This is a genomic window from Mycobacterium sp. IDUB_3, assembly GCF_055419585.1.
Window position 1 is genome coordinate 513,576 of the sequence record NZ_JBVAXZ010000002.1, and the last position, 108,520, is coordinate 622,095.

Consider the following 108,520-nt stretch of genomic DNA (forward strand, 5'->3'; position numbering starts at 1 on the left):
ACGCCGATGACACTGACGACGCATTCATCGCGTCACTGGATAAGGCCGGCATCGCGTATTCCGATAGTGATCTGGCAGTCGGAGCGGGCAAATGGGTATGCAAGACGCTTCAGGCCCCCACGGCGATGTCGGATGTCGTCTCGACGCTGGAGTCCAAGAACTCCGACCTGACTGACGACAAAGCCAACAAATTCGCGGCCATCGCCGCCAGCACGTACTGCCCGTACGTGGTTTCGAGCACCACCTCGCCCACATCGAGCGCGACGACGGCCAGTTCCTCCTGACCCGTCGTCCGCGCCGGGGAGTGTGAGGAAAATGTAATCAGGTTTTTACAATTCCTTTACGCCCCCACAGCATTGACTACAGCGTTAAATATGCCTCAATGCGCCCACGCGGATCTATTTGCTGAGCGGCAGTAGCGCCTATTCGCCACCCGCGTCAGGTGCATTTAAATCGGCTATTCCGCCGCCCGCCGGGCGGCGGACAGTCCACGTCCCGTTCGCCCGACGAGATGCCAATCACCGGCATGTTTGCGACAATCAAAGCGCTATGCGATTCCTCTTGGGACTGACCAGCCTTGCAACTATGGTCGTGCTGGCCCCGCCGGTGCACGCGGATATCGACAACGATCAGGACTTCCTCAAGGACCTTCGAGACGCCGGCATCACTTATCAGGACGGCGGCAATGCGATCACCATCGGCAAGTCGGTGTGTGAACTGCTGGACGACGGCCAGTCCGATGCAAAAATCGTGACGGACCTGCGCAACCAGAATCCGGCCTTTCAGGGCGCCAGCGCGGCCAAGTTCACCTATCTCTCGGCTGCCCATTACTGCCCCAAATACATCACCGGCGAGGACCGCGGCCTCAAGCCGGACGGTGCGGCCGGCAACTAAGCCAAACCGAGTGCGCCGACGCGAATCGTGTTGGCGGCCTTAGGGTTCGGCCCGATCACTCGCTCAGGCAGCTCGCGCCGTCCACGTGAAGCTCTGCATCTCCGGGATCCGTGGCGCGAGTGCGGCTGCGACGCGTCGACCGATCTGGTCGGAGGCAGCCAGCGACGTGTCGGCTTTCAGAAACCCTTCCACCTCGACGCGCAGGGTCCGCCCGGTCCACCTGGCCCGGGCGTGCGCATGCGTGACACCGGGGACCGAGGCGGCGACGGACTCGGCGGTGGTGATGATGTCGGGGTCGACGCCGTCGAGCAGGCGGTGCGCGATATCGGCGGTCACCTCCCAGCCGACATGGCAGATGAAGCCGGTGACGACGATCCCGGCGACCGCGTCGGCCCAGCCCCAACCCAGCGCCACGCCGATCAGCCCGAGCACCGCGCCGCCCGACGACAACGCGTCCAGCCACGAATGCTTGGCGTCGGCCACCATGGTCGCCGACCGAATTCGCCTGCCCACCACCAGTTTGTAGCGGGCCACCAGCTGATTGCCGACCACGCCCACGACGGCCGCGCCGATGCCCCAGCCCACGTAACCGGTGCCGCCGTGGCGAAGCAACTTGGTGATGCTCTCGAAACCCGCGACGACGGCGCTGCCCCAGATCACCAGCGCCACCCCGATACCGGCGAGGTCTTCGGCGCGTTCGTAGCCGTAGGGATACCGCTCGGTGGGAAGCTTGCGCGACGCGCGGAAGCCGATGAACACCAGGGCGCTGGTGGAGACGTCCGACAGGTTGTGCAGCGCGTCGCCCAGCAACGCCACCGAGCCGGACAACAGCGCGATGACCAATTCGACCAGGCCGGTCACCGCCAGCCCGACGGCACTGACGGCAACGGCGCGATTGGCCTGCCGGCGCTCGCCGGCGTCGTCCGCCGTGGTGTCGAGGGGAAAGCTTGCCGCCGGGTCGCGTACTCCGTTGATCACGTGCATACCGCCAGCATGCCCGACTCGGTTCCGGCGCCCAAGTCGCGCGCTAGGGGCAGATGCGCTCGTAGACGGTCACCCGATCGCGCTGGCCCCACCAGAGCACCGGTTGGCGGGAATCGACTTCGGTCCAGTGCGTTTCGAGGATCTGATGCATCTGGTCATCACCCGTTCCGCCGCGGCCATCACCGACGTAGATAAGGCGATTCCCGTTGTAGGCCAGGAGTATTCGCGTGCCGACGTCCTGGTCATGCGGCGGCCAGGAAAGGAACAGCGTCCGCTTCGGGGTGCAGGGCGGCCGTCTCTGCGCAATCCTTCGCGACGACCTCGGCGTGCATGTCTTCGCCGTGCCAGCCAATGGTGAGCAGGTCGGTGCCCGGATTCAGGTCGTAGCAGACGACATCGACGCCCAGCTGGGTCAGCAGGTAGGCCCAATAACCGGTGCCGGCAATGGGATCGACCAACCCGCCTTGGATGTGGGCGGCCACGAACTGCACGGTGTCGGGGTCGGGGACGGTCCAGCGGTACCGGCGCACGAGCAATTGCAGGTTCGGCGAGCGTCCCAGTAGGGGTTGTCGATGGTCATCGTCGGTGGTCCCGCAGGGTCCCGCCTGCTGTGCGGGACGGCTACTTGGCCTGCTCCGGGTTGGACGGGCCATCACGCCAGGGTCGGGGGCTCTTCGGCAGAATCATGAACGCCACTGGCAGGCGGACCAACGCGTCGCGGGCGGCGACCTCGAGGAACACGATCTCCATCTCCAGGCGGTTCAGCGGCCGCGTTTCCATCATGAAACGCGTCCGCAGGTAGCGGGGCGTCCTGAGCCACTCGACCAAATTCATGCCCGCGACTCTACCCCGTTAGCGGAAATACTTGGTTTGCACAATATTTCACGGCAACCGATGCCGGTGGGGGCTGAGATTTCGAGAACGTCAGCTCATGCCGATGCGAATGTTCTTCACCTGCAGAAACTCGTAGAGACCTTCGACGCCGCCGGTGCGGCCGAATCCGCTCTGCTTGTAGCCGCCGTAGGGACCCTGGGGCTCGATGTCGCTGTGCCTGTTCACCCACACCGAACCCGCCTGCAGCTGACGCGCAACCCGGTGTGCACGTTCCAGGTTGGACGTCGCCACAAAGGCATTGAGGCCGTAGCGGGAATCGTTGGCGATCCGGACCGCCTCGGCCTCGTCGCCGAACGGCATCACCGAAGCCACCGGGCCGAAGGTTTCGGTCTGCGCCAGTGACGAACGGTTGTCGACGTTGGTGAAGATCGTCGGCTCGATGAAATGACCGGACGCCAGTTCGCCACCCAGTCGGCGTCCGCCGGTGACCAGATCACCGGCCCTTTCGCTGACCGCCCGGTCGATGACCGCGAGGATGCGCTCGGCGGCGGCTTCGGTGATGACGGGACCGAGCATCACGTCGGGTTGCAGCGGATCACCGATCTTGGCGGCCCGCACGGTCGCCACGAGTTTCTCCACGAAGCGGGCGTACACCGATGCCTCGACGAGGATCCGCGAGGCGCAGGCACAACTTTGGCCCGCCTGGGTGATCGGTCCCTGGTGCGCAGCGATGATGGCGGCCATGTCGAGGTCGGCATCGGCGAACACGAGATAGGCGGATTTGCCGCCCAATTCGGCCGTCACGGGGGTGAGGTTGTGCGACGCGGCTTGCAGGACCTTCTGGGCGGTCGCCTGGCCGCCGGTGAAGTGGATCTTGCCGACCCGGGGATGACGCACCAGCGCGTCACCGCCTTCCGGGCCGGCCGGCAACACGTTCACCAGTCCCGGCGGCAAGCCCGCTTCCAGACAGAGTTCGCCAAAGCGCAAGGGCGCCAACGACGCAAGCTCGGAGGGCTTGAGGATCACCGCGTTGCCCGCCGCCAGCGCGGGAGCCACCGCAGCGCCGGCGACCACCAGCGGCCCGTTCCACGGCGCGATGACACCGACGACACCGTAGGGCTCGCGTTCGACGAGATTGACGTCGAACGCGCCGGCGACGGGAGTGCTTGCCCCGTGCGTCTTGTCGGCATAACCGGCGTAGTAACGCAAGAAACGTTCGGTCAGCACGGAGTTGCCGGCCACCGAGACCGGGACGCCGTAATCGTGCACGTTGAGCTCGGTCAGCTCCGCAAAGTGGTCGCGCACCACATCGGCCAACGCGAACAGCAGATCGCGACGGCGATCGACGGGATAGGACATCCATTCCCGGTGCGCCTGCCAGGCGCTGTCGACTGCCCTGTCGATCTCACCCTCGCCGGCCAGGGGGATGGTCGCGTTGGGCCGGCCGGTGCCCGGGTAGACGTGCTCATGGGCGCCGCCCGATGCCGTGGTAATGCGTTCTCCGCCAATGAGTAACGCACCCGAGAGCGCGGGTGAGGACGCGGTTGCCGTCATGGGCGAGTTTTCCTCCGGTGGGGTGTCAGCCGACGGACGTGTGCTCGGCCTGGTTCTCGGCCGTCACCCGCTGTTTCTGTTCGGCGATCACCTGGTTGAGGTAGTCGGCCTTGGCGCAGCCGTAGTACGCCGCGAACTGCAGTGCGAGTTCGTCCATCTCCTCAAAGGAGACGTCGCCACTCTTCAGCGCCGCGTACACGTGCGACATGATCGGGATTTCGGCATCCTGAAAGGCGACGCAGGCGACGGTGATCAACCGGCGTTCCTTCATCCCCAAGCCGGGGCGCAGCCACATCTCACCGAAGACGAAGTTCAGGATGCCCGCACCCGAGTACGGGTTGTCGCGCATCGGCGCGAACGGCAGGCAGTTGATCTCCTTGAATGACTCCTCGCCGCCTTGCAGCCGCTGCTCGGGGTCGCTGGCGGTGACCAGCGGCAGCAACGGTTCCGCGGGAGGGGGTGGCTCGCCGCTCGCCTCGGCGATCTTGGCCCACTGCATGTCCACCGCGATGTTGAAGCGGGACGCCTTCGGCCAGCCCGCGTAGACGGCGAAATGCAGCACGGTTTCCCGCATTTCGGTGATGGTGAGGTCGCCGCTGTTGAGTGCGGCGTAGACGTGTTGTTCCAGGGGGGCCTGCGCATCGGCGGCCGCGACACAGGCCAGGGTCACGAACCGTCGGTCGCGGCGGCTGAGGCCCGGCCGTGACCACACCTCGCCGAAGACGAAGTCGATCAGGCCGCCCGCATACGGGCCGTCGCTGTCGGGCGGGTCGATCATCATCACCTCGACGAAGGTGCGCACCCCGCGTTCATGGCGCGCACGATCGCGCATGGGAGCCTTATCGGATTGTGACACCGGCGTCGACTTTCAGTTCGAGTCCTGTGACGTAACGGGATTCATCGGATATCAGGTAGAGCACCGCGTTGCTCACGTCGGACGCCTCGATCAGCGGTGCGGGCAGGGCGTTGAGAAAGATGGGCACCAGGTCGGGCCGCTGCTCGGCGATCAACGTGTGCATGCTCGGCGGTGCCATTCCGGTGGCCACCCCGGTGGGGTGCACGGTGTTGACGCGGATGTTCTGGGCGGCAAGCTCATTGGCCAGGGCCAGGGTCATCCCGACGATGCCGTGCTTGGACGCCGTGTACGGCACGTGCAGCGGGGTCCCCTTGATGCCGGCCGACGAGCTGATGTTGACCAGGCTCCCGCCCCCCTGGGCGACCAGGTGGGGGAGTGCGGCCGCGCAGGTGTTCCAGGCGCCGATGAGGTTGACGTCGACGACCAGCCGCCACTGTTCGGCGGTGGTGGTGTCCCAGGTACCGACGGTGAGCACGCCGGCATTGGCGACCGCGCCGTCGAGCCCGCCGAGTTCGCCGACGGCGGCGTCGACCGCCGACTTCATGACGGCCTCGTCGCGCACGTCGACGACCTTCGTGATCGCCCGGCGGCCGTGTTTCTCGACCAGTTGCGCGGTCTCGTTCAGGTCATCCTCGGTGGCCAGCGGATATTCCAAACCCTTTGGTGTGGAACAGATATCCACCAGGATGCAGTCGGCGCCCTCTTCGGCCAGCCGCACCGCGTGCGAGCGTCCCATGCCGCGCGCTGCCCCGGTGATCAAGACCCGCTTGCCCGCGACACGGCCGGTGGCGTTGTTCGTTGTCATCGGCGCATCAAACCTTGTTGCAGAAGCCCGCGTCGACGGGGAAGGTCACGCCGGTGACGTACTTCGCCTCGTCGGAGACCAGGTAGGCGATCGCGGCGCTGACGTCCTCGGGTTCCAACATGCCGACGGGCATCGGGTTTTGCAGGTGGGGACCCGCGCCCGGATTCTTCTCCAGGAACTCCGTCATGTCGGGGTTGGTCGCCATCATCGTGTTGACCGCGGTCGGGTGCACCGTATTCACCCGAATGTTCAGCGGTGCAAGCGCATTGGCCAGGGTGCGCATCAGTCCGACAATGCCGTGCTTGGATGCCGCATAACCCAGGCCGCCGCCCTGCAGGCCGCCGAAACCCTTGATGCCGGCGGTCGAGCTGGTGAAGATGATGACCCCGCCGCGGTTACCGGACAACAGATGTGGGACGGCCGCCCATGCCGTGTGGTAGGCCCCGTCGAGGTTGACGCTGGTGACCGCTCGCCACTGCGCCAGCTCCTCCTCGATGCTCAACTGCCGAAAAGCCAACGGCGCGATCCCGGCGTTGGCCAGCACGATGTCGAGGCGGCCGAAGTGTTCGACGCCGGCATCCATCGCGGTCTTGACTTGCTCGAAGTCGCGGACGTCGGCGACCGTGCCCAGCATCTTGCCGCCTGCCTCTTCGACCAGTGCGACGGTTTCGTCCAGCTCCTCATGGGAGGCCATCGGGTAACCGTTGGCGGGGATGTCGGCGCAGATGTCGATGCCGATGATGTTGGCGCCCTCGCGGGCGAGCCGCACCGCGTGGCTGCGGCCCTGGCCGCGCGCCACCCCGGTGATGAAGGCGACTTTGCCATCTATAGCACCCACGGCGCTCGTCCTTTCTGTTCATCGGCCCAGATCAGGGCAGAGTAACGCCGTTACTCACCTGCGCACAGTAACATGGTTACTGTGACGGCAACAGGGGCCTCGGCGCGGGCCGCTCAGGGCACCTCCGGGCGGCAAGCAGATCCGATCCTGGGCATCGTGGTCGAGATGCTCGATAACGAGGGCTATGAGGCCGTGCAGTTGCGCGAGGTGGCCCGGCGGGCGCGGGTTTCCCTGGCGACCATCTATAAGCGGTATCGCACGCGCGACGAGCTCATCGTCGCGGCCCTCGAAGGGTGGATGGACGCCAATCGCTATGCGGCTCTGCCGTCACTGATCGACGACCTGCCCGGCGAGTCGATCTATGTGGACCTGATGCACGTGATGACGACCATCTTCGAACCCTGGGAACGCCATCCGTTGATGCTGCGCTCCTACTTCCAGGCGCGATCGGGCCCCGGCGGAAAGCGCCTGATCCAGCGCGGTGTCGACGCCGTGGTGCCCGTTGCGAAAGCCGTTCTGGCGCAAGCGGAGCCGGGCTTCGCCAAAGACCTCGAGCTCATCCTCACCGGAGTGGTCTACGGGTTTCTCAGCCGGTTCACACAAGGGGAGATCGACGTCACCGAAATCGTGCCGGGGATCGAACGCACGGTGTTCTGGTTGACCACGGCGTACGAGCATGGTTCCGCCGGCGTGACGCCGGGCTGACGCCGAAGTCGCGCGCCTTCAACGGTGCCGAAATCCGATTGTTCAGCCATTCATAAGCCGCTTTTTCCCAGCCGTCCCTATTCTTCGTTTTCATGCCGCTATGGGTCGACGGCATCGTGAACGTCCAGAAGAAAGGAAGCGCATGATGCCCTCACCTCGCCGGCTGGCCGCATTGGCCGTCCCCGTCTTGGCGGGCGCGGCTCTGGTTGCCAGCGCCGCGGTCGCTACCGCCGATCCCCTCGATGACGCGTACCTGGCTCAGTTGCGCGCCGCCGGTTTCAGTTGGCCACCCGAGCACGACGCCGCCCTCACCGGAATGGGCCGCTTGATCTGTGACGACATCGGGTGGGGCTGGACGTATGACCAGATCGCCCAGAGCATCCACCAAACTCTGGATCCGAGGAACGTGACGTTCGGAGACGTCGGATCCATGGTGAGCCTTGCGCATTCGACCTATTGCCCGCTGCAGCGATGCTGGACCGACCACTGCTGAGCGCGGCAAAACCCTTCGTGCTGCACTCGCTGCGCTCACATGAGCGGGGGTGGCACCAGCCAGCCAAGCGAAGGGTCGACATCGTCTTTATATTGCGGGCAGTACGTGGCTACCGACAGGCCGATGAAGTAGCCGGATTGCCTCGGCGACAGGCCGGTTTGCTTCGTCAGTTGGATCGCCAGCATCGATACGTTTGGGTTCGTATCGATGCTGGTGCACACGGAATGGGCCAGCGCAATCGCATTATCGTTGTCGGGCATGGCGATTCCGCCCCTGGAAAGGCCCGCGATGAACGCGTCGTCGTTGTCATCCGCTGCGGCCGGCGCTGCACAGGCCAGCGCGGCAGTGGATAGCAGAATCGCGCAGACAGCCGACCACTTCCCAGAACCAACCCTCAACGGAGTCATGGCCTCCCCTCTGTGCGCGGGCCGATCGGCGTGCAGTCAAGGACGACTTAGATGAACGATAGTCGAAATCGCGGTGTCCTTGTCGCAGGCGCTCGGAACCCCGACCCGGACGTCAGGACGAGCAGTGTGTGGTCTTGACCCGCCCGTTGGGTGACCCCAGCTTGGCCAGCGCGTCGTTCGCGGAAGCCGTCATGTCGGGACCCGAGCCGCCCTGGAAGCGGCCGGAGGCACGGTCGAACGCAACCGATGCGCAGCCGTTGCGCGTGCCGGCCACGACCTCACAGGCGTCCCCGGCTTCGGCGGTGCAGTGGGCCAGCGCGATTTGGTTCGCCTGGTCCTGACTGCCCCCGGTGCCCCAGCCGGCGGCTCGTCCGGTTCCGACCGACACGGCCAGCGCAACGAAGTCGTCGTCGGCCCGGGCCGTCGGCGTCGGCAGCGCGATGACCCCGCTGACGACCGCAACGACGATGGCAATGATCGACCGCACCGCTTCGCTCCTTTGCAATGCTCAGGAGAGGAATTTAGCGTCAAGGACGGTGACCGCGCGGACAAATGGGCCGCCGCGTCGACCGGCTACGAATTGTCTTCCGGGTCTTCGGCCAGGTAGGTGACGTCGTACCACCGCCGGCTCCGTTCGGCGTCGAAAGCCTCGGTCGCGGCTGCCCGCTCGAGGCGGACATCGGTCAGATGCGGATTATCCACGCGGATGCGGTCTTCGAGTTCGGCATGCAGCGCGTCGCCGTCCAGGGCGGTATCCGCGTCCGCTCGGCCCGTATACCTGGTCCAACTCACGCCCACATTGTGCTCCGGTCGCCGCGCCGTACGAAATCCTCGGGCCACCTGTGGGTCTCACGAACAAATTCGCCCTTCGCGAGCCGATCCGTTTCTTCTATACTCGGCATACTCTGGTGGAGGATGCGATGGCTACAACGTGGGACAGTCTCGATCGCTATGTCGTCATCTCGACGGATACCCACGCGGGGGCGGATCTGTACGGCTACAAGCCGTATCTGCCGGCGCGGCTGCACGAGGAGTTCGATGCGTGGGCCAAGGCCTACGCCAGCCCGTTCGACGACCTGATCGTCGCCACCGCCAATCGGAACTGGGACCACGAGCTCAGGATCTCGGAGATGGACGCCGACGGGGTAGCCGCCGAGGTGCTGCTGCCCAACACCGTTCCGCCGTTCTTCCCGAGCACCCCGAACATCACCATCAGCCTGCCCCGCACTCGCGCGGACTTCGAGAAGCGTTGGGCCGGTGTGCAGGCCCACAACCGGTGGCAGATCGACTTCTGTTCGCTGGCTCCGGCCCGGCGCCGCGGGTTGATTCAGATCTTTCCCAACGACATCGAGCTGGCGCTCGAAGAAATCCGCTGGGGCGCTGAGCAGGACTGCTTCGGCGGCGTGCTGATTCCGGCGGTCTCGCCCGGTGATCCGCACGTGGCCCCGCTTTTTCACACCCGCTATGAACCGATCTGGGCGCTGTGCGCGGACCTGGACCTGACGGTGGTGCAGCACGCGGGTGCCGGGAGCCCCGAGATGCCGATGGACCAGCCGGCGTCCAACGCGGTGTTGATCACCGAGATGGCGATCTGGGCCCAGCGCACCCTCGGTCACCTGATCTTGGCCGGGGTTTTCGAGCGCTATCCGACCTTGCGATTCGTGCCGACCGAGCAGGGCACGCTGTGGGTGCCCGGGCAGATCGGCATCCTCGACGCCATGGTGCCCACCATGAAGTCTGAAGCCGGTAACCGCACCTACGGGATGTTCGGCGGATCGTCGGTCGATGCGCTGACCCTGACTCCGGGCGAATACGTGCAGCGGAACTGCTATTTGGCCAGTGAGCTGATGCCCTTCGACGGCGCGATGATCGACTTCATGGGCCCCGATCACATCATGTGGGGTAGTGATTATCCCCACGAGGAGGGCTTTGCGCCCCACTCCAAGTTGGCCATTCGCTGGGCCCTGCACGACAGGACACAAGACGCCTGCCGAAAGATCTTGGCCGGCAACGCCCGTCGCCTATACCGATTCGATCTCGACGCATTGGTACCGGTGGCTGCCAAGATCGGCCCCACCGTCGCCGAGGTGCACACTCCCTTGGAGGACACCGGCTATCGCGCCCCGGCCGCCTTCGGCTACCGACCGTTTGAGGGAGGGCTGGCGCTCAAGCGGCTGGCTCCGGAACGACGCTAACCGGACTCTTCGGTCAATGCGGCGCTGAGTCACCTTGTCGCAGCGGAGAGTTGGGCTCCCAGGTCCCGGCAGAAGGCCAGCGTTGGCCACGTGAGCGGCGTGCCGGCGCTGCCAACGTCGCGCTTCACACCGTTGTTCTGAAGGGCTGTCACGCGATGATCGCGGGCATGCTGTCCCAACCGCGCACCGTCGAGGTACGCGAGCGTCGCGCGCCGGCCATGTCGATGTCCCACTCCGGCCACCGCTTCAGCACCTCTTCGAGGGCCACGCGACCCTCCAGGCGGGCCAGCGGCGAACCGACGCAGAAGTGTGCTCCACGGCCGAAGGTGAGGTGCCCACCGGGCTTTCGGTGGATGTCGAACTTGTCCGGCTCGTCGAAGTGCCGTTCGTCGCGGTTGGCCGACGCCAGCATCAGCAGTAGGGCGCTGTCCGCCGGAACAACCTGCTCTTGAAAAGTCACGTCGTCGGTGGTGACGTAGCGCGCTACGTGCGGGCCTGGCGGTTCGTAGCGCAGCAGTTCCTCGATCGCCGTCGGGATCAACCCATGGTCCTCGGCCAATTCCTTGCGCTGATCGGGATGTTCGGCCAATACCTTGCCCATCCAGCCGAAGAGGCGACCGGTCGTTTCGACACCCGCGCCGGCGACGACGGCCAGGAACACGATAAGTTCCTGCTTGGTCAGTTTGCGCGTCGTTCCGTTCTCGTCTTCGAATTCGACATTGAGCAGTTCGGTGATCAGATCGTCGGAGGGGTTCTTCTCGCGCCACTCGACGTAGTCGCCGAACATCTCACCGGTGAAGTAATGATCCTTCTTGATTTCCATGGGCTTACCGGGTTTATTGCGCAGCACCTGGTTCGCGTGCTCGCGTACCGCGGGCTGTTCGGCGTCCGGAATCCCCGCCAACATGCCGATGGTGCGCATGGGAAGTTCGGCGCCAAGGTCTTGCACGAAGTCGAAGCGATTCCCGCCGACGAGCGGGTCCAGGCAGGCGACGCAGAAGTTGCGGACCTTGTCCTCGATCGCACGCATCTTCTTTGGGGTGAAGGCGCGCGAGACGATGGCGCGATGAATGGTGTGTAGTGGTGGATCCTCGTTGATGAAGATGCCCGGCGGCATCACCGGATCGGCCATGACGACTTCTAAGATGTCGCCCTTGGCCGAGCTGAGCCGCGCCGTGTCCTTGAGCGCGGAATCGACATCGGCGTAGCGGCTCACGCCCCAGAAGTCATGCCGATCGTTGTAGTAAACCGGGGACTCATCTCGAAGCCGGCGGTAGGTGGGGTAGGGATCGAGGTCGATGTCGAAGTCCCATGGGTCGTAGTACAGATCGTTCAACGTCGGCTCCTCGGGGGTGATTCGTCATGCGCGCGCGAGGCGTATGCTGTACGAACGTACAGTAGCCGGTGTTCAGCGGGCAACCGTGCGATCTCGCCACGGCCGAAACGGCACCTGCTATACGATCGTATAACTCAGTCGGCGACCGCTTGGCTCGGCTAGACACCAACTCGAGGAGCGCAATGAGCAGTCGATTCTCACTCGATGGACGCGTCGCCGTCATTACCGGCGGTGGTACGGGCATCGGCCGCGGCGCGGCCTTGGTACTCGCGGAGCATGGGGCCGACGTCGTGTTGGCCGGCCGCCGCCCCGACCCGCTCGAGTCCACCGCGAAGGAGGTCATGGCGCTGGGCCGACGCGCCGTCGCTGTGTCGGCGGACGTTACGACTGCGGAGGCCTGCCGCGAGCTGGTGGACACCGCGATGGCCGAGTTCGGCCGACTCGATGTACTGGTGAATTGTGCCGGGGGCGCCGAGACCAAGTCGATCCTCAAATGGCCCGACGACGACTTCGAGAAAGTCCTCGCCTTGAACTTCAAGGCCGTGTGGCATCTTTCGAAGGCCGCGGCGAAGCCGATGATGGAACAGGGCAAGGGCGCGATAGTCAACATCTCCTCGGGTGCAAGCCTTCTGGCGATGCCGCAAGCGGCACCATACGGTGCCGCCAAGGCCGCGGTGAACAACATGACCGGATCGATGGCGGCGGCATGGGCGAAGAAGGGGATTCGCGTCAACGCCATCGCCGTCGGCGCCGTCCGGGCGGCCACCTTGACCGACGATGCGGCGCGTTACGGACTGGACCCCGAGGCCATCGCGCTGAGCAACGGCCTCGGTCGACTCGGCGAACCAGACGAAATCGGTTACGGCGTCTTGTTCTTCGCATCCGACGCATCGAGCTTCTGTTCGGGTCAGACCCTCTACATGCACGGTGCGCCCGGGCCCGCCGGCGTCTGACCACCTTGTGCGCGGTAGCGCCTGTGCGCTATACACTCGTACAGTGTGCATCGGTGATGATGATGGCCACGAATTTAGGGATGGTGTGATTTGAGCCGAGTGGCGGTGGTGACCGGCGGGGGATCGGGCCTGGGGCAGGCAATCAGCATGAAGCTCGGCGCCGACGGCCACCGGGTGGCCGTCCTGGACGTCAACGTGGAAGCGGCGGACAGGGTGGCTGCCGAGGTCCGGGCCGCCGGTGGCGCTGCGCTAGCGGTGGGCGTCGACGTGTCCGATGAAAACGCTGTGGACTCCGCCTTCGGCGCGGTCCGGAACTCCCTTGGCCCAGTGGAGATCCTGGTGACCAGTGCGGCAATTGCGGGCTTCACGCGCTTCGACAAGATCACCCTCACCGAATGGAATCGATACCTCGCCGTCAACCTGACGGGTACCTTCTTGTGCGTCAGAGCCGTGTTATCCGACATGGTCGCGGCCCAATGGGGCCGGATCGTGACCATCTCGTCGGCAGCCGGTCAGCGGGGCGCGCCGGCGCAGGGCCACTACTCGGCCACCAAAGGCGGTGTGATCGCGATGACGAAGACCCTTGCCCTCGACTACGGCGCCAAGGGCATTACGGCGAACACGGTTCCGCCCTTCGTGATCGATTCGCCCATGCTGCGTGAACAACAGCGCGAGGGCAAGTTGCCGCCTGCCGAGCAACTCGCCAAGGCGATTCCCGCTCGTCGCCTGGGTGCGGGTGCCGACGTTGCCGCCGTGTGCTCCTTCTTGTGTTCGGAGGCCGCGGGTTACGTAAACGGACAGGTCATCGGTGTCAACGGGGGCGCCGTCGTCTGAGCCGTGTGAACAGGGTTTGGCTCGTCCCATTACCGAATTGAAGGAGTCCGCAAAAGATCGCGGACTGATAGGAGACATCGATGACTGAATACGGCGCCGTGGCGTTGGTGACGGGAGCAAGCCGCGGGGCGGGCGCAGGTATCGCCCGGGCGTTGGGGAGCCACGGCTGCACCGTCTATGTCACCGGCCGCACCCGCAGCGGCGATGGATCCTCGCAGAACGGCACCATCGACGAGACGGCCGAGCAGGTGAACGCGGCGGGTGGACGCGGCATCGCGGTACGGGTTGACCACGCCAACGACGACGACGTCAAGGCGCTCTTCGACGGGATCCGTGACGAGCAGGGCCGGCTGGACATCCTGGTGAATAACGCCGCCATCATCCGTGACGAGATGATGGGCCGGACCAAGTTCTGGGAGGAACCCCTCAACGTCGTCGACACTTTGGACGTCGGCGTGCGCAGCAGCTATGTGGCCACCGTTTACGCTGCGCCACTGATGCTTCCACAGCGCAAGGGGCTCGTCGCCTTCTCGTCGTCGTCAGGCTCGGTCCATTACGCGTTCGGACCCCGCGTACGGTGTGCCAAAGGCCGCCACCGACAAGATGGCCGCCGACATGGCCTTCGACTTCCGCGAGTTCGGCATCGCCGCGGTATCGATCTGGATGGGCTCACTGCTGACCGATCGAGTCAGAAAGATCATCGCAAGCAAGCCGGAGAAGTTCGGCCACATTCTCGAGACCGCCGAAACACCGGAAATGACCGGCCATGTGATCTGGGCGCTGTACAACGACCCTGACTTGATGGAGCTCAGCGGACAGACTCTGATCGGCGCGGAGCTGGCGGCCAAGTACGGCATCAAAGACGATAACGGTCGACAACCGCCGTCCTATCGCGACATGTTCGACGTCCACCCGAGCCGGCAATACTCACACGTTATGCGGTGACCACCGAAAAGCTTTGCACCGGAGTATCCCAATGAAGCGCTATACAACCGTATAGCGCTTCTCAAATCCTCGATAAGGGGCGCCGGAGACCATCGCGAAGCGGCGCGTGCCGCAGTCAACGCTTGCTCGGTGCGCGACGTCTTCTCGGTGAGGTTTTGCGCTTCTTCGTTGCAGGCGCCGGCTCCAACGTGTCGAGGTAGCGCTCGAACGCCTCGGTCACCTCGGCGTGCGCGGACTTCACGCCAATTCCCTCCTCCAGATTGAGGAACTTCGGCAGGCCAGACATCAACAACTGCAACGCTGGAAGGGACAGATCACCAAAAAACCGCGCATCCCTGCCGAATTTCGCGACGAGCGCGTCCAGTTGTATCTTGCGGACGCTCTCGGTGACCGCGGCGATCTCGGTTCGAATGGACTTGCGGTGGTTGCCCAGCGCCATGAACTCCGTCATCAGCGCGCCGGTTGCCTCGTCCCAGCTGTATTCCCACACCGCACGAAGCGGGTCGCCGGCGCGACGCTCCAACGTCTCTGCGAGGAAGGCGAGGTTGCGCTCGGAATAGCGTCGGATCGCCGCGACGAAGATGTCGTCGAGACTGGGGAAGTAGTACTGCACGAGGCTGGGTGTGACACCGGCCCTGGTGGCCAGGACGCGGTAGGTGATGCTCGCGTACCCCTCCTCGAGCATCAACGTCTCGACGCAGTCGAGAAGGACGTCCCGCGTCTTTGACGTTTCAGCGCCTACACGTCGCGACGATGCTGCCATGGTCACCTCGCTCATTCGGTTCTTTGTATTGTGACACCAGTCGCGCGCTATACGGTCGTATAGTGGTTGCGAATTATTGTCGCGCAGAAGGACCGCGGCGTCGGGGAAGTCGACGTTGCCGTGCAAGAGAGGCAGGAAGATATGACCGTCGATACGAGCTTGGAAGCGCTGCACCGGGACGTGCGCTACCTGCTGGATCGCACCGAAATCCTCGACTGCGTCGCGCGGCATGCACGTGGGTGCGACCGTCACGACGTCGAGCTGATCACAGCGGCGTATCACATAGATGGGGTCGACGAGCACGGCTACGCCACCAATGCAGGGCCCGAATACGGCGCGTGGGCCAACGCCACGCACGCGGAGACATCCCGCGTGCACACCCACAACATCACCACCCATACTTGCGAGGTCGACGGCGATACGGCACACGCCGAAAGCTACGTCATCGTGGTGCTCATCGGCCCCGACACCAAGAGCGCCCAATTCATCACCGGGCGCTACATCGACCGGCTCGAGCGGCGGGATGGCCAGTGGCGCATCGCCGTTCGTCGGTCGACAGTTGAGGGCATGTTCATTGCCGATGCAAGAGTTTTGCAGTCTTCGTTCTTCGCCGAGAAGGGATATCTCGTCGGTACCCGAGATCGGACCGACCTGTCCTACCAACGACCACTGACGATCGATGCGCCCGCTCCGGCCCGGTGGTAGTCAGACGCTCGGCTCTTGCTGATTCATCGAGCGCGAGCGAGTGAGGCCCAGTGGTGGGACCCCGGTAGCTCAGTTGGGTCGATTCGTTTCTTCAACGCCTTCGGGCGGTGGTGTCTGGTCGCTGCGATGCCGCAGGCCTTCGAGGACGATCGCCACGTACGTGTAGGTGCTTGCGGACTGGGCGCCTAGCCTGTTTGCTGTAGAAGAGGTGTCGGCAGCCGGTTCAGGGTGAGAAAATCCTCATTCCGCGGGGATTCAAAGCAGCGGGGAGGGCCGTATTTTATTGCGGCACATACTATTTAAGCCAGCCGCGAGAGTGACTGCTTCGCTAACGCCGTCCAGCCCCTTTGACGTCCTCAGTTCAGACGATTGAAGATCTGGAGTCCAGGCGAGTGCTGACGGACCGAGCGTGACCCTCAAACGCGTCGACGAATTGAAGCCCGGAGACAGGATCCGCATGAAGATCGGGCACGCCACCGTCGTAGCCACCGAGCCCCTGGACGACGACCGCACCCTGATCACCTTTACCTACGGGACGAAGGGTCCAGCCGACAACGCTCTGACCGTGGATGTCCTCGACGACGACGAGTGGGGCTGGTAAGGCTGCAGGGACCTTGTCGGCGACGGTTCGGCATATGACTATTGAACGGGTACCGACCGCAGGAGGAACCATGGCTCCACATCGTCTGACGAGCTTCGCCGGTGTATCCGCCCTGTCGCTCGCGATCACCCTGTCGCTTTCCCCGACGGCTCGCGCCGACAATCCGTCCTGGAACGGCCAGTACGCGATCACGTTCATGGTTGGCCCCAAAGCAGGGACCAGCATGGCGGTCGGCGACCCGGAAACGCAGCACACCGAGACCTACGGATTCCGCTCGAGCTGTACCGACGGGAAGTGCGTCGCCACTATCGTCAGTGGCCCGCCGCCGACCAACCCGACGATTCCGCAGCCGGTGCAGTTCACCTGGGATGGAAAGTCCTGGTCGCAAACCAGTGATTTCCAGTGGGACTGCATGATGCCCGACACCACGATCCAATGGAATCCGGCCCGAGCCGAGGTGCACTACACGCCCCAACCCGACGGATCGCTCGCCGGCATCATGCACACCGACATCCTGAGCGGCGCGTGCCAAGGCACCATCGACATGGATATGTCGGCCGTGCGCGTGTGAGGGCTATGCACCGCCGTTGCCGTTGCGCAGGCAGTGAATCATGCTCTGCAGGAGCCGGAACGCCTCCGACTGCTCGGCCTCGGTCATGCCGGCCAGCATCCTGACTTCGACGGACCGGACCGCGACGGTCGCCTTTTCCAGGCTCCGTCGGCCGCGATGCGTGAGCCGCGTGGGAAGGACCTTGCCGACGGGTGCCTCCGCGGGTCTGGTCACGTAGCCATCTCGTTCCAGGGCCTGGAGCAGCACATTCATCGACTGCCGCGTCACGAATGCGCCCCGCGCGAGATCGGAGTTCGACAAGCCCGGGCGTTGAGCCAGCAGCTCGAGGCAGGAGTAGTGGGTCACGCTCATCCCGAGCGGCCGCAGCACCTCCTCCATGGCTGCGCGCAGGGCGCTCGACGCTTCTTTCAGCAGGTAGCCCAGTGACGTATCCAGGTCGACGCCGACGCCGTCTTGACTCATGTCAGTATTCTGACATAGGTTGATTCGTGTCAGAAAACTGACACGAATCGATCGAAGGGTTATCACCATGCCCGCCACCGGCCCCGACTTCATCTCGCTCCAGGCGCGCGACCTCGCCGCATCGCAGGCGTTCTACGAGCAGTACCTCGGCCTCGTCCGCTCGCAGACCGGACCTCCGCACGCCGTCGTCTTCGAGACGAAGCCGATCGCGTTCGCACTCCGCGACGTCGTTCCCGGCACCGATCTCGCATCCGTTGCTCAGCCCGGCATCGGTGCCGCGATCTGGCTCTACGCCACCGACGTCCAGGCCATTCACGACGCTCTTGCCGCCGACGGTCACACCATCGTCTCCGCACCGATTGACGGCCCGTTCGGTCGGACATTCACGTTCGCCGACCCCGACGGCTACCAGGTCACCCTCCACGACCGCGCCTGATGAGACCGGTTGTCCTTCAAGGCAATTCGTTCACATTGGTGATTGCGCTCAGGTGTGGACTTTCCAGCCCGCTAAAGGGGTCGGGGCCGCGGGAGCATCGGGATCGTTGAACTCGATGTAGAGGTCGCCCTGCTTGATGTTGCTGTCGTAGGCGATGAAGCCGTGGGCGGTCTGGCCGTTGGTGACGCTGCCCGAGCGTAGCGGCGGCACCTTGTTGATCTTCTGGTAGTCGACCAGAGATGAGCCGCCCTGGACGTCGCGGTTGGGGTCTTGCCGCCACGGGGAAGAGGCGGCGGTCAGCGAGGCCTGGCTGTAGTTGAACGGCGCGCTGGACTTGCCTTCGATGGTCAGTTCGATGACGTTGCAGCCCCCGCCGCCGGAGCAGCCGGACGAGACCCAGGTCGCGTTGTTGAGCGTCACGTCGGCGGTTGCGGCGCTGTACTCCGTGACGTGGATGCTGGTGCCGGATTTTCCCGTCGGGAAAGGCGACTGCTGGGATGTCGGGTCGGCGGTGCCGTGGGGCGCAGTCAAACACGCCGTCAGCGCGAGCGTCGCTGCGAGTGCGCTCATGTGAGCTGGTCTGGTCACTGCCAGAAGATAACGCATTCGGGGATTTGAGGGCGAGTTCGCGACTGCGGCGCACGCTTTTCCGGAGTGCGAGGACCAACTGAAAACATTGGTGCACAACATTTTCAGGAAAATGGTCGTGCGCTTTGCGACGATATAGCCGAGGTGTTTGCGCTAGTGCGGCAAGTTGGCCATATAACACCGCACTCGGGTGGCGGCGTCCTCCGGCTTGACTCCCATATTGATCAATCTCCGGACTACGTCGTCCGAGGACACACCAGAGCCGATGTCGGTATCGATCACATGAAGGCTGGGGAACCAATTCTCCGCGCTTACTCCCGGCGGTGGGGGCGTCGCGTCGCCCCCTACGCACTGGGCGTAGCCAACGGCGCCCGTGTCGGCCTCAGCTGGCGGCGCCCCTAGCGACACAGCGATGGCCATGCTGGCCGCCGCAGCGACATAGATGAAACGCATGCGGGCATTATCTCGTGTTCGCTCTGTTTGACAACCACAAATTTGGGTCGCCACCGCGAACGCGGCTCTCGAAAGGTGCATGACGGTTCGGCCGGTACCCGGGGCAGGGACCGATTCCACATCGATTTTCCCTGTGATGAGCCGCCGCTGGCCTTACACTGCATGAGAAATGAGCGCCTATCAGACGGTCGTGGTCGGCACGGATGGCTCGGACTCCTCGCTGCGCGCGGTGGAGCGCGCAGCCGCGATCGCTGCGGATCACGGCGCGAAATTGATCGTTGCGACGGCCCATCTCCCCGTGCCCGAGGAACGCGGCCGCTACGCCATCCCGCCCGGGAGCGATCACGGTCAGGACTACCGGACGGTGGGCGAGGCCCCCTTCTACGCGATCCTGCGCGACGCCAGGGAGCGAGCCCACCAAGTCGGGGCCATGAACGTCGAGGAGAAGTCGATCGTCGGTGCCCCCATCAACGTGCTGGTGCAGCTCGCGGAGGAGGCCGATGCCGACCTGCTGGTCGTCGGCAACGTCGGACTCAACAGCGTCGCCGGACGGCTATTGGGATCAGTTCCGGCCGCGGTGTCCCGCAGGTCCAAGACCGACGTGCTGATCGTCCACACGACCGACGTCTGAGCCTCGCTAAGACGGGTCAGCCCAGCAAGCGTTTGCTGATTATCTAGCGTTATCGCTGGGTATCCGTGTAACCGTGCGTTTCATCCACGCCGCCGCAGCGATCGGCATAGCCATCGCCGTCGTGTTCATCGCGTCGGCGATGCTGATGGCGACGCCTGCTCACGCGGACTTCAGTGGTTACCGCCGCTGCGTGGGAAAGATGACGGAACCCGTGGCGGAACGTGACCCCCAAAACTTGCAACTTGTCGGAGAAATCGAGCAGGATCTCGACTCGGGTGTGTCCCCCGCCGCTGAGACTCAGAAGGTAGCGCAGAAGGGATTCGACCCGTCCTTTGCCAAGGGAATCGTTCAGTGCGTGATCGAAGAGCGCCCGTAGGGAGCGTCCGGGCGCACGGTTGAGCCCCGCTGAGTCGGCCGGGCGTGGCGCACAAAGTCATCCGTTAGCGGCGTCTGCTGCGGCAATCAACGCGTTGCCCAGCTTCCGCGCTTCGGCTGGCGCGATGATCGGGGTATCGGGACAGTCGATGACGACATGGCACTCAGCGTGCCCGTCAACGTATTGCCGCCCGATGACAGAGACCACGATCTCGATCTGTGGCCCGTGGCCGGCGCGGTTGATGCTCCACTCCGGGCCGTCGAACACCCTGAAGGCTGCCCCGACGTTGTCCCATTCGTCGACCATGGTTGCCCCGGTGGGGGGTGCAGGGTTGGATTCCATGGCTAAATCGTTTCCGGGATCCCGGCCGCGGGCACGAGTAGTGGACTACTTCACTTGTGCCTGCGCACGGCCGACCAGCACATGCCCGCCGAGCGCTGGTCGGCTTCCTCGAGCGCATCTTGCCCGGCCAACTAGCTTCCGGGTGAACTTTGGCGAATCACTTTGGGAACCGGCAGGCCATCTTGGCGTAGGTCGCCGGGAAAGCATGGTGACGTTGCGACGATGGTCGGTGGATAATCGGGGGGATATGCCGCCTTGATTTGTATGTGGTATCCGTCGGGGAAGTAACCGAACTGGTTCGGCTTTTCGAATCCGTCGCGCTCCATCACCGTGATACCCCAGCTTCGCCAAAGCTCTCCGGCGCGCGCGACGAGATCTGCGGGCTTCACGCCGGTGGGCCCGATCGCCTTGGCGAACAACGAAAATTCGGTGGGGCCGGGGCCGGGCCCGGTGTAGTTGTCGTCGCACCCAAGGTTGCTGCCGCCGATGGTGTCGGTGGTGTCGAGGACGGTGCCTGGCGGTAACCCGTCGACTGTTTTTTGCAGGTACCGGAGCACTGAGTCCTGGGCCTCTTGTTGGCTTTTCGGGATCTTCGGTGACGGCGCAACGGGTGTGGGTTCCATGGGGCCTCCTGGGATGACTGTTGCGCCGGACGGGGCGGATGGCCCCGGCCCTGTGTGCTTACTTGATGTGGTCGATGAGCACGCGGCAAGTACACCCGCTGCCAACAGAACGGCGAACACCTGGAGCGATTCGCGAGTTTTCGTCTTGGTCATCATGCTGGTGTCACTTCGGTGGTGTCACATCGGTTCGTCCGGCGATAATGCGCCCCATGTTATCGAGCGCGGGGTTGCCACTGTCCCAATAGCTGCTATGTGCCGCCACCGACGGGAGCCCGAAGGGCCAACTGGGTCCGGGTGCCGCCTCGAAAGTCGTAGCGCCGAAATCTGCTCCGGTCGGGTCCGGGCCGAGTGTCCATCCGGTTGCGACGCCGATGATGTCGTGTTGTGCTTTCGTCGCGTACACATGCGCGCCGGGGTCGAGGTTGAGGTCGCCGGCGTGTCCGGTGAGCACGCCGGGACTGGCTACCGCGATGACATTGTTGGCGTCGAGGTGGTGGCCGCCGAGCGCCGCTGCCCCGACCTCGGTCGAGCCGTAGCTGTGTCCGATGACGGTGTTGATCGATGGGCCGCCGGTAAGCGCGTCGTTGTGAGAGGCGCGCAATCCGGCTTGGAAGTCGTCCAAGGCGGCGGCGCCGTTGTCGGCGTAGCTGGTTGACGCAGCTTGGAACAGATCCATTGGCCGGTCGTAGCCCATCCAGGTGGTGACCGACACGTCGCCGGGCGCAAGCCTGGCGTCGGCGTCCCTTGCGGCCTGATACATCCGCAAAGATTTGTCTTGGCTGCCGCTGAAGCGTGTCGTGTCCTGACCCGTTCCGGGCACGAATGTGGCGTCGCGTTTGGCGGTATCGGGATTGTTGATGGAGATCGCGGCGTGGCCTTTGTCGTCAATGATCCCGAGATACTTGGGTGGATTGCGTGGGTCGACTTTGCCCCCTGGCGCAACTTGGTTTGGCGGCGCCCCCAGTGACTTCTTCACATCCGCATAGCCGTCGTGCGCCCGATTGGCGGCGTCCCACTGCCGTCGCCAGTCCAGAAACTCGTTCGTCTTGGTGAAAGGGGTCCTTCCATCGGCCCAATCTGGGTGCGCAGCACGTAGGCGGTCAAGGTCGGCTTGGTTGGCCGTCTGCAGTTCGTCGAGGTGCATGCGGTTGTAGTGGTCGCGGTCAGTGAACGGCATGCCCCCGTGGTTACCGATGAAATGATCGCGGTTGTATTCCGCGTCTTTTTGCTCTTCGGTGAGCGAGTTCCACACTTGCGCAAACTGGTTGGGGTCATCCGGCAGCGGGGGCGCCGGCGACAGTGGGCCCTCTTGCGCCCTAATACCCGCGGGGTCGTATCCGTCGCTGCGTAGGGTTCCCAATGCGTTCTGCAGCGTGTTCGAGTAGCCGTCGCGTGTCGCTTGCAGCTGGCCCAGCGCGGCTTTCGTGTCGCGAATGGCGTCGTCTTCGAGTGAGTTGATGTAGGCGTTGAGTGCATCTCGGTCGGCCGCACTGAGGTTGGGATGCCCGTTTTCTAGTTCGACCGCCTCGGCGATCATGTCGTCGAGCCCCTTCAGCTGCGCTTCCAGCGTGCCGATCTGGCCGGCCGCGGTTTTCTGCGCCTCGGCCAATGATGCGGCGATGTTTTTCAGGTCCGCACCGATTTTGGGCAGCTGCACCGACTGCGCCCCAAGGGATTTCGTCACCCGCTGCACTTCAGCGGAGTCGTTGATCGGATGATCGCCGTCCTGGTGATTCCAGGCAGCATCGAAGCGGGAGTGGGCTTGGGCGAATGTTGTGTCGGCTTCAGCAGTGGAGCGGCCCGCGGAATGAAATGCGTTCGCCAGGTTGGAAATCTGCAGCGGGCTGCCGGCTTGCAAGCTTCGATCGATCGCCCACGGGTCACCGCCAGCGAAGGCAATCACCGCCGGGATGCTTATGTAGCGGAGCCGCATCGCACCGCCGGCTGTCGCCGGCTGCCGATCCGCGATCGATCAATGCCAACAGACATCCCCACCCCTCCTGAGCTGGTGTAACCCTACTACCGCCAATGGCGCCGTCAATTCAGTAGCAAAGCCCAGAGCAGCCGACATCGGACCCGCCGATGTCGATGCGCTCTACACGTTCTCAGAGCATTCGTGACTTAACGTCTGACGGCTGCGTGACCAGAACAAGCGCAAGCGAGGAAATGACCTACAGACACGCACTTTCGCGGGGGGCGCGTTCGACCGTGACGGTTAGCTTCGACATGCCGCGCAGCGTGACGTTCGGCTTGTACAGCGGCTCGCCGTCAAGACGTGCGTTAGGGAAACGCGACGTCACCGCCGACAACGCGATCGACGCTTCGAGCCGGGCCAGCGGCGCGCCGAGGCAGAAGGACGGACCGTGCCCGAACGCCAAGTGGTGAATCGTTTGTCGGTCCGGGTCGAACTCGTCGGGCCTCTCGTTGACGTCGGGGTCGCGTTGGGCGGCGGCCTGCAACAACATCATGATGCCGCCTTCCGACACCATGACATCGCCAATCATCATGTCCTGACCCGCCATTCGCGCCATCAGCTGGTTCGGTGGGTCGTAGCGCAGTGTCTCCTCGATTACCGCCGACGCCCGCCCCGGGTCGGCGCCCAGTGCGGCCCACTGGCCCGGATGACGCAGCATCGCAAGGATCGCATTGGCGATCAGGTTCACCGTGGTCTCATGCCCGGCGATGAGCAACAGATTGCAGGTCGCAATGATTTCCTCTTCCGTGAGGCGATCACCGGACGCCTCAACCGCAATCAGTGCCGATATCAGGTCCTCACTAGGCGCACGGCGGCGCTGCTGGATCAGGCCGTGCAGATATTCGTGCAGCCACAGTCCTGCCCGCCTGCGTTCATCGGCCCCGTCCGGGTCGCGGGAAAATGTGATGAAAGGGTCGACCAACCGCGCCAGCGGCGCCGACGCCCGGCTGAACTCCGGCTCGTCCTCGATCGGCACCCCCAACAGCCGGCAGATCACCGCCACCGGCAGCGGGTAGGCCAGGTCAGCGATCACGTCGAAAGTGCCCGCAGCCTCGGCACCGTCCAGGAGCGAAGACACGTGCGCCCTGATTTCAGGTTCGAGTGCCTTGATCACCTTCGGTGCGAAAGCCTTGCTGACGAGCTGGCGCAACCTAGCGTGATCCGCCGGGTCAAGGGACAGAAAGCCCGTTTTGCCGAACGGCCGCGGCTGGGTCCTGGCAGCGATCTCTGGCCGTGCGAACATGATTCCGGTAGCCGACGCGGGGTGCCGAAGCACCTCGTCGCAATCCCGGAATGAGCTGAACACCGTGAGGTTGGCCCAGGGTATATGCAGCGGTCCACGTTTTCGGAGCTCGTGGTAAATGGGATACGGGTTCGCCCGCGTCGACGCGCGAAGGAGCCGCAACAACATGGCTCGCGATTCAGCCGTGTTCGTCATATTTAGCGGCATCCCCCCGCTGGTGCCTGTTTGGTGACGAAGCCCGATCCGTCGATGGAAGCCTAAACGCTTGCGCGCCTACTCACATCGAGATTGAGTAAACTCCCGTAGCAGGTGCCCGGTCAGTTCGCTGCTGGTGTGCGATACGAGCGCGCGGCAGTGAATCGCAGGGCAATGTCGTGTCGAAACGACGTGGCCTGGCGCTCGCGAGGGTAATTTTTGAAGTGCTGTTAGTCCTTGGTATGGCGTGTTTTCGGGTGGTGGGATTCTAGATATCGCGGAGCTGATCGCGAAGGCAGGGGGTGGCCCCTGGGAGATCAACCGAACCCTGCGGGCGGGTAGCCCGTGGCAGGTGGTCGCCACCCTCGCGCCGTGCCCAGTTGCTCGCCGATGGAGGCAGGCCTCCGCATAACCGGCCGGCGGCAAATAGAGAAGGCCAACCCGACCCGGCTTTCAGCCCAGTTCGCCATTGCGCCACAAGCTAATTCGGGTCCGTTGTCGCAACGCAGCACGGCCGGGTAGGTGCCGCGATGGGCGGCCAAACGGTCCAGTTCGTCGATAAGGTGCTCACCGGTGATGCTGCGCTCTACCATCCGGCCGAGGCATTCGGGTGTGCTCGTTGTCCTTGCTCTCCGCCAAGCCGATCAGCCGCCATCAACTTACGCACAATCTGCTCAGGACTGTGCCGCTTCCTCGTCGCCATGATGTCGTCGAGCCTTTTCCGCCCAAAAACGTGGGCCGCAAGACTCTCATAAGCCACGGATCAATCGATCGGGGTCAGGCCAGCCGGAGATCGCGCCGGCTGGGACACGAAGGTTAGGAATTCAGGAAGGTTAGGAATTATTGTCGTGACCGGCGGGCGTATACCTCCGAAAGCGACTGCGAGACAACAACTGTCAAAGTAATCCGACGCGATTAGGTTACCCGCCGGGTGTCAATCCATGTGTCCAGCGGCTGGCGTTGTCGGCCCCGCGAGTCATTTATGAGTTGCGCCGCGCGTAAGCACAATCGCCAGCAGACCACCAATTGCGGTGATAAGCCCCGTCACAGCAGTGACAAGCGACGCAATCTGCCCGATCGTCGTAGGAGTACTACTGGCCCCCGCGCTCGAGGAAGGGGCTGAAGTCGGTTGTTGCTCTGCTCTTGGCGGCGGCGGGGTCCATCTTGGCGGCGGTATAACCGCAGGTGGCATCACTGTGGCAGCACCTTCGGGTGGCAGGTGCCCGGGCCCTGGCGCAAATCCAGGCGCCGACGGGGGTGCTTCCCCAGGCCTAGCGGGACCGTCGGCCGGCGGGTCTATCGCATTGGTTGAGGCCGAAACGGTTGGGCTGCCCGACGGCGGCGTAGTCCTGATGTATTCCTCCCCCGGACTGAACATCGGCGACGTGGCGGGCCCGTTTCCCAGTGCGGCGAAGATCAGAAAGAACAGTGCGGACAAGACGAACAGTGCGCCACCGGCAACGACCAGCCGGCGGCCGCGGAGGACTTTGGCTTGCCGCTCGTCTACAGGCTCTTGGTCGACCATCGGTTTAGGATATGAAGCGGTGCCACAAGATCGCCGAGCAATCGGCGCTTTCGTCAGCAGCGTTCGCTGGCGTGTATCTACCTCGGTGAACCTGTTGCCCAGCCCGTCGCGGGAAGGCTGGCAGGTTGGTCGAGCCTTATATGCTGCCGATCCGTCGAACCGCACGCGTGTAGGCAGCGGTTCCTGGCGGGGAAGCTAAAAAATGACCGCTGAGCTGCAATTACTCTGGTGCGCGATACTGGGATTGAACCAGTGACCTCTTCCGTGTCAGGGAAGCGCTCTCCCGCTGAGCTAATCGCGCCGGGAAACCAAAAGCTGGAGGTGGAGACGGGAATCGAACCCGTGTGCACGGCTTTGCAGGCCGTTGCCTCACCACTCGGCCACTCCACCGTTGGGGTCCACGCCACTTGCACCTTCGAGCGGATGACGGGATTCGAACCCGCGACCCTCACCTTGGCAAGGTGATGCGCTACCAACTGCGCTACATCCGCGCGCCTCGGACGAGATCGTCGCCCGTTGCGAAGCACGACGATAGTCCACGTGAGCGGGCACATACAAATTTCTTGGTACGAGTCGTGTCTAGGCTATCGCGACTGCCGGCTACCCGATGCGGCCGGTATTGTCGGGGGCTGGCGCGTGCTAATCTTCGACGTCGTTCGCCGTCTCGGCGCCGGTCCCGTGGCTCAGTGGGAGAGCGTCCGCTTCACACGCGGAAGGTCGCTGGTTCGATCCCAGCCGGGACCACAAGTATCAATCCAGGTCAATGAATGGTTGACCGCATGCTCCCGCCCCTGCGGCATTTGCGCTGTCGGCTTCTTGCCCTGCGGCCCGGCACCTTCTGTCGTAGCGTTGCCTGCACGTCCTCGGCTTGCACGCCAGGCGCGGAGGGGAACCATGTTGACCGTCGTCTCCCGCATCCTTCTACCTGCGCTGGTGACCGGACTCATCGCGGCGCTGATTTCGGCGAGCAACGCCTCGCCGGTCACCCCGGTCGCATGCAACAAGATCACCGCCAAATGGTCGTCAGTGTGGATCTTCATGCCGGACTGCCCGCCGTCGGCCGCCCCGCCAGCGGCACCGTCCTCGCCGGCCCAGGCGCCCAACCCAGTGGCTCCAGAACCGCCCCACTGAATCGCGCTGCTCTTGCCTGATCGCGCCCGCTAAGCCACCATGAACTGCATGAGTAAGGTAACCCTAACTATGGAGCTGCCGATCCCGGTCGAGACGGCCTCCGCCCTGGCGCGCAAGCCCGAGCTGATGCGGCATGTGTTGAGCCCGGTGCTGCGGGTGTACCGGCTCGACGTCCCCGACCGCATCGAAGTGGGCACGCAGGGATCGGCGCGGTTCTGGTGGTTCGGCGTGATCCCTGCCTGGACGCATCACCTCACCATCAAGCGACTCGACCCGACCGAGATCTACACCAATGAACACGGCGGACCCGTCCACACCTGGAATCACCGCCTCACGTTCGAACCCATCGACGACCGCAGCTGCCGCTACACCGACGAGATCGAAACTGACGACGGTCTGCACGGGCTGCTGACCCGCGCCTTCGTCCGGGTCATGTTCCGCCACCGGCACCGGCGGTGGCGCAAGCTCGCGCAGATCCTGCGCTGACACCGAGAGGACGGTGAACGATGGTCGGCAACCAAGAGGGCGTCGGCATGCTGAAACTCGAATGCCCGCAAAGCCATCCCGTCGGCCGCCTCCTCAAGGACGCGCCGCATCAGGCCGTGCAGTTCGACCCGGGCGCCCAGGTCGGGCCGCGCCGGTTCTGGCCGGACGAGGACGAACAGCCGATCTTCACCACGCTCTGCAGGTTCTGCGATAAGCAGGTGGGGGACACCACGTCCACCCTGCAAACCAAGCTCGCCTCGGTGCTCGCCGATGCGTCTGCGACCGCCGAGACGACCACGCTGCCCTACGTGTAGGCGCCCGGCCACGCCGATACCGTAAGAGCTACAGTAGCGGCGTCGCGGCGTGGCGCATCCGCGGCGACGCCGACCCGAGAGGAGTCCCGTGGCGCAGACACCGCAGAACGGTCCCCGTCCGCCCGAAGGTGATTGGCTGGGCACGCCCTACCTGCGCTTCGAGCGTCAGGGCCCGATCGCCGTCTGCACCATCGACCGGCCGGAGGCGCGCAACGCCCTGAGCCCGGCGATGTACTTCGGAATCCGTTATGCGGTGGGGCGTCTCAACGAGGACAAGGACCTGGCCGGGCTGGTGCTCACCGGAACCGGCGACGTCTTCGCCCCCGGTGGCGACATGGGCGGCGGGGGAGGCGAAGACAACTGGATCACCTTCGGTTCCGCGCTGGGCATGGACGTGACGCCGTTCGACGCGGTGCGCACCTCGGGCAAGCCGATCGTGTCCGCGGTCAACGGGCTGTGCCAGGGCGGTGGTTTCCAGATCGCGCTGTGCAGCGACCTGTCGGTGGTGAGCGATCGGGCGACCTTTCGGGTGCCTGAGTTGTTCCGCGGCTACGCCGACACCTACTACAGCCAGATGCTCACCCGCGTCATCGGGCCGGTGCGCACCCGCGACCTGATGTTCACCGGACGGGTGCTCACCGCGGTCGAAGCGCTCGACTGGGGCCTGGTCACCAGGGTGGTGCCGCACGAGGGCCTGCTGGAGGCGGCGAAAGACGTTCTCGCGCAATGCTGTCGAAGCGCGCCACGCGCCCGCGGCGTCATCAAGTCCAGCATCGACAGCTACCTGGGCCTGTATGACCGCATCGGCATGACCGCCAGCCTGTCCGACGCCGAGGCCATCGAAGGGTTCCGCTCGTTCAAGGAACGCCGCTCACCGGATTGGGTGCATCCAGAACTGCGCGTCGAGGGTCGGCTATAAGTCGATCCACTCACCGTGGTGAGCGAGCTTCAGCACGTTGCTGATGCCGGCCTGGTCGAACGCCGCGACGAATTCGTCGACGCCCTCGCTGAAGTGGGCCCAGCCGTCGACGTGGGCCGGAATCACCGCCGTGGCGCCCAGCAGTTCGGCGGCGGCGGCCGCGCGCGCCGCGGTCAACGTCAACGGCCGGCCGCGTTCCTTGGTGGGCACGCTCGCCGCACCGGCGAACAGCACCGCAATGTCGACCCGACCGACGCGATCGGCGACGTCTTTGACCGCGGCCATCGAGGCGTTGTCCCCGCTGAGGTACACCGTCGGCAGCCCGGGGCCGGACAGCACGAAACCCGTCACCTCGCAGTTGACGTGCCCGCCGGCGTCGCGCTGCCCGTCGGCCGGGCCGTGAACGGCCGGAACCGCTTGCACGGTAAGCGATCCAGGCCCGCCGCCGAGTTCGTGGGATTGCCAGGGCGCCAACCCGACCGCCGGCGGACCCAACCGGCCGGCGGCGCCGGGGTGGGTGAGCAGCAGCGGCGCGGCCAGCGCCATGCGGCGGCCGTCGTCGTCGAAGTTGTCCGGGTGCTGGTCATGGCTGACCAGCACCGCATCCACCGGCCCCAGGGCCTCGGCGCTCACCGCGGGACCGGTCAGCTTGGTCAGATAGGCGTGCGCGCCCGGCGGATCGAAGGTCGGGTCCATGACGATCCGGCGGCCCGCGATGTCGACCACCGTCGTCGGACCGCCCAGCACGCTGATCGCACCCTCGCGCCGTGCCGCATCCACGCGAGCGCTCATATGCCGCGCGTCCGGTCGCGCCAAAACGGTTCCCGCAGCTGAGTTTTCAGGATCTTTCCGCTGGCGTTGCGGGGGAGTTCGGTCACGAAGTCGACCGTGCGTGGACATTTGAAGCCGGCCAGGTGCGTTCGGCAGAACTCGATGATGTCTTTCGCGTCGATCTCCCCGTCGGCTACCACGATCGCCTTGACGGATTCGCCCCAGAAGTCGTCGGGCACACCGATCACCGCGGCGTCCTGCACGGCGGGATGCTCGATCAGCACGCTTTCCACCTCGGGGCCGTACACGTTCTCGCCGCCGGTGATGATCATGTCCTTGATGCGGTCTTCGATGTAGACGTAGCCGTCGGCGTCCAGGCGCCCGATGTCACCGGTGCGCACCCAGTCGTCGGCGGTGATCGTCTCGGCCGTCGCGTCCGGGCGGTTGAGATAGCCGGTCATGTTCTGGTTGCTGCGCACCCATACCTCGCCGGACTCCCCGGGCGGCAGCGGGTTGCCCGTCTCGGGGTCGACGACGCGAATCTCGCAGCCCTGCACGGCCTTTCCGGCCGCCAGCTGCAGCTCGGGCCGCGCGGCATCGCGGTGATCGTCGTCGGACAGCGCGGTGACCGCGCCGCACAATTCCGTCTGCCCGTACACCTGCACGAATTTCGTGTGGGGCCACGTGGACAGCGCCCGGTGCAGCAAGGGCAGCGGCATCGGTGCGGCGCCGTAGACGATGTAACGCAAGCCGGCGATCGCGGCCGTCGCCGCCTCACCCGCGTCCAGGAACCGGGCGATCACCGGTGGGACGAAGAACGCGTGGGTGGCGCCCGCGCGCACCGCGCCGATCAGCGTCGCGGCGTCGGGCTCGCGGGTCATGAATGTCGGTGCCCCGGAACGGATTCCGAACAAGGCGTAGCCGATCCCGCCTACGTGGAACAAGGGCATGGCGACCAGATTCGAGTCGCCGTCGGCGAACGGAAACGCCGGCGCCAGGTTGGACGCGTGATTGACCAGCGCGCGCTGGCTGAGCAACACGCCCTTGGGCCGTCCGGTGGTGCCGGAGCTGTAGATCACCAGCGCGGTCTCGTTCCCGTCGACGCTCGGGTCGGGCGGTGTCGGCGCCGCCGCGGCGAGCAGCGATTCGTACTCTTCGCCGATCTCGATGATGCGTTCCACGCCCGGTGCCCGCTCGGCGGCCGCCTCGGCCGCGCCGCGCAACTCGGTGCCGACCAACAGCACGCGGGCACCGCTGTCGGCCAGGACGTGCGCGAGTTCGTCGCCGATCACCCGCCAGTTGACGACGGTGGTGACGACGCCGATGGAGGCGCCGGCTATGAGCACTTCGAGGCAGGCGGGGTGATTCTTGTCCAGGAAGGCCACGCACTGGCCCCGCTCGAGCCCGGCATCGCGCAGCGCCCCGGCGGCGCGACGGATCCGCGAGCTCCACTCGGCCCAGGACCACTGCCGTTCGCCGAAGCGGATGGCAATCGCGCCGGGCCGCTGCTGCGCGTGTCGTCCCACGATGCCGGCGAGCGTCTCCGCCGTGCTGGTCGTCGTGTCGGCTGGTGGCATGGACCCCTCCGCGTTCGGTTTGTTCCAGTTTTTAATACGCGGTCGGTCCCGCGCACGCGACGCCGACCCTCGCCTGCGCGGGTGGCCGCGCCTCACTCCATGGAACCGATCATCATTCCGCCGTCGCCGGCGGCCTGGGTGGTCGCGCTGCTGTCCTGCCGGAAGTCGATGAACGCCGATCGGCCGTTCGAGGTGTTCAGCAGCTCGGTGAAGGTGCCGATCACCGGAATCGTGCCCTGCGAGTTCACCACGGTCGCGGTGTAGTTGACGGAGGCTTGCTGCTGAAAGTTGGCGCCGGGCAGCGGCTTGTTGTCGGGCGGGTTCAGCCGATTCACATCGGTCAAGATGGCCGAGGCGCCGCCGGTGAACTGGTCGATGTCGGCCTGCAGGAGCGCGGCGGCATCCGTGCCGCCCGCGGGCTTGACGGTGATCCGCAGCTGCGCACTGGTGTCGGCGTTGTTGAGCGCCACCCAGTTCGGGCCGCGGTTTCCGACCGTCCAGCCGGGCGCGGGGGTGACCGAGACGCCCTGCGCGATGGCGATCGCGTCGTCGGACGCCAGCGCCACCGCGGCGGTGCATTCGGCCCGGTTGGCGGTGGCGGCCAGGACGGTGAGCGCGGTCAGGGCGACCGCGCTCGCCGCATCGACCCACCATCCCGCCAGACGGGATAGCGCCCGAGGCTGAGTTGCTGACATCGTCATTCCTAACGTCGTCGGGCGCTGCGAAATTCGCCCGTTGGCATATCGTCGTTCAGCGGCGGCGGCAATGTCCAAGACGGGTTTGCTATAGCTTGATACAGCCCACCTATCAAACCGCCGGATGATTTTGTAAAGCCAACGGCCCGAACCGGTTTGACACCAAATCCGATGTTCGACGGGGCAGTGTGTCACCATGACTGGGCCGACCGGCCTGACCGACCCCGACAAGGACCCGACATGGTGAATCCCGAGCGCGCCCGTTCCCGCACCTTCGTCGTGACCGGCGCCGCGTCGGGAATCGGGCTGGCCACCGCGCGGCTGCTGTTGGCCGAGGGGGGCACCGTGGTCGGCGCCGACGTGGCCGCCCCGCCCGACGGCCTGGGCCCGCGGTTCACCTTCGTGCCCGCCGACGTGACCGACGAAGCCGCGATCGCCGCGGTGCTGGCCGCTGTGCCGGGCCGCCTCGATGGCCTCTTCCACGCCGCGGGTGTCGCGGGGGGAGGCCCGGTGCACCTGCTCGACCGCGCCGAATGGGACCGGGTGATCGGGATCAACCTCACCGGCACCTTCCTGGTCGCCAAGGCGGCCCTGGCCAGGATGATCGAACAACCCCGGGCCGACGGCGAACGGGGTTCGATCGTGACTGTCGCCAGCGTCGAGGGCCTGGAGGGCACCGCGGGCGGCAGCTCGTACAACGCCGCCAAGGGCGGTGTCGTGCTGCTCACCAAGAACATCGCGCTCGACTACGGGCCCAGCGGCATCCGGGCCAACGTCATCTGCCCCGGCTTCATCGAAACGCCCATGGCGCACAGCGTCTTCAGCATTCCCGGGATGGAGGGCCCGCTGGCCTCCATCACCAAGGAGCACGCCCTGCAGCGGCTGGGGCAGCCCGAGGAGATCGCCGCCATGGCCGCCTTCCTGCTGTCTCCCGACGCCTCGTTCGTCAGCGGCCAGGCCCTCGCCGTCGACGGCGGCTACACCGCCGGTCGCGATCACGGTGTCGTCGAACTCTTCGGCTTTCCCAGGTGATCCGACTAAGATTCGTCCATGAGCGGTGGACTTACTCCTGACCAGGCGATCGAGGCGATCCGGGGCGCCGGGGGAGCACACCCCGGTTGTCGCGCACTGCACGCCAAAGGCACCCTGTATCGCGGCACCTTCACCGCGGCCCCCGACGCGCTCATGCTCTCGCGCGCACAGCATCTCGATGGCTCGACCGTTCCGGCGCTGATTCGCTTCTCCAACGGATCGGGCAACCCCGAGCAGCGCGACGGCGCGTCCGGCGTGCGCGGGATGGCGGTCAAGTTCACCCTGCCCGACGGCTCCACCACCGACATCTCGACGCAGACCGCGCGCCTGTTCGTCTCCAGCACGCCGGACGGCTTCATCGATCTGCTCAAGGCGATGCGGCCCGGCCTCACCACACCGCTGCGCCTGGCCAAGCACCTGCTCACCCATCCGAAGCTGCTCGGCGCGCTACCCATACTGCGTGAGGCCAACCGGATCCCGGCCAGCTATGCCACCATCGAATACCACGGCCTGCATGCCTTCCGCTGGACAGCCGCCGACGGCAGCGCGAGATTCGTTCGTTACCACCTGGTTCCGATCGCGCCCGAGGAATACCTGTCGGGATCGGATGCCGGTGACAAGGATCCGGACTTCCTCACCGACGAGTTGAAGGCGCGGCTGGACGAGGGGCCGGTGCGGTTCGATTTCCGGGTGCAGATCGCCGGGCCCACCGACTCGACGGTGGACCCGTCGGCGGCCTGGCAGAGCACGCAGATCGTCACTGTCGGCACGCTGGCGATCACCGGACTGGACACCGAACGCGAGCACGGCGGCGACATCGTGGTGTTCGACCCGATGCGCGTGACCGATGGCATCGAGCCCTCCGATGATCCGGTGCTGCATTTCCGGACACTGGTGTATTCGGCCTCGGTCAAGCTGCGTACCGGCGTGGAACGCGGCGCCGAAGCTCCGCCCGCCTGATCGAAGAGCGTCGTGACTATAGTCACCTCGCGCCGAAATCGACAGCAGGCTAGGGTTTTTCTTCGGTGTCGCCGTTTCAGATGTTCCTCATATGCCTGGCCGGGCTGGGTGCTGGGGCGATCAACGCGCTGGTCGGGTCCGGCACCCTGATCACCTTTCCCACACTGGTCGCGCTCGGCTATCCGCCGGTGACGGCCACCATGTCGAACGCGACGGGTCTGGTCGCCGGCAGCGTTTCGGGCACCTGGGGTTACCGCGCCGAGCTGGGTGGTCAGTGGGATCGGCTGCGGTGGCAGCTCCCGGCATCGCTGGCCGGCGCGCTGGTGGGCGCCTACCTGCTGTTGCATCTGCCCGAGAAGGTGTTCGCCGAGATCGTGCCGGTGCTGCTGGTGCTGGCGCTGGTACTGGTGGTGATCGGGCCGCGAATCCAGGCGTGGACGGCCCGGCGCGCCGAGGAGGCGGGACGCTCACCCGAGCACGTCAGCCCGCGCCGGATGGCCGCGCTGGTGTTCGGCACCTTCGCCGTGGGCGTCTACGGCGGCTATTTCACCGCCGCGCAAGGCATCCTGCTGGTCGGCCTGATGGGTGCGATGTTGCCGGAGTCGGTGCAGCGGATGAACGCGGCCAAGAACCTGTTGGCCCTGGTGGTGAATGTGGTTGCCGCCGTTGCCTATACGTCGGTGGCGTTTGACCGGATCAGCTGGCCGGCCGCCGGTCTGATTGCGGCGGGCTCACTGGTCGGCGGGCTGCTCGGGGCGCGTTACGGGCGCCGGCTGTCGGGCAACGCGCTGCGCGCCATCATCGTGGTCGTGGGCCTGATCGGCCTGTATCGCCTGCTCACGGTGGCCTGACGAGAGACCGGGCGCGGCGACGGGATTGCGTCGGGCGCGCCTCAACTCAGCGTGGCCGCGGCGGCTTCGGTGATGACATCCATCACCTCACCACGTTTGCGCCACGCGCGCAGCTGACGCATCGCCCCGTTGCCGTCGGAGATGACACGGTCGAGTTCGTGGCGAACGTGGTCGTATTCGCCGAGCGACTCCAGCGCGGGGCGCACCCGCTGCACCAGGGCTCCCAACTGCTCACCCGCCGGCACCGACCCGCGGCCGTGGATCAAATCCAGTGCGCGGCCGGATAATCCGTCGTGGGCGGCCTTCCAGTACGCCGCGCGCAGCGCACCGGGCGGTAGCCGCCTCGCGTCATCGGGCGAATCGAGCGCGGTCATCACCGCCGCCCGGATCAGGGTGGCGAGCAGCACGGTCTCGGCGACGGTCGCCGGCACGTCGGCCACCCGGACCTCGACCGTCGGGAAGTCCGCGGAAGGGCGTACGTCCCAATAGATCATGTCCTTGTCCAGGATCACTCCGGTGTCGACCAACCGGCGCACCGCGTCGTCGTACTCGTCGGGCGAGGCGAAAAACGGTGGCGCTCCGGCTGCCGGCCAGCGCCGCCACAGCACGCTGCGCCAGCTCGCGTGGCCGCTGTCCGCGTTGCGGTAGACGCGCGAATTCGCGGACAGCGCAAGCAAAGACGGCAGCCACGGCCGCAGCCAGTTGCTGACATGGATGGCCGCGGCGCGATCGGGCACCTGCACATGCACGTGGCATCCGCAGATGCCCTGTTCGTGGGCGATCATCCCGAACTCTTCGCCGATCCTGCGGTAGCGCGGGGTGTCGGTGACGGGAAACTCATGCGGTGTGGTCGGCGGAAGCCCGCAGGCCAGCAGCTGGACGCCGACGGCCTCGACGGCCTGCGCCGCGGTGCGCCGCAGCCGGCTCAGCTCCTCGCCGAGCTCGGCGCTGGTCGAAGCCACGCTCGAGGTGGTTTCCACCTGACAAGTGCTCAATTCGAGCTGTAGCCCGACGCCTCGCCGCTCGGCTTCGGCGGCCACCGTGGCGTTGTGCGGGGCGGGCGCGCCGGTTTGCGGGTCGACGAGCAGGAATTCTTCCTCAGCACCAAAGGTGGGATGGTCGCCCATGAGCCGATGACGGCCCGGGGATCTACCAGCGAGCGGCCGCGGACAGCGCCGAGTCGACGGTCGGGTAGATCGGCAACACGCTGCTCAGACCGCACGCGTCGACGATGCGCTCGACGAGTGCCTCGCGGCTCACCAGGCGCAGATCGATGCCGCGTTCCCGGCAGCCCTTGGCCTCGTCGGCCAGCACCGCGAAGGCGCAGCAGCCCATGAAGTCGAGCCCGGTGACGTCGACGACGAAGAACCCGGGCGCGGTGACACCGCTGGCCGCCTCGCGCACCAGGTGGCGCCAGGTGTCCTCGTTGCAGGCGTCGACCTCGCCCCCGGCGTAGATCACCACCGACGGGCCATTGCGATCCGCGGTCGCCCGCAGCGTGGAGTTGGGGTCGCCTAGTTCGTAGACAAGTTTGGTGCTCAGTGTCAAATGACTGGTGGGCATCGCTTCAACAATGGCGAGATTCATGATGGACCCCCTGATCGACAGGCGCCTGAGGTGCCCCGATGGATGCCCGTCCTTATGTCTGAAGACAGACTGTTCGCATATGCGAATCTCATTTCTATAACGAGACAGGGCGGTCTGTCTACCGGCGGGGCCTAAGAGTACGTTAAGTCCTGTATGACAACTCCGGATGTCGGAGCACCCACCGCGTCGCCTCGCGAACGCGTTTTGACCGCCGCATATGACCTGTTCAGCCGGCGTGGTATCCGCGCGGTGGGCACCGACGAGGTGATCGCGCGGGCCGGTGTCGCCAAGGCGACGCTGTACCGCCATTTCGCGACCAAAAATGACCTGGTCCTGGCCGTGCTGGAGCTCCGCGAGGAGCTCTGGACCCGCGGTTTGATCGACGAGCAGTCGCGCCAGCGCGGCAACACCCCCGAGGAACAGTTGCTGGCGATCTTCGACGTCCTGCACGACTGGTTCCAGCTCAGCGACCGCTATGAGGGTTGCTCGTTCATCAACGTGCTGCTCGAGGTGGGACCCGATCACCCGGCCGGTCAGGCCTGCATCACCCACATCGAACACGTCCGCGATATCGTGCGGCGCCGCGCCGTTGCGGCCGGTTTGACCGACGTCGAGGAATTCGCCTCGTCCTGGCACATTTTGATGAAGGGCGCGATGATTCTGGCCGTCGTCGGGGAGCTGGACGCCGCGATGCGCGCCCGCAAGATGGCCCGCATCTTGATCGACGAACACCGGCCGCCCTTGGTGGCGGACACCGGCGAGGCCGTCTAGTCAGACGGTGTCGGACGCGGTGGTCCCGGTCTTGCGGTAATGCTCGGCCTCCAGTTCCGCGATCATCCGGGATGTGCGTTCCCGCAACAGGATCGCGGCGGTGAGCCCGGCCACGACCGCGATCACCAGGCCGATCCAGGAGAACCGTTCCAGCCAGCGCTCGGCGGCGATCCCGGCGAAGTACACCAAGGCGGTCGTGCCGCCGGCCCAACAGATGGCGCCCGAGACATTGGCCGCCAGGAACCGCGGGTAGTGCATCTTCAGCGCCCCCGCCAGCGGGCCGGCCAAAATTCGTAGCAGCGCGATGAAGCGACCCAGGAAGACGGCGCGAACCCCCCAGCGGTCGAACAACTTTTCGGCAAGCGCGATGTGGCCGGGCCCGAAATGCTTCGGGAACCGCCGGCCGAGCCGGTCGAAAAGCGGCATGCCGAACCGGCGGCCGATCGCGTAACCGATCGAATCGCCGATCACCGCGCCGATCACCGCGGCGACGCCGACCCCGACCGGGTTGACGGCCAGGTCATGGTGCGACGACATCAGCGCCGCGGTGACCAGCACGATCTCACCCGGCAGGGGGATGCCCAGGCTCTCGATCCCGACCACACCGCCGACCACCAGATAGACGGCGAGCGGCGGAATCGAGTGCAGCAGGGGCTCCAGATTCATGCGTCAAGGATGCCTGACCGGCCGCGGATCCGTGGCCCAAGGTGTGCGTTTGAATTCGCTCCGGATGTCCAGGCCCTCCAGCCGCGGGCGTTTGGGTTCGCGCCCGTCGTACGACGACAGGCCGCGTAGCCGCCGCCAGATCCACGGGAAGAAGCTCTCCTGCGTCCAGCGCAACTGCTCGAATGTGCCCGCCGCGAAGGAACGCTGCGTCGGGGTGAGGCCGCCGCGCGCCCAATCATGGTTGCTGTCAGGCAAATCGAGCGCCTCGGCGGCCGCGGCGGCGAACAACATGTGGCCCTTGCTGGACGCGTGCACCCGGTCGATGGCCCAGGTGTCCAACTCGCGCATCGACGGCGCGTTGTACAGGTCGACGAGCCGGAACCCGTAGCTATGGGCCGCCGCGCTGATGGCGCCGTTGATCCGGGCGAGCCGCCCCGCGACCAGCCGGCCCAGCGGCAGGAACTGCGCGACGTTCGGAAAGGTCGTCGTCACCACGGTCGCGCCCGAACCGGCCAGCGCGGCGTAGATGTGCTCGAGGTCGGCCAGGGCGGGCGCGAACGACCGCCCGGGCTGAATGACGTCGTTCATGCCGGCGCAGACGGTGATCAGGTCGGGCCGCATCGCCAGCGCCTGCGGAAGCTGCTCGGTGAGTACGTGGCCGATCCGTTTTCCGCGGATCGCGAGGTTGGCGTATTGCAGGCCGGGATAGAGCGAATCGACCATCACCGCGAGTCGGTCGGCGAATCCGAGCAGGCCGATGGTGTCGTCGCCGTCCCACAGGCCCTCGGTCTGGCTGTCACCGATGGCGACGTAACGGCGGTATCCAGCGTGAATAGCCCCGCTCACGATGCCGAGAATAATACGAAGCCGCGCCCATAACTGGTTACCGTGGATCCATGCCACACAAGCGGGAGCCGGGCGCCGGGAATGCCGCGGCGTCGCCCGTCGCCGATCCGCTTGCGCCGCAGTATCCGATCGAGTCGGTCGACAACGCGCTCAAGCTGTTACTGCTGCTGGGTGAACAGCCCCAGATCCGATTGAGCGAGGCGACCCGCTATCTGGGCGTGGCGTCGTCGACCGCGCATCGCTTGCTGGCGATGCTGGCCTACCGCGGGTTCGTCCGCCAGGACCCGGTGTCCAAGGCCTACCTGCCGGGTCCCTCGTTGACCGGGGTGGCGTTCGCCATCTTCGGCCGCATCGACATCGCGCGATCCGCCGCGCCCGCCATGCGCAGCCTCAGCGAACAACTGCGCGAAACGGTGCACGTCGGCATGCTCGACGGCGCCAGTGTCCGATTCGTCGCCGCGGTGGAGGGGCCCGCGGCGGTGCGGGTGGCGTCGCGGCTGGGCCGCGCCATGCCGGCGCACTGCACCTCGACGGGCAAGGTCATGCTGGCCCAGTTGCCGCAACCGGAACTGCACGCGCTGCTGCCGCGCGAGCAGCTGACGCGCATCACCTCGCACTCGATCGGCAGCCGTACCGAGTTGGAAGCCGAGCTCGCCGGCATCCGCGAGCGCGGCTACGCCACCAACCGGGAAGAGAGCGAGGAAGGCGTCGCGTCGGTCGCCGTGCCGATCCCGACCCGCGCGCCCGGGCTGCGGCTCGCGCTCAACGCGGCCGCGCCGCAAAACCGGCTGGCGGCATCCCGGTATCCTGCGGTGGCCGCGGCACTTATGGCCGCCGCCAAGGAGATTGGCGATCAGCTCTCCTGATCGGCCAGCCGTGCCACCTCGTGCCGCCAGGCCGCCTCGGCGGTGAACGCAGCCCCCAGATCTGGCAGGTCCTCCCAGTCCGCGTCGTCGATGTCACGCAGGGTGCCGCCGGCCGCGCGCACCCGCAGCGACATCCGGGCCAGCGCATCGAGGCTGATCGCCTGCAGCACCGCCTGTGGCACAGTCGTGGCGGCGCTGGTGATTCCGTGCCCGCGGCAGATCACCACCGGCCGGCCGCGCATCGCAGCCACCATTTCCTTGCCCAGCCGCGAACTCCGGATCAGCACAGCGCGTTCGTAAACGGGCACACCACCGCGCGCCAGCCAGGCGCCGGGAATGTCATGGGCGCCGTAGATCGGCCGGATCGTGATGCCCGCCAGATCGGCGGCGACCACGTCCGGTGGATGCAGGTGTGCGACGGCGACGTGGCCCGGGTCGGCCAGCATGGTCTCGACGTGGATCGGCAGTTCGTTGGGCACGCGATACCCGTCGAGTTCGCCTGGGGCACCGGCGGAGCCGTCGAATCTGATCAGCCGGATGTCGCCGGCCCGGGTGAACGCCACGCCGGTGTCGGCCTCGCTTCGGCAGCGCACCAGCAGGCGCTCGTCGTCGACCCGCAGGCTCAGGTGGCCGAGGATGCCGTCGACCAGTCCGCGGGCCGCCGCGACGCGGCAACCCTGCGCCACCAGCGCGCGCTGCTTATTCAGGTCGGTCATCGCGGGCCCAGCCCGAATCCGCCGTCGGGCCGGACGGTTTCGCCGGTGATCCCGCGGGACCGCTCGGACGCCAGGAACACATAACTCCACGCGTGGTCCTCGCCGGTGAGCGCGACATGCAGGGGGGTGCGCGCGGCGACGTCTCGCGCCCGGTCCGGGCTGTCATCCAGGCGCTTCCCGTCGAGCCCCAGGCTGGACAGGCCGCGCAGGTCGGTGTTGAGGGTGCCGCCCGGCGCCACGCCGTTGACCCGGATGTCCGGTGCCAGTTCGTGCGCCAACGCGGAGACCAGGCCGCGCACCGCGAATTTCGACGACACGTAGAGCACGCCACCGCGTCCGGGATAGAACGACGACGCGGACTCGGTCAGCACGATCGAGGAGCCCCTCGCGTGTCGTAACGCCCGGATCGCGGCCTTCACCGATTGCAGATGGCTCAGCACGTTGGTGCGAAACATCTCGTCGAACGCTTCGGGCAGTGCGTCGGCCTCGATGTCGCCCACCCCCCGGTAGAAGTCGAAGACGCCGACACAGTTGACCAGGGTGTCCAGCCCGCCGAAGGTGTCCACCGCCGCGGCGACGGCGCGGTCGTTGGCCTCGCGGGTGGTGGCGTCCCCCTCGACCACCGGCACCTGCGGCAACTGCTGGCGCAACGCGTCGCACTTGCGTGGATCACGTTCCAGCACAGCGACATTCGCTCCCTCGGCGCCGAAGGCCGCCACCACGGCGCGGCCGATTCCCGAACCGGCGCCCACGATGAGGGCGCGTTTGCCCTCCAGCCAGCCGGTCACGGCTGCTCTTCGCTCTCGTCGGGCAGCAGTGGCGCATGGGAATTGCCGACCATGGCGGCCAGCGTACGGGGGTTCTGCCAGGTCAGTGCCTCGACCTCGAGCGCGTCCAGGGTGATCCACTGCCCGGATCTGGGCGCGCTGATCAGCAGGCGCGATCCGTTGCGGGTGTCGACCCGGCGCACCACGACCTCGGTGAATTCGTTTGCGACGCTGATCGCTTCGCCGACCGCGCCGTCGAGCAGTTGCTGCAGTTCGTCGTTCACAGGAACACCGCCAGGTTCTGCATCCGTAGCACCGACTCGTCGGCGACGATCGTGCGGCGGGCCAGCTTCCAGCGATCGTCGCACTTGCGCAACACGTCCTGGCGCCCGCACGACAGCAGGGCGCTGTCGTTGACGTCGCCCCTGCTGCGGAACAGCAATTCGGCCGATTCGACCACCAGGTGGCCCTCGTCGTCACCGGTGAAGGTGCGCACGTTGGTGATGAAATGCCGCAGCCGCGACGGCGGGTCCTCGGCCCACACGTGCTCGGTGCCCATCCGCGCTACCCGCTGGCTCAACGAGTATTTGTCCTCGTCGAAATGGTCCATGCCGGGCCCTCTTTCCGGCGAAGCGTCGAACCCGGCGCCGCGCGCGGTCGTGACGCGCACCGGCATGACGTAGCGGACGTCGTCGGTCAGCGTGTCCAGCCAGGCCTCATACTGCTGGGCGTCGAGCAGGTACGCCTCGTCCACGAGGAACTGATGCGCCTCGAGGTGCCGAGTGTCGTTAAACGGCAACGGCTTTCTCATGCGGGCACCCCTTGCAGGTAGTCGGCCCACATGTTCAGCAGCGCTCGCTGGTTGTGCTCGTTGTAGCCGACCTGCGCGCGTCCGGGGCCGTGGAAAGCGCTGGGGGACAACGCCTCGATGACGGGGCGTTCGTCGGCGAGCAGGCCCATCCGGCTGTTCAGCAGCAGCCGTCGCGCCATGGAACCCCCCGCGGTGGTGGTCAGCGACACCCAGTTCTCCACGTCGTCTTGTTCGAACATGCCGGTCGACCCGAAACACATCAGATAGGCCTTGTACGAGTCTTGTTTGTACTGCGCGGGCGCGGCGGAGTCCACCGCGAACCACGAGCACACCTCGGTCTCGTTCTCGCTGATCGGCTGCCACAACCGGATCGAGATGAACGGCAGCACCTGGTCCTCGCGGTCATGCACCTTGGGCCAGTTGTGCACGAAGCTGAGGTTCGGAAAGCACGTCGCGGCCGAGATCATGAATCCGTCCTCGCCGACCACCCGTTGCTGTTGGGGCGTCCACACGCTTTTGATCCGGCCGATCATGTCATCGGGGTAGCCGACGTAGCGCATCCGCTCCTCGAAACCGCCCGGTGGGAGTTTGTAGGTGGTCCCACCGCCGCGGTGCGCCCAATAGGTGGCACCGTCCTTGCGCTTCTGGGCTTTCGGTTCGCGGAAGAGCCCGATGTCGACGATCGACGCATGGGTGTGCGGGGTGTGGTACATGTCGCCGGCGAAGTTCTCCGCGCCGATCTTCCAGTTCGCCTTGATCCGCCAGCGCTGTGGTCCCCGCACCTGGACACCGCCGGCGCTTTGTTTCGTGTAGTAGTCCAGATAGAACCTGAAGTCGCCCAGAAAGTCTTCCAGCGGTTCGGCTTTCGGATCCAGGCTGATGAACAGCAGGCCGTTGTAGCTCGCGAAATTCGGTGCGGGCAACAGGGTTTGGTTTCTGGCGAACCCCTCGTCACCGCCGTAGGCCTCCCGGTGAAACGGCAATCCGGTGAGCCTGCCGTCGTTGCGGTAGGTCCAGCCGTGATAGGGACAGCGGAAGTTGGAGGCGTTTCCCATCTCCGCGCGACAGACCTGCATTCCGCGATGCAGGCACATATTGAACAGAGCCCGCACGGTGCCCTGCGAATCGCGGGTGATGATGAACGAGTCGTCGAGCACGCGGCGCACCACGTAGTCGCCGTCCTGGCCGATCTCGGACTCGTGTCCCACGAACGTCCACGCCCGGCTGAACAGCCGTTGCCTCTCCAGCGCGAACAGTTCCCGGTCGTTGTAGATGTGGGCGGGGATCATTCCCCGGCGCACGTTCTCGAAGACCTCGACCAATTCGCCGCGATCGTCTGCCATGGGTCCCTCTGCGATTCTCTGTTTTACAGAACTACTCTCCGCTCAGTAGAATCTCGCAGTCTTGGGCGCCGGTCAATCACCAGGCAGCCGCTCCTACCAGGTTCCTTCAAGAATGCTTGGTGCTAATTCACAGGTTGCACACAATCGAAAGGCGGAAGGCCGCGGCTACCGTGGGTCACGGCAGCCATTCCGCGCATGTGTGCGCGGCGTAAACAAGGGGTAAACGTTCGGGTCTGCGGTAAATAGCCGCGGTTCTTTGCCGATCTGAGGAAGGAACTGGTGCCATGGTGGGTCGGCCACGAGGGGGTCGATTGCAGCAGGTCGGATCGAGGATTCTGGCCGCTATCGGGCGCCAGGAGTGGATTGATCGACCGAGTTATCGGTTCGAACATCTGCTCAGCTTCGCCTACAACGGGCTCGGCGGCGCTCGCAACACTGTCGCCAACGCGCTCAACGGCGTCTGGCTCGGCCACCCGGTGCACCCGCCGCTGGCGTCGCTGACCAGTGGCGCGCTCGGGACGACTGTGGCGCTGGACGCGCTCGGCATCCTGCCCGGACAGCCGGCATCCGAGGTATACGACGCATCGCGATTCGCGTCGCGGGCGCTCGGGGTGGGCATCCTGGCGAGCCTCGGCTCGGCCGTCACCGGCGTCACCGACTGGCAGCACACCCACCAGGAGGACCGCCGGGTCGGCGCGGTGCACGGCCTGGTGAACGTGGCCGCCACCGCGCTGTACATGCAGTCCTGGTGGGACCGGCGCAAGGGGCGCCACGGACGCGGCATCCTGCTCACTGCCCTCGGTTACGGCATCACCGTGGCCGGCAGCTACCTCGGTGGCGCGCTGGTCTTCGAGTCCGGGATCGGTATCGACCAGTCCGGTCCGCGGTTGCGCACCTCCACCTGGACGCCGGTGCTGCCCGCAAGTTCGTTGAACGGCAAGCCGGTACGGGTCGAGGTCGACGGAGTGGGCCTGGTGGTCTGCCAGACCAAGCCCGGCGAGGTCGCGGCGTACGGGGAATTCTGCCCGCACCTGGCCGCGCCGATGGCCGACGGCTGGATGGACCGGGGCCGGCTGGTTTGCCCTTGGCACGGTTCATGGTTCGCCGCCGAGTCCGGCGAAGTTGTGCGCGGTCCGGCAGCAGCGCCGCTGCCGTGCTACGAGGCCCGATTAGTCGACGGGGTGGTCGAAGTCCGCGGTGAGCAGCAGCCCGCTCCCGGCGGCGCGGTAGGAATCGCAAAAGGAGGAGCCAATTGAACGCCTATGACGTGCTCAAGGATCACCACGTCGTGATCAAGGGCCTGGGTCGCAAGATCAGCGAGGCGCCGGTGAATTCCGAAGAGCGGCATGCCCTTTTCGATGAAATGCTGATCGAGCTCGACATCCACTTCCGCATCGAGGACGACCTGTACTACCCGGCGCTCAAGGACGCCAGCAAGCTGATCGCGGTCGCCCACGCCGAGCACCGGCAGGTGATCGACCAGCTTTCCGTGCTGCTGAGGACGCCGCAGAGCGCGCCCGGCTATGAGGACGAGTGGAACTCGTTCAAGACCGTGCTGGAAGCGCACGCCGACGAAGAGGAGCGCGACATGATTCCCGCTCCGCCGGAAGTGAAGATCACCGACGCGGAACTCGAGGAGCTGGGCAACAAGATGGCCGCCAGGATGGAGCAATACCGCGGCTCGGCCACCTACAAGATGCGCACCAAGGGGCGAGCGGCGCTGGTGCGCTCTCTGTAACTCGACGACACCGTCCGCTTGCGGGATTCGGTGGGCCACCGAGAGTAGCCTCACGGCACATGAGCCCCGAGCGTGTCGCTACTCAGGGTGACATCACGGTGGAGATCGCCCGCATCGCAGCGCAATACCAGGGCGCCCCCGTGGGAGCCGGACAAGGCGAGCAGCCGCGGCTCGACTATCCGCCGTACCGCAGCACGATCCTGCGCCATCCGAAACAACCGCTGGTCGTCGTCGATCCCGAGGGAGTCGAACGCTGGGCGCCGTGCTTCGGCCACCAGGACGTCGACCCCATCGACTCCGACCTGACGGCCGGTCATCCGGGCGAGCCGATCGGGGAGCGCGTCGTGGTGACCGGGCGCGTCCTCGACGAATCCGGCCGGCCGGTGGCGGGCCAGCTGGTGGAGATCTGGCAAGCCAACGCCGGCGGGCGCTACCGCCACCAGCGCGACCAGCATCCCGCACCGCTCGACCCGAACTTCACCGGCGCGGGCCGCTGTCTGACCGGGGCGGACGGCACCTACCGCTTCCTGACCATCAAGCCTGGCCCCTACCCGTGGCGCAACCACCACAATGCGTGGCGCCCGGCGCACATCCATTTCTCGGTATTCGGAAGGGCTTTCAGTCAGCGACTGGTCACGCAGATGTATTTTCCGGGTGATCCGATGTTCGAGCTGGATCCGATCTTCCAGTCGGTCCTCGATCCCGCCGCGCGTCAACGGCTGATCGCCCGCTACGACCACGACGTCACCGAGCCGGAGTACGCGACCGGGTACCGGTGGGACATCGTCTTGGCCGGTGGCGCCCGAACCCCGACCGAGGCCGGGCATGACTGAATCGGACTGCACGCCAGGGCAAACCGTCGGCCCCTTCCTCGACCTGGGATTGCCGTACCCCGGGGACAACCTGCTGGTCGACGACGGCCATCCGAAGGCGATCCGGCTGCACGGCACGGTGTACGACGGCGCCGGCTCCGCCGTCCCGGACGCACTGGTGGAACTCTGGCAACCCGACGCTGCGGGAGGTGTTCCGCGGCAAGCCGGTTCGCTGCGTCGCGACCACACGGTGTTCACCGGCTGGGGGCGCTGCGCGACCGACTCCTCAGGACGCTACTCCTTCACCACCCTGGCGCCGGGATCGGCGAGCGGGGGGCGCCCGCCGTTCTTCGCGCTCACCGTGTTCGCCCGCGGGCTGCTGAACCGGTTGTTCACCCGCGCCTATCTGCCGGGCGCCGAGCCCGGCGCCGATCCGCTGCTGGCGGCCGCCGACGCCGAGCGCCGGTCCACATTAATCTGCGTCGCCGAAAATAACGGCGCCGCTTACCGTTTCGACATCCACTTGCAGGGCCCGGCCGAGACCGTGTTCCTGGCATACTCCGAGGGCGCGCGATGACCAACCTGTTGTGGCCCGGAGACCATCGCGCCGGTGAGCACATGACCGATCAGGCGTTGCTGGGATCGATGGTCGCGGCGGAACGCGCATGGCTGGACGCGCTGGCGGCCGCCGATCTCGCACCCGCCGAGTGCGCCGAGGCCGACCTGTGCGATCTGGTCACGCACACCGACTGCGAGTCGCTCGCGGTCACCGCCGAGGATGGCGGCAACCCGGTCATCCCCCTGGTCAAGCTGCTGCGGCAGCGGGCCGAGCCGGGTATCGCGCCCTGGATCCACCGCGGGCTCACCAGCCAGGACGTCCTGGACACCAGCCTGATGCTGGCCGTGCGCGGGGTCGCCGACGACCTGATAACCCAGCTGAGACAGCAGCTTTCCACCCTGACCGAGCTCGCCACCGGGCACCGGGGCACGCCGATGCTGGCCCGCACCCTGACCCAGCACGCCGCGCCCATTACCTTCGGCGTCAAGGCCGCAGGGTGGCTGAACGCGATCGTCGACGCGTTCGAGCGAATGACCGCGCTGACCACACCGATCCAAATCGGTGGCGCCACAGGCACATTGGCTGCCACTACGGAGCTGGCCGCATTGCTCACCGGCGCTGCCGACCCGGCCGGCGTCTCACTGCGGCTGGTGCGAAGCGCTGCAACCACACTGGGTCTGCACGACAGGCCCGCGTGGCACACCGCCCGAGCGCCCGTCACCGCGGCCGCCGACGCCTTCCTCAGCTGCACCGACGCCTGGGGCCGCATCGCCTCCGACGTCGTCACCCTGGCCCGCCCGGAGATCGCCGAGCTCGGCGAGCCGGCGGCCGCCGACCGCGGCGGCTCGTCGTCGATGCCTTACAAGCGAAACCCGGTGCTGTCCATTCTGATCCGCCGTGCGGCGATCGCCGCGCCGCCGTTGGCCGCGACGCTGCACACGGCGGCCGCGCTGGCCAACGACGAGCGCCCGGACGGGGCCTGGCACGCCGAATGGGACACGCTGCGCACGCTGGCCCGCCGCACCCTCGTCGCGGGATCCCAAAGCGGCGAGCTACTGGCCGGATTGACCGTGCATGCGCAGCGCATGGCCGAAAACCTAGATGCTGCAGACGTTTCGGGGGAGCAGCGGGCGATCGCCGACCTGGTGGGCAAGGAGCCGTCACCGACGTACTTCGGTGCCGCCGACCGGTTGATCGACGAAAGCCTGGACCGCGCGGCGCGGGCGCTCGGTCAGCGCTGATAGATGCTGGCCAGCCAGATGTGCAGCAGCGTGTCGATCGCCCGGTCCTCGGGGATCGCCTGATCCTCGGCGGTGAACGTCGCGGCCATCACCCGCTCGCTCAGCATGTTGAGCGCCACCGACAGCTCGGCGGCCGGAATGGTGTCCGTGGCCGCACCGCGACGGCGCTCGGCCTTGATCGCGATGGTGGTGTAGGAGATCCACTTGCTCATGAGTGCGGACCACAGCTGCCGCACCTCGGGGTTGGTAGCTTTGGCCGCGGCCCCGGCGACGGCGACCGCCCGGTGCGATCCGGACACCTCGAAAAACGACTCGATGCGCGCCCGCCAAATCGCCTCGGGGTCACCGGACGACACGACGTCGAGCGCACCCAGCGCCGCCTGCGCCTTGCCGTTCATCTGGTCCAGCAACGACAGCAGCACCGCGTTCTTCGACCGGAAATAAAAGTAGAAGGTGGGCCGCGATATGCCGGCGCCTTTTGCTAGGTCGTCGACGGAAAAGTCGGCCAGCGGCCTTTCCTGCAGCAGCCGCTCGGCGGTGGCGAGTATCGCCTGCTCGCGATCGTCACCGGGGTAGTGCGACGCCCGCCGGCCCCTCGAGGCCTGCAGATACTTCGTCTGTGTCGGGAGGTCGGACACGCCCGCTACTGTTGGGCACGTCGATTTACGTCAACAAAACTGTCGATGAAAACCAGCAACACTGTCGATGAAGAACGGCACTTTGCTCCGCCGGCGACTTGACTAGTCGGCCACCGCGATCTCGATGGACAGGCATTCGCTCAGCGCGTGTGCGGCCGCCCAGTCGCCACCGCAGACGGCGCGTTCGAGTTCGTCGACCAACGGGCTGTCGGCGCCCAGGTCGGCCAGCCACGCCGCAACCGTCGCCGTGATCTGGTGTGCGGGCACGCGAGCGGTGTGTCCTCGGTGGAGGCGGTCGGTCAACTGGTAGATCGTGGCGGTCGGCCTGCGCTGAGGCCAATGAACTGTCCATTTCGGTGAATTCATCGTCCCCTCCCCGCTAGCCTCAACGACCCATCCGAACCCGGCGGTGCGTTCAGCTCTAGTGCACAATAGTACGTCTGTACCAATGCGTTGGCCGGTATTTTCGCCGTCAGAAATCGCGATTTTTTTAAGTTTTTGGTCATCGGATCGCCTACCTGGTCCTACGCATGAAATCGGCCCATCAATGCCGCGCCAGCGTGGCGCGGCCGCGGGCCATGATGCGTTCCAAGACGTTGTGGGACAGGTCGCCGTCGTTGGCCACCCGGGCGAGACCGCGCCGCCGCAGGAACATGTCGAGCCGTCGATCCGGTGACCAATCGGCGTAGATGGAGCCGAGATAGTGCGACTGCAGAAAGTCCGACGCCAACGCCTCGAGGTCGGACTCCGTCAACAACGGTGGGGTAGCACCCATAACCGGCAATCTCCTTCGTTGTCCCCGCAACTGCCGTAGCCAAGTTTTGTCAGGGGGCGTAACCGAACCGTCACGCCGAGATTGCGGAACGGCCCCAAAGTCGGCCGGCGGTACAAAGGCGAAGGTCGAAGCGTTGCAGCGGTTGTCAGGCGCTCTCAAGTTCAGCCGGTTTGTGGGCGACGATGGCGACGGCAGCCAGCCGCTTGCGATGTTTGTGGAAGGTGCGGCGCATGGTCAGGACGCGCTTGCGGGCGTCGCGGTGCACGAGCACGTTCCTGGCGAATCGCAGCGCACCGAACAGCCCCTCGTCGGACACCAGCCGGCGCGGCTGCAGCAGCGCCATGGGCGCGGTCGCCACCCGATCGACCACCAATCCGTGTTCGGCGAGCAGTTTCGACCACTCCGCGACCGTCAACGGACGCGCGTTCACCTTGATCGCCCGGGCGAGCGCCTGCCGGATGTCGGTGCTGATCTCCTCCGGGACGTCGTCGGGGGTGAGGGCGAGTTCGTGGATGGCGTAGCGACCGCCCGGCCGCAGCAACCGCGCCGCCTCGGCGACGATGGCCCCCTTGGCCGCGTCGCCCTGCATGCTCAGCATCGCCTCTCCGATGACGACATCGCTGCTGGCGTCCGGCAATCCGGTGGCGGCGGCGTCCGCGACCCGGACCGCCGCGTTTTGCGCACCGAGATCGCTCAGCACACCGCGCACCACGTTGGCCGCGTCCGGGTCGCCCTCGGCACCGACGTACGACCGCGGCCCTTGGGCCACGATCTCGGTCGCGGTGCGGCCCAGGCCGGGTGCCAGTTCGACGACGTCGGCCCCGCTCAGCTTCGCGTACGACAGCAGGGTGCGGGTCAGCTCGACACCGCCGGGGCGCAGCACGCGCTTGCCGAGCCGCGCCAGCAGCCAATGGCCGGCGACCGCGTCGTCGGCGCGGCTCGAGGACGGTAGCGGAAGTTCGGAACCTGCTCGTTGTTCTGGCATCAGATCTCCTGCCGCGCAGAGCTTTCCAGTGGCTCGAGGGCCAGCTCGAGATGTCCGAGGTGGCGCACCGGGGGTGGGGTGTCGATGAGTTTTCCGATCCGGATCCGCCAGACGGTGGGGCCTTTGTCGAGATACTCCCAGTCGTAGCCGCCCGGATAGTCGGCCTCGAATTCGTCGTGCAGGTGCTTGGGGTCGTGGTTGTTGACCAAAACGAACGATTCGCCGACCTTCAGCGCGGCATAGGTCGCGAAGATCGTCGGGTGCTTGTCCGGCTTGCGCAGCCGGCGTACGTCAAGTTCGTTGGCGGCCATGGATTCTCCGACCTCTGCTGTAGTTTTTACAAGGAGTATTGTGTAAACTCTAGCGCATGACCTACGTGATCGGGAAGCCATGCATCGATGTGATGGACCGCGCTTGCGTCGACGAATGCCCGGTGGATTGCATTTACGAAGGCGGTCGGGCGCTCTACATTCATCCCGACGAATGCGTCGATTGCGGCGCGTGTGAACCGGTTTGTCCGGTGGAAGCGATTTACTACGAAGATGACCTGCCTGAGGACCTCAAGCCCTACCTGGCCGACAATGAGGCATTCTTCACCGAAACGCTGCCGGGTCGCGACGCCCCCTTGGGGTCCCCAGGCGGGGCGGGCAAGCTCGGGCCGCTCGGTGTCGACACGCCGCTGGTGGCGGGCCAGCCGGTTGCCACCGATTCGGACGGGGCGTGAAGGACTGGAAGCGGGAGGGGCCCTGTGAAATCCGACAATTCCCAGGACTCGTCAGCGGGGGAATCGGCGGGCCGGCGGCGCGCCGTGATGCGGTTGTTGCGGGCCTCGCCGGAGCCGATGAGCATCGCCAAAATCGCCGATGTGTTGGGCGTGCACCCCAACACAGTCCGCTTCCACCTCGACGGACTGGTCGCTGACGGGCAGGTGGAGCATGTCGAGCCGGATCGGAAGGGGCCGGGGCGTCCACCGTTGATGTTCCGCGCGGTCCGGCAGATGGACCGAGGCGGGACGCGGCACTATCGGCTGCTGGCCGAGATCCTGGCCACGGCCTTCGCCACCGAGCGTGATCCCGGGCCCAAAGCCCTGGCCGCGGGCCGCGCCTGGGGGCAGAAGATGGACGCCGAATTGCACCCGCTGCGCGACGACGCCGACGGCGCCGAAGAAGCCATCGCCCACCTGATCGACGTGCTCGACGAACTCGGCTTCGCGCCCGAGCGCCGGGTGAGCAACGGCGAGCAGCAGGTCGGCCTGCGGCACTGCCCCTTTCTCGAGTTGGCCGAGAACTCCTCGAGCGTCGTCTGCCCGGTGCACCTGGGCCTCATGCAAGGAGCCATGGAAACCTGGGGAGCGCCGGTCTCGGTGGACCGGCTCGACCCGTTCGTCGAGCCGGATCTGTGCCTTGCTCACCTGACACTGCAAGGGTCGGCCAAATGAGCACCGGCACAGCGACTGCCGTCGCGCTGACCTTTATCTGGCTCGGCATGGTGCTGGCCATCTCCTTCCTGGAAGCCCCGCTGAAATTCCGGGCGCCCAATGTCACGTTGCAGATCGGGCTCGGCATCGGGCGGCTGGTCTTTCGCGCGCTCAACACCGTTGAGGTGGCCTTCGCCCTCGTCATCGGGGCCATCGTGGTGGCAGGCCCGACCCCGGCGGGCGTCGTGGTGGCGATCGCCGTCGCCGTGGCCGCGCTGGCCATCCAGCTGGTCGCGGTGCGTCCGGCGCTGACCCGTCGTGCCGACAGGGTGCTCGCCGGATCGGACGGGCCGCGCTCCCGCGCCCACTACGCCTACGTCGCCCTCGAGACGGTCAAAATCATCGGCCTCGTCGTGGCGGGGATACTGCTACTGAGCGGTTAACGGCAACCCTTGAGGCCCGTGCGGGCCTTGCAACCCCGAAGGACCACTATGGAATCCATCTCGCTGACCGACCTCTCGTCCGAAAAGATCGCCGAAGCCAAGCAATCGCACAGCGGACGGGCCGCCCACACCATTCACGGCGGACACACGCACGAGCTTCGCCAGACGGTGCTGGCTCTGCTGGAAGGTCACGACCTGTCCGAACACGACAGCCCCGGTGAGGCGACGCTGCAGGTGCTGCAGGGCCACGTGCGCCTGACGACCGGCGGCGACGCCTGGGACGGCAAGGCCGGTGAATACGTCGCGATTCCGCCCGAACGTCACGCCCTGCATGCGGTCGAGGACTCGGTGGTCCTGCTGACCGTGCTGAAGACGATCCCGTCGGCACACTAGCGGCTGATGCTGTCGACGCCCTGGTCAACGAATTTCGGTCTGCGGGTCCCCATCGTCAACGCCCCGATGGGCGGGGTCGCCGGTGGCCGCCTGGCCGCGGCGGTCACCGCCGCCGGCGGCCTCGGCATGGTCGGCATGGGTAGCGTCGCGACCCGGGAGCTGCTCGCCGAGCAACTGCTGCACGTCGACGGTCGGTTCGGCATTGGCATGGTCGACTGGGTGATGCGCAACGAGGCCGGACTGCTCGACGACGCGCTGGCCGCACGACCCGCACTGCTGTCGGTGAGTTTCGGCACCGAATGGTCGTGGGTCGCCAAGGCGCATGATGCCGGAATCCCCACCGTCACACAGGTTTACGACAGCACCGGGGCGCGGCAGGCCGTCGACGCCGGCGTCGACATCCTGGTCGCGCGCGGGTCCGAGGGCGGTGGCCACGGCGAGGACAAGCTGGGGCTGCTGCCGCTGCTGGACGCCGTTTTGGACGCCGTCTCCGTCCCGGTGCTGGCCGGCGGCGGTGTCGCCTCGGCGCGCAGCCTGGCCGCGGTGCTGGCCGCCGGTGCCAGCGGAGCGTGGGTGGGCACCCGGCTGTCGGCATGTCCGGAGGCGCTGACCGGTGACACCGGCCGCCGGGCCCTGGTCACGGCGACCGAGACAGACACCGCGGTCACCCGGGTCTTCGACGTCGCCAAGGGGCTGCCCTGGCCGGCGCGGTTCCCGTCGCGGGTGTTGGCTAACGACTTCGTCGAGCACTGGACGGGACACGAGGAGGCGCTGGACGCGGGGGCCTGCGACGAATTGGCCGCGGCCATCGCCGCCGGAGACTGCCGGATCGCGCCGGTGGACGCCGGGCAGGGCGTCGGGATGATCCGCAACGACGCGTCGGTGGCCGACGTCATCGACGAGATGTGCACGGGCGCCGAGGAATTGCTGTCCCGCTGGCGGTCTACCGGCGACCGGGCGTGAGCACGACGCAACACCGGTCCCGGCCGGGGCAGAGTCGGGCGTCGGGGCCGTGCGGTGCGAGCGCATCGGCCACACCGGTGATCAGCGCGTGGTTCATGTTGCAGGCCAGCTCCGTCTGCTGCTGCGCCAGTGCGTGGAACGGGCAGTTGGCAAGCTCGACCTCGCTCTCGGAAAAACGCGGCTCGTAGCCATATCGGCGCAGCACGCGGATCGCGCGCTGCAGCGCCGCGCCGGCGTCTCTCGGGGGCGAGGGCCCCACGGCCATCGCGTGGCCGTACTCGCGGGCGACTTGGTTCAGCACCTCGGCAACCGGCTCGCCGGTGCCGGCCGAGCGCGCGATAGCGGTCGCCATCAAGCGTCCCGCCAATTCGTACTCCCGCTGGGGGAGGCTGACCGCGATATCGCGGTGCGCCCTGCGGTAGAGCTTGGAGGTACGCCCGGCGCCGGGGCCGGAGCGACCGGTCAGGCGCGCGTACTCGGATTCCAGCAGGCCCTCCGCGGTGAGGCGGTCAAGGTGAAACTTGGCCTGATGGTGAGGGATCCCGACGGCGTCGGCCGCCTGGTCACGGCTCACCAGTCCCGGCTGGGCGCAGACGAACCGATAGAGCTGTCGGCGCACCGGATCGGCGAGCGCGCCGATGCCCGCGGCGTCGCGCTCCAAGGCGTCCGTGTCGTCCATTCGACCGCCATTTCTAACAGACAAAATGCTTGACGCTACAGTGTACCCAATCTAACGTTCAATATATTATCCGTTAGAAATGGAGGCTCCCATGAGCACCAAGCACGTCCCCGTGACCCCCGCCCTGGCCGACCAGCTGAGGGATCCGGCCTACTCGGCATACTTCGCGCTGCGCACCGTATTCACCATCGCGCCCATCGTTTTCGGGCTGGACAAGTTCTTCAACCTGCTCACCCACCCGCACCACTGGAGCATGTATCTGGCCGGATGGATCAATGATCTGGTGCCCGGGACGGCCGACCAGTGCATGTACCTGGTGGGCGCCATCGAGATCGTGGCCGGGGTGCTGGTCGCGGTGGCCCCGCGGTGGGGCGGCTGGGTGGTCGCGGCTTGGCTGGCCGGCATCATCATCGATCTGGTGACCGGGCCCGGCTTCTACGATGTCGCGCTGCGCGACTTCGGCTTGCTCGTCGGCGCTGTCGCGCTGGCCCGGCTGGCGCAGGGCGTGCACAACGGCACCGTCGGAGGCGGCGTCGCGGCGCGTTAGTTGTCAGACCGCGCGCAGGTAGCGCTTGGCGATAAGGCGCTGACCCACCTTCACCACCGGCCCGCCGGCTTTGCTCCACCAGGTCGCGGGCCGGGAGAAGGCGGACACCTCCGCGTACACCGCCGACGTCACCGGGTCGCGACGAACCACGAAGCGTTCCTCGCCGGATTCCGGATGGCCCGGCAGGGTGCCGTAGCCGAAGCCGCGGATGTCGGGTTCGTCGACGACGTAGACCACCCGACAGGGCGCAGGCAGAAAGCCCATCTTCACCACCACCACGGCGTCGACGACGGCGATCTCCGAACTGGCCTGCACCCGCAGCCCGGACCCGCGCTGCATGCCCCAGTGCATGACGGCGGCCGCGGCTTGCTCGAAACGCCGCTCGCCCGTGCCGATTTGGCGCTCGGCGTGTTGATGGTCGTATCCGGCGGGCAGTTCGCCGGAAGCCGTCGCACCCACTTCGGCGTAGGTCAGGGGGAGCTCCTCGAGCGCTCGTAGGTCCACGTGCTCAGCTTGCCACGCCGGGATGCGCGGTCGCATATGGCGCGTACGGTCGTAAAAGTGACCGCAGAAAACTCGAAAACTGTTGCAGGGGCCTCCGGAACTTTCACCTTCGGCGGCGACCTGACCGTCAACCGACTCGGCTTCGGCGCCATGCGCCTGACGGCGAAGGGCGTATGGGGCCCGCCCGACGACCGCGCCGAATGCGTCCGGGTGCTGCGCCGGGCCGTCGAACTCGGCGTGAACTTCATCGACACCGCCGACTCCTACGGCCCCTACGTGTCCGAGGACATCATCCGCGAGGCGCTGCATCCCTACGACGGTCTGGTGATCGCGACCAAGGCGGGGCTGCTGCGCACCGGCCCGGACGTCTGGATTCCGTTGGGCAATCCGAGTTACCTGCGCCAGGAATGCGAGATGAGCCTGCGCCGGTTGGGCGTGGAGACCATCGACCTGTTCCAGCTGCACCGCATCGACTCGAACTACCCGCTGGAAGATCAGGTGGGCGAGCTGCTCACCCTCAAGAACGAGGGCAAGATCCGCCACATCGGCCTGTCCGAGATCGACGTCGACCAGCTGAACGCGGCCATGCGCGTCACCGAGATCGTGTCGGTGCAGAACATGTACAACCTGACGGCCCGTGGCGCCGAGCCGCTGCTGGACGCCGCAACGAGACAGGGCATCGGGTTCATCCCGTGGTTCCCGTTGGCCGCCGGGCCGCTGGCCGCCCCGGACGGCCCGCTGCAGCGCATCGCCGCCGAGCACGACGCGTCGCCGTCGCAGTTGGCGTTGGCGTGGTTGCTGAAGCGCTCGCCGGTGATGGTGCCGATCCCGGGCACGTCCAAGGTCGCGCACCTGGAGGAAAACGTCGCCGCCGCCCAGATCGAGCTGTCCGACGACGAATTCGAAACGTTGTCGGCCGCCGGGGCGCAGCAGCCCGTCTAACCACTACGCGAAACCCCGTCCGCCGGGCAATACGGTGTTGTGGTGGCCGAACATCAGCGACACCCCGGCGGCGGGTTCAACCCGCCGGAACCGACGACCAAGGGCGGGCCCGACTACGGCAGGTTCATCGACGCCGTGCGCTCGTTGCAGGATCACGCCCGGGCCGTCGACGCTCCCGACGAGGTGATCACCGAGGCCGCTGACCTGCTGGAGAAGGCGTCGGCGCTGCTGGCGCCGTTCGACGCCGACGAGTGGGCGTCCCCGTCGGGCCGGCGGATGGACCTGCCGATGCGGGGCAACATCCTGACGATCCCGATGTCGGCACACAAGGGCGAGGACGGCCGGATCCACGGCCAGGCCCGCTTCGCCCGGTTCCACCTGGGCCGCAACGGCGCCGTGCACGGCGGCGCGCTGGGGATGCTGTTCGATTCCATCCTCGGGTTGTCGGCGTCGGTGCTGACCGGCAACCCGCGGCAGCGCACCGCTTACCTCAAGATCGACTACCGCCACATCGTCCCGGTGGAAAAGGAATTGCAGTTCGAGGCGGGCATCGACCGGGTGGACGGGCGCAAGATCTTCGTGTCGGGCCGGTTGACCGACGGCGATCAGTTGCTGACCGAAGCGGACGCGCTGTTCGTGCGGCTCAAACCTGGCCAGCCCTGAGCGCGGTCGGCACCGATAGCATGACAGCGATCGACTCCTCACACCACCAACCTTGGAGAACCAGCCTCATGAGCGCCCCCGGCAACCACATCCCGCAAGCCCCGATCCGGGTGCCCGCCGGGACCACCGCGGCCGCCGCGGTGGGCGAAGCCGGGCTGCCGCGCCGGGGCACGCCCGACGCGATCGTGGTGGTGCGTGACGCTGACGGCAAGCTGCGCGACCTGAGTTGGACGCCCGACGCCGACACCGACGTCGTCCCCGTGGCCGCCAACACCGACGAGGGTCGCAGCGTCATCCGGCACTCGGCCGCCCACGTGCTGGCGCAGGCCGTCCAGGATCTGTTCCCGAACGCCAAATTGGGGATCGGGCCGCCGATCACCGACGGGTTCTACTACGACTTCGACGTGACCGAACCGTTCACGCCGGAGGACCTGACGAAGCTGGAAAAGCGGATGCGCCAGATCGTCAAGGACGGACAGCTGTTCGACCGGCGCGTGTACGCGTCCAAGGACGCGGCGCGCGCGGAGCTGGCCGACGAGCCCTACAAGCTCGAACTCGTCGACGACAAGTCCGGGGATCCCGACGTGATGGAGGTCGGCGGTGACGAGCTAACCGCCTACGACAACCTGAATCCCCGTACCCGGGAACGGGTTTGGGGGGACCTGTGCCGGGGCCCGCACATCCCGACCACCAAGCACATCCCGGCCTTCAAGCTGACCCGCAGCTCGGCCGCCTACTGGCGCGGTGACCAGAGCAACGCCAGCCTGCAACGCATCTACGGCACCGCCTGGGAGTCGCAGGAGGCGCTGGACGCCCACCTCGAGCTGATCGAAGAGGCACAGCGCCGCGACCACCGCAGGCTGGGCGTCGAGCTGGACCTGTTCAGCTTCCCTGACGAAATCGGTTCCGGCCTGGCGGTTTTCCATCCCAAGGGCGGCATCATCCGTCGCGAGCTGGAGGAGTACTCGCGACGCAAGCACATCGAGGCCGGCTACGAGTTCGTCAACACTCCGCACATCACCAAGGAGCAGCTGTACATCACCTCGGGCCACCTCGAGTGGTACGCCGACGGCATGTACCCGCCGATGCACCTCGACGCGGAGTTCAACGAGGACGGCACGGTGCGCAAGCCGGGGCAGGACTACTACCTCAAGCCGATGAACTGCCCGATGCACCACCTGATCTACCGGTCGCGCGGTCGGTCGTATCGCGAACTTCCGTTGCGGCTCTTCGAGTTCGGCAGCGTGTACCGCTACGAGAAGTCGGGCGTGGTGCACGGGCTGACCCGGGTGCGCGGCATGACTCAGGACGACGCCCACATCTACTGCACGCGAGAGCAGATGCGCGACGAGCTGACCTCGCTGCTGCGCTTCGTGCTCAATCTGCTCGCCGACTACGGGCTCAACGACTTCTATCTGGAGCTGTCCACCAAGGACCCGGAGAAGTACTCGGGCTCCGACGAGATGTGGGACGAGGCCACCCAGGTGCTGCGGGAGGTCGCCGAGGCCTCCGGGCTGCATTTCGTTCCCGACCCCGGCGGCGCGGCCTTCTATGGCCCGAAGATCTCGGTGCAGGTCAAGGACGCGCTGGGCCGCAGCTGGCAGATGTCGACCATTCAGCTCGACTTCAACATGCCGGACCGCTTCGAGCTGGAATACACCGCATCCGACGGGTCGCGGCAGCGGCCGGTGCTGATTCACCGGGCGCTGTTCGGGTCGATCGAGCGGTTCTTCGGCATCCTCACCGAGCACTACGCGGGGGCCTTCCCGGCGTGGCTGGCGCCGGTGCAGGCGGTGGGCATTCCGGTCGCCGACGAGCACGTGGAATACCTGGAAAGCGTTGCCACGCAACTCAAATCACACGGGGTACGCGTCGAGGTCGACTCCAGCGACGACCGGATGGCCAAGAAGATCGTCAACCACACCGCCCAGCGGGTGCCGTTCATGTTGCTGGCCGGTGACCGCGACGTGCAGGCCGGCGCGGTCAGCTTCCGTTTCGGTGACCGCACCCAGATCAACGGCGTGCCCCGCGACAGCGCTGTCGATGCGATCGTGAAGTGGATCGCCGATCGCGAGAATTCCGTGCCCACGGCCGAACTCGTGAAAGTGTCAAGTGGTGAGTGACCGTGAGTGATCGCGAACCGGCCGAGCAGGGCACCGACGACACCATCCTGGACAAGGGGGTCGGCGAGGAGGATCACCTGCAGCGGTTGTGGACGCCGTACCGGATGACCTATTTGGCCGAAGCGCCGACGAAGCGCGACAACGGCAAGACCGAGCAGCCGTTCACCGACATTCCGCACCTCGCCGACGAAGACGGTTTGGTGGTCGCCCGCGGCGAGCTCGTCTACGCCGTGCTCAACCTCTACCCCTACAACCCCGGGCACCTGATGGTGGTGCCCTACCGGCGGGTCTCCGAGCTCGAAGACCTGACCGATCCGGAAAGCGCGGAGCTGATGTCCTTCATTCAGAAGGCGATTCGCGTCATCAAGAACGTGTCGCGGCCGCACGGTTTCAACGTCGGCCTGAACCTGGGGACGTCGGCCGGGGGCTCGCTGGCCGAACACCTGCACGTGCACGTGGTGCCGCGCTGGGGTGGCGACGCGAATTTCATCACCATCATCGGCGGATCGAAGGTGATCCCGCAATTGCTGCGCGAGACGCGTCAGTTGCTGGCCACGGAGTGGACGAAACAACCATGAGCAAAATGCCGTTCCTGTCGCGGGCGGCGTTCGCGCGGCTTACCGCTCCGACCGCACGCGCATGCCTGCGGCTGGGGCTGACCCCCGACGTCGTCACCATCCTGGGCACCATCGTCGCGGTGGCCGGGGCGCTGACGCTGTTTCCGATGGGCAAGCTGTTCGCCGGCGCGGTGGTGGTCTGGTTCTTCGTCCTCTTCGACATGCTCGACGGGGCGATGGCGCGGGAACGCGGCGGCGGCACCCGATTCGGCGCAGTGCTGGACGCCACCTGCGACCGGGTCAGCGACGGCGCGGTGTTCTGCGGGCTGCTGTGGTGGATCGTCTTCGGCCTGCACGACAAGCTGCTGGCGGTGGCGACGCTGATCTGCCTGGTCACCTCGCAGGTGATCTCCTACATCAAGGCCCGCGCCGAGGCGAGCGGGCTGCGCGGCGACGGGGGCCTGATCGAACGGCCCGAACGGTTGATCATCGTGCTCGTCGGCGCGGGCGTGTCGGACTTTCCGTTCGTCGCGTGGCCGCCGGCGCTGCCGGTCGCGATGTGGGTGCTGGCGGGGGCCAGCCTGCTCACCTGCGCGCAGCGGTTGCACGCGGTGCGCACCTCCCCGGGCGCGACGGATAGGTTGGTGAGCGAGCCGTGATACCCACTCTGACCGGCATGAAAACGATTGGGGCACAACGCCGGATGGCCCGCCAGCTGGCCGGCCGGACGGTGGGCCGCCTGGCGGGCGGAATGGGCGCCGACTGGGCTTACGCGTCCGGCTGGATGGCGGTGCGGGCGATGCCGGAGTTCGCCGCGCGCAACGCCTTTGACGCCGGGGCGCGCTACGCCGCCCGCGGTGGCGGCCCCGACCAGCTGCGCAAGAACCTGGCTCGCGTCTTGCGTGTGCCGCCCAAGGAGGTGCCGGACTCGCTGATGCGGGCGTCGCTGGCCTCCTACGCCCGGTATTGGCGCGAGGCGTTCCGGCTGCCGGGGATGGACCTGGCCGCGCTGGGCCGCGAGCTCCACGACTCCGTCCAGGGCCGAGACAACATCGAGGCGGCGCTGGCCGGCGGCCGGGGCGCGGTGATCGCGTTGCCGCACAGCGGCAACTGGGATATGGCCGGGGTGTGGCTGGCCCAGACACACGGCACCTTCACCACCGTCGCCGAGCGCCTCAAACCCGAGTCGCTGTACCGGCGCTTCATCGCCTACCGCGAACGCCTGGGCTTCGAGGTGCTGCCCCTGTCCGGGGGAGAACGACCGCCCTTCGACGTGTTGTGCGACCGGCTGCGGGACAACCGGGTGGTGTGCCTGATGGCCGAGCGTGACCTGACCCGCACCGGCGTGCAGGTTGACTTCTTCGGCGAGCCCACCCGGCTGCCGGCGGGGCCGGCGAAGCTCGCGATCGCGACCGGGGCGGCGCTGCTGCCGGCGCACTGCTGGTTCGAGGACCGCGGTTGGGGCGTCTGGATACAGCCGCCCCTGGATTGCACCAGCGGCGATGTCGGCGCGATCACCCAGGCGATGGCCGACCAGTTCGAGAAGAACATCGCCGCCCGCCCCGAGGACTGGCACATGATGCAGCCGCAGTGGCTGGCCGACCTCCCCGAAGCCAAGCAGGCCCGGCTGAAGGAAACCTGATGCGGATCGGGATGGTCTGTCCCTACTCGTTCGACGTTCCGGGCGGGGTGCAGTCGCACGTCCTGCAGCTCGCCGAGGTGATGCGCGCCCGGGGCCACGACGTCAGCGTGCTCGCGCCGTCCTCGCCGCACGCCGAGCTGCCCGACTACGTCGTCTCGGCGGGCAAGGCCGTCCCGATTCCCTACAACGGCTCGGTGGCCCGGCTGCGGTTCGGGCCGGCCACCCACCGCAAGGTGAAAAAGTGGCTCGCCGAAGGCGATTTCGACGTGCTGCACCTGCACGAGCCCAACGCACCGAGCCTGTCCATGCTGGCCCTCAACATCGCCGAGGGCCCGATCGTGGCGACGTTTCACACGTCGACCACCAAATCGCTGACCCTGACGGTGTTTCAGGGCATCCTGCGCCCGATGCACGAGAAGATCGTCGGCCGGATCGCGGTCTCCGACCTGGCCCGCCGCTGGCAGATGGAGGCGCTGGGCACCGACGCAGTGGAGATTCCCAACGGCGTCGACGTCGCCTCGTTCGCCTCCGCGCCGCGCCGCGACGGTTACCCGCGCGCCGGCAAGACGGTGCTGTTCCTGGGCCGCTACGACGAGCCACGCAAGGGCATGTCGGTGCTGCTCGACGCGCTGCCGGGGCTGGTCGTGCGTTTTCCCGACGTACAGCTGCTGGTCGTCGGTCGCGGCGACGAGGACCAATTGCGCGTTCAGGCAGGCGAATTGGTGGACCACATCCGCTTCCTCGGCCAGGTCGACGACGCCGGGAAGGCGTCGGCCATGCGCAGCGCCGACGTGTACTGCGCGCCCAACCTCGGCGGGGAGAGTTTCGGCATCGTGCTGGTCGAGGCGCTGGCCGCCGGGACCCCGGTGGTGGCGAGTGATCTGGACGCCTTCCGGCGCGTGCTGTGTAACGGCGACATCGGGTGCCTGGTGCCCGTCGGCGACGCCGACGCGCTTGCCGATTCGCTGATCGCGGTGCTGGAGGATGATGTGCTGCGGGAACGTTATGTGACGGCTGGATCGGCCGCTGTCCAAAGCTACGACTGGTCCGTGGTGGCCAGCCAGATCCTGCGGGTGTACGAAACGGTCGCGTCGTCAGGCGCCAAGGTTGAGGTGGCCAGTTGATGACATGGCTGATTGTCGCCGTCGCGGTCTTCGTCGCGGTGCTGGCGGTCTTCGGCGCGTGGGCGTTCCGGACGGCCAACCGGCTGGACCGGCTGCACGTCCGCTACGACCTGTCGTGGCAGGCGCTCGACGGTGCGCTGGCACGGCGCGCGGTGGTGTCGCGCGCGGTCGCCATCGACGCCTACGGCGGTGCGCCCGAAGGGCGGCGGCTGGCGGCGCTGGCCGACGCCGCGGAGGGGGCACCCCGGCCCGCGCGGGAAAACGCCGAGAACGAGCTGTCGGCCGCGCTGGCCGTCGTCGATCCGGCATCGCTGCCGGCCGGGCTGATCGCCGAGCTGGCCGACGCCGAGGCCCGGGTGGTGCTGGCCCGCCGCTTCCACAACGACGCGGTCCGGGACACCCTGGCCCTGGCCGAACGGCCCCTGGTGCGGCTGTTCCACCTCGGCGGAACCGCCGCGCTGCCCAGCTATTTCGAGATCGTCGAGCGACCACACGCGCTGGCCCACGGCGCGTTGGGCTTTGAAGGCGTCCTCAACCACCGCACCTCGGCGCGGATCGTGCTGCTCGACGAGACCGGCGCGGTGCTGCTGCTGTGCGGGTCGGATCCCGCGCTCGCCGAGCGGCGCGCGCCGAAGTGGTGGTTCACCGTGGGCGGCGAGGTACAGCAAGGGGAGCGGTTGGCCGAGGCCGCCGCGCGGGAGCTGGCCGAGGAAACCGGGCTGCGGGTCGCGCCGGCCGACATGGTCGGGCCGGTGTGGCGACGCGACGAGGTCTTCGAGTTCAACGGCTCGCTGATCGACAGCGAGGAGTTCTACTTCGTCTACCGCACCCAGCGGTTCGAGCCGTCGCGCACGGGCCGAACCGAGCTGGAACGCAGCTACATCCACGGCCATCGCTGGTGTGACGCTGCTGACATCGCTGCGCTGGTCGCGGCGGGGGAGACGGTGTACCCCATGCAACTATCCGGACTGCTCACCGACGCGGCCGCGCTCGCCGGCGGCCGCACCCCCGGCCCGCTGCTGTCCATCCGCTGACTCCACGGAGTCAACGCGGGCCAAAGCGCCTCATTAGACTGGGTCTACAACGGTTGAAGGAGATCATGCAGTGAGTACCGCCCACCCACCGAACGGCAACGGGCGAACCGGAACGGCGCGCGTCAAACGCGGTATGGCCGAGATGCTCAAAGGCGGCGTCATCATGGACGTCGTCACCCCCGAGCAGGCCAAGATCGCCGAGGCCGCCGGCGCCGTAGCCGTCATGGCGCTGGAGCGGGTGCCGGCCGACATCCGCGCGCAGGGCGGGGTGTCGCGGATGAGCGACCCGGACATGATCGAGGGCATCATCGCCGCGGTGACCATTCCGGTGATGGCCAAGGCCCGTATCGGGCATTTCGTCGAGGCGCAGATCCTGCAGAGCCTCGGCGTGGACTACGTCGACGAGTCCGAGGTGCTGACCCCGGCCGACTACACGCATCACATCGACAAGTGGAAGTTCACCGTGCCTTTCGTGTGCGGGGCGACCAACCTCGGCGAGGCGCTGCGGCGCATCAGCGAGGGCGCGGCCATGATCCGCTCCAAGGGTGAGGCCGGGACGGGCGACGTCTCCAACGCGACCACGCACATGCGGGCGATCGGCGGCGAGATCCGCCGCCTGACGTCGCTGTCCGAAGACGAATTGTACGTCGCCGCAAAGGAATTGCAGGCGCCCTACGACCTCGTCGTCGAGGTGGCCCGGGCGGGCAAGCTGCCGGTCACGCTGTTCACCGCGGGCGGCATCGCTACCCCGGCGGATGCGGCGATGATGATGCAGCTCGGCGCCGAGGGCGTGTTCGTGGGCTCGGGCATCTTCAAATCCGGGGACCCCGCTGCCCGCGCCGCCGCGATCGTCAAGGCGACCACCTTCTACGACGACCCCGACGTGCTGGCCAAGGTGTCTCGCGGACTGGGCGAGGCGATGGTCGGCATCAACGTCGAGCAGATCGCGGAGCCGCACCGGCTGGCCGAACGCGGCTGGTAAAAACAGTCCGTGGCGATCGAAGAGATCCTCGATCTCGAGCAACTCGAGGTCAACATCTACCGTGGCAGCATCTTCAGCCCAGCGTCGGGATTTTTGCAGCGCACCTTCGGGGGCCATGTAGCCGGCCAGTCGCTGGTGTCGGCGGTGCGCACCGTGGACCCGCAATATCAGGTGCACTCGCTGCACGGGTATTTCCTGCGGCCCGGCGACGCCAAGGAGCGCACGGTGTTCATCGTCGAGCGCTCCCGCGACGGCGGCTCGTTCGCCACCCGGCGGGTGAACGCCATCCAGCACGGGGAAATCATCTTCAGCATGGGTGCCTCCTTCCATACCGATCAGGAGGGCATTCACCACCAGGACCCGATGCCGGCCGCGCCGCCGCCCGACGGGCTGCCGGGCCTGGATTCGATCAAGGTCTTCGACGACGCCGGATTCAAGCAGTTCGAGGAGTGGGACGTCTGCATCGTGCCGCGCGAGCGCCTGCACCTGCTGCCGGGCAAGGCCTCCCAGCAGCAGGTGTGGTTCCGCCACCGCGACCCGCTGCCGGACGACCCGGTGCTGCACATCTGCGCGCTGGCCTACATGAGCGACCTGACGCTGCTGGGATCGGCCCAGGTCACCCATCTCGACGTGCGCGAGCACCTGCAGGTGGCGTCGCTGGATCACGCGATGTGGTTCATGCGCCCGTTCCGGGCCGACGAATGGCTGCTCTACGACCAGAGCTCGCCGTCGGCCAGCGGCGGCCGCTCGCTGTGCCAGGGCAAGATCTTCACGCAGTCCGGCGAGATGGTCGCGGCCGTCATGCAGGAGGGGCTGACCCGCTTCAAACGCGGATACCAGCCGACGTGAGCGCGCTGTGACCGCTCCAAGGATCGGGGTCCTGGCACTGCAGGGCGACACCCGCGAGCACCTGGCCGCCCTGCGCGAGGCGGGGGCCGAGTCGATGCCGGTGCGCCGGCGCGGCGAGCTCGAGGCGGTCGACGGGCTGGTCATTCCCGGTGGGGAATCGACCACCATGAGCCACTTGCTGAAAGACCTCGGCCTGCTGGAGCCGCTGCGGGCGCTGCTGGCCGACGGGTTACCCGCCTACGGCGCCTGCGCCGGGATGATCCTGCTGGCCAGCGAGATCCTGGACGCCGGCGCGGGCGGCCGCGAGGCGCTGCCGCTGCGGGCGATCGATATGACGGTGCGGCGCAACGCTTTTGGGCGTCAGGTCGATTCGTTTGAGGGCGACATCCCGTTCGCGGGGCTGCGCGATCCGGTGCGCGCGGTGTTCATCCGCGCGCCCTGGGTCGAGCGCACCGGTGCAGGCGTGGAGGTGCTGGCCAGCGCGGCCGGGCATGTCGTCGCGGTGAAGCAAGGCCGCCAGCTGGCCACGGCGTTTCACCCCGAGATGACCGGCGACCGGCGCATCCACCACCTGTTCGTCGACCTCGTCACCGGCTGACAACCCGCCGTTATGCCCGCCACGCTGTGACCCGTGGGGACGCTGCGACGGGCGTGCAGTCGCCGGGCGACCCGCCCCAACCGTCCACGTAGACTCGTCTGGCCACAAAAACAAGAGGACTTTCAGATAGGACACCGATGAGCGGCCATTCCAAGTGGGCCACCACCAAGCACCAGAAGGCCGTCAAAGACGCGCGCCGTGGCAAGGAGTTCGCCCGGCTGATCAAGAACATCGAGGTCGCCGCCCGTACCGGCGGCGGTGACCCGGCCGGCAACCCGACGCTCTACGACGCCATCCAGAAGGCGAAGAAGACTTCGGTGCCCAACGACAACATCGAGCGCGCCCGCAAGCGGGGCGCGGGCGAGGAAGCCGGCGGTGCCGACTACCAGACGATCATGTACGAGGGCTATGGCCCCAACGGCGTGGCGGTGCTGATCGAGTGCCTCACCGACAACCGCAACCGCGCGGCCGGCGAGGTCCGGGTGGCGGTGACCCGCAACGGCGGCAACATGGCCGATCCCGGATCGGTGTCCTACCTGTTCACCCGCAAGGGCGTCGTCACGCTGGAAAAGAACGGCCTGACCGAAGACGACGTGTTGACCGCCGTGCTGGACGCGGGCGCCGAGGACGTCAACGACCTCGGCGAGAGCTTCGAGGTCATCTCCGAGCCGACCGACCTGGTGGCGGTGCGCACCGCGCTGCAGGACGCCGGCATCGACTACGAGTCCGCCGAGGCCAGCTTCCAGCCGTCGGTCAGCGTGCCCGTCGACGTCGAGGGCGCGCGGAAGGTATTCAAGCTGGTCGATGCCCTGGAGGACAGCGACGACGTGCAGAACGTCTGGACCAACGTCGACCTGTCCGACGAGGTGCTCGCCGCCCTCGACGAGGACTGATTAGTCATATCCCTTCCGCATGTCCTCGACGATGCGCGGATTGTCCAGCGTCGACGGCTCCACCGGGCGCGGGCCGATGTCGCCGCCGAAGGCGCCGGCCGCGTCGAGCACCTGCTGGTTGAGGTAACGCAGCGGGGGCGCGTTGGTGGGCACCTTCGGTGTGGGCGCGGCGTCCGCGCGCTGCGCCAGGGCGAATCCCCAGTCACCGAACGTGGGCACGTGCACGTGATACGGCGTGACCGCGTAGCCGGCGGTCCGGATCGACGAAATCGTGCGCCAATACGCCGTCGGGGTGGAAAACGGGCTGCCCGCCTGTACCACCATCAACCCACCGGGAGTCAGAGCGTGGGCGACCAGCGCGTAGAACTCCGTTGAGTACAGCCGCCCCAGCACGGGGGTGTCGGGATCGGGGAGGTCGACGATGACCGCGTCGAAGCGATCCACGTTCGGTCCGCGCAACCACTTCATCGCGTCCTCGGTCAGCACGGCCACCCGCGGGTTGTCGAGCGAGCCGCCGTTGGCGCCGCGCAGCGTGGTTCGCGCGATGTCGATCACCGCGGGGTCGAGCTCGACCTGCACGATCTTGGAAATGCCGGGCTGGCGCAGCAATTCGCGGGCCGCCAGGCCGTCGCCGCCGCCGAGCACCAGCACCGAGTGGGCGCCGTTGCCGAGGGCGGGGTAGACGAGGCTTTCGGTGTAGCGGTATTCGTCGCGGGTGGAGAACTGCAGGCCCCCATCCAGATACAGCCGGGTGTCGTTGCCGCGGCGGGTCACCACGATCTCCTGATAGGCCGTGTGCCGATAGGCGACGATCGGGTCCGCGTAAAGCCTTTGCCTGCTTGTTGTTTCGACGTCGGCCGAACGTAGCAGCAGGGTGCCCAGCAGCCCCACCGCGGCGGCCAGCGCGCACAGCGCGAGCGCCAGCTGGCGCATCGAAACCAGTTGGCGCAACAGGAAAATCGCGACGACGGCGGCGGCCGCCAGGTTGATCATGCCGGTGGCCGCCGCGCCGCGAATCATCCCCAGGTGCGGCAGCAGCAGGAACGGCCAGACCAGCCCGCCCAGCAGCGCGCCCAGGTAGTCGGCGGCGTTCAGGTTGGCCAGCGTGCGGCCGGCGTCGGCGGCTCCCGCGGTCCGCCCCCGCTGCAGCAGCGTCATCAACAGCGGCACCTCGGCACCGACCAGGCCACCGATCAACGCCGTGCTCGCCGCCAGCACCCATGTCGACCCGACGGACCCGTCCAGGAACGCGAACACCACGTACAGGGCCGTCGCCGACAGGCCACCGACGATGCCCAGCAGCGCCTCGACGGCGACGAAGGTGATCGCGGCGTGCGCCAGCAGCGGCTTGACCAGCAGCGCGCCCACGCCCAGCGCGGCGATGTAGCCCGCGACGATCAGGGAGGTGGCGACGATCCCGCCGCCGTCCAGACTGGCCGACAGCGTCAGCAGCGCGAGTTCGTAGATGATGCCGCACGCCGCGCACGCCGCCACGGCGGCCAGCAACAGCGCCCGCCACCGCCCCGACACCGCCGCGGGCGGCGCCGCCTCGGGCGCCCGCACCTCGCTCGCCGACCCGACAACGCTCATGACACCGCCGCGGCGGTGACTCCTCCGACGGCGAGCAGTATCAGCGCCACCGCGAACGATCCCGGATGCAGCTCGGGCTCGTCGATGTGCTCGTGAAAACTGCCCGGTATCAACAGGTGCATCGCCAGCAGCGCGACGCCCAACAGGATCACGCCCATCAGCCCGTACACCGCCACGCCGACGAGTCCCTGGCCCAGCTGGCTGTAGCTGTTGGCGATGGCGGTGATGATGACGACGGTCAGGGCGATGTACATCGCGCCCGCGACCACCACGGCGTTGGGCCGGCGGTCGATGAACACCAGCTGGCGCAGCTTTCCCGGGGTCAGTACGTCGACCGCGTAGAACCCGACGAGAAGCACGGCCATGCCGACGACGAAGTACAGGATCGTCGCGACTGCGCCTTTCAGCACGGGATTGAGGTCGACGGTGCCGATCTCGACGGCGAGATACATGATGTTCTCCTTTGCGTTCACTTGGTTCCGCCGGGGCCGCCGGGGGTGCCTCCGGCGCCGCCCGACGGGGATCCAGGGGAAAATCCGGGGCCGAGGAAGATGAAGGCGCCGTGGCTGTATCCGGCGCTCAGCGGTTCGACGCGGATGCTGCACGGGTAGTTGCCGTCGGGGCCGACGACGACGATGTTGTTGCTGTAGCGCAGGTACTCGGTTTTGCCGTTGTCGGCGCGCGCGTTGGGTTCGGCATAGTCGGCGAGCGTGTCGGCCACCTGGTCGGGCGATCCGGTGCACTGATAGCGCGTCCCGTTCACGTCGCGGGCGTACTCGTGATAATGGCCGGCGACGTACGACGCAATGTTCTTCTGCAGCAGCAGGATTCCGAAGATCAGGCACGTCACGCCGGCCGCGCCCAGCACACCGGCGATCACGAACAGGCGGTTGCGGCTCACGGGCGCCACCGGCTGGCCGTGTGAACCACCGTTCCGCCGTTGCCGGCGGGACGCCCCGGATAGAGGTGCCAGGTCTGCCAGCGCCAGCCGGCGCCGTCGGGCTCGGCGGCCAGCACGGTCAGCGCTGCGTCATCGCCGGGAAACGTACCGCCGAGCCAGCCCGTCCGGCGGGCGCAACGGCCGCGCAGGTCGTGCGCGAGGCGGCGAAAGCTCGCCTCGTCGTGGGTATCGGTATGGGATAGCAGGCGGTAGCCGGGCGCCTCGGTGCGCTCCGGTAGCGGAGCCCCGAGACTGCGTGCGGTGCAAGAGATTTCCTCGGAGAACGAGTGCTCGACGGCGACGACATGTGAGGCGCCCAGCACACCGAGTAGCAGCGCGGCACCCCCGTCGGGGTGGTCCAGCCGGCAGCTGGCCAGCGGCGCCGGCACGGGCGCGTTGAGCGCGAGCCCCAGCCGTTCTCCGGATACGTCGGCCGGGGTCACGGCGAGCTGATGGAGGGGCACCGAGGAGATCTCGCGCTCTACGCCGGGCTCGGCGGGGGGGCCGAATACAGGGTGATCTCGCCGGGCGAGACGGACTTGCCCGTGGATACCTCCCAGGGCATGTCCGGGGCCCAGCGCTCGAACGAGAGCAGCACCGACTCGTCGGCGTTGGTGCAGTCGACGAACTCCATCTCCCCGCCGGCAGGTAGCCCGGTGGTGCCCTCGGTCGTGTAGGAGGCGCGGCCGCGTTCGGACTCGTGGAACATCACGCCGTCGACGACGTATGGGTCGCCGGGCCGCAGCGGCACGTCCTTGCGGGTGACCCACATCGCCAGCTCCAGTCGCCCGTCGTCTTCCTCGACGCTGAACCAGACCGGCTGGTCGCCACCCTCCAGCAGGTGTTCCCACCAGACGAAGGGGCCCTCGCGGAAGGTGACCGAACCGCGCACGATGTAGTCGATGCCGCCGTAGCTGACGATGGCGCCGGGCCCGAGTTGGCGCGGCCCGAACTGCGGCATGGCGTCGGCGGCGAGGGGATCCTGGCGCCCGCCACGCTGGGCCGGCTGCTTAGGCCGCCGCAAAGCCACCACCAGCACCACGATGGATGCGATGAAGAGCGCCACGGCGATCATGACCAGCAGAGATCCCACGCCAACCCCTCCGTTGCCACATTGCTCGAGCGAACGTGGGCTAAAGCTAACAGCTTTTCCTCGGGTTCGGCGCCGTAACGTCGCCGCGACAATCGGCGGCACGGCCGCGTGTCCTACCCGGAGCCGTCGGCGCCGGCCGCTAGGGTATCGAACAGCTGTTCTACTAGGTGGGAGCGGGAATGCGGGTGATGGGCGTCGATCCCGGCCTGACCCGATGCGGTCTGTCGGTCGTCGAGAGCGGACGCGGGCGCACGGTCGTCGCGCTGGACGTCGACGTGGTGCGCACGCCCGCGGACGCCCCGCTGGCCCAGCGGCTGCTGAAGATCAGCGACATCGTCGAGCACTGGCTGGCCACTCACCGGCCGGACGTCGTGGCGATCGAGCGGGTGTTCTCCCAACTCAACGTGTCGACGGTGATGGGCACCGCCCAGGCCGGCGGCGTCGTCGCGCTGGCGGCGGCCAGGCGCGGCATCGACGTGCACTTCCACACCCCCAGCGAGGTCAAGGCCGCGGTCACCGGCAACGGCGCGGCCGACAAGGCCCAAGTCACCGCGATGGTCACCAGAATCCTTGCGCTGCAGACGAAGCCGTCACCGGCCGACGCCGCCGACGCGCTGGCGTTGGCCATCTGCCATTGCTGGCGCGCGCCGATGATCGCCCGGATGGCCGCGGCGGAGGCGATGGCCGCCGAGCAACGACAGAAGTACAAGGCCAAGGTGGACGCCAAGCTGAAGGCCGCGCGATGATCGCCGCGGTGCGCGGGGAGGTCCTCGAAGTGGCGCTCGATCACGTGGTGATCGAGGCGGCCGGCGTCGGCTACCGGGTGAACGCCACCCCGTCGACGCTGTCCACGCTGCGGACCGGGACCGAGGCGCGGCTGATCACCGCGATGATCGTCCGCGAGGACTCGATGACGTTGTACGGCTTCACCGACACCGACACCCGCGACCTGTTCCTGACGCTGCTCTCGGTGTCGGGGGTGGGGCCGCGGCTGGCGATGGCGACCCTGGCCGTGCACGACGCCGGGGCGCTGCGACAGGCGCTGCACGACAGCGATGTCACCGCGCTGACCCGGGTGCCCGGGATCGGCAAGCGCAGCGCCGAGCGGATGGTCTTGGAATTGCGCGACAAGGTCGGCGTCGGCGCCGCGGCCGGCGCAGCGTTGCCGGGTGCGGCGCACAACGGCCACGCGGTGCGCGGGCCGGTGGTGGAGGCCCTGGTCGGGCTCGGTTTCGCCGTCAAGCAGGCCGAGGAGGCCACCGACAAGGTGCTCGCCACCGAACACGACGCCACCACGACGGCCGCCCTGCGCGCCGCCCTGTCGATGCTGGGTAAGTCCCGATGAGCTCGCACGACTTCGGGGAGGATCACGCCGATCGGCAGATTTCCGGCGCGCTGGCGTCCGGCGAGGGCGACATCGACGTCAGCCTGCGTCCACGGTCGCTGCGCGAGTTCATCGGCCAGCCGCGGGTGCGCGAGCAGCTGCAGCTGGTCCTCGAGGGCGCCAAAAACCGCGGCGGTACACCGGATCACATTCTGTTGTCCGGTCCGCCGGGGCTGGGCAAGACGTCGCTGGCGATGATCATCGCGGCCGAGCTCGGGTCGTCGCTGCGGGTGACGTCGGGGCCCGCGCTGGAACGCGCCGGTGACCTGGCGGCGATGCTGTCCAACCTGGTCGAGCACGACGTGTTGTTCATCGACGAGATCCATCGCATCGCCCGGCCCGCCGAGGAGATGCTGTACCTGGCCATGGAGGACTTCCGGGTCGACGTGGTGGTCGGCAAGGGTCCCGGGGCGACGTCGATTCCGCTGGAGGTGGCGCCGTTCACCCTGGTCGGCGCGACCACCCGGTCCGGCGCGCTGACCGGCCCGCTGCGGGACCGGTTCGGTTTCACCGCGCACATGGACTTCTACGAGCCCCCCGAGCTGGAGCGGGTGCTGGCCCGCTCGGCCGGGATCCTGGGCATCGAACTCGGCAGCGATGCGGCCGAGGAGATCGCCCGGCGCTCGCGCGGCACGCCGCGGATCGCCAACCGGCTGTTGCGCCGGGTCCGCGACTTCGCCGAGGTGCGTGCCGACGGCGTGATCACCCGCGACGTCGCCAAGTCCGCACTGGCGGTCTACGACGTCGACGAGCTGGGCCTGGACCGGCTGGACCGTGGTGTGCTCTCGGCGCTGACCCGCAGCTTCGGCGGCGGCCCGGTCGGGGTGTCGACGCTGGCGGTGGCGGTGGGCGAGGAGGCCACCACGGTCGAGGAGGTGTGCGAACCGTTCCTGGTCCGCGCCGGCATGATCGCGCGCACGCCGCGGGGCCGGGTGGCCACCGCCAAGGCCTGGACACACCTCGGCATGACGCCGCCGGCCGGGGTCACCGGCCTCGGCCAGGCCGGCCTGTTCGACTAGCGGGCAACCGCCCCGGCCATTTCGCGGCCAAATCGTGACCTTCGCGCCCGGTCGGGCCCCGAACGTTCGCCGGGCGCGGCCTCCGGCCAGCTCAGGCCGTCGGCACCGCCGAGAACGCGGCCGCAACCACGTCCGCCTGCGCCCGTTCCGGCGACGCCAGCAAACACCAACCTGGGCGTGTTCGGTTACACCCCGGCACCGTCGGGTAACCAGCCTCACAGCAGTCATACCTGTTTGAAGGAGGTTCCGATGAGGACCACGAGCCACGACTACGACCGCCCTCGCGCGCTGTACATGCCCCGTACCCGCGGCGCGCTAACCGGGTTACTCCTGATCCTGCTGGGTGCGTGGGGCGCGTTGGTGCCGTTCTTCGGGCCCAACATCGACTGGGCCTACATGGCAGACCCGGCATGGACCTGGACCACGGCCAAAGGCTGGCTGGAGGTGCTCCCCGGGGCTGCCGCGGCGGTCGGCGGGCTGCTGGTGCTCATGTCCAACAACCGCGCCAGCGCCGTGTTCGGCGGCTGGCTGGCGGTCGCCGGCGGGGCCTGGTTCGTGGTTGGCCGTGCGTTCGCTACGACGCTCGGCATCGGCGACATCGGTCAACCGACGGCCGCGACGGATCTGAAACGAGCCCTGCTCGAGGTCACCTACTTCACCGGTCTGGGCGCCCTGATCGTGTTCTTTGGCGGGGCCGCGGTGGCGCGCCTGGCGGTTCGGCACGCGCGCGACGTCGTGGCGACGCAACCGGCACCGGTGGCGGACGAGGCCGTCCCGGCGGCCCAACCGGCCATGTATGACGAAACCCACGGCCCGGCTGGGGCGGACGCCCCGGCGGCCGAGCGGGCGCCGAGCGGGCGCACCGGGGGTGGGCTGTTCCGTCGGCGCAGCGGCGGCGGCGGCTTGTTCCACCGGCACCACCACGCCGGCGCCTAGCGCATTCTCCAAGGGGAGGCACCGGTAGCCATGGCTGACCGGTGCCTTTTCGCGTCAGGCTGGCCGGGCTAACCGCCGGTCGGTTAATGTTCACCGGCCGAGACAAGCGAAAAGGTGACCGCCGCTGCGCGGGCCGCGACCGGCGAGGAGGAGCGATGATCACCACCGCGTTGGTGTTCGCCGCACTGGCGGCGTTGCTGCACGTCTACATCTTTGTGATGGAATCGTTGACCTGGACCTCGGAGCGCACCCGCGCCACCTTCGGCACCACCCCGGCCGAAGCCGAAACCACCAAGCTGCTCGCCTTCAATCAAGGCTTCTACAACTTGTTCCTTGCCATCGTCGCCGGCGCCGGCATCCTCGCAGTTGTCTTGGGGCACACGGGGATTGGAGCAGCCCTGATCTTCGCCGGTGTCGGGTCGATGGCCGCGGCCGCGGTGGTGCTGATCGCGTCCGACCGCGCCAAGGCGCGCGCCGCGGCGACGCAGGGCACCCTTCCGGCGATCGCCATCGTGCTCTTGCTGCTCGGCCTTCAGCAGTAACACCAGCCCCAGCAGCCTCAAAAGCCACGGCTAGCGGTGGCTTTCGAGTTCGTCGTGGGTTACTAGTGGAAGGCGCTGGGTAACCATCCCAGGCCGGAATTCGACCCGGTATTCAACGAGGGGAAGTCATGAAATACGCAGAAGACGGCCGACCCCGCGGGCTGAGTATGCCGCGCTCGCGCGGCGCGGTCAGCGGATTGCTCCTGGTCATTTTGGGAGCTTGGGGGGCGTTAATACCGTTTGTTGGTCCGCACTTCAATTTCGCCTACACACCGGACCGGGACTGGGCATGGAGCACGGCCCGGGGCTGGCTGGAGGTGGCGCCGGGCGCGGCCACCGCGCTGGGCGGCCTGTTACTGATCGTCGCCGGCAACCGGGTCGCCGCCATGCTGGGCGGCTGGCTGGCCGTGCTGGCCGGCGCCTGGTTCGTCGTGGGCGGCCAGGTCGCCCCGTTGTTGGGAATCGGCTCGGCCGGTGACCCGATCGCCGCGACCGACCGCAAGCGCGCGCTGCTCGAGGTCACGTACTTCTCGGGCCTGGGCGCGTTGATCATCTTCGTGGGTGGCGTTGTGCTGGCGCGCACCGCAGTGCGCCTGGCCCGCGACGTGCATCCGGTGGCCGGCGAACCCGTCGCCGCGGCGCCGGGCGTTGAGCCATACCGGGATTCGGTCTACGAGCCGGCCGAGGTCTCCTCGGGCGCGCTGACCAAGCCGCGGTCCGCGGCGGACCCCGAGCCCAAGCGCGGATGGCGCAAGAACCGCACCGGGACGGGGGCTGACGCCGCGTACCTGCGCTGGCCGCACCCGCAGCAGTAGTTCATACCGAACAAGAGCAATCGCCCAGTCCCGCAATGGGACTGGGCGATTGCTTTGTTAACTCAGAGCAGTCCGAGCAACTGCAGGTTGGTGATGTACTTGACGATCACCGGCGCCGTGACATGTGGAATGTCTTTGTCGGGGCCGATTTTCGCTTCCTGCACCGCCGCACGGAACACGTCCGTGGGTGCCATCGAGCCGTTGATCGGCACCGAAGGCTCCTGGTAGTTGTGCAACAGCGGCAGCAGCGAGTACTGACGCTGCCGATCCGGCAGGGCCCGCAGCGAGGTCTCGAACCGCCGCAGCCACTCGGAGTAATCGGCGATGCGCTCGATCGAGTATCCGGCCTCGACCAGCCAATCGATGTACTCGTCGAGTCCGATGCCGTCGTCGTACGGGTTCATCACGTGGTACGTCTGGAAACCGGTGTCGCTGTCGGTGATCTGTGTTCCCAGCGTCGAGATCGCCGCGGCGATGAACTCGACCGGCAGACCGTCGTAGTGCGCCCGCTGCCGGTTACCGTCCGCGTCGAGCTCGTAGAACGAACCGGGCGCGATACCGGTGGCGACCAGGCTCAGCATCAGCCGGGTGAACATGTCCGGCAGGTTGAGCTGTCCGTCATAGGTGGTGTCGGCCAGGATCATGTCGCAGCGGAACACCGTGACGGGCAGGCCGCACAGGTCGTGTGCCTCCCGCAGTAACACCTCGCCGGCCCACTTGCTGTTGCCGTAGCCGTTGGCGTAGTTGTCGTTGACCTCGCGGGTGGCGCTGATCTGCCGGATGTCGGCGTTCTCGACGAACTTGCCCGGCTGGATCTGGTCACCCACACCGATCGTCGACACGTACGTGTACGGCTTTTGCTTGGACGTCAACGCAATTCGGATCAGCTCGGCGGTGCCCAGGGCGTTGGGGCCGAACAGCTCGCTGTACGGCAGCACGTGGTTCACCAGCGCCGCCGGGTCGACGATCACATCGACCGTGTCGGCCAGTCGCTGCCAGGTCTGCTGGTCCAGGCCGAGGTTGGCCTCGCCCTTGTCACCCGCGATGACCTCGAGGTGGTCGGCGGCCAGCTCCTGGTAGTGCGCCAGCAGTTTCGGGTCGCCGCTGTCGAAGGTCTTGTCCAGCCGCGCGCGCGCCTCCTCGTCGGAGCGGGCCCGCACCAGGGCGATGACCTTGCCGTCGACCATGTCCATTCGCTCGAGCCAGTCCAGTGCCAGGTAGCGGCCCAGGAATCCGGTCGCGCCGGTCAACAGCACCGTGCGCACCTCGGTCGCGGGCTTCGGCAGGCTCGGCGCGCCGGCCAGGACGGCCTCGTCGAGGAACTTGTCCAGCGTGAGGTCACTGGCGTGCACCGTCGTGGCGCCGCGTCCGTGCACGGCGGCGAACGTCGGCCGCTTGGAGCCCTGCCGCTCGGCCTCGATGTAGGTGGCGATGGCGGCCAGGTCGTTGGCCGGGCTGACGATGACGCCCACCGGGACGTCGACGTCGAAGATCTCGCGCAGCAGGTTGCCGAATGTCAACGCCGACAACGAGTCTCCGCCAAGATCGGTGAAGTGGGCGTCGGCGGACAGGTCGCTGGTCCCGGCCCCCAACATGGCGGCCGCGGCCCGGCTCACGGTCTGCAGCACCGGCGCCTGCGCGCCGCTGCGGCGCAGTTCGGCCAGCTCGTTGGCCTGGCCCGCGGCCAGGTCGGCGTAGATCTGCTCGAGCCGTTCGCCGTAGTGCAGCTTCAGCTTCGGCCACGCCAGCTTGCGGATCCCGGTCAGCAGACCGTTTTCCAGCGTGAACGGGGTGGTCTCGACGATGAAATCGCGCGGCACCTCGTAGGACTGCAGGCCGGTCTCTTTGGCGACCTTCTGCAGCGAGTCGGCGATCTTCGGCTTGAGCGACTCGATGTCGTTGTCCGCCAAGGCCTCCTCGGTCGGCACCACGACGGCCAGCAGGTAGGGCTGAGAGCTGTTGCCGTAGACGTAGATCTGGCGGATCAGCGGGCTGTTGCCGAACACCGCCTCCAGCTTGGCCAGCGTCACGAACTCACCCTGTGCGAGCTTGAGCACGTTATTGCGGCGGTCGACGTACACCAGCCGGTCCGGAGCGATCTCGGCGAACACGTCACCGGTGCGGTAGTACCCGTCCTCGTCGAAAACGTTGGCGGTGGTCTCGGCCCGCTTGTAGTAGCCGGGGAACATGTTCTCGGTCCGCAGCAACAGCTCGCCGCGCGGGTGCGGGCGGTCGGTGCTGAAGTAGCCCAGGTCCGGAACGTCGACCAGCTTGTAGTCGATCACCGGCGGGCGCTGGATCTCGCCGTCGAACAACACCATTCCGGCCTCGGTGGAGCCGTAGCCGTCCATCAGGTGCATCTGCAGCAGCGACTCGGCCCACTTCTTCAGCTCCGGCGAGGTGGGCGCGGAGCCCGTCATCGCGAATATGAACCGCCCGCCCAGCAGATACTGGCGTTGTTCTTCCAGAACCGCGGCCTCGACCGCCTCGCGGTCGCCTCCGTCGGCCAGGCGGCGCTCGACCTGACGCTGGAATTCACCGAACAGCGTCTCCCAGATACGCGGGACGAAGTTCATCTCGGTGGGCCGCACCAACTCGAGGTCCTCGAGCAGGGTGGACAGGTCGCTGCGCGCCGCGAAGTAGGCGGTGCCGCCATTGCCCAGCGTGCCGTAGAGGATTCCACGTCCCATGACGTGGCTCATCGGCATGAAGTTGAGGGTGATCGACGCGGCGCTCTCGCCGAACCAGTTCTTGCTGCCGCGCCGCCACATCTTGCCGACGTTGCTCTGCGGGTACATCGCGCCCTTGGGGGCGCCGGTGCTTCCGGAGGTGTAGATCAGCAGCGCAAGTGAGTCCTCGTCGGTCTGCTGCTCGGGAACCGGGGGCAGGTCCTTGCCGCGCTGCAACACATCGGCGAGCTTCTCGACGACCACGTCGGTACCCGCCAGCCGGGCCACGGCGCTGTCCACGGCCTCGCGCTGGTCGTCGACCTCGGGCCGGTAGTCGAACACGACGAGCTTGCCGGGCACGTGGTCGCCGGCCAGGATCAGCTCCACGGCGTCGGGCAGCTGGTTGACGCTCGAGGCGATCAGGCTGGGCTCGGTCTCGGCCACGATCGGCTGCAGCGACAAGATCGCCGCGCTGGTCTGCAGCGGCACCGACACAGCGCCGATGGTCCCCAGCGCGATGTCGATGGTGGCGTAGTCAACGCTGTTGAAGCCCAGCACGCAGACGCGGTCGCCGGGGCTCACCGAGTCACTGGCCCACGCGCGGCCCAGGGCCGAAACTCGTTCGCCGAGTTCCCCATACGTGACGGTCTCGAAGCGGGGGAGCAGCTCGGCCGACGTCCGTCCGGTCTTGGCGTCCTTGACGAACTCCACAGCGCGCTGCGCCAGTGCCGGCCGGTCGGCATAACCGTCCAGCACGGTCCGGATGATCTGCGGCAGCCGCAGCCCCGGCTGCTCGGTCGCCGCGGTGATCGCCGGGTCCGGGCGGGCGGCGGCGAACTGGGGGTCGTTGGCAACGAGTTGCTCGATGCGACGGTCGATTTCCTCGTCATGAATGGCAGTCGACATACAGAATCCCTTACAAATGAAAGTTAGCGAGTCAATTTGCGCTGTCCGCGCTGACATATAGAACGTTAGCTAAAGTAACGGTATTCCACCATGATCCGACCCTCGTGGTGTTTGTGAGATTGCCCACGGGGGCGCTTCCCCAGGTCTTACAGGTCGCGCAGGAGTCCGCCGAGGATGTCGATGCCCTCGCTCAGCAGCTCGTCGCCGATGGTCAGCGGCGGCAGCAGACGGATGACGTTGCCGTACATGCCGCAGGTCAGGACGATCACGCCGGCCGCGGCGGCCGCGACGGTCAGTTTCTGCGTCAGTTCTTTGTCGGGCTCGGCGGTTCCCGACTTCACCAGTTCGATGGCGATCATGGCGCCCCGACCGCGCACGTCGCCGATCCGGTCATCGCCGGCCTGTAGGCGCAGCAGTGGTTCGGTGATCAGGCGTTCCAATTGCCGGGCCCGGTCGATCAATCCGTCATTCTCGATTGTCTCGATGGTGGCCAACGCCGCCGCGCAAGCCAGAGGGTTTCCGCCGAAGGTGCCACCCAACCCGCCGACGTGCGGCGCGTCCATGATCTGCGCCCGGCCGGTCACCGCCGACAGCGGCAGTCCGTCGGCGATGGCCTTGGCGGTGCAGATCAGGTCGGGCTCGATGCCCTCGTGCTCGCAGGCGAACATGGCGCCGGATCGCGCGAAGCCGGTCTGCACCTCGTCGGCGATGAATACCACGTCGTTGTTGTGGCACCAGTCCAGCAGTGTGGGCAGGAAGCCCTCGGCCGGAACGATGAACCCGCCCTCACCCTGGATGGGCTCGATGAGGAGGGCCGCCAAGTTGTCGGCGCCGATCTGGCTGTCGATGACGTTGATGGTGCGCGCGGCCGCCTTCTCCCCGTCGGTGGCCAGTTCCTTGTCGATCAGACCGTCCCGGTAGGGGTATGACAGCGGCGCTCGGTAGACCTCCGGCGCGAACGGGCCGAAGCCGCTCTTGTAGGGGGCCGACTTGGCGGTCAGCGCCATGGTCAGGTTGGTGCGGCCGTGGTAGGCGTGGTTGAACGCCACCACGGCGGGCTTGCGGGTGTAGGAGCGCGCGACCTTGACGGCGTTCTCCACCGCCTCGGCGCCGGAGTTGAACAGCACCGAGCGCTTCTCGCCCGAACCCGGGGTGATCCGGTTGAGCGTCTCGGCGACGGCGACGTAGGACTCATACGGCGTCACCATGAAGCAGGTGTGGGTGAACTCGGCCACCTGCGCGCGCACCGCTTCGACCACCCGGGGCGACGAGTTGCCGATGGTGGTCACCGCGATGCCGGAACCGAGGTCGATCAGCCGGTTGCCGTCGACGTCCTCGATGATGCCGCCGCCGGCGCGCTTGACGAAGACGGGCACCGACACGTTCACCGCGTGCGACACCGCCGCCGCCCGGCGCTTGGTCAGTTCCAGCGACGCCGGACCGGGGATCTCGGTGACCAGCTGGCGAGTCTGCTCGAGGCTGGCCACCACATAACTCCTCCCCGCGGCGCGCGTGTCACGTCGCATCAAAAGCCTATCGACCTTGGCGTCGGCGGGCACTCCGTGCACCGTGGCGGTCGGCCGTGACCCGCGGCCTGCCAGACTGGACGGGCACACTGGATCGTTACGAGGTGCGCGACGCTCGAGTCGTACCGGCACCGTAGCCCCGATAATTTACGACGAAAGACAGGCGCGTCCATGCAAAGTTTGATCCTGTTCCTGCCGTTCCTGCTCATCATGGGCGGGTTCATGTACTTGGCGTCGCGCCGGCAGAAGCGCGCGATGCAGGCCACCATCGACCTGCACGAGTCGCTGCGTCCGGGCGACCGGGTGCACACCACGTCGGGCCTGCAGGCCACCGTGGTCGCGATCACCGACGACACCGTCGACCTGGAGATCGCACCCGGCGTGGTGACCACCTGGATGAAGCTGGCGATCCGCGACCGGATCCTGCCCGACGACGACGAAGACCTGGCCGACGGCGAGGACTCCGCCGACGAGGGCTCGATCAGCAAGGATCTCTGACGGGGGGATTCCCCACCATCCCCGGACCGCTTGCGCGACGGGCAAGTGGGGGCCACGTAGGCTCTGTCCGGGGTAACTAACCGATTCTCGAGGAGATAGAAGGAACGTGGCATCGTCTTCGGCGCCGGTGCACCCTGCCCGCTACCTGTCGGTCTTCTTGTTATTGCTCGTCGGCGTCTACCTGCTGGTGTTCCTCACCGGGGACAAGCGGGCCGCCCCCAAGCTCGGTATCGACCTGCAGGGCGGCACCCGCGTCACGCTGACCGCGCGCACCCCGGACGGCTCGAAGCCCAGCCGTGAGGCGTTGGCGCAGGCCCAGCAGATCATCGGTGCCCGGGTCAACGGGCTCGGCGTCTCCGGTTCGGAGGTCGTCGTCGACGGCGACAACCTGATCATCACGGTGCCCGGGAACGACGGCAACGAGGCCCGCAACCTGGGCCAGACCGCCCGCCTCTACATCCGGCCGGTGCTCAACTCGATGCCGGCCCAGAGCGCCGAGCCCAAGCCGCCGGCGCGCCAGCCCGCTCCTGGCCAGCCCGCGCCCGGCCACCCCGCTCCCGGTCAGCCCGCTCCCGGCCAGCCCGCGCCCGGCCAGCCGGCTCCTGGTCAGCCCGCTCCGGCTCAACCGGCCCCCGGTCAACCCGTGCCAGCCCACCCGGGCGCCCAGCCGCGCCCGTATCCGCAGGACCCGCCGCCGACGCCCAGCCCCGCACCCCCGGCGCCCGGCGCGCCCGCTCCTGCGCCCGCGCCCGGCGCGCCGGCCGTAGAGGCTCCGCCCGCCGAAGCGCCCGCGCCGCCTGACCCGCGCAAGGAACTCGCCGACCGCATCGCCGACGAGAAGAAGTGGCGCCAGAGCACGCGTCAGGGCATTCAGTTCCTCGCCCTGCAGTTCCAGGCGACGCGCTGCGACAAGGAAGACATCCTGGCCGGCAACGACGATCCCGCCCAGCCGCTGATCACCTGCTCGACCGACCACAAGGTCGCCTACCTGCTGGGCCCGTCGATCATCAGCGGTGACCAGATCCAGGACGCCACCGCGAGCCAGAACCAGCGCGGCATCGGCTACGTCGTCGACCTGCAGTTCAAGTCGGCCGCAGCCAACACCTGGGCCGACTTCACCGCTGCCCACATCGGTACCCAGACCGCGTTCACCCTGGACTCGCAGGTCGTCAGCGCACCGATGATCCAGGAAGCCATTCCCGGCGGCCGGACGCAGATCAGCGGTGGCGATCCGCCGTTCACCGCCGCGACCGCCAAGCAGCTGGCCAACGTCCTCAAATACGGCTCGCTGCCGCTGTCCTTCGAATCGTCGGAGGCCCAAACAGTCTCGGCGACACTGGGATTGACCTCGCTGCGGGCCGGGCTGATCGCGGGCGCCATCGGGCTGATCCTGGTGCTGGTGTATTCGCTGCTCTACTACCGGGTACTGGGATTGCTCACAGCCCTGTCGCTGGGCGCTTCCGGGGCAATGATTTTCGCGATCCTGGTGATCCTGGGCCGTCAGATCAACTACACGCTTGATCTGGCCGGCATCGCGGGTCTGATCATCGGTATCGGCACCACCGCCGACTCGTTCGTCGTCTTCTTCGAACGCATCAAAGACGAGATCCGCGAAGGCCGTTCGTTCCGATCGGCGGTACCGCGAGGCTGGGTGCGGGCCCGCAAGACGATCGTGTCGGGTAACGCCGTCACCTTCCTGGCCGCCGCGGTGCTCTACGCGCTGGCCATCGGCCAGGTGCGCGGATTCGCCTTCACGTTGGGCCTCACCACGGTCCTCGACATCGTGGTGGTGTTCCTGGTGACCTGGCCGCTGGTGTACCTGGCGTCCAAGTCCCCGACGCTGGCAAAGCCGGCCTACAACGGCCTGGGTGCCGTTCAGCGGGTCGCCCGCGAACGCCGGGCTTCGGCGCAGGTCAAGACGGGACGGGGATAACGCATGACTCCCTCCAAAGCCTCCAAAGACGCAACCGAGATCACCGAAGCATCCGAGGGCGCAACAGAATTGACCGATAGCGGCGCCGCCGGGCAACCGCACCACGGCTTCCTGTCGCGCCTCTACACCGGCACCGGCGCGTTCGAGGTGGTCGGCCGGCGCCGGTTGTGGTTCGGCATCAGCGGCGCGATCGTCGCCATCGCCGTCCTGTCCATCCTGTTGCGGGGCTTCACCTTCGGCATCGACTTCAACGGCGGCACGACGGTCTCGATGCCCGCCGCGGGGCAGGCAGGCACCGTGCAGACCTCGCAGGTGTCGGAGGTGTTCCGCAAGGCCCTCGGCAAGGATCCGGAGGCGGTCGTCGTCGTCGGCAACGGCGCGGGCGCGACCGTGCAGATCCGCTCGGAAACGCTGACCAACGACCAGACCACGAAGCTGCGCAACGCCCTGTTCGACGCCTTCGGACCCAAGGGCGCCGACGGTAAGCCCAGCAAGCAGGCCATCAGCGACGCGGCCGTCTCCGAGACCTGGGGCGACCAGATCACCGACAAGGCGCTGATCGCGCTCGCCGTCTTCCTGGTGCTGGTCGGCGTCTACATCATGATCCGCTACGAGCGGTACATGGCCATCTCCGCGCTGACGACCATGGTCTTCGACCTCAGCGTCACCGCCGGGGTGTACTCGCTGGTCGGTTTCGAGGTCACACCGGCCACCGTCATCGGCTTGCTGACGATTCTCGGTTTCTCCCTCTACGACACCGTCATCGTGTTCGACAAGGTGGAGGAGAACACCCACGGCTTCCAGCACACCACTCGGCGGACCTTCGCCGAGCAGGCCAACCTGGCGATCAACCAGACGTTCATGCGCTCCATCAACACCAGCCTGATCAGCGTGCTGCCGGTGCTGGCGCTGATGGTCGTGGCGGTGTGGCTGCTGGGCGTCGGCACGCTGAAGGACCTGGCGCTGGTGCAGCTGGTCGGCATCCTGGTCGGCACTTACTCATCGATCTTCTTCGCCACCCCACTGCTGGTCACGCTGCGCGAGCGCACCGAGCTGGTGCGCACCCACACCCGGCGCGTGACGCGGCGGCGCAGCCCCGGCTCGCGCGCGGCGGCCGAGACCGGCGACGACGAGGCCGAGACCGCCGAGGAGACGCACGAAGCGACGGCGGCCGAGCCGGCCAAGCCCGCACCGAGCAAGCCGGCGCCGGGCGCCCGTCCCGTGCGGCCGACCGGGACCCGTCGTCCCACCGGTAAGCGGAACGTCGGCCGGCGGTAGGCCCATGGCCACCAGGTACCGGGGAACTCGGGCCGATCGTGGCGTGCTCATCGGCCCCCGGGCTCTCGCGGGGTGGATCGGCGCCGGATTGGCGGTGGTGCTGGCGGCCGGTGTGACGCTGACCGCCTGCGCGGGCAGCGCCGCCGCCCAGATCGACTACGTGGTCGACGGCCCGCTGTCCACCTACAACACCAACACCGTCGCCGGCGCCGCCTCGGCCGGAGCGCAGGCGTTCGCCCGGACGCTCACCGGCTTCGGCTATCACGGCCCCGACGGGCAAACCGTCGCCGACCGTGACTTCGGCACCGTATCGGTGGTCGGTGGCACGCCGCTTGTGCTGGACTACCAGATCGCCGACAACGCCGTCTACTCCGATGGCAAGCCGGTGACCTGCGACGACATCGTGCTCGCCTGGGCGGCCCAGTCCGGCAAGTTCCCCGACTTCCACGCCGCAAACCAGGCCGGCTACCTCGACATCGCCAACGTCGAATGCATGCCCGGGCAAAAGAAGGCCCGGGTGTCCTTCATCCCGGATCGCGGTGTCGTCGACTACACCCAGCTGTTCACCGCAACCACGCTGATGCCGTCGCACGTCATCGCCGACCAGCTCAACGTCGACGTGACGGCGGCCCTGCTCAGCAACAACGGGCCGCTGGTGCAGCAGATCGCGAAGCTGTGGAACACCATCTGGGATCTCAAGCCCGGCGTCGACGTCAAGCGGTTCCCGTCGTCGGGGCCGTACAAGATCGAATCCGTGCTGGACGGCGGCGCGGTGGTGCTCGTCGCCAACGACCGGTGGTGGGGGCCCAAGGCCATCACCAAGCGGGTCACGGTGTGGTCGCAGGGGCCCGACATCCAGGACCGGGTCAACAGCCGCAGCGTGGACGTCGTCGACGTCGCCGCCGGCTCCTCGGGGGCGCTGACCACGCCGGACAACTACGAGCGCTCCGACGGCCCGTCGGACGGCGTCGAACAGCTGATCTTCGCCCCGCAGGGCCCGCTGGCGGCGCCCAAGGCCCGGCGCGCGGTCGCGCTGTGCACGCCCCGCGATTCGCTGGCCAAGGACGCGGGGACGCCGATCGCCAACTCGCGCCTGGATCCGGCCGGCGATGACGCCGTGTCGGCCGGTGACGGGGCCGCGGAGGCCGAACCGTTCAACAAGGCCGACCCGGTCGCCGCGCGCAACGCGCTCGGCGGCGCGCCGTTGACGGTGCGGATCGGCTATCAGGGGCCCAATGCGCGGCTCGCGGTCAACGTCGGCGTCATCACCAAGGCGTGCGCCCCGGCGGGTGTCACCGTCGCCGGCGTCATCCTGGACGGCTCGGGGCCGCAGGCGCTGCGGGACGGCAAGATCGACGCCTTGCTGGCCAGCACCGGGGGTGCCACCGGCAGCGGGTCGACGGGGTCGTCGGCGCTCGATGCCTACGCCCTGCACACCGGCAACGGCAACAACCTGTCCGGGTACTCGAATCCCCAGGTCGACAACGCAATCAGCGCGCTGGCCGTCTCGGCCGACGCCGCCGAACGAGTCCGGCTGTTGACCGAAGCCGCCCCGGTGCTGTGGGGCGACATGCCCACCCTGCCGCTGTACCGGCAGCAGCGCACGCTGCTGACCTCGAAGAAGATGTACGCGGTCGGCAAGAACCCGACGCGGTGGGGCGCGGGCTGGAACATGGACCGATGGGCGCTGATCCAGTGAGGCTCCGATGACGAACGCCGCCGAGCGGACGCCGGTAGCGGAGCTGATCGCGTCGCTGACGCGCAAGGTGGCCGATTTCCCCAAGCCCGGCGTCCAGTTCAAGGACCTCACCCCGGTGTTCGCGGACGCGACGGCGATGACGGCGATCACCGGCGCATTGGCCGAGATCGCGTCCGGTTCGGATCTGGTGGCCGGCATCGAGGCCCGGGGCTTCCTGCTGGCCGCGGCCGTCGCCGACCGGCTGCAGACCGGTGTGCTGGCGATTCGCAAGGCCGGCAAACTGCCGCCGCCGGTACACGCCGAGCGCTACGACCTGGAATACGGCAGCGCGACGCTGGAAATCCCCGCCGACGGCATGGACCTGCACGGGCGCAACATCACGATCATCGACGACGTGCTGGCCAGCGGCGGTACCCTGGCCGCGTCGGCGCGGCTGCTCGGCCGCGCCGGGGCAAACGTGCTGGCGGCGGCGGTGGTGTTCGAACTCGGCGCGCTGCGCGGCAGGGAAGCGGTCGCGCCGTTGGCGGTACACAGCCTGACTTGCGAGTAGCGCTCAGGCAATGGAGATATCCTCGATTTCGGAGGTGACCAACGTGGCGGAGGAAAACAGCGGGGCGCAAGCGCTCGACGCGCCCACTGAACTCCCAGAGCCGCCGGCCATCACTCAGCCGATGGAGGCTCCGGAGCCACCGACCGAATCCCTGAAAACGTCCAGCAGCGCGTCGCGTCGGGTCCGAGCCAGGCTGGCCCGCCGGATGACGGCTCAGCGCAGCACGCTCAACCCCGTGCTGGAACCGCTGGTGGCGGTGCACCGGGAGATCTACCCGAAGGCGAACGTTTCGCTGCTGCAGCGCGCCTTCGAGGTCGCCGACCAGCGGCACGCCAGCCAGCTACGCCATTCCGGCGACCCCTACATCACCCACCCGCTGGCCGTCGCGACCATTCTGGCCGAATTGGGCATGGACACCACGACTTTGGTGGCCGCGCTGCTACACGACACCGTCGAGGACACCGGGTACACCCTGGACGCCTTGAGCGAGGAATTCGGTGAAGAGGTGGGCCATCTGGTCGATGGCGTCACCAAACTGGACCGGGTCGTGCTGGGCAGCGCCGCCGAGGGCGAGACCATCCGCAAGATGATCACCGCGATGGCGCGCGATCCGCGCGTGCTGGTGATCAAGGTCGCCGACCGGCTGCACAACATGCGCACCATGCGCTTCCTGCCGCCGGAAAAGCAGGCGCGCAAGGCCCGCGAGACGCTGGAAGTCATTGCGCCGCTTGCGCATCGGCTGGGTATGGCCAGCGTCAAGTGGGAACTCGAAGACCTGTCGTTCGCGATCCTGCACCCCAAGAAGTACGAGGAGATCGTTCGGCTGGTCGCCGGGCGCGCGCCGTCGCGGGACACCTACCTGGCCAAGGTCCGCGCCGAGATCATCAACACCCTGGGCGCGTCGAAGATCAAGGCGACGGTGGAGGGCCGCCCGAAGCACTACTGGTCGATTTACCAGAAGATGATCGTCAAGGGCCGCGACTTCGACGATATCCACGATCTGGTCGGCATCCGCATCCTGTGCGACGAGATCCGGGACTGCTATGCCGCTGTCGGCGTGGTGCATTCGCTGTGGCAGCCGATGGCGGGGCGGTTCAAGGATTACATCGCCCAGCCGCGGTACGGCGTCTACCAGTCGCTGCACACCACCGTCGTGGGGCCGGAGGGCAAGCCGCTGGAGGTGCAGATCCGCACCCGCGACATGCACCGCACCGCCGAATACGGCATCGCCGCGCACTGGCGCTACAAGGAAGCCAAGGGCCGCAACGGCCTTCCGCATCCGCATGCCGCCGCCGAGATCGACGACATGGCGTGGATGCGCCAGCTGCTCGACTGGCAGCGGGAGGCCGCGGACCCGGGCGAGTTCCTCGAGTCCCTGCGTTATGACCTTGCGGTACAAGAGATCTTCGTGTTCACCCCCAAGGGTGACGTGATCACCCTGCCCAACGGGTCGACACCGGTGGACTTCGCGTATGCGGTGCACACCGAGGTCGGGCACCGCTGCATCGGCGCGCGGGTGAACGGGCGGCTGGTGGCGCTGGAGCGCAAGCTGGAAAACGGGGAAGTCGTCGAGGTTTTCACCTCCAAGGCGGCCAACGCCGGGCCGTCGCGCGACTGGCAGCAGTTCGTGGTCTCACCACGCGCCAAGGCGAAGATCCGGCAGTGGTTCGCCAAGGAGCGCCGCGAGGAGGCGCTCGAATCCGGCAAGGACGCCATGGCCCGCGAGGTGCGTCGTGGTGGACTTCCGTTGCAGCGCTTGGTCAATGGCGAGACGCTGGCGGCGGTGGCGCGCGAGCTGCACTACACCGACGTGTCCGCGCTGTACACGGCGATCGGTGAGGGTCATGTGTCGGCGCGGCACGTCGTGCAGCGGCTGCTGGCCGAACTCGGTGGCATCGACCAGGCCGAGGAGGACCTCGCCGAACGGTCCACGCCGACAACCATGTTGCGCCGCCCGCGCAGCAGCGACGACGTCGGCGTCTCGGTTCCCGGCGCCCCGGGCGTGCTGACCAAGCTGGCGAAATGCTGCACCCCGGTGCCCGGCGACCAGATCATGGGGTTCGTCACCCGCGGCGGTGGGGTGAGCGTGCACCGCACCGACTGCACCAACGCGGCCTCGCTGCAGCAGCAGTCCGAGCGCATCATCGAGGTGCACTGGGCGCCGTCGCCGTCGTCGGTGTTCCTGGTGGCCATCCAGGTCGAGGCGCTCGACCGGCACCGGCTGCTGTCGGACGTCACCCGGGTGCTGGCCGACGAGAAGGTCAACATCCTGTCCGCGTCGGTCACCACCTCCGGTGACCGAGTTGCGATCAGCCGCTTCACCTTTGAGATGGGCGACCCCAAGCATCTCGGCCATCTGCTCAACGTCGTGCGCAACGTCGAAGGCGTCTACGACGTCTACCGCGTCACGTCCGCGGCGTGAATCCCGCGCCCTAGCTCAGTCGCACCGAGGTGATCTTCACCGGGTCGGTGGGCGCGCCGCTCTGACGATTGCCGGCGATGCCGGCCCGGGCGATCTTGTCCAGGGTCTGCAGCCCGGCCTGGTCGATGGTGCCCAGCACCGTGCTCTGCGGTTCCATCTCGGAATCCTGATAGATCAAGGCGAATTGGCTGCCGTTGGTGTTGGGTCCCTCGGTGGCCATCACGATGGTGCCGCGCGGGTATACCACCGTCGCGCGCAGCGCGGGATCGTCTGGCTTGTATTGGTCCGTGGGGTACTCGTCACCGAATTCGTAACCGGGGCCACCGGATCCGTCCACCTCGGGACCGCCGCACAACAGCGATCCGCCGTCCTGGGAGCTGATCAGCCGGGCGCACTGGGTGTTGTCGAAGAATTGCTGCTTGGCCAGGCTGATGAAGCTGTTCACCGTGCACGGGGATTCGGAATTGGCGAGTTGGATTGGAATGTCACCGAAGTTGGTGGAGATGACGGCCCCGATCTGCGGGGGAGTGGTGGACACCTTGCCCGACTGCGGCGGGTTCACCGGCCGGGTGGCCGGGTCCGGCACCGAATGGTATTGGCAGTTGGCCCCCAGGTCGGCCGGCGGCGCGAAGGCCGGCAGCGGTGGCACCGTCGCCGACGCCGGGCCGTTGGAACCGGGGTTGGATCCGGGCCTGCCGGGCGCCCGCACCCGGGTCTGGGTGGGCGAGGCCGCGCTGTCGGCCGAACCGTGGCTCTGGGTGACCAACGCGAAAACCAGGGCCGCCACCGCGGCCAGCGCCAGCGCCGATGCGCCGACGATGCCGACGAGCAAACGCCGCGAATGCGTTGGGCGCCCGGGCTGCAACCGCGGATCGGGTGTGCCCCCCGGCGGGGGAGCCGCAATCCCCGGCTGCGGCGCCGCGCCCGGTGAACCCGACGTCGTGGCCGTGCCAGTGCCGACCAGCACCGCTCTGGCGGCCTCGGCGAGCTCGATCGCCGTCTGATACCGCTGTTCGGGGTCCTTGGCCATGCCGCGAGCGACAACGGCGTCGAAGCCCGTCGGGACACCCGGTGCCGTCGCGGACGGTCGCGGCGGTGGGGCGTTCAGGTGCGCGTTGAGCTGTTCTTCGAGGCTCTCTCCGGCGTATGGCCGCTTGCCGGTCAGGCACTCGTGCAGAACGCAGGCCAGCGAGTAGACGTCGGCACGGTGATCCGTTTTGCCTTTGAAGCGCTCGGGCGCCATGTACGCGACGGTGCCCATCGTGGCACCGGTCTGCGTGAGTTGGGTGTCGGCCTCGGTGCGGGCAAGACCGAAGTCGATCAAATAGACGAAATTGTGTGCAGTGGTGATCAAGATGTTCATCGGTTTGATGTCGCGGTGGATCAACCCCGCCTGGCGGGCGCTGTCCAGCGCGGCCGCAACCTGCTCGATCACCGCGACCGTCTGCTCGGGGCTGAGGCGGTCGCCGTTTTCGTTGATGTACTGGGACAAATGGCGGCCCTCGATCAGCCGCATGTCGACGTAGAGCCGGCCGTCAAGCTCGCCAAATCCGTGGATGGGCACCACGTGTGGGTCGTTGAGGGCCGCCGCTATCCGAGCCTCCCGGCGGAAACGCTGCTGGAAGTCTTGATCCTCAGCCAGATGCGGCGGAAGCACTTTCAGCGCGACTACCCGGTCCGTGGTTGTGTCGTAGGCGCGGTATACGCGTCCCATCCCGCCGCGCCCCAACAGGTCCAATATTCGGTAATGACCGAATGAGTCCGGATCCAGATTCACCCAACGACCATAAGCTCTCGGCGGTGCGCGTCGGGCGAATCGCGCCGATCAGAGGGAGTTTCGCGTCGATCCGGGCTAGTCCCGATGGTGGCGACCCGCTTCGCCCGGCTCCGCCGCGCTCGCGATCGCCACTAGTCGAGCGCCACCGAGGTGATGGTCACCTCGGTGGTGGGTGCCCCGTCTTCGCCGCCACCGGCGACGCCGGCCTTGGCGATCTTGTCCAGGGTGGCCAGCCCGTCGGGCTGGATGGTGCCGAATACGGTGTATTGCGGCGGCAGCTGGGAGTCCTTGTACACCAAGAAGAATTGGCTGCCGTTGGTACCGGGCCCGGCGTTCGCCATGGCCAGGGTGCCGCGCGGATAGACGACGGGCTCCTGCGCCTTGGGGTCGTTCGGCGGGAACTGGTCGGTCGGGTATTCGTTGGCGAATTGATAGCCCGGGCCGCCGGTGCCCTCGCCTTTCGGGTCGCCGCACTGCAGGACGCCCAGTCCCTGCGAGGTGGTCAGCCGGTGGCACTTGGTGTTGTCGAAGTATTTCTGGCCGACCAGGCTCGCGAAACTGTTGACGGTGCAAGGCGATTCGTTGTTCGCCAGCATCAGGCCGATGTGGCCCTGGTTGGTCACCATGCTGGCGCTCACCTGGGCGGGGTCGGTGGGCACCTTGCCGGTCCGCGGCGGCTTGACCTCCTTGGCCGCCGGTTGGGATGACGCCGGGTACTGACAGTTGGCGCCCACGTCGGCCGACGGCTTGAACGGCGGCAGCGGCGCGGTCTGACCCGGCTGCCCGGGCGCCGTCGTCTCCGGCGCACTGCTGCTGCTGTTGGTCGTCGACGCCGCGGTATTGCTCTTGTGGTCGTCGTGCTTGGTGTTCACGATCGTGATCACCACCGCCGCGATCACGGCCACGGCCACGATCGAGGCGGCCGCGATCAGCACGATCCGGCGCGTCTTGGCTTGCTTCGCGCGCCGCTCCAGCTGCCGTTCGAGCTTGCGCTTGGCGTTGGCACGTCGCTGTTCGTTGGTCGGCACGGCCGCTATGCCTCCATGCTTGGTGAAGTCGGAGCCCTTACGGGTGAGGTGCCAGCTCAGGCTAATGTGGGCGCCGCGACTCGTGTCAAGTGGGGCCCGTGGGAAACTGGGAACCGTGTTGATCACCGGATTTCCCGCCGGCATGTTGCAGTGCAACTGCTACGTGCTGGCCGAGCGGCCAGGAACGGATGCCGTCATCGTGGATCCGGGGCAACGGGCGATGGGCCCGCTGCGAACCATCCTGGACAAGAACCGGCTGACGCCGGCCGCGGTGCTGCTGACCCACGGGCACATCGACCACATGTGGTCGGCGCAGAAGGTGTCCGACACCTACGGTTGCCCGACCTACATCCATCCCGAGGACAGGTTCATGCTCACCGACCCGATCTACGGCCTGGGCCCGCGCCTGGCGCAGATGGTGGCGGGTGCCTTCTGGCGGGAGCCCAAGCAGGTCGTCGAGCTGGACCGCGACGGCGACAAGCTGGACCTGGGCAGCGTGACCGTCAACGTCGACCACACGCCCGGACACACCCGCGGGTCGGTGGTGTTCCGGGTCGCCGGGGACGAGGACGTCGTGTTCACCGGTGACACGCTCTTCGAACGCGCGGTGGGTCGCACCGACCTGTTCGGCGGCAGCGGCCGGGACCTGTTGACCTCGATCGTCGACAAGCTTCTGGTGCTCGACGACAAGACCGTGGTGCTGCCGGGACACGGCAACTCCACCACCATCGGCGCCGAGCGGCGCCTCAACCCGTTCCTCGAAGGCCTGTAGCCCGTGCCGGAATTCTCAGCGTTCTCCGCACCCAAAGGGGTACCGGACTACGTCCCGCCGGATTCGGCGCAGTTCATCGCGGTGCGCGACGGCCTGCTCGGCGCCGCGCGCCGGGCCGGCTACGGCGACATCGAGTTGCCCATCTTCGAGGACACCGCGCTGTTCGCCCGCGGCGTCGGCGAATCCACCGACGTGGTGTCCAAAGAGATGTACACGTTCGCCGACCGTGGCGATCGTTCGGTGACGCTGCGGCCCGAGGGCACCGCGGGCGTGGTGCGCGCGGTCATCGAACACGGTTTGGACCGCGGCGCGTTGCCGGTCAAACTCTGTTACGCGGGGCCGTTTTTCCGCTATGAACGTCCGCAGGCCGGCCGCTACCGCCAGCTGCAGCAGGTCGGCGTGGAGGCGATCGGCGTCGACGACCCGGCTCTGGACGCCGAGGTGATCGCGATCGCCGACGCCGGCTTCCGCTCCCTCGGGCTGGACGGATTCCGCCTGGAGATCACCTCGCTGGGCGATGACAGCTGCCGGCCGCAGTACCGGGAACTGTTGCAGGAGTTCCTCTTTGGGCTCGACTTGGATGAGGAAACCCGGCGGCGGGCGCAGATCAATCCATTGCGGGTGCTCGACGACAAGCGGCCCGGGGTGCGGGCCATGACGGCCGACGCTCCGGTGCTGCTCGATCACCTGTCCGACGCGGCCAAGCAGCACTTCGACACCGTGCTGGCGCACCTGGACGCGATGGGTGTGCCCTACGTCATCAATCCCCGCATGGTGCGCGGGCTGGACTACTACACCAAGACCACGTTCGAGTTCGTGCACGACGGCCTGGGCGCCCAGTCCGGCATCGGCGGCGGTGGCCGCTACGACGGCCTGATGCGCCAGCTCGGCGGACAAGACCTGTCCGGCATCGGGTTTGGGCTCGGTGTGGACCGTACGCTGCTGGCGCTGCGCGCGGAGGGCAAGAGCGTGGGGCAGACCTCGCGGTGCGAGGTGTTCGGCGTGCCGCTGAGCGAGCAGGCCAAGTTGCGGCTGGCGGTGCTGGCCGCGCAGTTGCGCGCCGGGGGTGTGCGCGTCGACATCGCCTACGGTGACCGCGGACTCAAGGGCGCGATGCGCGCGGCCGACCGCTCCGGCGCCCGGATTGCGCTGGTCCTCGGCGACCGCGACATCGAGTCCGGCACCGTCGGGGTGAAGGACCTCGGGACCGGGGATCAGGTACCCGTCGCGCTCGATTCGGTGGTCTCCGAGGTGCTCGGGCGGCTCGGTCGGTAGGCCGTCATTTTTTGCTGGGAATGATGATCACGACGATCAACGTCAGGATCGAAAAGAACAGCCCGAGAATTCCCCAGCCCAGGGGATTGCGGCCCTTCATCATGGCGATGATTCCGCAGACTATTGCGGCGATAATGCTGCCGATGGCGACGAAAATTCCCTTGATGCCACGGAGGATAAAGCCGGCCGCGACCGGGTCCGAACTCGCCAGAATTACCTGGTGCAACATGACAGGTCCTTTCGTGAGGGGCCCCGAGGTAATACCCGAACAAATGTCGCGCGAAACCGCGCCCGCAATCTCTCGCTCACCCGAAAGGCGATGAGCAACACGGCGTGTGGCGCTGGCGGCTCGGGGTTTATCCGCGCGGATAACCGCGGCGCACCGTGCGGTCGAGAATTCCCAAAGTCGCGCGCAATGCGCCCTCGGACAGGATCGGGAAAATTCCGGCTTCTCGCCACTTCGGGTCGATGTTCGACCAGTCGTAGAACGAGGTGACGATCGTGGCCGCGCCGTCCCCGGTGGGGGTGAGCGCGTAGCCGTAGACGTGGCCGATTGGCGGCTTAATCTGCCCGAGAACCGTCCAGGAAATCAGCCGATCCTGCTCGAATTCCTTGATGTCGACGGTGACGTCGTATTTGCCCAATTCCGGGAAATCATTCAATGATTCGCGGTCCATGTGAACGACGAACTGATCACCGACGGCCCGCACCGCGTCGCCCTCGGCGTCTTGAAGCATTCCGGACGAGTCGATCGCCACGTGGCCCTGCGGATCGCACAGCACGGCGAAGATGGCCGGGGCGGGCGCAGCGATGGTGCGGGAGGTCTCGATGCGTTCGGTCATGTTTCCTCGCGGCCGGCGTGCGGACGATACGACCCGCAGCTTAACCGCGCGTGCGAGCTGCGGCGCCAAAAACGTGTCGTACCCCGATGCCATAATCGAACGTATGTTCGGAGAAACGATTGCGCGGCTGGATGAGCTGTTCGAGCGCCACCATCCATCGGTGACGCCGAAGTCGGCGGCGCTGTTGGAGCGCATCGGTGCGTTTTCGCGGGGGGAGAATCGTGCGGCGGCTGAGCAGTTGGCGGCGATAGGGGAGTTGTTTTCGTATCGGCTTTCGCGCTGTTCGGAGTGTGAGGAGTGGGCGGTCGACACCGAGGCGGCGGTGAGCGCGGAGGTCGCCGCGGAGCTGCGGATCAGTCAGGGGCTGGCGGCCAGTCGAGTACGGTATGCCCGCGCGATGCGCGAACGGCTGCCCAAGGTCGGTGAGGTCTTTCGGGCCGGCGACATCGACTTCCGGCTGTTTTCCACGATCGTCTATCGCACCGATCTGATCACCGACCCTGACGTGATGGCGGCGGTGGACGCCGAACTGGCGGTCAAGGTGCCGCGCTGGCCGTCGATGACGCGGGGGCGGGTGGCGGCACACGTGGACAAGATTGTCGCCCGCGCCGACGCGGACGCCGTGCGCCGGCGCGGCGAGGATCGGGCCGACCGACAAGTTTGGGTCGTCGACATGGAAGGCGGGCTGTCGCACATCGAAGGCAGTCTGTTGAGCCCCGATGCGCATTCCCTGGATCGGCGGTTGGACGCGCTGGCGGCCACGGTATGCGATAGGGACCCGCGCAGCCGCGATCAACGCCGCGCCGATGCGTTGGGCGCATTGGCCGCCGGTGCGGACCGGCTGGGATGCCGGTGCGGGTCCCCAAGTTGCACTGCGGGGAACCGGGGTGCTGCCGGACCGGTGGTGATTCATGTAATCGCCGAGCGCGCCGCCCTGGACGGCCGCGGCCAGGTGCCGGCCGTCGAGGTGGGTGCCGAGGGGTTGATCCCGCCGGAGCTGCTGGTAGAGCTGGCCGCCTCGGCGAAGCTGGCGCCGCTGGTCCATCCGATTGACTCCGCGCCCGAGCCGCGTTACCTGCCATCGAAGGCGCTGGCCGATTTCGTGCGGTGTCGAGATCTGACCTGCCGCTGGCCCGGCTGCGACCACCCGGCCACCGAATGCGATGTGGACCATACGATTCCCTATAGCGAAGGTGGGCCCACGCACGCGTCGAACCTCAAATGTCTTTGCCGCACACATCATTTGGCGAAGACCTTTTGGGGTTGGCAGGACCGGCAGTTGCCCGACGGGACGTTGATTCTGACTTCCCCCTCGGGGCGCGCCTACGTCACCACACCGGGCAGCGCCCTGCTGTTCCCCAGCCTGTGTGCGCCCACCGGCGAGATTGTCGCGCCGACCCCGCGGCCGGCCGACCACTGCGGCGAGCGCGCCGCGATGATGCCCAGGCGGCGGCGCACCCGCGCCCAAAACCGGGCCCACCGCGTCGCCGCCGAACGCCGGCAGAACCGATTGGCCCGCCAACCGCTCGAAAGGCATTCCGAAACAGACTATTTCGCCCTCGCTGAAGCCGTCGGCGACGGGGAGCCCCCTCCCTTCTAGCGACACACTTGACTAGCTCTCGAACTAATGTTCGAATACGTGCATGCGGTGGGCAAATCAGGCCGTCGCGGTCAACGGGACGCCGGTCGAGGACGGGGCGCTGCCGGGGCTGCAGCGCATCGGCTTCCTGCGCAGCGTGCGCTCGCCGCAGTTCGACGGGATCACCTTTCACGAGGTGGTCTGCAAGTCCGCGCTGAACAAGGTGCCGAACGCGGCGGCGCTGCCGTTCCGCTACACCGTCAACGGCTACCGCGGCTGCTCGCACGCGTGCCGGTACTGCTTCGCCCGGCCCACCCACGAATACCTGGAGCTGGACTGCGGCAACGATTTTGACACCCAGGTCGTCGTCAAGACCAACGTCGTCGAGGTGCTGCGTCGCGAGCTGCGGCGGCCGTCCTGGCAGCGCGAGACCGTCGCCCTGGGGACCAACACCGATCCGTACCAGCGCGCCGAGGGACGCTACGCCCTGATGCCCGGCATCATCGGCGCCCTGGCCGAATCGGGGACGCCGCTGTCGATCCTGACCAAGGGCACGCTGTTGCGGCGCGACCTGCCGTTGATCACCCAAGCCGCGGCGCAGGTTCCCGTCTCGGTCGCGGTGTCGCTGGCCGTCGGCGATCCCGAGCTGCACAAGGACGTCGAGCCCGGCACGCCCACGCCGCAGGCGCGGTTGGCCCTGATCAGCGCGATCCGCGCCGCCGGGCTGGACTGCCATGTGATGGTCGCGCCGGTGCTGCCGCATCTCACCGATTCCGTCGACCATCTCGACGGGCTGCTCGGCCAGATCGCGGCGGCCGGCGCCAACAGCGTCACGGTTTTCGGCCTGCATCTGCGCGGCTCCACCCGGGGCTGGTTCATGGCGTGGCTGGCACGCTCGCATCCCGAGCTGGTCGGCTGCTATCGCGAGCTGTACCGGCGCGGCGCCTACTTGCCGCAGGGCTATCGCGACATGTTGCGGGCGCGCGCCGCCCCGCTGATCACCAAACATCGACTGGCCGGCGACCACCGCCCGTTCTCGCGAGCGGTCTCGGCCGCGCCGGCGCCGGAACCCGTTCAACCGACGCTGTTTTGAGCTAGTCCGGCTCGGGGCTAGCCGGCTTTGTCGCCGCGCGGCTTGGTGAGCGTGAATTCGTCGATCACGGCGACCTCACCGAACGGGCCCCGCAGCGCATAGTGCGTCGCCTTGATCGAGGTGTTCCCGCCGGGTTGGCCCGGGTCGACGTCGAAAGCCACGAAACCATAAGGGTTCTCACGGTCGCGAAATGCCGACCACGGCGCTTCCTCCACCGCGTAGATCGGGGCCTTGCGGCCCAGCCCGGGATCGAATGCGCCCACGCCGGTCACCACACGGCACCGGAGATCGGGGAAGAACATCGCGTTGCTCGGCGCCGAGGTGCCGCCGCCACCGATGACCAGGTGCACCGTTCCGCGCGTGGCGTCGATGACATCGTTTCGGGTGTCGACGGGTATCGGCGTGCGGGTGTCGGTGCCAAGCGTGCCGCGCAACGGATGCGAGCGCTCGTAATGGTGTTCGTGACCGCACACCACCAGGTCCACCCGGTACTGGTCGAACAGCGGCAGCCATTCCTCGCGGATGCCCAGGTCGGCGCCGTTGGTCTTGTCGGCGGTGGAGATAGCCGTCTGGTGCATGCACACGACGATCCAGTCGATGTCCGGGTCGCGCCGGGCCGCGGCGAGTTCGTTTGCCAGCCAGCGCTTTTGCTCGCCGCCGGAGTAGCCGTGCACATAGAAGTTGCCGCCGTCCTGAAAGGCGACGTCGTCGTTGCTCAGGCTGATCACCCGCACCGAACCGGCGGTGAACGAGTACCACATGCCGCTGGTCTCGGGGCTCGACCCGGAATCGGGTACCGCGAAGTAGGCCTGATAGGCCCCATAACCGATTGGCCCGTTACCCAATTCGTTCTCGTGATTGCCGGCCGCCGGCATCCAGGGCCGGTACCGCGCCGAGCGGGTGTTGTTCTCGAACCAGTTCGACCACGTTCGCACCCGGTCGCGGGCCAGGTTCGCGTAGCACAGGTCGCCGTTGATCAGGTTGAACAGCGGGCCCATCCGTTCGATCGCCATGGTGGTGTCGGCAGCGGCCGGTGAGCCGATGTTGTCGGTGGCGTAGCTGCCGTTGGGCATCTTGGCCAGGGCCGGTGTCGACTGGTCACCGAAGCTGGTGAACAGCAGTCGCTTTCGGCCCGTTGGTGCGGTGCGCACGGTGCCCTGCTCCGGTTGCGCGCCGTCGTGCACCGCGGCGTACACGTAGTCGGTGTCCGGGGTGAGGTTGGTCAGCCGGGCGTGGTTGACGCGAACTTCGGTGCCCGACTTCGCGTCCCGGTAGGTGCGGGTTTCCGCGGCAACGGTGCGGCCGAAGCCCGCAGTCGGCGTCCCGAGCAGGACCCGCGGATTGCGGACCGCGTCGGCGGTGTGCCACGACACCACCACTTCGGTGCCGGCGTTCTTCCCGAACTGCAGGTGCAGCCCGCCGACCGGCGGTGCGCCGTGGCGATCGGGCTGCAGCCAGGCCATCGGGCCCCGCGGGCGTGACCACAGCAGCACGGCCCCGCCCCCGATGCCCACTCCGAGAGCCGCCGACACCGCGCCGGTCGTCAGCAACCGGCGGCGGGTCACCGCCACTTCGGCGCTATCGGCCTGGTTGGGGGCCGGACGCGTCTCATCACTCATGCTTGCTTCATACCGGAGCCGGGCAACCGCGGGCACAGCTGCCGGTAAACACCCGAACCGCCGCTAACGATTCCGGTAGCGTTTTCGATATGACGAACGTGCAAAGGACAGCGAGCGCGGTCTCAGCGGTAACGCTGGCAATGGCCGCGGGGGCGGTACTCACGCCGGCGACGGCGCATGCGGATGGCCACCAGGTGACCTACACCGTGACGAGCCCCAACAACCTGACCGCCAACGTCTCCTACGTGAACGCCGACCCGCCCAGCCAGGCCGCTTTCACCGCGGACCCGTCGAAGTTCTCGACCAGCGTGCAGGCCCCGCTCAGCGGCGGAACGCCGGTCACCTACACCGCCACCCTGGCGAACCCGAACCAGTTTGCGAGCATCACCGCCAGCGGCATGCTGCACTGGCCGGATTCGGGCAACGGCCCCGCCCAGTTCCACTGCGAGATCGCCGTGGACGGCCAGGTGGTCGCGCACGCGGACGCCACCACCACCGTCACCTGCCGACCCGGCTAGTCGCTGAATCATCGGTGCACCCGCAGCGCCAGGTAGTACTCGTGCTGCCGGGCGCTGTCGACGGTGTAGCTCACCGCCGTCGCCAGGCCGTCGTGGTCGGACTCCAGCCAGCGCTCGGTGTGCTGGTGCTGAAACTCGGTCCAGGACGGCACGGTGAACCTCTCGAGGACCGCGTCGGGGTCCTCGATGCTGTGATACAGCCGCCAGCTGTGGCCACCGGTGCGCAGCCGCGATCGCCGCACGGCGCTCATCGCCTTGACGAACTCCTGAAGTTTGTCCGCCGCCACCCGATAGCGGACGGCCACCAGGACCGGCCCGTCGTTGGGGCACGGTTCGAACACGACCACAGGCGACGGCCATGCCCTGGAGATGTCGCGGCTCAGCTTCCCGGTGGACGGCCGCAAGGGCAGAACGGCGACGCTGAGCGCGGCGGCGCCCAGGAACGCGGCCGACACAATGAGCGCGAGATCAAGCCCCGCCCGGGTGGCGATGGCGCCCCAGAGATACGAGCCGAATGCCTGCGATCCGGTGAAAACCAACAGATACACCGACAATCCGCGGGCCCGTACCCACTGCGGCAGATGGAGTTGCGCCGCGGCGTTCAGCGTCGTCAAGGTGATCAGCCACATCGTCCCGGACAGCACCAGAAACGGCGCCGCCGCGGCGAACGGCAGCCACACCACGGCGAGCGGCGCGAGTCCGTACGCGGCGGCCGAAATGGCCAGCATGGCGTTCGGCGGCACCTTCTGGCGCAGCGGCGCGGGAACCGCGACGGCGAGCACCGCGCCAAAACCTATGGCGCCCAATGCCACACCGTAGCCGCCGGCCCCCAGGTGCCACCGGTCGGCGGCGGCCACCGGCAGCAGCGCCAGTAGCGCCGAGGCGGGGAACACGAAAAGGGCTGTGCGCAACAGAATCCTGCGGAAAATCGGGCCGTTGGCCACATACCGGAAGCCGGTGACGATGGCCTGGCTGAAATGTTCCCGTTCGACGGGCGGCTCTTGCCTGGGTCGGCGCCACGCCACCAGGGCGACGATGATGCCGGCGAAGGATATCGCGTTGATGGCGAAGACGGCTGCGGGGCCGGTCGCGGCCAGCACCACGCCGCCGATCGCGGGCCCGACCACGCGGGCGATGTTCACCGAGACGCTGGCCAACGTCGCCGCGGCCGGAATCTGCTCGCGCGTGACGACCTCGGGTTGAATGGCCTGCCAGGCCGGCGCGGTCAGGGCGGAGGCGAAGCCGACCGCCAGGGTGAACAGCAACAGTGACGTCGGGGTAAGGGTGCCGAGGAACGTCAGCAAGGCCAGGGCCAGGGTCACCAGGACCGCATACGACTGCAGGAAGATCAGCAGTCGCCGCCGGTCGAAGAGGTCGGCCAGCGCCCCGGCGAAGAGTCCCAGCAGCAGCGTCGGTCCCAGGCTCGCGGTTTGAACCAGGGCCACGATGACGGGGCTGCTGTGGTCTTCGATCAGGAACCATTGGGCCGCGACGTTTTGCATCCAGGTCCCGACGTTGGAGACGAACTGCGCGATGAACAACGCGCGGAAGACGCGATTGCGCATCGGTGCCCACGCGGACGCCTGGCCGTCGTCGTCGTGCGTCGAAGGCATACGGGCAACGCCTTTCGCGTCCTGCTGGAGGAAGGGGACCGGGGGTAGCAGTTTAAGGCACGAACATGTCGCGGGGGCCGCGTGCGCCGGGCTCGGCGTGCGCGACGACGACGACTTGGGCGCGGTCGGCGCCGACCGCCCGGATCTTATGGCTGACCGAGGCGTCGAAATAGGCGCTGTCGCCCGGCCCGAGCGTGAACGTCTGGTCCCCGTAATCGAGTTCGACTGTTCCGGCGTGCACGAACATGAATTCCTGGCCGGCATGTTCGGGATGGGGATCGTCGGCAAGCTGCTCCGTCGGGCGAACCACGAACGGCGACATCGACTTTCCCAGCAACGACGAGGCGAGCACCCGGTAGCGCTCACCCTCGGTGTCGCCGGTAGCGCGCTCGACGGTGATCTTCTCCTGCGCCGCCTCCTCGGAGAACAGCCGCCCCACGTCGACCTCGAGGGTCCGGGCGACCTTGAGGGCCACCGCGATCGACGGTGTGCTGCAACCGCGTTCGATCTTGGAAAGGTAGCTCTTGGTCAGTCCGGTCTGCCGGGCCAACTCCTCCAGGGTGAGGCCGCGTTGCTTGCGGACCGCGCGCAGCAGTGCGGTCACGGGCGACCCCTCTCATGACACAAGGTTTCCTATAGTGATAATATTGTGTCATATCGCCGAAGGAGCCGATTATGGCCAGCACGTTCACCGAGTCGAAGTCCGAATTGATGCGGCGGGCTGCCGAGCAGTTGACGGCGAACGTCGCCGATTCGCAGTTGACCACCCGCCAGAAGCTGGCCTTGACGTGCCGGGCGCTGTTCGACGCCGGGCACGACTCCGGGCTAGCCGGGCAGATCACCGCCCGCGCCGAGGCGGACGGCACCTACTACACCCAGCGGCTGGGCCTGGGATTCGACGAGATCACCGACGGTAATCTGCTGCTGGTCGACGAGGACCTCAACGTCCTCGAGGGCGACGGAATCGCGAACCCCGCCAACCGTTTTCACAGCTGGATCTATCGCGCCCGGCCCGACGTCCAGTGCATCGTGCACACCCACGCGTTTCACGTGGCGGCGCTGTCGATGCTGGAAGTCCCGCTGATCGTCTCGCACATGGACACCACGCCGCTCTACGACGACTGCGCGTTCTTGCCGAAATGGCCGGGCGTGCCGGTCGGCAACGAAGAGGGCGAAATCATCACCGCCGCACTCGGCGACAAGAAGGCGGTGCTGCTGGCGCATCACGGCCACGTCATCGCCGGTGCCAGCGTCGAGGAGGCGTGTTCGTTGGGAATCCTCATCGAGCGCGCCGCCAAGCTGCAGCTGACCGCCATGGCCGCCGGCGCCGTCAAGGAACTGCCCGAAGAACTGGCCCGCGAGGCCCACGACTGGACGTTGTCACCGCAGCGCAGCCGCGCCAACTTCGCCTACTACGCCCGCCGGGCTTTGGCCCGGCATCCCGACGTGTTGACCAGCTGAACCCGTTATCCGCCAACCTAATCCGAGGAGCCCTCTGTGGCGCAAACGCCCACGCCCAAGATCCACGGCATCATCGCCTACCCGGTGACCCCGTTCTCCGAAACGGGGATCGACACCGAACGGCTGGCCGCACTGGTCGAGCGGTTGGTGTCCGAAGAGGTTCACGCGATCGCGCCGCTGGGCAGCACCGGCGAGCTGGCGTACCTCGAGGAGCCCGAATTCGACACCGTCGTCGACACCACTATCGCCACCGTCGCCGGCCGCGTCCCGGTGGTCGTCGGGGTGTCAGATGTGACCACTGCCAAGACGATTCGGCGCGCCACGTACGCCCAGCAAGCCGGGGCCGAGGCGGTGATGATCCTGCCGGTGTCCTACTGGAAGCTCACCGAGCGCGAGATCTTCCAGCATTACCGCAGCATCAGCGACGCCATCTCCATCCCGATCATGGCCTACAACAACCCGGCCACCAGTGGTGTCGACATGCCTCCCGAGCTGCTGGTGCGCATGTTCGAAGGCATCGACAACGTCACTATGGTCAAGGAATCCACCGGTGACCTGACCCGGATGCGGCGCATCGCCGAACTGTCCGGCAACCGACTGCCCTTCTACAACGGCAGCAACCCGCTGGTGCTCGACGCGCTGAAGGCCGGAGCGTCCGGATGGTGCACGGCCGCACCGAATCTGCGTCCACAACCCTGCATTGACCTGTACGAGGCGGTGCGTGCGCAAGACCTCGACACCGCGCAGAAGCTGTACGACGACCTCAAGCCGCTGCTGACTTTCATCGTCGCGGGCGGACTGGCCACCACCGTGAAGGCCGGCCTGGAGCTGCTCGACTTCCCGGTCGGCGACCCGCGCGCGCCGCTGCTGCCGCTCGACGAGCGGGGCCGCGCCGAGTTGCGGGGCTTGCTCGCCTAGTCGCGGTTAACCGAGGTCGGGCGCGGAGAAGGTGTCACACTTATTCGGGTCGCCGGTCTGGTAGCCGATGGTGAACCACTTCTGCCGCTGTTCGGACGAGCCGTGCGTCCAGGACTCGGGGCTGACGCGGCCGGTGGATTCCTTCTGGATCCGGTCATCGCCCACCGACGCCGCGGCGGAGAGCGCATCGGAAATGTCCTTGTCGCTCAACGGTTCCAGGTAGGGCACACCTGTGCTCTCCTGCTTGACGGTGGAGGCGTAGTGCGCCCAGATCCCGGCATAGCAGTCGGCCTGTAACTCGGTGCGCACGCCGTTGCCGCCGGCGCCCTGCGCGCCCTGCTGCGAGCGGCCCAGCAGGCCCTGCAGGTTCTGCACGTGGTGACCGTATTCGTGGGCGACCACGTACTCCTGGGCGAACGGTCCGCCGCTGGAACCGAATCGATCGACCAGCTCCTTGAAGAAGTCGGTGTCGAAGTACGCCGTTTTGTCCACCGGGCAGTAGAACGGCCCGACCGCGGTGGTGGCGTGTCCGCAGCCGGTCTCCACCGATCCGGTGAACAGCCGGACGTGGGGACGGGTGTAACCCTGCAGCAGCTGGTGCCACACCGCGTCCACCGAGTTGCCGGTCGCCACCACGCGGCATTGCACGTACTTGTTGGCGTCAGCGCCGGTCTTGCACTGGCTCAGGTCGAACCCGGGCGCCGAGTAGCCGCCGGTGTTCGTCTGCTGGGAGTTCATCACGCGGCCGGGATCGACGCCTAAGAACAGCGCGCCGATGAGAATGAGCAGCCCGAGGCCACCACCCCCGACCGCCATTCCCATGCCGCCCCCACCGGACGAGGACGCGGTGCTGGTGTCGATCTGCATGCCCTCGTTGAAGGTCATGACGCTCTCCTAACGTTGCCGGGTCGCAAGGGAGTCGGTGTAGCTGCGCAGGTTGCGCAGGTAGCGGCGCAGGGCCAGGTTCAGCAGCGGACCCACCACGACCATCGCCAGCTTCGCCGGTCCGGCCGGTTTCTGGGCCATGGTCCACGTCAGGCGGCAGCCCCCCGGGATGACCTCGACCCGGTAATCCTCGGCGAAGGCCGCCACGGATTTGGTCGAGCACTCGTTGAACCGGAATGCCATGTGCGTGAACGGTTCCCAGGCGAGGAATTCCTCGTTGCCGACGATGCCGCCGCGCATCTCGACGACGCGGGTGGTCCCGACGCCGCGCGGCTCGGGACTGGTCCAGGTCACCTTGGTGATCACCTTCGCCCACCGCGGCCAGGATCCGGCGTCGGAAAGCACCTCGAACAGCTGCTCGGGGGTGATGGCCAGGTCCACGCTGTTGCGGAAGCGGTAACGGCCCTCAACAGAATCAGCGTCGGTGAAGCTGGTATCGACGCGCTCGCAGGGGAACATGACAACAACTTAGCCGGGGCCGTCGCTGGCCGCGGCCAGTAAGGGCACTATGACATCGCTGATCGGCGTGGCCAGGCCGTGGGCCCGTCCCTTGCGGATGATCACCCCGTTGCGGATGTCCCACTCCATCGGCCGCTGATGTTCGGCGTCGGTCAGGATCGAGGTGCCCATGTCCTCGGCGACGTTTCTGAACATCTCGACCAACTCGTCGACCACGCCGTCGGCCAGCCGGGCTCCCTCGGCCCGCGCCACGGCCAGGCATTCGGCGACATAGCGGCGCGACAGCGCGGCGACGTCGTCGCGGCGGAACATTCCCGACCGCCTGCGCGCCAGCGCCATGAACCCCGCCAGGGCGTTGGTGAGCAGCTTGTGCCAGACCGCGGTGATGATGTCGGGGTCGCACTCCACCCGGCAGCCGGCGCCGCGCAGCAGCTCGGCGATGGTCTGTCCGGACGGCCCGCTGGGCAGCACCAGGGCTGCCTCGCTGCGCAAGCGCACCCAGCCCTCGGGCTGGGCCTGGGCCGAGTACCACACGATCCCGGGGATGACGGGGGACAACGGGCAGTGCGGCTGCACCTGCTCGACCTGCTCGACACCGTTTTGCAGCACCACGACGATGGTGTGGACGTCGCACAGCCGGGCCAGCCAGCCGGCGGCCGCGTCGTTCTGGGTGGCCTTGACGGCCAGCAGGACCACGTCCACCGGCCCGCTCACCTCGGCGGGATCGGTGTGCACCGGCCCGGGGACGACGATCGGCTCGGCCCCGTCGGGCCGCAGCTCGATGGCGTCGCGCGGGGTGCGACCGCACACCATCACCGAGTGACCGGCCCGGTACAGCAGGGCGGCGGCCGTCGTGCCGACGGCGCCGGGACCGACCAGGGCGATGTGGGTAGCAGCGTCTGTGGCGATGCCACCGAAATTACCTCCTTTAGACTGGGCACTCGTTCTGGCCGGGTGCAACCACATCGGGAAATGGGGAGTGTTTCGTGCTGCGCAGTCACGCCGCGGGTTCGCTGAGGAGTAGTGACGCCGGGCAGCAGGTGACGCTGGCGGGCTGGGTGGCCCGTCGCCGCGACCACGGCGGCGTCATCTTCATCGACCTGCGCGACGCCTCCGGGATCGCCCAGGTGGTGTTCCGCGAGGGCCTTGAGGAGGGGCAGGTGCTGGCCCAGGCGCACCGGCTGCGCGCCGAGTTCTGTGTCGCGGTCACCGGTGTGGTCGAGATCCGGCCCGAGGGCAACGCCAACCCGGAGATCGCCACCGGCGACATCGAGGTCAACGCCACCACGCTGACCGTGCTGGGGGAGAGCGCACCGCTGCCGTTCCAGCTCGACGAGCCGGCCGGCGAGGAGCTACGGCTGAAGTATCGCTACCTGGACTTGCGCCGCGACGGGCCGGCCGAGGCAATCCGCTTGCGCTCCAAGGTGAATGCCGCCGCCCGGTCGGTGCTCGCCCAACATGACTTCGTCGAGATCGAAACCCCGACGATCACCCGGTCAACCCCGGAAGGGGCGCGTGACTTCCTGGTGCCGGCCCGATTGCACCCCGGCTCGTTCTACGCCCTGCCGCAGAGCCCGCAGCTGTTCAAGCAGTTGCTGATGGTGGCCGGCATGGAGCGCTACTACCAGATCGCCCGCTGCTACCGGGACGAGGATTTCCGCGCCGACCGCCAGCCGGAGTTCACCCAGCTCGACATGGAGATGAGCTTCGTCGACGCCGGGGACGTCATCGCCATCTCCGAGGAGATCCTGTCCGCGCTGTGGGCGCTGATCGGGTACGAGATTCCGACGCCCATCCCGCGGATCAGCTACGCCGACGCGATGCGCCGATTCGGCTCCGACAAGCCCGACATGCGCTTCGGCCTCGAGCTCGTCGAGTGCACAGAGTTCTTCAAAGACACCACATTTCGCGTCTTCCAGGCACCGTACGTCGGCGCGGTGGTGATGCCCGGCGGGGCCTCGCAGCCGCGCCGCACGCTGGACGGCTGGCAGGAGTGGGCCAAGCAGCGCGGGCACCGCGGATTGGCGTACGTGCTGATCGCCGACGACGGCACGCTGGGCGGTCCGGTCGCCAAGAACCTGTCCGACGCCGAACGGGACGGGCTGGTCGCGCACGTCGGTGCCAGCCCGGGGGACTGCGTCTTCTTCTCGGCGGGCCCGGCCAAGCCGTCGCGGGCCCTGCTGGGCGCCGCCCGCGGCGAGATCGCCCACCGGCTGGACCTGATCGATCCGGACGCCTGGGCATTCGTCTGGGTGGTGGACCCGCCGCTGTTCGAGCCCGCCGACGACGCGACCGCCGCCGGCGACGTCGCCGTCGGCTCGGGGGCGTGGACCGCGGTGCACCACGCGTTCACCTCACCCAAGCCCGGGCACGAGGGCGGCATCGAGACCGACACCGGCAACGTGCTCGCCGACGCCTACGACATCGTCTGCAACGGCAACGAGATCGGCGGCGGATCGATCCGTATCCACCGCCGCGACATCCAGGAGCGGGTGTTCGCGGTGATGGGCCTGGACCACGCCGAGGCCCAGGAGAAATTCGGATTCCTGTTGGAGGCCTTCACCTTTGGCGCGCCCCCGCACGGCGGGATCGCGTTCGGCTGGGACCGGATCAACGCGCTGCTGTCCAGGGTCGACTCCATCCGCGAGGTGATCGCCTTCCCGAAGACCGGCGGCGGCGTCGACCCGCTCACCGAAGCGCCTGCGCCGATCACCGCCCAGCAGCGCAAGGAGTCCGGAATAGACGCCAAGCCCGAGAAGGTTGACCGGGCATGACTCAACAAACGCCGGACAGCGGCTTCCTCAATGATTTCAACGAGCAGATCATCGCGGAGTTTCGCGCCAACGACGGCAAAGTCGGCGGCCAGTTCGAGGGTGCCAACCTGCTGTTGCTCCACACCACCGGCGCCAAATCCGGGCAGCCCCGGGTATCGCCGCTGGCCTACTTCCGCATCGACGGCAAGCTCATCATCATCGGCTCCTTCGCCGGCGCCCCGGTCAGCCCGGCCTGGGTGCACAACCTGCGGGCCAACCCGCAGGCACGGGTGGAGATCGGCACCGACACCTTCGACGTCGCCGCCCACGAGCTGCCCGCCGACGAACGCGCCGCGCTCTTCGACAAAGTCACCGCCGTCGCGCCCGGCTTCGCCGAGTACCAGGCCAAGACCACCCGGGTGATTCCGCTCTTCGAGTTAAACCGGACCTAGTCGGTGGGCGCTTCGCGGCGGGCGTTGCCACCACTGGCTCTCGACGCCGCGCGCGCGGGCAGCAAACGGCTGCGGCTGGTCTGGTTCAACCTGGTGCAGACCGCGGTGGCCGCGGGCCTGTCCTGGTACCTGGCCCACGATGTGCTGGAGCACCCGCAGCCCTTCTTCGCGCCGATCGCCGCCGCGGTGTCGTTGTCGACCAGCAACGTGCTGCGCGCGCAACGCGCCATCCAGATGATGATCGGGGTGACCCTGGGTATCGGGGTGGGTTCGCTGGTGCAGGGCCTGCTCGGTCCCGGCGGGGTGCCCATCGCGGTCGCCGCGCTGGTGGCGCTGGGCGCCGCCGTGTTCATCGGGGGCGGCTTCATCGGGCACGGCATGATGTTCGCCAACCAGACCGTGGTGTCGGCGATCCTGGTGCTGGCCCTCTACCGCGGCGGCGTCGGGCTGGAACGCATCTTCGACGCGCTGATCGGCGGTGCGGTGGCCATCGTCTTCGCCGTCCTGCTGTTTCCCGCCGACCCGCTGACGGTGCTGCGCAATGCCCGCGTCGGCGTGCTCGGGGTGCTGCACGACGTGCTGTCCCGGGCCGCGGACGTCGCCGTCGGCCGCAAGGAGCCGCCGCCGGACTGGCCACTGACGGCCGTCGACCGGGTGCACGAACAGCTCAGCGGGCTGCTCGAAGCACGCACCACCGCACGCCAGGTCGTCGCCATCGCGCCGCGACGGTGGGGCCTGCGGACCGCGATCCGGTCCGCCGACCATCAGGCCGTGCATGTGGCCCTGTTGGCCGGCTCGGTGCTGCAACTGGCCCGCGCGGTGTCGGCGGGCCCCGGTCCCACCGCGGACGGCGGCCGCGACCGCCTTCCGCAGCCAGTGCCCACCGTGCTGGTGGTGCTGGCGGCCGCGACCGCGCTCGCCGACACCGATCCCGCCGGCGCCTGCGCGTACGCGGCCTCGGCGCGTCATCACGCCGCGGAACTGCAGTCCGGCGCGGGCGAGAAGACGCAGGTGATCCTCGCTGACGTCGTCAGCGCCTGCGTCGACGACCTGCAACGGGTCATCGATCTTCGGCACGTCTGAGCGCTCTAGCGCGAGTCGGCCAGGAACTCTTGCACCAATTTTCGCGGCGCCTGGGTCAGCCACGCCTCGGTGATCAGCTCCTCGAGGTCACGCACCGAAATCTCGGCCAGGTTGACCAATACCGCGGGATAGCCGTCGAAATGCGGTGTGGTGAAGTAAGTCCCGGGCTCGTCGTCGATCAGCGCGAACTTGACGCCCTCG

General features: G+C 67.4%; 124 protein-coding genes, 4 tRNA genes and 2 pseudogenes (2 of these 130 only partly in view). 70 read left to right on the plus strand and 60 right to left on the minus strand.

What is annotated here, in order from left to right:
- Both ACZYVJ_RS23350 and ACZYVJ_RS23355 read left to right on the plus strand, forming a co-directional pair.
- Nucleotides 1–284, plus strand: partial view of a DUF732 domain-containing protein gene (locus ACZYVJ_RS23350; RefSeq protein ID WP_463833523.1) — the 3' portion only. 64 nt of this gene lie to the left of the window's left edge; only the last 284 of its 348 coding nucleotides appear in the window; its start codon lies beyond the left edge, outside the window; its stop codon occupies nt 282–284.
- Nucleotides 285–549: 265 nt separating this feature from the next.
- Nucleotides 550–894: a DUF732 domain-containing protein gene (locus ACZYVJ_RS23355; RefSeq protein WP_463833524.1), complete on the plus strand. Its 345-nt coding sequence runs from the start codon at nt 550–552 to the stop codon at nt 892–894.
- Nucleotides 895–957: 63 nt separating this feature from the next.
- On the opposite strand, the gene ACZYVJ_RS23360 is transcribed toward ACZYVJ_RS23355, so the two are convergent.
- The 7 genes from ACZYVJ_RS23360 to ACZYVJ_RS23390 all read right to left on the minus strand — a co-directional run bounded on the left by ACZYVJ_RS23360 (nt 958) and on the right by ACZYVJ_RS23390 (nt 6,765).
- Nucleotides 958–1,878 carry a cation diffusion facilitator family transporter gene (locus ACZYVJ_RS23360; RefSeq protein ID WP_463833525.1) on the minus strand — a complete coding sequence of 307 codons (921 nt, stop codon included), beginning with the start codon at nt 1,876–1,878 and terminating at the stop codon, nt 958–960.
- Nucleotides 1,879–2,120: 242 nt separating this feature from the next.
- A complete protein-coding gene (locus ACZYVJ_RS23365; protein ID WP_463833526.1) occupies nt 2,121–2,531 on the minus strand; it encodes a hypothetical protein in 411 nt (136 codons plus the stop codon).
- Nucleotides 2,500–2,712 (minus strand): hypothetical protein, encoded by a 213-nt coding sequence (locus ACZYVJ_RS23370; RefSeq protein ID WP_007774815.1) that lies wholly within the window; start codon nt 2,710–2,712, stop codon nt 2,500–2,502. Before ACZYVJ_RS23370 ends, ACZYVJ_RS23365 begins: the two co-directional genes overlap by 32 nt.
- 90 nt (nt 2,713–2,802) lie before the next feature.
- Entirely contained in the window at nt 2,803–4,266 is a 1,464-nt protein-coding gene (locus ACZYVJ_RS23375; protein WP_463833527.1) for an aldehyde dehydrogenase family protein, read from the minus strand.
- 25 nt (nt 4,267–4,291) lie between these two features.
- Nucleotides 4,292–5,098, minus strand: a complete 807-nt coding sequence (locus tag ACZYVJ_RS23380; RefSeq protein WP_463833528.1) for a carboxymuconolactone decarboxylase family protein — start codon at nt 5,096–5,098, stop codon at nt 4,292–4,294.
- A gap of 7 nt (nt 5,099–5,105) precedes the next feature.
- On the minus strand, nt 5,106–5,927 hold the full coding sequence (locus tag ACZYVJ_RS23385; RefSeq protein WP_463833529.1) for a mycofactocin-coupled SDR family oxidoreductase: 822 nt from the start codon (nt 5,925–5,927) through the stop codon (nt 5,106–5,108).
- 7 nt (nt 5,928–5,934) lie between these two features.
- Nucleotides 5,935–6,765, minus strand: a complete 831-nt coding sequence (locus ACZYVJ_RS23390) for a mycofactocin-coupled SDR family oxidoreductase (RefSeq protein WP_463833530.1) — start codon at nt 6,763–6,765, stop codon at nt 5,935–5,937.
- Nucleotides 6,766–6,837: 72 nt separating this feature from the next.
- On the opposite strand from ACZYVJ_RS23390, the gene ACZYVJ_RS23395 reads away from it, so the two are divergent.
- Complete coding sequence (locus tag ACZYVJ_RS23395; protein ID WP_463833531.1) at nt 6,838–7,470, plus strand: TetR/AcrR family transcriptional regulator; 633 nt, start codon at nt 6,838–6,840, stop codon at nt 7,468–7,470.
- A gap of 142 nt (nt 7,471–7,612) precedes the next feature.
- Nucleotides 7,613–7,963, plus strand: coding sequence for a DUF732 domain-containing protein (locus tag ACZYVJ_RS23400; protein ID WP_463833532.1), 351 nt, complete (start codon nt 7,613–7,615; stop codon nt 7,961–7,963).
- Between the two features lie 35 nt (nt 7,964–7,998).
- On the opposite strand, the gene ACZYVJ_RS23405 is transcribed toward ACZYVJ_RS23400, so the two are convergent.
- The 3 genes from ACZYVJ_RS23405 to ACZYVJ_RS23415 all read right to left on the minus strand — a co-directional run bounded on the left by ACZYVJ_RS23405 (nt 7,999) and on the right by ACZYVJ_RS23415 (nt 9,162).
- Nucleotides 7,999–8,370, minus strand: coding sequence for a DUF732 domain-containing protein (locus ACZYVJ_RS23405; protein ID WP_463833533.1), 372 nt, complete (start codon nt 8,368–8,370; stop codon nt 7,999–8,001).
- A gap of 112 nt (nt 8,371–8,482) precedes the next feature.
- Nucleotides 8,483–8,857 (minus strand): DUF4189 domain-containing protein, encoded by a 375-nt coding sequence (locus ACZYVJ_RS23410; protein ID WP_463833534.1) that lies wholly within the window; start codon nt 8,855–8,857, stop codon nt 8,483–8,485.
- Nucleotides 8,858–8,943: 86 nt separating this feature from the next.
- Nucleotides 8,944–9,162, minus strand: a complete 219-nt coding sequence (locus ACZYVJ_RS23415; RefSeq protein WP_463833535.1) for a hypothetical protein — start codon at nt 9,160–9,162, stop codon at nt 8,944–8,946.
- Nucleotides 9,163–9,290: 128 nt separating this feature from the next.
- Between ACZYVJ_RS23415 and ACZYVJ_RS23420 the strand changes: the two genes are divergently transcribed.
- Nucleotides 9,291–10,565: an amidohydrolase family protein gene (locus ACZYVJ_RS23420; RefSeq protein WP_463833536.1), complete on the plus strand. Its 1,275-nt coding sequence runs from the start codon at nt 9,291–9,293 to the stop codon at nt 10,563–10,565.
- 148 nt (nt 10,566–10,713) lie between these two features.
- Here ACZYVJ_RS23420 and ACZYVJ_RS23425 read toward each other — a convergent pair whose 3' ends face one another.
- Nucleotides 10,714–11,901: a cytochrome P450 gene (locus tag ACZYVJ_RS23425; RefSeq protein ID WP_463833537.1), complete on the minus strand. Its 1,188-nt coding sequence runs from the start codon at nt 11,899–11,901 to the stop codon at nt 10,714–10,716.
- A gap of 182 nt (nt 11,902–12,083) precedes the next feature.
- On the opposite strand from ACZYVJ_RS23425, the gene ACZYVJ_RS23430 reads away from it, so the two are divergent.
- From ACZYVJ_RS23430 to ACZYVJ_RS23440, 3 genes and pseudogenes are all read left to right on the plus strand, one after another.
- Nucleotides 12,084–12,854, plus strand: coding sequence for an SDR family NAD(P)-dependent oxidoreductase (locus tag ACZYVJ_RS23430; RefSeq protein WP_463833538.1), 771 nt, complete (start codon nt 12,084–12,086; stop codon nt 12,852–12,854).
- Between the two features lie 90 nt (nt 12,855–12,944).
- Entirely contained in the window at nt 12,945–13,688 is a 744-nt protein-coding gene (locus ACZYVJ_RS23435; RefSeq protein WP_463833539.1) for an SDR family oxidoreductase, read from the plus strand.
- A gap of 80 nt (nt 13,689–13,768) precedes the next feature.
- Nucleotides 13,769–14,633, plus strand: a pseudogene (locus tag ACZYVJ_RS23440) (SDR family NAD(P)-dependent oxidoreductase).
- Nucleotides 14,634–14,748: 115 nt separating this feature from the next.
- On the opposite strand, the gene ACZYVJ_RS23445 reads toward ACZYVJ_RS23440, so the two are convergent.
- Complete coding sequence (locus tag ACZYVJ_RS23445) at nt 14,749–15,396, minus strand: TetR/AcrR family transcriptional regulator (RefSeq protein ID WP_463833848.1); 648 nt, start codon at nt 15,394–15,396, stop codon at nt 14,749–14,751.
- A gap of 141 nt (nt 15,397–15,537) precedes the next feature.
- Between ACZYVJ_RS23445 and ACZYVJ_RS23450 the strand changes: the two genes are divergently transcribed.
- From ACZYVJ_RS23450 to ACZYVJ_RS23460, 3 genes are all read left to right on the plus strand, one after another.
- A complete protein-coding gene (locus tag ACZYVJ_RS23450; protein WP_463833540.1) occupies nt 15,538–16,101 on the plus strand; it encodes a nuclear transport factor 2 family protein in 564 nt (187 codons plus the stop codon).
- Between the two features lie 409 nt (nt 16,102–16,510).
- Nucleotides 16,511–16,702, plus strand: coding sequence for a hypothetical protein (locus ACZYVJ_RS23455; protein WP_463833541.1), 192 nt, complete (start codon nt 16,511–16,513; stop codon nt 16,700–16,702).
- A gap of 70 nt (nt 16,703–16,772) precedes the next feature.
- A complete protein-coding gene (locus tag ACZYVJ_RS23460) occupies nt 16,773–17,273 on the plus strand; it encodes an Rv2253 family sensor-like surface protein (RefSeq protein WP_463833542.1) in 501 nt (166 codons plus the stop codon).
- A 3-nt stretch (nt 17,274–17,276) separates the two neighbouring features.
- On the opposite strand, the gene ACZYVJ_RS23465 is transcribed toward ACZYVJ_RS23460, so the two are convergent.
- Nucleotides 17,277–17,735, minus strand: coding sequence for a MarR family winged helix-turn-helix transcriptional regulator (locus ACZYVJ_RS23465; protein ID WP_463833543.1), 459 nt, complete (start codon nt 17,733–17,735; stop codon nt 17,277–17,279).
- A gap of 67 nt (nt 17,736–17,802) precedes the next feature.
- On the opposite strand from ACZYVJ_RS23465, the gene ACZYVJ_RS23470 reads away from it, so the two are divergent.
- Nucleotides 17,803–18,171: a VOC family protein gene (locus ACZYVJ_RS23470; RefSeq protein WP_463833544.1), complete on the plus strand. Its 369-nt coding sequence runs from the start codon at nt 17,803–17,805 to the stop codon at nt 18,169–18,171.
- 48 nt (nt 18,172–18,219) lie between these two features.
- Here the strand turns inward: ACZYVJ_RS23470 and ACZYVJ_RS23475 are convergent, their stop codons facing one another.
- Nucleotides 18,220–18,741, minus strand: coding sequence for a hypothetical protein (locus ACZYVJ_RS23475; RefSeq protein WP_463833545.1), 522 nt, complete (start codon nt 18,739–18,741; stop codon nt 18,220–18,222).
- A gap of 171 nt (nt 18,742–18,912) precedes the next feature.
- Nucleotides 18,913–19,212, minus strand: coding sequence for a hypothetical protein (locus ACZYVJ_RS23480; protein ID WP_463833546.1), 300 nt, complete (start codon nt 19,210–19,212; stop codon nt 18,913–18,915).
- A 169-nt stretch (nt 19,213–19,381) separates the two neighbouring features.
- On the opposite strand from ACZYVJ_RS23480, the gene ACZYVJ_RS23485 reads away from it, so the two are divergent.
- Nucleotides 19,382–19,843, plus strand: coding sequence for a universal stress protein (locus tag ACZYVJ_RS23485; protein WP_463833547.1), 462 nt, complete (start codon nt 19,382–19,384; stop codon nt 19,841–19,843).
- A 73-nt stretch (nt 19,844–19,916) separates the two neighbouring features.
- Entirely contained in the window at nt 19,917–20,219 is a 303-nt protein-coding gene (locus ACZYVJ_RS23490; RefSeq protein WP_463833548.1) for a hypothetical protein, read from the plus strand.
- A 57-nt stretch (nt 20,220–20,276) separates the two neighbouring features.
- On the opposite strand, the gene ACZYVJ_RS23495 is transcribed toward ACZYVJ_RS23490, so the two are convergent.
- From ACZYVJ_RS23495 to ACZYVJ_RS23510, 4 genes are all read right to left on the minus strand, one after another.
- Nucleotides 20,277–20,561, minus strand: coding sequence for a hypothetical protein (locus ACZYVJ_RS23495; protein WP_463833549.1), 285 nt, complete (start codon nt 20,559–20,561; stop codon nt 20,277–20,279).
- A 131-nt stretch (nt 20,562–20,692) separates the two neighbouring features.
- On the minus strand, nt 20,693–21,184 hold the full coding sequence (locus ACZYVJ_RS23500) for a hypothetical protein (RefSeq protein ID WP_463833550.1): 492 nt from the start codon (nt 21,182–21,184) through the stop codon (nt 20,693–20,695).
- Nucleotides 21,185–21,347: 163 nt separating this feature from the next.
- Nucleotides 21,348–23,087 carry a putative alpha/beta hydrolase gene (locus ACZYVJ_RS23505; RefSeq protein WP_463833551.1) on the minus strand — a complete coding sequence of 580 codons (1,740 nt, stop codon included), beginning with the start codon at nt 23,085–23,087 and terminating at the stop codon, nt 21,348–21,350.
- A gap of 268 nt (nt 23,088–23,355) precedes the next feature.
- On the minus strand, nt 23,356–24,597 hold the full coding sequence (locus ACZYVJ_RS23510) for a cytochrome P450 (RefSeq protein WP_463833552.1): 1,242 nt from the start codon (nt 24,595–24,597) through the stop codon (nt 23,356–23,358).
- Between the two features lie 247 nt (nt 24,598–24,844).
- Between ACZYVJ_RS23510 and ACZYVJ_RS23515 the strand changes: the two genes are divergently transcribed.
- Entirely contained in the window at nt 24,845–25,009 is a 165-nt protein-coding gene (locus tag ACZYVJ_RS23515) for a putative alpha/beta hydrolase (RefSeq protein ID WP_463833553.1), read from the plus strand.
- A 19-nt stretch (nt 25,010–25,028) separates the two neighbouring features.
- Here ACZYVJ_RS23515 and ACZYVJ_RS23520 read toward each other — a convergent pair.
- The 4 genes and pseudogenes from ACZYVJ_RS23520 to ACZYVJ_RS23535 all read right to left on the minus strand — a co-directional run.
- Nucleotides 25,029–25,211 (minus strand): annotated as a pseudogene (locus ACZYVJ_RS23520) (integrase catalytic domain-containing protein); the annotation flags it as partial.
- A 1,137-nt stretch (nt 25,212–26,348) separates the two neighbouring features.
- Nucleotides 26,349–26,423 (minus strand) — tRNA-Val (locus ACZYVJ_RS23525).
- A 15-nt stretch (nt 26,424–26,438) separates the two neighbouring features.
- Nucleotides 26,439–26,512, minus strand: a tRNA-Cys gene (locus ACZYVJ_RS23530).
- Between the two features lie 28 nt (nt 26,513–26,540).
- Nucleotides 26,541–26,613 (minus strand) — tRNA-Gly (locus ACZYVJ_RS23535).
- A 181-nt stretch (nt 26,614–26,794) separates the two neighbouring features.
- Here ACZYVJ_RS23535 and ACZYVJ_RS23540 point away from each other — a divergent pair.
- The 5 genes from ACZYVJ_RS23540 (at nt 26,795) to ACZYVJ_RS23560 (ending at nt 28,972) form a co-directional block, all read left to right on the plus strand.
- Nucleotides 26,795–26,866 (plus strand) — tRNA-Val (locus ACZYVJ_RS23540).
- A 150-nt stretch (nt 26,867–27,016) separates the two neighbouring features.
- Nucleotides 27,017–27,253: a hypothetical protein gene (locus ACZYVJ_RS23545; protein WP_463833554.1), complete on the plus strand. Its 237-nt coding sequence runs from the start codon at nt 27,017–27,019 to the stop codon at nt 27,251–27,253.
- A 39-nt stretch (nt 27,254–27,292) separates the two neighbouring features.
- Nucleotides 27,293–27,739 carry a hypothetical protein gene (locus tag ACZYVJ_RS23550; RefSeq protein ID WP_463833555.1) on the plus strand — a complete coding sequence of 149 codons (447 nt, stop codon included), beginning with the start codon at nt 27,293–27,295 and terminating at the stop codon, nt 27,737–27,739.
- Nucleotides 27,740–27,759: 20 nt separating this feature from the next.
- The gene (locus ACZYVJ_RS23555; RefSeq protein WP_463833556.1) at nt 27,760–28,053 is read left to right on the plus strand and encodes a hypothetical protein; all 294 of its coding nucleotides are present in this window, start codon (nt 27,760–27,762) and stop codon (nt 28,051–28,053) included.
- An 88-nt stretch (nt 28,054–28,141) separates the two neighbouring features.
- The gene (locus tag ACZYVJ_RS23560; RefSeq protein ID WP_463833557.1) at nt 28,142–28,972 is read left to right on the plus strand and encodes an enoyl-CoA hydratase/isomerase family protein; all 831 of its coding nucleotides are present in this window, start codon (nt 28,142–28,144) and stop codon (nt 28,970–28,972) included.
- On the opposite strand, the gene ACZYVJ_RS23565 is transcribed toward ACZYVJ_RS23560, so the two are convergent.
- The 3 genes from ACZYVJ_RS23565 to ACZYVJ_RS23575 form a co-directional block, all read right to left on the minus strand.
- Nucleotides 28,967–29,752 (minus strand): MBL fold metallo-hydrolase, encoded by a 786-nt coding sequence (locus ACZYVJ_RS23565; protein ID WP_463833850.1) that lies wholly within the window; start codon nt 29,750–29,752, stop codon nt 28,967–28,969. The two genes, ACZYVJ_RS23560 and ACZYVJ_RS23565, sit on opposite strands and share 6 nt — an antisense overlap.
- 8 nt (nt 29,753–29,760) lie before the next feature.
- Nucleotides 29,761–31,320, minus strand: coding sequence for a long-chain-fatty-acid--CoA ligase (locus tag ACZYVJ_RS23570; protein ID WP_463833558.1), 1,560 nt, complete (start codon nt 31,318–31,320; stop codon nt 29,761–29,763).
- Between the two features lie 92 nt (nt 31,321–31,412).
- Nucleotides 31,413–31,886, minus strand: a complete 474-nt coding sequence (locus tag ACZYVJ_RS23575) for a hypothetical protein (protein ID WP_463833851.1) — start codon at nt 31,884–31,886, stop codon at nt 31,413–31,415.
- Between the two features lie 369 nt (nt 31,887–32,255).
- On the opposite strand from ACZYVJ_RS23575, the gene ACZYVJ_RS23580 reads away from it, so the two are divergent.
- The 3 genes from ACZYVJ_RS23580 (at nt 32,256) to ACZYVJ_RS23590 (ending at nt 34,858) form a co-directional block, all read left to right on the plus strand.
- On the plus strand, nt 32,256–33,047 hold the full coding sequence (locus ACZYVJ_RS23580) for an SDR family NAD(P)-dependent oxidoreductase (RefSeq protein WP_463833559.1): 792 nt from the start codon (nt 32,256–32,258) through the stop codon (nt 33,045–33,047).
- 18 nt (nt 33,048–33,065) lie between these two features.
- Nucleotides 33,066–34,007 (plus strand): catalase family peroxidase, encoded by a 942-nt coding sequence (locus ACZYVJ_RS23585; RefSeq protein WP_463833560.1) that lies wholly within the window; start codon nt 33,066–33,068, stop codon nt 34,005–34,007.
- 80 nt (nt 34,008–34,087) lie between these two features.
- Nucleotides 34,088–34,858, plus strand: a complete 771-nt coding sequence (locus ACZYVJ_RS23590; RefSeq protein ID WP_463833853.1) for a sulfite exporter TauE/SafE family protein — start codon at nt 34,088–34,090, stop codon at nt 34,856–34,858.
- A gap of 41 nt (nt 34,859–34,899) precedes the next feature.
- Here ACZYVJ_RS23590 and ACZYVJ_RS23595 read toward each other — a convergent pair whose 3' ends face one another.
- Nucleotides 34,900–35,985 (minus strand): glutamate--cysteine ligase 2, encoded by a 1,086-nt coding sequence (locus tag ACZYVJ_RS23595; protein WP_463833561.1) that lies wholly within the window; start codon nt 35,983–35,985, stop codon nt 34,900–34,902.
- Between the two features lie 22 nt (nt 35,986–36,007).
- A complete protein-coding gene (locus ACZYVJ_RS23600) occupies nt 36,008–36,445 on the minus strand; it encodes an anti-sigma factor antagonist (protein WP_463833562.1) in 438 nt (145 codons plus the stop codon).
- Between the two features lie 153 nt (nt 36,446–36,598).
- Between ACZYVJ_RS23600 and ACZYVJ_RS23605 the strand changes: the two genes are divergently transcribed.
- Nucleotides 36,599–37,216, plus strand: coding sequence for a TetR/AcrR family transcriptional regulator (locus tag ACZYVJ_RS23605; RefSeq protein ID WP_463833563.1), 618 nt, complete (start codon nt 36,599–36,601; stop codon nt 37,214–37,216).
- Here the strand turns inward: ACZYVJ_RS23605 and ACZYVJ_RS23610 are convergent, their stop codons facing one another.
- Together ACZYVJ_RS23610 and ACZYVJ_RS23615 are read right to left on the minus strand one after the other, a co-directional pair.
- Nucleotides 37,217–37,882, minus strand: a complete 666-nt coding sequence (locus ACZYVJ_RS23610; RefSeq protein ID WP_463833564.1) for a DedA family protein — start codon at nt 37,880–37,882, stop codon at nt 37,217–37,219.
- A gap of 3 nt (nt 37,883–37,885) precedes the next feature.
- Complete coding sequence (locus tag ACZYVJ_RS23615) at nt 37,886–38,728, minus strand: SGNH/GDSL hydrolase family protein (RefSeq protein ID WP_463833565.1); 843 nt, start codon at nt 38,726–38,728, stop codon at nt 37,886–37,888.
- A 50-nt stretch (nt 38,729–38,778) separates the two neighbouring features.
- On the opposite strand from ACZYVJ_RS23615, the gene ACZYVJ_RS23620 reads away from it, so the two are divergent.
- A complete protein-coding gene (locus tag ACZYVJ_RS23620; protein WP_463833566.1) occupies nt 38,779–39,594 on the plus strand; it encodes an IclR family transcriptional regulator in 816 nt (271 codons plus the stop codon).
- On the opposite strand, the gene phtC is transcribed toward ACZYVJ_RS23620, so the two are convergent.
- The 5 genes from phtC to ACZYVJ_RS23645 are packed head-to-tail and all read right to left on the minus strand — an operon-like array spanning nt 39,582 to nt 43,231.
- Nucleotides 39,582–40,310, minus strand: coding sequence for a 3,4-dihydroxyphthalate decarboxylase (gene phtC / locus ACZYVJ_RS23625; RefSeq protein WP_463833567.1), 729 nt, complete (start codon nt 40,308–40,310; stop codon nt 39,582–39,584). The genes ACZYVJ_RS23620 and phtC overlap by 13 nt on opposite strands.
- Nucleotides 40,307–41,098, minus strand: a complete 792-nt coding sequence (hcaB, locus tag ACZYVJ_RS23630; protein WP_463833568.1) for a 3-(cis-5,6-dihydroxycyclohexa-1,3-dien-1-yl)propanoate dehydrogenase — start codon at nt 41,096–41,098, stop codon at nt 40,307–40,309. Before hcaB ends, phtC begins: the two co-directional genes overlap by 4 nt.
- Nucleotides 41,095–41,361 (minus strand): dihydrodiol dehydrogenase, encoded by a 267-nt coding sequence (locus ACZYVJ_RS23635; protein ID WP_463833569.1) that lies wholly within the window; start codon nt 41,359–41,361, stop codon nt 41,095–41,097. Before ACZYVJ_RS23635 ends, hcaB begins: the two co-directional genes overlap by 4 nt.
- Complete coding sequence (locus ACZYVJ_RS23640) at nt 41,358–41,888, minus strand: 3-phenylpropionate/cinnamic acid dioxygenase subunit beta (RefSeq protein ID WP_463833570.1); 531 nt, start codon at nt 41,886–41,888, stop codon at nt 41,358–41,360. The genes ACZYVJ_RS23635 and ACZYVJ_RS23640 overlap by 4 nt, the downstream gene beginning before the upstream one ends.
- Nucleotides 41,885–43,231: an aromatic ring-hydroxylating dioxygenase subunit alpha gene (locus ACZYVJ_RS23645; protein ID WP_463833571.1), complete on the minus strand. Its 1,347-nt coding sequence runs from the start codon at nt 43,229–43,231 to the stop codon at nt 41,885–41,887. Before ACZYVJ_RS23645 ends, ACZYVJ_RS23640 begins: the two co-directional genes overlap by 4 nt.
- Before the next feature lie 284 nt (nt 43,232–43,515).
- Between ACZYVJ_RS23645 and ACZYVJ_RS23650 the strand changes: the two genes are divergently transcribed.
- From ACZYVJ_RS23650 to ACZYVJ_RS23670, 5 genes are read left to right on the plus strand one after another with little or no spacing between them, the layout of a single operon-like run.
- Complete coding sequence (locus tag ACZYVJ_RS23650) at nt 43,516–44,487, plus strand: Rieske (2Fe-2S) protein (protein ID WP_463833572.1); 972 nt, start codon at nt 43,516–43,518, stop codon at nt 44,485–44,487.
- On the plus strand, nt 44,484–44,969 hold the full coding sequence (locus ACZYVJ_RS23655; protein WP_463833573.1) for a hemerythrin domain-containing protein: 486 nt from the start codon (nt 44,484–44,486) through the stop codon (nt 44,967–44,969). The genes ACZYVJ_RS23650 and ACZYVJ_RS23655 overlap by 4 nt, the downstream gene beginning before the upstream one ends.
- Nucleotides 44,970–45,028: 59 nt before the next feature.
- Complete coding sequence (gene pcaH / locus ACZYVJ_RS23660) at nt 45,029–45,802, plus strand: protocatechuate 3,4-dioxygenase subunit beta (RefSeq protein ID WP_463833574.1); 774 nt, start codon at nt 45,029–45,031, stop codon at nt 45,800–45,802.
- Nucleotides 45,795–46,358 (plus strand): protocatechuate 3,4-dioxygenase subunit alpha, encoded by a 564-nt coding sequence (gene pcaG, locus ACZYVJ_RS23665; protein ID WP_463833575.1) that lies wholly within the window; start codon nt 45,795–45,797, stop codon nt 46,356–46,358. Before pcaH ends, pcaG begins: the two co-directional genes overlap by 8 nt.
- On the plus strand, nt 46,355–47,581 hold the full coding sequence (locus ACZYVJ_RS23670) for a lyase family protein (protein ID WP_463833576.1): 1,227 nt from the start codon (nt 46,355–46,357) through the stop codon (nt 47,579–47,581). The genes pcaG and ACZYVJ_RS23670 overlap by 4 nt, the downstream gene beginning before the upstream one ends.
- Here ACZYVJ_RS23670 and ACZYVJ_RS23675 read toward each other — a convergent pair.
- The 5 genes from ACZYVJ_RS23675 to ACZYVJ_RS23695 form a co-directional block, all read right to left on the minus strand.
- Nucleotides 47,572–48,219, minus strand: a complete 648-nt coding sequence (locus tag ACZYVJ_RS23675; protein ID WP_463833577.1) for a TetR/AcrR family transcriptional regulator — start codon at nt 48,217–48,219, stop codon at nt 47,572–47,574. The two genes, ACZYVJ_RS23670 and ACZYVJ_RS23675, sit on opposite strands and share 10 nt — an antisense overlap.
- 102 nt (nt 48,220–48,321) lie before the next feature.
- Nucleotides 48,322–48,585, minus strand: a complete 264-nt coding sequence (locus tag ACZYVJ_RS23680) for a hypothetical protein (RefSeq protein WP_463833578.1) — start codon at nt 48,583–48,585, stop codon at nt 48,322–48,324.
- A 178-nt stretch (nt 48,586–48,763) separates the two neighbouring features.
- Nucleotides 48,764–48,973: a hypothetical protein gene (locus tag ACZYVJ_RS23685; protein WP_463833854.1), complete on the minus strand. Its 210-nt coding sequence runs from the start codon at nt 48,971–48,973 to the stop codon at nt 48,764–48,766.
- Between the two features lie 166 nt (nt 48,974–49,139).
- Entirely contained in the window at nt 49,140–49,979 is an 840-nt protein-coding gene (locus tag ACZYVJ_RS23690) for a class I SAM-dependent methyltransferase (protein ID WP_463833579.1), read from the minus strand.
- Nucleotides 49,979–50,290: a DUF2249 domain-containing protein gene (locus tag ACZYVJ_RS23695; protein ID WP_463833580.1), complete on the minus strand. Its 312-nt coding sequence runs from the start codon at nt 50,288–50,290 to the stop codon at nt 49,979–49,981. The genes ACZYVJ_RS23690 and ACZYVJ_RS23695 overlap by 1 nt, the downstream gene beginning before the upstream one ends.
- A gap of 56 nt (nt 50,291–50,346) precedes the next feature.
- Between ACZYVJ_RS23695 and fdxA the strand changes: the two genes are divergently transcribed.
- From fdxA to ACZYVJ_RS23720, 5 genes are all read left to right on the plus strand, one after another.
- Entirely contained in the window at nt 50,347–50,703 is a 357-nt protein-coding gene (fdxA, locus tag ACZYVJ_RS23700) for a ferredoxin (RefSeq protein WP_463833581.1), read from the plus strand.
- Nucleotides 50,704–50,790: 87 nt separating this feature from the next.
- Complete coding sequence (locus ACZYVJ_RS23705) at nt 50,791–51,417, plus strand: helix-turn-helix transcriptional regulator (RefSeq protein WP_463833855.1); 627 nt, start codon at nt 50,791–50,793, stop codon at nt 51,415–51,417.
- Nucleotides 51,414–51,839 carry a hypothetical protein gene (locus tag ACZYVJ_RS23710; protein WP_463833582.1) on the plus strand — a complete coding sequence of 142 codons (426 nt, stop codon included), beginning with the start codon at nt 51,414–51,416 and terminating at the stop codon, nt 51,837–51,839. Before ACZYVJ_RS23705 ends, ACZYVJ_RS23710 begins: the two co-directional genes overlap by 4 nt.
- Nucleotides 51,840–51,887: 48 nt before the next feature.
- Nucleotides 51,888–52,232 carry a cupin domain-containing protein gene (locus tag ACZYVJ_RS23715; protein WP_463833583.1) on the plus strand — a complete coding sequence of 115 codons (345 nt, stop codon included), beginning with the start codon at nt 51,888–51,890 and terminating at the stop codon, nt 52,230–52,232.
- A gap of 6 nt (nt 52,233–52,238) precedes the next feature.
- Nucleotides 52,239–53,195 (plus strand): NAD(P)H-dependent flavin oxidoreductase, encoded by a 957-nt coding sequence (locus ACZYVJ_RS23720; RefSeq protein WP_463833584.1) that lies wholly within the window; start codon nt 52,239–52,241, stop codon nt 53,193–53,195.
- On the opposite strand, the gene ACZYVJ_RS23725 is transcribed toward ACZYVJ_RS23720, so the two are convergent.
- Nucleotides 53,176–53,874: a helix-turn-helix transcriptional regulator gene (locus tag ACZYVJ_RS23725; RefSeq protein WP_463833585.1), complete on the minus strand. Its 699-nt coding sequence runs from the start codon at nt 53,872–53,874 to the stop codon at nt 53,176–53,178. The genes ACZYVJ_RS23720 and ACZYVJ_RS23725 overlap by 20 nt on opposite strands.
- A gap of 91 nt (nt 53,875–53,965) precedes the next feature.
- Here ACZYVJ_RS23725 and ACZYVJ_RS23730 point away from each other — a divergent pair, with 91 nt between their 5' ends.
- Complete coding sequence (locus tag ACZYVJ_RS23730; RefSeq protein ID WP_463833586.1) at nt 53,966–54,421, plus strand: Rv2617c family stress response/phage resistance protein; 456 nt, start codon at nt 53,966–53,968, stop codon at nt 54,419–54,421.
- 3 nt (nt 54,422–54,424) lie between these two features.
- On the opposite strand, the gene ACZYVJ_RS23735 is transcribed toward ACZYVJ_RS23730, so the two are convergent.
- The gene (locus ACZYVJ_RS23735) at nt 54,425–54,925 is read right to left on the minus strand and encodes a DUF1990 family protein (protein ID WP_463833587.1); all 501 of its coding nucleotides are present in this window, start codon (nt 54,923–54,925) and stop codon (nt 54,425–54,427) included.
- 36 nt (nt 54,926–54,961) lie between these two features.
- Here ACZYVJ_RS23735 and ACZYVJ_RS23740 point away from each other — a divergent pair, with 36 nt between their 5' ends.
- From ACZYVJ_RS23740 to ACZYVJ_RS23795, 12 genes are all read left to right on the plus strand, one after another.
- Nucleotides 54,962–55,867: an aldo/keto reductase gene (locus tag ACZYVJ_RS23740; RefSeq protein WP_463833588.1), complete on the plus strand. Its 906-nt coding sequence runs from the start codon at nt 54,962–54,964 to the stop codon at nt 55,865–55,867.
- A 39-nt stretch (nt 55,868–55,906) separates the two neighbouring features.
- Entirely contained in the window at nt 55,907–56,530 is a 624-nt protein-coding gene (locus ACZYVJ_RS23745) for a PaaI family thioesterase (protein WP_463833589.1), read from the plus strand.
- Between the two features lie 68 nt (nt 56,531–56,598).
- Entirely contained in the window at nt 56,599–58,653 is a 2,055-nt protein-coding gene (gene thrS, locus ACZYVJ_RS23750) for a threonine--tRNA ligase (RefSeq protein WP_463833590.1), read from the plus strand.
- 2 nt (nt 58,654–58,655) lie between these two features.
- Nucleotides 58,656–59,231 carry an ATP adenylyltransferase gene (locus tag ACZYVJ_RS23755; RefSeq protein ID WP_463833591.1) on the plus strand — a complete coding sequence of 192 codons (576 nt, stop codon included), beginning with the start codon at nt 58,656–58,658 and terminating at the stop codon, nt 59,229–59,231.
- Nucleotides 59,228–59,869 carry a phosphatidylinositol phosphate synthase gene (pgsA, locus tag ACZYVJ_RS23760; protein WP_463833592.1) on the plus strand — a complete coding sequence of 214 codons (642 nt, stop codon included), beginning with the start codon at nt 59,228–59,230 and terminating at the stop codon, nt 59,867–59,869. Before ACZYVJ_RS23755 ends, pgsA begins: the two co-directional genes overlap by 4 nt.
- 44 nt (nt 59,870–59,913) lie before the next feature.
- On the plus strand, nt 59,914–60,852 hold the full coding sequence (locus ACZYVJ_RS23765) for a phosphatidylinositol mannoside acyltransferase (RefSeq protein WP_463833857.1): 939 nt from the start codon (nt 59,914–59,916) through the stop codon (nt 60,850–60,852).
- Nucleotides 60,852–61,976 (plus strand): glycosyltransferase family 4 protein, encoded by a 1,125-nt coding sequence (locus ACZYVJ_RS23770; RefSeq protein ID WP_463833593.1) that lies wholly within the window; start codon nt 60,852–60,854, stop codon nt 61,974–61,976. The genes ACZYVJ_RS23765 and ACZYVJ_RS23770 overlap by 1 nt, the downstream gene beginning before the upstream one ends.
- The gene (locus ACZYVJ_RS23775) at nt 61,976–63,010 is read left to right on the plus strand and encodes an NUDIX hydrolase (protein WP_463833594.1); all 1,035 of its coding nucleotides are present in this window, start codon (nt 61,976–61,978) and stop codon (nt 63,008–63,010) included. The genes ACZYVJ_RS23770 and ACZYVJ_RS23775 overlap by 1 nt, the downstream gene beginning before the upstream one ends.
- Before the next feature lie 70 nt (nt 63,011–63,080).
- Entirely contained in the window at nt 63,081–63,992 is a 912-nt protein-coding gene (gene pdxS, locus ACZYVJ_RS23780) for a pyridoxal 5'-phosphate synthase lyase subunit PdxS (RefSeq protein WP_463833595.1), read from the plus strand.
- Nucleotides 63,993–64,001: 9 nt separating this feature from the next.
- Nucleotides 64,002–64,841, plus strand: coding sequence for an acyl-CoA thioesterase II (gene tesB / locus ACZYVJ_RS23785; protein WP_463833596.1), 840 nt, complete (start codon nt 64,002–64,004; stop codon nt 64,839–64,841).
- 7 nt (nt 64,842–64,848) lie between these two features.
- Complete coding sequence (gene pdxT / locus ACZYVJ_RS23790) at nt 64,849–65,439, plus strand: pyridoxal 5'-phosphate synthase glutaminase subunit PdxT (RefSeq protein ID WP_463833597.1); 591 nt, start codon at nt 64,849–64,851, stop codon at nt 65,437–65,439.
- Nucleotides 65,440–65,576: 137 nt separating this feature from the next.
- A complete protein-coding gene (locus tag ACZYVJ_RS23795) occupies nt 65,577–66,332 on the plus strand; it encodes a YebC/PmpR family DNA-binding transcriptional regulator (RefSeq protein ID WP_463833598.1) in 756 nt (251 codons plus the stop codon).
- Here the strand turns inward: ACZYVJ_RS23795 and ACZYVJ_RS23800 are convergent, their stop codons facing one another.
- Genes ACZYVJ_RS23800 through ACZYVJ_RS23820 form a run of 5 tightly spaced genes read right to left on the minus strand, consistent with a single transcriptional unit; the run spans nt 66,333 to nt 69,955 of the window.
- Entirely contained in the window at nt 66,333–67,922 is a 1,590-nt protein-coding gene (locus tag ACZYVJ_RS23800) for a polyamine aminopropyltransferase (RefSeq protein WP_463833599.1), read from the minus strand.
- A complete protein-coding gene (locus ACZYVJ_RS23805; RefSeq protein WP_064954815.1) occupies nt 67,919–68,374 on the minus strand; it encodes a DUF350 domain-containing protein in 456 nt (151 codons plus the stop codon). Before ACZYVJ_RS23805 ends, ACZYVJ_RS23800 begins: the two co-directional genes overlap by 4 nt.
- A 17-nt stretch (nt 68,375–68,391) precedes the next feature.
- Nucleotides 68,392–68,823, minus strand: coding sequence for a DUF4247 domain-containing protein (locus tag ACZYVJ_RS23810; RefSeq protein WP_463833600.1), 432 nt, complete (start codon nt 68,821–68,823; stop codon nt 68,392–68,394).
- Nucleotides 68,820–69,326 (minus strand): DUF2617 family protein, encoded by a 507-nt coding sequence (locus ACZYVJ_RS23815; RefSeq protein WP_463833601.1) that lies wholly within the window; start codon nt 69,324–69,326, stop codon nt 68,820–68,822. The genes ACZYVJ_RS23810 and ACZYVJ_RS23815 overlap by 4 nt, the downstream gene beginning before the upstream one ends.
- A 17-nt stretch (nt 69,327–69,343) precedes the next feature.
- Complete coding sequence (locus tag ACZYVJ_RS23820; protein WP_463833602.1) at nt 69,344–69,955, minus strand: DUF4178 domain-containing protein; 612 nt, start codon at nt 69,953–69,955, stop codon at nt 69,344–69,346.
- A 179-nt stretch (nt 69,956–70,134) separates the two neighbouring features.
- On the opposite strand from ACZYVJ_RS23820, the gene ruvC reads away from it, so the two are divergent.
- The 6 genes from ruvC (at nt 70,135) to ACZYVJ_RS23850 (ending at nt 74,651) form a co-directional block, all read left to right on the plus strand.
- The gene (gene ruvC, locus ACZYVJ_RS23825; protein WP_463833603.1) at nt 70,135–70,701 is read left to right on the plus strand and encodes a crossover junction endodeoxyribonuclease RuvC; all 567 of its coding nucleotides are present in this window, start codon (nt 70,135–70,137) and stop codon (nt 70,699–70,701) included.
- Nucleotides 70,698–71,300 (plus strand): Holliday junction branch migration protein RuvA, encoded by a 603-nt coding sequence (gene ruvA / locus ACZYVJ_RS23830; RefSeq protein WP_463833604.1) that lies wholly within the window; start codon nt 70,698–70,700, stop codon nt 71,298–71,300. The genes ruvC and ruvA overlap by 4 nt, the downstream gene beginning before the upstream one ends.
- Complete coding sequence (gene ruvB / locus ACZYVJ_RS23835; RefSeq protein ID WP_463833605.1) at nt 71,297–72,358, plus strand: Holliday junction branch migration DNA helicase RuvB; 1,062 nt, start codon at nt 71,297–71,299, stop codon at nt 72,356–72,358. Before ruvA ends, ruvB begins: the two co-directional genes overlap by 4 nt.
- Nucleotides 72,359–72,607: 249 nt before the next feature.
- Entirely contained in the window at nt 72,608–73,294 is a 687-nt protein-coding gene (locus ACZYVJ_RS23840) for a hypothetical protein (RefSeq protein ID WP_463833606.1), read from the plus strand.
- A 155-nt stretch (nt 73,295–73,449) separates the two neighbouring features.
- Complete coding sequence (locus tag ACZYVJ_RS23845) at nt 73,450–73,836, plus strand: DUF1304 domain-containing protein (RefSeq protein WP_463833607.1); 387 nt, start codon at nt 73,450–73,452, stop codon at nt 73,834–73,836.
- A 128-nt stretch (nt 73,837–73,964) separates the two neighbouring features.
- A complete protein-coding gene (locus ACZYVJ_RS23850; protein ID WP_463833608.1) occupies nt 73,965–74,651 on the plus strand; it encodes a hypothetical protein in 687 nt (228 codons plus the stop codon).
- A gap of 62 nt (nt 74,652–74,713) precedes the next feature.
- On the opposite strand, the gene car is transcribed toward ACZYVJ_RS23850, so the two are convergent.
- Together car and gabT are read right to left on the minus strand one after the other, a co-directional pair.
- Nucleotides 74,714–78,226, minus strand: coding sequence for a carboxylic acid reductase (gene car, locus ACZYVJ_RS23855; protein WP_463833609.1), 3,513 nt, complete (start codon nt 78,224–78,226; stop codon nt 74,714–74,716).
- 146 nt (nt 78,227–78,372) lie between these two features.
- On the minus strand, nt 78,373–79,713 hold the full coding sequence (gene gabT, locus ACZYVJ_RS23860; protein ID WP_463833858.1) for a 4-aminobutyrate--2-oxoglutarate transaminase: 1,341 nt from the start codon (nt 79,711–79,713) through the stop codon (nt 78,373–78,375).
- Between the two features lie 210 nt (nt 79,714–79,923).
- On the opposite strand from gabT, the gene yajC reads away from it, so the two are divergent.
- The 6 genes from yajC (at nt 79,924) to ACZYVJ_RS23890 (ending at nt 88,132) form a co-directional block, all read left to right on the plus strand.
- Nucleotides 79,924–80,250 carry a preprotein translocase subunit YajC gene (gene yajC / locus ACZYVJ_RS23865; RefSeq protein ID WP_463833610.1) on the plus strand — a complete coding sequence of 109 codons (327 nt, stop codon included), beginning with the start codon at nt 79,924–79,926 and terminating at the stop codon, nt 80,248–80,250.
- 106 nt (nt 80,251–80,356) lie between these two features.
- Nucleotides 80,357–82,183, plus strand: coding sequence for a protein translocase subunit SecD (gene secD, locus ACZYVJ_RS23870; RefSeq protein ID WP_463833611.1), 1,827 nt, complete (start codon nt 80,357–80,359; stop codon nt 82,181–82,183).
- A 3-nt stretch (nt 82,184–82,186) separates the two neighbouring features.
- Entirely contained in the window at nt 82,187–83,461 is a 1,275-nt protein-coding gene (secF, locus tag ACZYVJ_RS23875; protein ID WP_463833612.1) for a protein translocase subunit SecF, read from the plus strand.
- 4 nt (nt 83,462–83,465) lie between these two features.
- Nucleotides 83,466–85,160 (plus strand): ABC transporter substrate-binding protein, encoded by a 1,695-nt coding sequence (locus ACZYVJ_RS23880; RefSeq protein WP_463833613.1) that lies wholly within the window; start codon nt 83,466–83,468, stop codon nt 85,158–85,160.
- A 7-nt stretch (nt 85,161–85,167) separates the two neighbouring features.
- A complete protein-coding gene (locus tag ACZYVJ_RS23885; protein ID WP_463833614.1) occupies nt 85,168–85,710 on the plus strand; it encodes an adenine phosphoribosyltransferase in 543 nt (180 codons plus the stop codon).
- Between the two features lie 10 nt (nt 85,711–85,720).
- Complete coding sequence (locus tag ACZYVJ_RS23890) at nt 85,721–88,132, plus strand: RelA/SpoT family protein (protein WP_463833615.1); 2,412 nt, start codon at nt 85,721–85,723, stop codon at nt 88,130–88,132.
- Nucleotides 88,133–88,142: 10 nt separating this feature from the next.
- Here ACZYVJ_RS23890 and ACZYVJ_RS23895 read toward each other — a convergent pair whose 3' ends face one another.
- Together ACZYVJ_RS23895 and ACZYVJ_RS23900 are read right to left on the minus strand one after the other, a co-directional pair.
- On the minus strand, nt 88,143–89,909 hold the full coding sequence (locus ACZYVJ_RS23895) for a protein kinase domain-containing protein (protein ID WP_463833616.1): 1,767 nt from the start codon (nt 89,907–89,909) through the stop codon (nt 88,143–88,145).
- 131 nt (nt 89,910–90,040) lie between these two features.
- Nucleotides 90,041–90,937 (minus strand): peptidylprolyl isomerase, encoded by an 897-nt coding sequence (locus ACZYVJ_RS23900; protein ID WP_463833617.1) that lies wholly within the window; start codon nt 90,935–90,937, stop codon nt 90,041–90,043.
- A 115-nt stretch (nt 90,938–91,052) separates the two neighbouring features.
- Between ACZYVJ_RS23900 and ACZYVJ_RS23905 the strand changes: the two genes are divergently transcribed.
- Nucleotides 91,053–91,709 (plus strand): MBL fold metallo-hydrolase, encoded by a 657-nt coding sequence (locus ACZYVJ_RS23905; protein WP_463833618.1) that lies wholly within the window; start codon nt 91,053–91,055, stop codon nt 91,707–91,709.
- A gap of 3 nt (nt 91,710–91,712) precedes the next feature.
- Nucleotides 91,713–92,984 carry a histidine--tRNA ligase gene (hisS, locus tag ACZYVJ_RS23910; RefSeq protein WP_463833619.1) on the plus strand — a complete coding sequence of 424 codons (1,272 nt, stop codon included), beginning with the start codon at nt 91,713–91,715 and terminating at the stop codon, nt 92,982–92,984.
- A gap of 4 nt (nt 92,985–92,988) precedes the next feature.
- On the opposite strand, the gene ACZYVJ_RS23915 is transcribed toward hisS, so the two are convergent.
- Nucleotides 92,989–93,213 carry a deoxyribodipyrimidine photolyase gene (locus tag ACZYVJ_RS23915; protein ID WP_406816088.1) on the minus strand — a complete coding sequence of 75 codons (225 nt, stop codon included), beginning with the start codon at nt 93,211–93,213 and terminating at the stop codon, nt 92,989–92,991.
- Between the two features lie 127 nt (nt 93,214–93,340).
- Nucleotides 93,341–93,826, minus strand: coding sequence for an SRPBCC family protein (locus ACZYVJ_RS23920; RefSeq protein ID WP_463833620.1), 486 nt, complete (start codon nt 93,824–93,826; stop codon nt 93,341–93,343).
- A gap of 103 nt (nt 93,827–93,929) precedes the next feature.
- On the opposite strand from ACZYVJ_RS23920, the gene ACZYVJ_RS23925 reads away from it, so the two are divergent.
- Together ACZYVJ_RS23925 and ACZYVJ_RS23930 are read left to right on the plus strand one after the other, a co-directional pair.
- Nucleotides 93,930–95,426: an HNH endonuclease signature motif containing protein gene (locus ACZYVJ_RS23925; protein WP_463833621.1), complete on the plus strand. Its 1,497-nt coding sequence runs from the start codon at nt 93,930–93,932 to the stop codon at nt 95,424–95,426.
- A 43-nt stretch (nt 95,427–95,469) separates the two neighbouring features.
- Nucleotides 95,470–96,498, plus strand: coding sequence for an Rv2578c family radical SAM protein (locus tag ACZYVJ_RS23930; RefSeq protein WP_463833622.1), 1,029 nt, complete (start codon nt 95,470–95,472; stop codon nt 96,496–96,498).
- Between the two features lie 17 nt (nt 96,499–96,515).
- Here ACZYVJ_RS23930 and ACZYVJ_RS23935 read toward each other — a convergent pair whose 3' ends face one another.
- On the minus strand, nt 96,516–98,117 hold the full coding sequence (locus ACZYVJ_RS23935) for a purple acid phosphatase family protein (RefSeq protein WP_463833623.1): 1,602 nt from the start codon (nt 98,115–98,117) through the stop codon (nt 96,516–96,518).
- A gap of 89 nt (nt 98,118–98,206) precedes the next feature.
- Between ACZYVJ_RS23935 and ACZYVJ_RS23940 the strand changes: the two genes are divergently transcribed.
- Nucleotides 98,207–98,635, plus strand: a complete 429-nt coding sequence (locus ACZYVJ_RS23940) for a hypothetical protein (RefSeq protein ID WP_463833624.1) — start codon at nt 98,207–98,209, stop codon at nt 98,633–98,635.
- A gap of 8 nt (nt 98,636–98,643) precedes the next feature.
- Here the strand turns inward: ACZYVJ_RS23940 and ACZYVJ_RS23945 are convergent, their stop codons facing one another.
- Both ACZYVJ_RS23945 and ACZYVJ_RS23950 read right to left on the minus strand, forming a co-directional pair.
- Nucleotides 98,644–100,248 carry an MFS transporter gene (locus ACZYVJ_RS23945; protein WP_463833625.1) on the minus strand — a complete coding sequence of 535 codons (1,605 nt, stop codon included), beginning with the start codon at nt 100,246–100,248 and terminating at the stop codon, nt 98,644–98,646.
- Between the two features lie 52 nt (nt 100,249–100,300).
- Complete coding sequence (locus tag ACZYVJ_RS23950; RefSeq protein WP_463833626.1) at nt 100,301–100,852, minus strand: helix-turn-helix domain-containing protein; 552 nt, start codon at nt 100,850–100,852, stop codon at nt 100,301–100,303.
- Between the two features lie 71 nt (nt 100,853–100,923).
- On the opposite strand from ACZYVJ_RS23950, the gene ACZYVJ_RS23955 reads away from it, so the two are divergent.
- Complete coding sequence (locus ACZYVJ_RS23955) at nt 100,924–101,709, plus strand: aldolase (RefSeq protein WP_463833627.1); 786 nt, start codon at nt 100,924–100,926, stop codon at nt 101,707–101,709.
- Nucleotides 101,710–101,745: 36 nt separating this feature from the next.
- Nucleotides 101,746–102,627: a dihydrodipicolinate synthase family protein gene (locus ACZYVJ_RS23960; RefSeq protein WP_463833628.1), complete on the plus strand. Its 882-nt coding sequence runs from the start codon at nt 101,746–101,748 to the stop codon at nt 102,625–102,627.
- Between the two features lie 6 nt (nt 102,628–102,633).
- Here the strand turns inward: ACZYVJ_RS23960 and ypfJ are convergent, their stop codons facing one another.
- Genes ypfJ through ACZYVJ_RS23975 form a run of 3 tightly spaced genes read right to left on the minus strand, consistent with a single transcriptional unit; the run spans nt 102,634 to nt 104,997 of the window.
- Nucleotides 102,634–103,512, minus strand: a complete 879-nt coding sequence (ypfJ, locus tag ACZYVJ_RS23965; RefSeq protein WP_463833629.1) for a KPN_02809 family neutral zinc metallopeptidase — start codon at nt 103,510–103,512, stop codon at nt 102,634–102,636.
- A 9-nt stretch (nt 103,513–103,521) separates the two neighbouring features.
- The gene (locus tag ACZYVJ_RS23970) at nt 103,522–104,031 is read right to left on the minus strand and encodes an SRPBCC family protein (protein ID WP_463833630.1); all 510 of its coding nucleotides are present in this window, start codon (nt 104,029–104,031) and stop codon (nt 103,522–103,524) included.
- Nucleotides 104,032–104,040: 9 nt separating this feature from the next.
- The gene (locus tag ACZYVJ_RS23975; RefSeq protein ID WP_463833631.1) at nt 104,041–104,997 is read right to left on the minus strand and encodes an oxidoreductase; all 957 of its coding nucleotides are present in this window, start codon (nt 104,995–104,997) and stop codon (nt 104,041–104,043) included.
- Between the two features lie 20 nt (nt 104,998–105,017).
- Between ACZYVJ_RS23975 and aspS the strand changes: the two genes are divergently transcribed.
- The 3 genes from aspS to ACZYVJ_RS23990 are packed head-to-tail and all read left to right on the plus strand — an operon-like array spanning nt 105,018 to nt 108,319.
- On the plus strand, nt 105,018–106,805 hold the full coding sequence (gene aspS, locus ACZYVJ_RS23980; RefSeq protein ID WP_463833632.1) for an aspartate--tRNA ligase: 1,788 nt from the start codon (nt 105,018–105,020) through the stop codon (nt 106,803–106,805).
- A complete protein-coding gene (locus ACZYVJ_RS23985) occupies nt 106,802–107,236 on the plus strand; it encodes a nitroreductase family deazaflavin-dependent oxidoreductase (protein ID WP_463833633.1) in 435 nt (144 codons plus the stop codon). Before aspS ends, ACZYVJ_RS23985 begins: the two co-directional genes overlap by 4 nt.
- Before the next feature lie 3 nt (nt 107,237–107,239).
- Entirely contained in the window at nt 107,240–108,319 is a 1,080-nt protein-coding gene (locus ACZYVJ_RS23990; RefSeq protein ID WP_463833634.1) for an FUSC family protein, read from the plus strand.
- Between the two features lie 5 nt (nt 108,320–108,324).
- Here ACZYVJ_RS23990 and ACZYVJ_RS23995 read toward each other — a convergent pair whose 3' ends face one another.
- Nucleotides 108,325–108,520, minus strand: partial view of an MmcQ/YjbR family DNA-binding protein gene (locus tag ACZYVJ_RS23995; protein ID WP_463833635.1) — the 3' portion only. It continues 194 nt past the right edge of the window; the window shows 196 of its 390 coding nt (coding positions 195–390); its start codon lies off the right edge, out of view; its stop codon occupies nt 108,325–108,327.

Bases quoted from the DNA above. Each gene is read 5' to 3' on its own strand.
- ACZYVJ_RS23920 (WP_463833620.1), bottom strand. From the start codon at position 93,826: ATGACCGAACGCATCGAGACCTCCCGCACCATCGCTGCGCCCGCCCCG.
- ACZYVJ_RS23945 (WP_463833625.1), bottom strand. From the start codon at position 100,248: ATGCCTTCGACGCACGACGACGACGGCCAGGCGTCCGCGTGGGCACCG.
- ACZYVJ_RS23600 (WP_463833562.1), bottom strand. From the start codon at position 36,445: ATGAATCTCGCCATTGTTGAAGCGATGCCCACCAGTCATTTGACACTG.
- ACZYVJ_RS23640 (WP_463833570.1), bottom strand. From the start codon at position 41,888: ATGAGAAAGCCGTTGCCGTTTAACGACACTCGGCACCTCGAGGCGCAT.
- ACZYVJ_RS23645 (WP_463833571.1), bottom strand. From the start codon at position 43,231: ATGGCAGACGATCGCGGCGAATTGGTCGAGGTCTTCGAGAACGTGCGC.
- ACZYVJ_RS23465 (WP_463833543.1), bottom strand. From the start codon at position 17,735: ATGAGTCAAGACGGCGTCGGCGTCGACCTGGATACGTCACTGGGCTAC.
- ACZYVJ_RS23690 (WP_463833579.1), bottom strand. From the start codon at position 49,979: ATGCCAGAACAACGAGCAGGTTCCGAACTTCCGCTACCGTCCTCGAGC.
- ruvB (WP_463833605.1), top strand. From the start codon at position 71,297: ATGAGCTCGCACGACTTCGGGGAGGATCACGCCGATCGGCAGATTTCC.
- ACZYVJ_RS23695 (WP_463833580.1), bottom strand. From the start codon at position 50,290: ATGGCCGCCAACGAACTTGACGTACGCCGGCTGCGCAAGCCGGACAAG.
- ACZYVJ_RS23740 (WP_463833588.1), top strand. From the start codon at position 54,962: ATGGCGCGTACGGTCGTAAAAGTGACCGCAGAAAACTCGAAAACTGTT.
- ACZYVJ_RS23880 (WP_463833613.1), top strand. From the start codon at position 83,466: ATGGCCACCAGGTACCGGGGAACTCGGGCCGATCGTGGCGTGCTCATC.
- ACZYVJ_RS23845 (WP_463833607.1), top strand. From the start codon at position 73,450: ATGATCACCACCGCGTTGGTGTTCGCCGCACTGGCGGCGTTGCTGCAC.
- car (WP_463833609.1), bottom strand. From the start codon at position 78,226: ATGTCGACTGCCATTCATGACGAGGAAATCGACCGTCGCATCGAGCAA.
- ACZYVJ_RS23725 (WP_463833585.1), bottom strand. From the start codon at position 53,874: ATGGACGACACGGACGCCTTGGAGCGCGACGCCGCGGGCATCGGCGCG.
- ACZYVJ_RS23915 (WP_406816088.1), bottom strand. From the start codon at position 93,213: ATGTTGCACCAGGTAATTCTGGCGAGTTCGGACCCGGTCGCGGCCGGC.
- ACZYVJ_RS23400 (WP_463833532.1), top strand. From the start codon at position 7,613: ATGATGCCCTCACCTCGCCGGCTGGCCGCATTGGCCGTCCCCGTCTTG.
- ACZYVJ_RS23420 (WP_463833536.1), top strand. From the start codon at position 9,291: ATGGCTACAACGTGGGACAGTCTCGATCGCTATGTCGTCATCTCGACG.
- ACZYVJ_RS23680 (WP_463833578.1), bottom strand. From the start codon at position 48,585: ATGAATTCACCGAAATGGACAGTTCATTGGCCTCAGCGCAGGCCGACC.
- ACZYVJ_RS23470 (WP_463833544.1), top strand. From the start codon at position 17,803: ATGCCCGCCACCGGCCCCGACTTCATCTCGCTCCAGGCGCGCGACCTC.
- ACZYVJ_RS23595 (WP_463833561.1), bottom strand. From the start codon at position 35,985: ATGGGCGACCATCCCACCTTTGGTGCTGAGGAAGAATTCCTGCTCGTC.
- thrS (WP_463833590.1), top strand. From the start codon at position 56,599: ATGAGCGCCCCCGGCAACCACATCCCGCAAGCCCCGATCCGGGTGCCC.
- ACZYVJ_RS23970 (WP_463833630.1), bottom strand. From the start codon at position 104,031: ATGTTCCCCTGCGAGCGCGTCGATACCAGCTTCACCGACGCTGATTCT.
- yajC (WP_463833610.1), top strand. From the start codon at position 79,924: ATGCAAAGTTTGATCCTGTTCCTGCCGTTCCTGCTCATCATGGGCGGG.
- ACZYVJ_RS23650 (WP_463833572.1), top strand. From the start codon at position 43,516: ATGGTGGGTCGGCCACGAGGGGGTCGATTGCAGCAGGTCGGATCGAGG.
- ACZYVJ_RS23460 (WP_463833542.1), top strand. From the start codon at position 16,773: ATGGCTCCACATCGTCTGACGAGCTTCGCCGGTGTATCCGCCCTGTCG.
- ACZYVJ_RS23605 (WP_463833563.1), top strand. From the start codon at position 36,599: ATGACAACTCCGGATGTCGGAGCACCCACCGCGTCGCCTCGCGAACGC.
- ACZYVJ_RS23770 (WP_463833593.1), top strand. From the start codon at position 60,852: ATGCGGATCGGGATGGTCTGTCCCTACTCGTTCGACGTTCCGGGCGGG.
- ACZYVJ_RS23800 (WP_463833599.1), bottom strand. From the start codon at position 67,922: ATGAGCGTTGTCGGGTCGGCGAGCGAGGTGCGGGCGCCCGAGGCGGCG.
- ACZYVJ_RS23550 (WP_463833555.1), top strand. From the start codon at position 27,293: ATGAACTGCATGAGTAAGGTAACCCTAACTATGGAGCTGCCGATCCCG.
- ACZYVJ_RS23590 (WP_463833853.1), top strand. From the start codon at position 34,088: ATGTTCCTCATATGCCTGGCCGGGCTGGGTGCTGGGGCGATCAACGCG.
- ACZYVJ_RS23510 (WP_463833552.1), bottom strand. From the start codon at position 24,597: ATGACGAACACGGCTGAATCGCGAGCCATGTTGTTGCGGCTCCTTCGC.
- ACZYVJ_RS23500 (WP_463833550.1), bottom strand. From the start codon at position 21,184: ATGGAACCCACACCCGTTGCGCCGTCACCGAAGATCCCGAAAAGCCAA.
- ruvA (WP_463833604.1), top strand. From the start codon at position 70,698: ATGATCGCCGCGGTGCGCGGGGAGGTCCTCGAAGTGGCGCTCGATCAC.
- pcaH (WP_463833574.1), top strand. From the start codon at position 45,029: ATGAGCCCCGAGCGTGTCGCTACTCAGGGTGACATCACGGTGGAGATC.
- ACZYVJ_RS23925 (WP_463833621.1), top strand. From the start codon at position 93,930: ATGTTCGGAGAAACGATTGCGCGGCTGGATGAGCTGTTCGAGCGCCAC.
- ACZYVJ_RS23975 (WP_463833631.1), bottom strand. From the start codon at position 104,997: ATGTGGTTGCACCCGGCCAGAACGAGTGCCCAGTCTAAAGGAGGTAAT.
- ACZYVJ_RS23885 (WP_463833614.1), top strand. From the start codon at position 85,168: ATGACGAACGCCGCCGAGCGGACGCCGGTAGCGGAGCTGATCGCGTCG.
- pgsA (WP_463833592.1), top strand. From the start codon at position 59,228: ATGAGCAAAATGCCGTTCCTGTCGCGGGCGGCGTTCGCGCGGCTTACC.
- ACZYVJ_RS23385 (WP_463833529.1), bottom strand. From the start codon at position 5,927: ATGACAACGAACAACGCCACCGGCCGTGTCGCGGGCAAGCGGGTCTTG.
- ACZYVJ_RS23775 (WP_463833594.1), top strand. From the start codon at position 61,976: ATGACATGGCTGATTGTCGCCGTCGCGGTCTTCGTCGCGGTGCTGGCG.
- ACZYVJ_RS23485 (WP_463833547.1), top strand. From the start codon at position 19,382: ATGAGCGCCTATCAGACGGTCGTGGTCGGCACGGATGGCTCGGACTCC.
- ACZYVJ_RS23585 (WP_463833560.1), top strand. From the start codon at position 33,066: ATGAGCGGTGGACTTACTCCTGACCAGGCGATCGAGGCGATCCGGGGC.
- ruvC (WP_463833603.1), top strand. From the start codon at position 70,135: ATGCGGGTGATGGGCGTCGATCCCGGCCTGACCCGATGCGGTCTGTCG.
- ACZYVJ_RS23840 (WP_463833606.1), top strand. From the start codon at position 72,608: ATGAGGACCACGAGCCACGACTACGACCGCCCTCGCGCGCTGTACATG.
- ypfJ (WP_463833629.1), bottom strand. From the start codon at position 103,512: ATGACCTTCAACGAGGGCATGCAGATCGACACCAGCACCGCGTCCTCG.
- ACZYVJ_RS23475 (WP_463833545.1), bottom strand. From the start codon at position 18,741: ATGAGCGCACTCGCAGCGACGCTCGCGCTGACGGCGTGTTTGACTGCG.
- fdxA (WP_463833581.1), top strand. From the start codon at position 50,347: ATGACCTACGTGATCGGGAAGCCATGCATCGATGTGATGGACCGCGCT.
- ACZYVJ_RS23930 (WP_463833622.1), top strand. From the start codon at position 95,470: ATGCGGTGGGCAAATCAGGCCGTCGCGGTCAACGGGACGCCGGTCGAG.
- ACZYVJ_RS23355 (WP_463833524.1), top strand. From the start codon at position 550: ATGCGATTCCTCTTGGGACTGACCAGCCTTGCAACTATGGTCGTGCTG.
- ACZYVJ_RS23375 (WP_463833527.1), bottom strand. From the start codon at position 4,266: ATGACGGCAACCGCGTCCTCACCCGCGCTCTCGGGTGCGTTACTCATT.
- ACZYVJ_RS23940 (WP_463833624.1), top strand. From the start codon at position 98,207: ATGACGAACGTGCAAAGGACAGCGAGCGCGGTCTCAGCGGTAACGCTG.
- secF (WP_463833612.1), top strand. From the start codon at position 82,187: ATGACTCCCTCCAAAGCCTCCAAAGACGCAACCGAGATCACCGAAGCA.
- ACZYVJ_RS23935 (WP_463833623.1), bottom strand. From the start codon at position 98,117: ATGAGTGATGAGACGCGTCCGGCCCCCAACCAGGCCGATAGCGCCGAA.
- ACZYVJ_RS23765 (WP_463833857.1), top strand. From the start codon at position 59,914: ATGGCCCGCCAGCTGGCCGGCCGGACGGTGGGCCGCCTGGCGGGCGGA.
- ACZYVJ_RS23715 (WP_463833583.1), top strand. From the start codon at position 51,888: ATGGAATCCATCTCGCTGACCGACCTCTCGTCCGAAAAGATCGCCGAA.
- ACZYVJ_RS23395 (WP_463833531.1), top strand. From the start codon at position 6,838: ATGGTTACTGTGACGGCAACAGGGGCCTCGGCGCGGGCCGCTCAGGGC.
- phtC (WP_463833567.1), bottom strand. From the start codon at position 40,310: ATGACCGACCTGAATAAGCAGCGCGCGCTGGTGGCGCAGGGTTGCCGC.
- ACZYVJ_RS23430 (WP_463833538.1), top strand. From the start codon at position 12,084: ATGAGCAGTCGATTCTCACTCGATGGACGCGTCGCCGTCATTACCGGC.
- ACZYVJ_RS23720 (WP_463833584.1), top strand. From the start codon at position 52,239: ATGCTGTCGACGCCCTGGTCAACGAATTTCGGTCTGCGGGTCCCCATC.
- ACZYVJ_RS23705 (WP_463833855.1), top strand. From the start codon at position 50,791: ATGCGGTTGTTGCGGGCCTCGCCGGAGCCGATGAGCATCGCCAAAATC.
- ACZYVJ_RS23570 (WP_463833558.1), bottom strand. From the start codon at position 31,320: ATGCCACCAGCCGACACGACGACCAGCACGGCGGAGACGCTCGCCGGC.
- ACZYVJ_RS23955 (WP_463833627.1), top strand. From the start codon at position 100,924: ATGGCCAGCACGTTCACCGAGTCGAAGTCCGAATTGATGCGGCGGGCT.
- ACZYVJ_RS23710 (WP_463833582.1), top strand. From the start codon at position 51,414: ATGAGCACCGGCACAGCGACTGCCGTCGCGCTGACCTTTATCTGGCTC.
- ACZYVJ_RS23670 (WP_463833576.1), top strand. From the start codon at position 46,355: ATGACCAACCTGTTGTGGCCCGGAGACCATCGCGCCGGTGAGCACATG.
- ACZYVJ_RS23850 (WP_463833608.1), top strand. From the start codon at position 73,965: ATGAAATACGCAGAAGACGGCCGACCCCGCGGGCTGAGTATGCCGCGC.
- ACZYVJ_RS23620 (WP_463833566.1), top strand. From the start codon at position 38,779: ATGCCACACAAGCGGGAGCCGGGCGCCGGGAATGCCGCGGCGTCGCCC.
- ACZYVJ_RS23610 (WP_463833564.1), bottom strand. From the start codon at position 37,882: ATGAATCTGGAGCCCCTGCTGCACTCGATTCCGCCGCTCGCCGTCTAT.
- ACZYVJ_RS23380 (WP_463833528.1), bottom strand. From the start codon at position 5,098: ATGCGCGATCGTGCGCGCCATGAACGCGGGGTGCGCACCTTCGTCGAG.
- ACZYVJ_RS23805 (WP_064954815.1), bottom strand. From the start codon at position 68,374: ATGTATCTCGCCGTCGAGATCGGCACCGTCGACCTCAATCCCGTGCTG.
- ACZYVJ_RS23365 (WP_463833526.1), bottom strand. From the start codon at position 2,531: ATGGCCCGTCCAACCCGGAGCAGGCCAAGTAGCCGTCCCGCACAGCAG.
- ACZYVJ_RS23480 (WP_463833546.1), bottom strand. From the start codon at position 19,212: ATGCGTTTCATCTATGTCGCTGCGGCGGCCAGCATGGCCATCGCTGTG.
- pcaG (WP_463833575.1), top strand. From the start codon at position 45,795: ATGACTGAATCGGACTGCACGCCAGGGCAAACCGTCGGCCCCTTCCTC.
- ACZYVJ_RS23450 (WP_463833540.1), top strand. From the start codon at position 15,538: ATGACCGTCGATACGAGCTTGGAAGCGCTGCACCGGGACGTGCGCTAC.
- ACZYVJ_RS23580 (WP_463833559.1), top strand. From the start codon at position 32,256: ATGGTGAATCCCGAGCGCGCCCGTTCCCGCACCTTCGTCGTGACCGGC.
- ACZYVJ_RS23495 (WP_463833549.1), bottom strand. From the start codon at position 20,561: ATGGAATCCAACCCTGCACCCCCCACCGGGGCAACCATGGTCGACGAA.
- ACZYVJ_RS23985 (WP_463833633.1), top strand. From the start codon at position 106,802: ATGACTCAACAAACGCCGGACAGCGGCTTCCTCAATGATTTCAACGAG.
- ACZYVJ_RS23405 (WP_463833533.1), bottom strand. From the start codon at position 8,370: ATGACTCCGTTGAGGGTTGGTTCTGGGAAGTGGTCGGCTGTCTGCGCG.
- ACZYVJ_RS23795 (WP_463833598.1), top strand. From the start codon at position 65,577: ATGAGCGGCCATTCCAAGTGGGCCACCACCAAGCACCAGAAGGCCGTC.
- ACZYVJ_RS23545 (WP_463833554.1), top strand. From the start codon at position 27,017: ATGTTGACCGTCGTCTCCCGCATCCTTCTACCTGCGCTGGTGACCGGA.
- ACZYVJ_RS23370 (WP_007774815.1), bottom strand. From the start codon at position 2,712: ATGAATTTGGTCGAGTGGCTCAGGACGCCCCGCTACCTGCGGACGCGT.
- ACZYVJ_RS23730 (WP_463833586.1), top strand. From the start codon at position 53,966: ATGAGCACCAAGCACGTCCCCGTGACCCCCGCCCTGGCCGACCAGCTG.
- ACZYVJ_RS23890 (WP_463833615.1), top strand. From the start codon at position 85,721: ATGGAGATATCCTCGATTTCGGAGGTGACCAACGTGGCGGAGGAAAAC.
- ACZYVJ_RS23445 (WP_463833848.1), bottom strand. From the start codon at position 15,396: ATGGCAGCATCGTCGCGACGTGTAGGCGCTGAAACGTCAAAGACGCGG.
- ACZYVJ_RS23555 (WP_463833556.1), top strand. From the start codon at position 27,760: ATGGTCGGCAACCAAGAGGGCGTCGGCATGCTGAAACTCGAATGCCCG.
- ACZYVJ_RS23360 (WP_463833525.1), bottom strand. From the start codon at position 1,878: ATGCACGTGATCAACGGAGTACGCGACCCGGCGGCAAGCTTTCCCCTC.